The organism is Aeromonas sp. 84A, assembly GCF_051919345.1.
Taxonomy (GTDB): Bacteria; Pseudomonadota; Gammaproteobacteria; order Enterobacterales; family Aeromonadaceae; genus Aeromonas; species Aeromonas veronii.
The window spans coordinates 897,501-1,009,276 of sequence record NZ_JBQBEW010000001.1; the positions used below are offsets into that span (position 1 = coordinate 897,501).

The 111,776-nt window shown below is 60.1% G+C and carries 105 protein-coding genes, 1 tRNA gene and 2 rRNA genes (2 of these 108 cut by a window edge); 51 read left to right on the forward strand and 57 right to left on the reverse strand.

The features are described 5' to 3' along the window. From ACTG20_RS04270 to ACTG20_RS04290, 5 genes are all read left to right on the forward strand, one after another. Positions 1-925: ribosomal RNA gene (locus tag ACTG20_RS04270) — 23S ribosomal RNA — on the forward strand (it extends 1,965 nt beyond the left edge of the window). Positions 926-1,047: 122 nt separating this feature from the next. Then, positions 1,048-1,162 (forward strand): 5S ribosomal RNA (gene rrf / locus ACTG20_RS04275). A gap of 95 nt (positions 1,163-1,257) precedes the next feature. After that, positions 1,258-1,334, forward strand: a tRNA-Asp gene (locus tag ACTG20_RS04280). A 409-nt stretch (positions 1,335-1,743) separates the two neighbouring features. Next, a complete protein-coding gene (gene tmaR, locus ACTG20_RS04285; protein ID WP_005336024.1) occupies positions 1,744-2,061 on the forward strand; it encodes a PTS system regulator TmaR in 318 nt (105 codons plus the stop codon). A gap of 208 nt (positions 2,062-2,269) precedes the next feature. Further along, positions 2,270-5,353, forward strand: a complete 3,084-nt coding sequence (locus ACTG20_RS04290; protein ID WP_075116006.1) for a transglycosylase domain-containing protein — start codon at positions 2,270-2,272, stop codon at positions 5,351-5,353. 109 nt (positions 5,354-5,462) lie between these two features. On the opposite strand, the gene yidA is transcribed toward ACTG20_RS04290, so the two are convergent. The 4 genes from yidA to ACTG20_RS04310 all read right to left on the reverse strand — a co-directional run bounded on the left by yidA (position 5,463) and on the right by ACTG20_RS04310 (position 10,745). After that, positions 5,463-6,272, reverse strand: coding sequence for a sugar-phosphatase (gene yidA, locus ACTG20_RS04295; protein WP_042056408.1), 810 nt, complete (start codon positions 6,270-6,272; stop codon positions 5,463-5,465). 114 nt (positions 6,273-6,386) lie between these two features. Further along, positions 6,387-8,054 (reverse strand): DUF342 domain-containing protein, encoded by a 1,668-nt coding sequence (locus tag ACTG20_RS04300; RefSeq protein WP_194495106.1) that lies wholly within the window; start codon positions 8,052-8,054, stop codon positions 6,387-6,389. Between the two features lie 250 nt (positions 8,055-8,304). Further along, a complete protein-coding gene (locus ACTG20_RS04305) occupies positions 8,305-9,453 on the reverse strand; it encodes a competence/damage-inducible protein A (protein WP_194495104.1) in 1,149 nt (382 codons plus the stop codon). 53 nt (positions 9,454-9,506) lie between these two features. After that, the gene (locus tag ACTG20_RS04310) at positions 9,507-10,745 is read right to left on the reverse strand and encodes an HD-GYP domain-containing protein (RefSeq protein ID WP_005336014.1); all 1,239 of its coding nucleotides are present in this window, start codon (positions 10,743-10,745) and stop codon (positions 9,507-9,509) included. A 144-nt stretch (positions 10,746-10,889) separates the two neighbouring features. Here ACTG20_RS04310 and metA point away from each other — a divergent pair, with 144 nt between their 5' ends. After that, positions 10,890-11,837 (forward strand): homoserine O-acetyltransferase MetA, encoded by a 948-nt coding sequence (gene metA, locus ACTG20_RS04315; RefSeq protein ID WP_194495102.1) that lies wholly within the window; start codon positions 10,890-10,892, stop codon positions 11,835-11,837. Here the strand turns inward: metA and ACTG20_RS04320 are convergent, their stop codons facing one another. Further along, positions 11,838-12,368, reverse strand: a complete 531-nt coding sequence (locus ACTG20_RS04320) for a cyclin-dependent kinase inhibitor 3 family protein (protein ID WP_194495100.1) — start codon at positions 12,366-12,368, stop codon at positions 11,838-11,840. 143 nt (positions 12,369-12,511) lie between these two features. Between ACTG20_RS04320 and ACTG20_RS04325 the strand changes: the two genes are divergently transcribed. Then, positions 12,512-12,982, forward strand: coding sequence for an Lrp/AsnC family transcriptional regulator (locus tag ACTG20_RS04325; RefSeq protein ID WP_005336001.1), 471 nt, complete (start codon positions 12,512-12,514; stop codon positions 12,980-12,982). Positions 12,983-13,073: 91 nt separating this feature from the next. On the opposite strand, the gene ACTG20_RS04330 is transcribed toward ACTG20_RS04325, so the two are convergent. Beyond that, complete coding sequence (locus ACTG20_RS04330) at positions 13,074-15,038, reverse strand: LTA synthase family protein (protein ID WP_194495098.1); 1,965 nt, start codon at positions 15,036-15,038, stop codon at positions 13,074-13,076. A 259-nt stretch (positions 15,039-15,297) separates the two neighbouring features. Between ACTG20_RS04330 and ACTG20_RS04335 the strand changes: the two genes are divergently transcribed. Continuing rightward, positions 15,298-15,555 (forward strand): DUF2442 domain-containing protein, encoded by a 258-nt coding sequence (locus ACTG20_RS04335; RefSeq protein ID WP_005335997.1) that lies wholly within the window; start codon positions 15,298-15,300, stop codon positions 15,553-15,555. Here the strand turns inward: ACTG20_RS04335 and ACTG20_RS04340 are convergent. After that, positions 15,552-15,812, reverse strand: a complete 261-nt coding sequence (locus ACTG20_RS04340) for a hypothetical protein (protein WP_194495096.1) — start codon at positions 15,810-15,812, stop codon at positions 15,552-15,554. The genes ACTG20_RS04335 and ACTG20_RS04340 overlap by 4 nt on opposite strands. On the opposite strand from ACTG20_RS04340, the gene ACTG20_RS04345 reads away from it, so the two are divergent. Both ACTG20_RS04345 and ACTG20_RS04350 read left to right on the forward strand, forming a co-directional pair. Next, entirely contained in the window at positions 15,801-17,768 is a 1,968-nt protein-coding gene (locus tag ACTG20_RS04345; RefSeq protein ID WP_439987480.1) for a TonB-dependent copper receptor, read from the forward strand. The genes ACTG20_RS04340 and ACTG20_RS04345 overlap by 12 nt on opposite strands. Positions 17,769-17,877: 109 nt before the next feature. Continuing rightward, a complete protein-coding gene (locus tag ACTG20_RS04350; RefSeq protein ID WP_194495093.1) occupies positions 17,878-19,506 on the forward strand; it encodes an alpha-amylase family protein in 1,629 nt (542 codons plus the stop codon). Positions 19,507-19,590: 84 nt separating this feature from the next. Here ACTG20_RS04350 and ACTG20_RS04355 read toward each other — a convergent pair whose 3' ends face one another. Next, positions 19,591-21,030 (reverse strand): RimK family protein, encoded by a 1,440-nt coding sequence (locus tag ACTG20_RS04355; protein WP_194495091.1) that lies wholly within the window; start codon positions 21,028-21,030, stop codon positions 19,591-19,593. Between the two features lie 186 nt (positions 21,031-21,216). Here ACTG20_RS04355 and ACTG20_RS04360 point away from each other — a divergent pair, with 186 nt between their 5' ends. The 3 genes from ACTG20_RS04360 to ACTG20_RS04370 are packed head-to-tail and all read left to right on the forward strand — an operon-like array spanning position 21,217 to position 22,819. Continuing rightward, positions 21,217-21,738 (forward strand): GNAT family N-acetyltransferase, encoded by a 522-nt coding sequence (locus ACTG20_RS04360; RefSeq protein ID WP_194495089.1) that lies wholly within the window; start codon positions 21,217-21,219, stop codon positions 21,736-21,738. A 31-nt stretch (positions 21,739-21,769) separates the two neighbouring features. Continuing rightward, positions 21,770-22,015 (forward strand): DUF3624 domain-containing protein, encoded by a 246-nt coding sequence (locus ACTG20_RS04365; RefSeq protein WP_194495087.1) that lies wholly within the window; start codon positions 21,770-21,772, stop codon positions 22,013-22,015. Between the two features lie 57 nt (positions 22,016-22,072). Beyond that, a complete protein-coding gene (locus ACTG20_RS04370) occupies positions 22,073-22,819 on the forward strand; it encodes an SDR family oxidoreductase (protein WP_167557691.1) in 747 nt (248 codons plus the stop codon). Between the two features lie 61 nt (positions 22,820-22,880). Here ACTG20_RS04370 and ACTG20_RS04375 read toward each other — a convergent pair whose 3' ends face one another. Beyond that, complete coding sequence (locus ACTG20_RS04375; protein ID WP_194495085.1) at positions 22,881-24,353, reverse strand: C69 family dipeptidase; 1,473 nt, start codon at positions 24,351-24,353, stop codon at positions 22,881-22,883. 475 nt (positions 24,354-24,828) lie between these two features. Between ACTG20_RS04375 and ACTG20_RS04380 the strand changes: the two genes are divergently transcribed. Together ACTG20_RS04380 and ACTG20_RS04385 are read left to right on the forward strand one after the other, a co-directional pair. After that, positions 24,829-25,284, forward strand: coding sequence for a hypothetical protein (locus ACTG20_RS04380; protein ID WP_194495084.1), 456 nt, complete (start codon positions 24,829-24,831; stop codon positions 25,282-25,284). Positions 25,285-25,427: 143 nt separating this feature from the next. After that, positions 25,428-26,579: an iron-containing alcohol dehydrogenase gene (locus ACTG20_RS04385; protein ID WP_194495082.1), complete on the forward strand. Its 1,152-nt coding sequence runs from the start codon at positions 25,428-25,430 to the stop codon at positions 26,577-26,579. 70 nt (positions 26,580-26,649) lie between these two features. On the opposite strand, the gene ACTG20_RS04390 is transcribed toward ACTG20_RS04385, so the two are convergent. From ACTG20_RS04390 to ACTG20_RS04400, 3 genes are all read right to left on the reverse strand, one after another. Next, complete coding sequence (locus ACTG20_RS04390) at positions 26,650-27,108, reverse strand: methylglyoxal synthase (RefSeq protein WP_005363178.1); 459 nt, start codon at positions 27,106-27,108, stop codon at positions 26,650-26,652. 184 nt (positions 27,109-27,292) lie between these two features. Then, positions 27,293-27,769, reverse strand: coding sequence for a bacterioferritin (bfr, locus tag ACTG20_RS04395; RefSeq protein ID WP_005354959.1), 477 nt, complete (start codon positions 27,767-27,769; stop codon positions 27,293-27,295). Positions 27,770-27,913: 144 nt separating this feature from the next. After that, complete coding sequence (locus ACTG20_RS04400; protein ID WP_005335965.1) at positions 27,914-28,120, reverse strand: bacterioferritin-associated ferredoxin; 207 nt, start codon at positions 28,118-28,120, stop codon at positions 27,914-27,916. Positions 28,121-28,256: 136 nt separating this feature from the next. On the opposite strand from ACTG20_RS04400, the gene ACTG20_RS04405 reads away from it, so the two are divergent. Next, positions 28,257-28,568, forward strand: coding sequence for an HlyU family transcriptional regulator (locus ACTG20_RS04405; protein ID WP_005335963.1), 312 nt, complete (start codon positions 28,257-28,259; stop codon positions 28,566-28,568). Beyond that, entirely contained in the window at positions 28,565-30,631 is a 2,067-nt protein-coding gene (locus ACTG20_RS04410) for a tRNA(Met) cytidine acetyltransferase TmcA (RefSeq protein WP_194495080.1), read from the forward strand. Before ACTG20_RS04405 ends, ACTG20_RS04410 begins: the two co-directional genes overlap by 4 nt. Here ACTG20_RS04410 and ACTG20_RS04415 read toward each other — a convergent pair. After that, complete coding sequence (locus tag ACTG20_RS04415; protein WP_194495078.1) at positions 30,618-31,337, reverse strand: SDR family NAD(P)-dependent oxidoreductase; 720 nt, start codon at positions 31,335-31,337, stop codon at positions 30,618-30,620. The genes ACTG20_RS04410 and ACTG20_RS04415 overlap by 14 nt on opposite strands. A 201-nt stretch (positions 31,338-31,538) precedes the next feature. Between ACTG20_RS04415 and ACTG20_RS04420 the strand changes: the two genes are divergently transcribed. From ACTG20_RS04420 to ACTG20_RS04430, 3 genes are all read left to right on the forward strand, one after another. Continuing rightward, on the forward strand, positions 31,539-32,555 hold the full coding sequence (locus ACTG20_RS04420; RefSeq protein WP_005335957.1) for a chemotaxis protein: 1,017 nt from the start codon (positions 31,539-31,541) through the stop codon (positions 32,553-32,555). Between the two features lie 175 nt (positions 32,556-32,730). Further along, the gene (locus ACTG20_RS04425; RefSeq protein ID WP_005354955.1) at positions 32,731-33,210 is read left to right on the forward strand and encodes a hypothetical protein; all 480 of its coding nucleotides are present in this window, start codon (positions 32,731-32,733) and stop codon (positions 33,208-33,210) included. A gap of 17 nt (positions 33,211-33,227) precedes the next feature. Then, positions 33,228-33,842, forward strand: a complete 615-nt coding sequence (locus ACTG20_RS04430; protein WP_064341604.1) for a superoxide dismutase — start codon at positions 33,228-33,230, stop codon at positions 33,840-33,842. An 84-nt stretch (positions 33,843-33,926) separates the two neighbouring features. Here the strand turns inward: ACTG20_RS04430 and ACTG20_RS04435 are convergent, their stop codons facing one another. From ACTG20_RS04435 to ACTG20_RS04470, 8 genes are all read right to left on the reverse strand, one after another. Next, positions 33,927-34,874 carry a SanA/YdcF family protein gene (locus ACTG20_RS04435; RefSeq protein ID WP_194495077.1) on the reverse strand — a complete coding sequence of 316 codons (948 nt, stop codon included), beginning with the start codon at positions 34,872-34,874 and terminating at the stop codon, positions 33,927-33,929. Positions 34,875-35,061: 187 nt separating this feature from the next. Then, positions 35,062-37,821: a collagenase gene (locus tag ACTG20_RS04440; RefSeq protein WP_194495075.1), complete on the reverse strand. Its 2,760-nt coding sequence runs from the start codon at positions 37,819-37,821 to the stop codon at positions 35,062-35,064. A gap of 218 nt (positions 37,822-38,039) precedes the next feature. Continuing rightward, entirely contained in the window at positions 38,040-39,467 is a 1,428-nt protein-coding gene (menE, locus tag ACTG20_RS04445; RefSeq protein WP_439987481.1) for an o-succinylbenzoate--CoA ligase, read from the reverse strand. Beyond that, positions 39,460-40,389, reverse strand: coding sequence for an o-succinylbenzoate synthase (menC, locus tag ACTG20_RS04450; RefSeq protein ID WP_216950106.1), 930 nt, complete (start codon positions 40,387-40,389; stop codon positions 39,460-39,462). Before menC ends, menE begins: the two co-directional genes overlap by 8 nt. Further along, on the reverse strand, positions 40,389-41,249 hold the full coding sequence (gene menB / locus ACTG20_RS04455; RefSeq protein WP_439987482.1) for a 1,4-dihydroxy-2-naphthoyl-CoA synthase: 861 nt from the start codon (positions 41,247-41,249) through the stop codon (positions 40,389-40,391). Before menB ends, menC begins: the two co-directional genes overlap by 1 nt. Positions 41,250-41,359: 110 nt before the next feature. Continuing rightward, the gene (gene menH / locus ACTG20_RS04460) at positions 41,360-42,157 is read right to left on the reverse strand and encodes a 2-succinyl-6-hydroxy-2,4-cyclohexadiene-1-carboxylate synthase (RefSeq protein ID WP_194495067.1); all 798 of its coding nucleotides are present in this window, start codon (positions 42,155-42,157) and stop codon (positions 41,360-41,362) included. Then, positions 42,117-43,874: a 2-succinyl-5-enolpyruvyl-6-hydroxy-3-cyclohexene-1-carboxylic-acid synthase gene (gene menD / locus ACTG20_RS04465; RefSeq protein WP_194495065.1), complete on the reverse strand. Its 1,758-nt coding sequence runs from the start codon at positions 43,872-43,874 to the stop codon at positions 42,117-42,119. Before menD ends, menH begins: the two co-directional genes overlap by 41 nt. Positions 43,875-43,906: 32 nt before the next feature. Further along, complete coding sequence (locus tag ACTG20_RS04470) at positions 43,907-45,229, reverse strand: isochorismate synthase (protein WP_194495063.1); 1,323 nt, start codon at positions 45,227-45,229, stop codon at positions 43,907-43,909. 208 nt (positions 45,230-45,437) lie between these two features. Here ACTG20_RS04470 and ACTG20_RS04475 point away from each other — a divergent pair, with 208 nt between their 5' ends. Further along, entirely contained in the window at positions 45,438-46,343 is a 906-nt protein-coding gene (locus tag ACTG20_RS04475) for a 1,4-dihydroxy-2-naphthoate polyprenyltransferase (protein ID WP_026034945.1), read from the forward strand. Between the two features lie 75 nt (positions 46,344-46,418). Here ACTG20_RS04475 and ACTG20_RS04480 read toward each other — a convergent pair whose 3' ends face one another. Further along, positions 46,419-47,813 carry a PepSY-associated TM helix domain-containing protein gene (locus ACTG20_RS04480; RefSeq protein WP_439987484.1) on the reverse strand — a complete coding sequence of 465 codons (1,395 nt, stop codon included), beginning with the start codon at positions 47,811-47,813 and terminating at the stop codon, positions 46,419-46,421. A gap of 268 nt (positions 47,814-48,081) precedes the next feature. On the opposite strand from ACTG20_RS04480, the gene ACTG20_RS04485 reads away from it, so the two are divergent. Continuing rightward, complete coding sequence (locus ACTG20_RS04485) at positions 48,082-48,489, forward strand: hypothetical protein (RefSeq protein ID WP_005335923.1); 408 nt, start codon at positions 48,082-48,084, stop codon at positions 48,487-48,489. 26 nt (positions 48,490-48,515) lie between these two features. On the opposite strand, the gene ACTG20_RS04490 is transcribed toward ACTG20_RS04485, so the two are convergent. Together ACTG20_RS04490 and dbpA are read right to left on the reverse strand one after the other, a co-directional pair. Continuing rightward, positions 48,516-48,806: a YkgJ family cysteine cluster protein gene (locus tag ACTG20_RS04490; RefSeq protein ID WP_005341481.1), complete on the reverse strand. Its 291-nt coding sequence runs from the start codon at positions 48,804-48,806 to the stop codon at positions 48,516-48,518. Positions 48,807-48,895: 89 nt separating this feature from the next. Next, positions 48,896-50,275, reverse strand: a complete 1,380-nt coding sequence (dbpA, locus tag ACTG20_RS04495; RefSeq protein WP_042053613.1) for an ATP-dependent RNA helicase DbpA — start codon at positions 50,273-50,275, stop codon at positions 48,896-48,898. A gap of 542 nt (positions 50,276-50,817) precedes the next feature. Here dbpA and ACTG20_RS04500 point away from each other — a divergent pair. Next, positions 50,818-52,023 carry a NupC/NupG family nucleoside CNT transporter gene (locus ACTG20_RS04500; RefSeq protein WP_194495059.1) on the forward strand — a complete coding sequence of 402 codons (1,206 nt, stop codon included), beginning with the start codon at positions 50,818-50,820 and terminating at the stop codon, positions 52,021-52,023. A 64-nt stretch (positions 52,024-52,087) separates the two neighbouring features. Here ACTG20_RS04500 and ACTG20_RS04505 read toward each other — a convergent pair whose 3' ends face one another. Further along, on the reverse strand, positions 52,088-52,588 hold the full coding sequence (locus ACTG20_RS04505) for a metal-dependent hydrolase (protein ID WP_139440972.1): 501 nt from the start codon (positions 52,586-52,588) through the stop codon (positions 52,088-52,090). 125 nt (positions 52,589-52,713) lie between these two features. Then, a complete protein-coding gene (locus ACTG20_RS04510) occupies positions 52,714-53,163 on the reverse strand; it encodes a YaiI/YqxD family protein (protein ID WP_005335916.1) in 450 nt (149 codons plus the stop codon). 140 nt (positions 53,164-53,303) lie between these two features. Between ACTG20_RS04510 and zntB the strand changes: the two genes are divergently transcribed. Both zntB and ACTG20_RS04520 read left to right on the forward strand, forming a co-directional pair. Next, positions 53,304-54,269 (forward strand): zinc transporter ZntB, encoded by a 966-nt coding sequence (gene zntB / locus ACTG20_RS04515; RefSeq protein WP_162628416.1) that lies wholly within the window; start codon positions 53,304-53,306, stop codon positions 54,267-54,269. A 13-nt stretch (positions 54,270-54,282) separates the two neighbouring features. Further along, positions 54,283-54,795: a mechanosensitive ion channel domain-containing protein gene (locus ACTG20_RS04520; RefSeq protein ID WP_005354921.1), complete on the forward strand. Its 513-nt coding sequence runs from the start codon at positions 54,283-54,285 to the stop codon at positions 54,793-54,795. A 60-nt stretch (positions 54,796-54,855) separates the two neighbouring features. Here the strand turns inward: ACTG20_RS04520 and ACTG20_RS04525 are convergent, their stop codons facing one another. From ACTG20_RS04525 to lpxL, 7 genes are all read right to left on the reverse strand, one after another. Next, positions 54,856-55,104 (reverse strand): hypothetical protein, encoded by a 249-nt coding sequence (locus ACTG20_RS04525; RefSeq protein WP_069526933.1) that lies wholly within the window; start codon positions 55,102-55,104, stop codon positions 54,856-54,858. Positions 55,105-55,182: 78 nt separating this feature from the next. Next, positions 55,183-55,755, reverse strand: a complete 573-nt coding sequence (locus tag ACTG20_RS04530) for a DNA-J related domain-containing protein (protein ID WP_123172308.1) — start codon at positions 55,753-55,755, stop codon at positions 55,183-55,185. After that, positions 55,752-57,539: a cation:proton antiporter gene (locus ACTG20_RS04535; RefSeq protein ID WP_110303612.1), complete on the reverse strand. Its 1,788-nt coding sequence runs from the start codon at positions 57,537-57,539 to the stop codon at positions 55,752-55,754. Before ACTG20_RS04535 ends, ACTG20_RS04530 begins: the two co-directional genes overlap by 4 nt. A gap of 190 nt (positions 57,540-57,729) precedes the next feature. Beyond that, positions 57,730-58,251 carry an MltR family transcriptional regulator gene (locus tag ACTG20_RS04540; protein ID WP_005335907.1) on the reverse strand — a complete coding sequence of 174 codons (522 nt, stop codon included), beginning with the start codon at positions 58,249-58,251 and terminating at the stop codon, positions 57,730-57,732. A 133-nt stretch (positions 58,252-58,384) separates the two neighbouring features. Further along, complete coding sequence (locus ACTG20_RS04545) at positions 58,385-59,530, reverse strand: mannitol-1-phosphate 5-dehydrogenase (RefSeq protein ID WP_194495058.1); 1,146 nt, start codon at positions 59,528-59,530, stop codon at positions 58,385-58,387. A gap of 37 nt (positions 59,531-59,567) precedes the next feature. Then, positions 59,568-61,490 carry a PTS mannitol transporter subunit IICBA gene (locus tag ACTG20_RS04550; RefSeq protein WP_076493337.1) on the reverse strand — a complete coding sequence of 641 codons (1,923 nt, stop codon included), beginning with the start codon at positions 61,488-61,490 and terminating at the stop codon, positions 59,568-59,570. 625 nt (positions 61,491-62,115) lie between these two features. Next, positions 62,116-63,039, reverse strand: coding sequence for an LpxL/LpxP family Kdo(2)-lipid IV(A) lauroyl/palmitoleoyl acyltransferase (lpxL, locus tag ACTG20_RS04555; protein ID WP_021231687.1), 924 nt, complete (start codon positions 63,037-63,039; stop codon positions 62,116-62,118). A gap of 204 nt (positions 63,040-63,243) precedes the next feature. Between lpxL and hldE the strand changes: the two genes are divergently transcribed. Then, positions 63,244-64,671 carry a bifunctional D-glycero-beta-D-manno-heptose-7-phosphate kinase/D-glycero-beta-D-manno-heptose 1-phosphate adenylyltransferase HldE gene (hldE, locus tag ACTG20_RS04560; protein ID WP_194495056.1) on the forward strand — a complete coding sequence of 476 codons (1,428 nt, stop codon included), beginning with the start codon at positions 63,244-63,246 and terminating at the stop codon, positions 64,669-64,671. A 116-nt stretch (positions 64,672-64,787) separates the two neighbouring features. Here hldE and tolC read toward each other — a convergent pair whose 3' ends face one another. Then, a complete protein-coding gene (tolC, locus tag ACTG20_RS04565; RefSeq protein WP_021231688.1) occupies positions 64,788-66,107 on the reverse strand; it encodes an outer membrane channel protein TolC in 1,320 nt (439 codons plus the stop codon). Positions 66,108-66,411: 304 nt separating this feature from the next. Here tolC and nudF point away from each other — a divergent pair, with 304 nt between their 5' ends. From nudF to parC, 7 genes are all read left to right on the forward strand, one after another. Continuing rightward, a complete protein-coding gene (gene nudF / locus ACTG20_RS04570; protein WP_064335385.1) occupies positions 66,412-67,053 on the forward strand; it encodes an ADP-ribose diphosphatase in 642 nt (213 codons plus the stop codon). After that, positions 67,016-67,504, forward strand: a complete 489-nt coding sequence (locus ACTG20_RS04575; RefSeq protein WP_196783449.1) for a DUF1249 domain-containing protein — start codon at positions 67,016-67,018, stop codon at positions 67,502-67,504. Before nudF ends, ACTG20_RS04575 begins: the two co-directional genes overlap by 38 nt. Positions 67,505-67,526: 22 nt before the next feature. Then, positions 67,527-68,345 (forward strand): 3',5'-cyclic-AMP phosphodiesterase, encoded by an 819-nt coding sequence (cpdA, locus tag ACTG20_RS04580; RefSeq protein ID WP_064339351.1) that lies wholly within the window; start codon positions 67,527-67,529, stop codon positions 68,343-68,345. Positions 68,346-68,357: 12 nt separating this feature from the next. After that, positions 68,358-68,945: a YqiA/YcfP family alpha/beta fold hydrolase gene (locus tag ACTG20_RS04585; RefSeq protein ID WP_042081633.1), complete on the forward strand. Its 588-nt coding sequence runs from the start codon at positions 68,358-68,360 to the stop codon at positions 68,943-68,945. Between the two features lie 132 nt (positions 68,946-69,077). Next, a complete protein-coding gene (parE, locus tag ACTG20_RS04590; protein ID WP_194495054.1) occupies positions 69,078-70,988 on the forward strand; it encodes a DNA topoisomerase IV subunit B in 1,911 nt (636 codons plus the stop codon). Positions 70,989-71,142: 154 nt separating this feature from the next. Then, a complete protein-coding gene (locus tag ACTG20_RS04595) occupies positions 71,143-71,844 on the forward strand; it encodes a DUF3800 domain-containing protein (RefSeq protein WP_194495053.1) in 702 nt (233 codons plus the stop codon). 17 nt (positions 71,845-71,861) lie between these two features. Then, a complete protein-coding gene (gene parC, locus ACTG20_RS04600; protein WP_194495051.1) occupies positions 71,862-74,156 on the forward strand; it encodes a DNA topoisomerase IV subunit A in 2,295 nt (764 codons plus the stop codon). Between the two features lie 44 nt (positions 74,157-74,200). Here parC and ACTG20_RS04605 read toward each other — a convergent pair whose 3' ends face one another. Then, positions 74,201-75,118 (reverse strand): hypothetical protein, encoded by a 918-nt coding sequence (locus tag ACTG20_RS04605; protein ID WP_100652708.1) that lies wholly within the window; start codon positions 75,116-75,118, stop codon positions 74,201-74,203. A gap of 713 nt (positions 75,119-75,831) precedes the next feature. Then, positions 75,832-76,740: a LysR family transcriptional regulator gene (locus ACTG20_RS04610; RefSeq protein ID WP_194495049.1), complete on the reverse strand. Its 909-nt coding sequence runs from the start codon at positions 76,738-76,740 to the stop codon at positions 75,832-75,834. A gap of 123 nt (positions 76,741-76,863) precedes the next feature. Here ACTG20_RS04610 and ACTG20_RS04615 point away from each other — a divergent pair, with 123 nt between their 5' ends. Beyond that, positions 76,864-78,099: an MFS transporter gene (locus ACTG20_RS04615; RefSeq protein ID WP_194495048.1), complete on the forward strand. Its 1,236-nt coding sequence runs from the start codon at positions 76,864-76,866 to the stop codon at positions 78,097-78,099. 181 nt (positions 78,100-78,280) lie between these two features. Here ACTG20_RS04615 and ACTG20_RS04620 read toward each other — a convergent pair whose 3' ends face one another. From ACTG20_RS04620 to ACTG20_RS04650, 7 genes are all read right to left on the reverse strand, one after another. After that, positions 78,281-79,768 (reverse strand): peptide MFS transporter, encoded by a 1,488-nt coding sequence (locus ACTG20_RS04620; RefSeq protein WP_320628406.1) that lies wholly within the window; start codon positions 79,766-79,768, stop codon positions 78,281-78,283. Between the two features lie 525 nt (positions 79,769-80,293). After that, positions 80,294-81,196 carry a cold adaptation protein AtcC gene (gene atcC, locus ACTG20_RS04625; RefSeq protein ID WP_194495044.1) on the reverse strand — a complete coding sequence of 301 codons (903 nt, stop codon included), beginning with the start codon at positions 81,194-81,196 and terminating at the stop codon, positions 80,294-80,296. Positions 81,197-81,207: 11 nt separating this feature from the next. Continuing rightward, positions 81,208-81,975, reverse strand: coding sequence for a cold adaptation protein AtcB (gene atcB, locus ACTG20_RS04630; protein WP_005343119.1), 768 nt, complete (start codon positions 81,973-81,975; stop codon positions 81,208-81,210). Between the two features lie 12 nt (positions 81,976-81,987). Continuing rightward, positions 81,988-82,530, reverse strand: coding sequence for a cold adaptation protein AtcA (gene atcA, locus ACTG20_RS04635; protein ID WP_194495043.1), 543 nt, complete (start codon positions 82,528-82,530; stop codon positions 81,988-81,990). A 23-nt stretch (positions 82,531-82,553) separates the two neighbouring features. Beyond that, positions 82,554-82,838, reverse strand: coding sequence for a cold adaptation protein ActJcold adaptation protein ActJ (atcJ, locus tag ACTG20_RS04640; RefSeq protein ID WP_005343121.1), 285 nt, complete (start codon positions 82,836-82,838; stop codon positions 82,554-82,556). A gap of 280 nt (positions 82,839-83,118) precedes the next feature. Then, positions 83,119-83,871 carry an SDR family NAD(P)-dependent oxidoreductase gene (locus ACTG20_RS04645; protein WP_194495041.1) on the reverse strand — a complete coding sequence of 251 codons (753 nt, stop codon included), beginning with the start codon at positions 83,869-83,871 and terminating at the stop codon, positions 83,119-83,121. After that, positions 83,868-84,746 (reverse strand): NAD(P)-dependent oxidoreductase, encoded by an 879-nt coding sequence (locus ACTG20_RS04650; RefSeq protein WP_194495039.1) that lies wholly within the window; start codon positions 84,744-84,746, stop codon positions 83,868-83,870. Before ACTG20_RS04650 ends, ACTG20_RS04645 begins: the two co-directional genes overlap by 4 nt. A 130-nt stretch (positions 84,747-84,876) precedes the next feature. Between ACTG20_RS04650 and ACTG20_RS04655 the strand changes: the two genes are divergently transcribed. Beyond that, entirely contained in the window at positions 84,877-85,701 is an 825-nt protein-coding gene (locus ACTG20_RS04655; protein WP_194495037.1) for a LysR family transcriptional regulator, read from the forward strand. A 62-nt stretch (positions 85,702-85,763) separates the two neighbouring features. Here the strand turns inward: ACTG20_RS04655 and ACTG20_RS04660 are convergent, their stop codons facing one another. Genes ACTG20_RS04660 through ACTG20_RS04675 form a run of 4 tightly spaced genes read right to left on the reverse strand, consistent with a single transcriptional unit; the run spans position 85,764 to position 89,509 of the window. Next, the gene (locus ACTG20_RS04660) at positions 85,764-86,279 is read right to left on the reverse strand and encodes a protein disulfide oxidoreductase (RefSeq protein WP_194495036.1); all 516 of its coding nucleotides are present in this window, start codon (positions 86,277-86,279) and stop codon (positions 85,764-85,766) included. 3 nt (positions 86,280-86,282) lie between these two features. Further along, complete coding sequence (locus tag ACTG20_RS04665) at positions 86,283-87,026, reverse strand: DsbA family protein (RefSeq protein ID WP_194495034.1); 744 nt, start codon at positions 87,024-87,026, stop codon at positions 86,283-86,285. A 9-nt stretch (positions 87,027-87,035) separates the two neighbouring features. Then, on the reverse strand, positions 87,036-89,078 hold the full coding sequence (locus ACTG20_RS04670; protein ID WP_194495032.1) for a protein-disulfide reductase DsbD family protein: 2,043 nt from the start codon (positions 89,076-89,078) through the stop codon (positions 87,036-87,038). A gap of 53 nt (positions 89,079-89,131) precedes the next feature. Next, positions 89,132-89,509, reverse strand: coding sequence for a hypothetical protein (locus ACTG20_RS04675; protein ID WP_005354882.1), 378 nt, complete (start codon positions 89,507-89,509; stop codon positions 89,132-89,134). Between the two features lie 185 nt (positions 89,510-89,694). Between ACTG20_RS04675 and ACTG20_RS04680 the strand changes: the two genes are divergently transcribed. From ACTG20_RS04680 to pspG, 4 genes are all read left to right on the forward strand, one after another. Further along, positions 89,695-90,423 (forward strand): 1-acylglycerol-3-phosphate O-acyltransferase, encoded by a 729-nt coding sequence (locus ACTG20_RS04680; protein WP_128815929.1) that lies wholly within the window; start codon positions 89,695-89,697, stop codon positions 90,421-90,423. Positions 90,424-90,632: 209 nt separating this feature from the next. Further along, positions 90,633-91,295 carry a phage shock protein PspA gene (pspA, locus tag ACTG20_RS04685; RefSeq protein ID WP_128834208.1) on the forward strand — a complete coding sequence of 221 codons (663 nt, stop codon included), beginning with the start codon at positions 90,633-90,635 and terminating at the stop codon, positions 91,293-91,295. 2 nt (positions 91,296-91,297) lie between these two features. After that, positions 91,298-91,504, forward strand: a complete 207-nt coding sequence (locus ACTG20_RS04690; protein ID WP_194495031.1) for a PspC domain-containing protein — start codon at positions 91,298-91,300, stop codon at positions 91,502-91,504. Positions 91,505-91,552: 48 nt separating this feature from the next. Continuing rightward, positions 91,553-91,771 (forward strand): envelope stress response protein PspG, encoded by a 219-nt coding sequence (gene pspG, locus ACTG20_RS04695; RefSeq protein ID WP_005335871.1) that lies wholly within the window; start codon positions 91,553-91,555, stop codon positions 91,769-91,771. 90 nt (positions 91,772-91,861) lie between these two features. On the opposite strand, the gene ACTG20_RS04700 is transcribed toward pspG, so the two are convergent. Next, positions 91,862-92,206, reverse strand: a complete 345-nt coding sequence (locus ACTG20_RS04700; protein WP_194495029.1) for a GIY-YIG nuclease family protein — start codon at positions 92,204-92,206, stop codon at positions 91,862-91,864. A 44-nt stretch (positions 92,207-92,250) separates the two neighbouring features. Between ACTG20_RS04700 and ACTG20_RS04705 the strand changes: the two genes are divergently transcribed. Then, positions 92,251-92,985: a substrate-binding periplasmic protein gene (locus ACTG20_RS04705; RefSeq protein ID WP_194495027.1), complete on the forward strand. Its 735-nt coding sequence runs from the start codon at positions 92,251-92,253 to the stop codon at positions 92,983-92,985. Here the strand turns inward: ACTG20_RS04705 and rarD are convergent. Beyond that, a complete protein-coding gene (gene rarD / locus ACTG20_RS04710; protein WP_194495025.1) occupies positions 92,967-93,857 on the reverse strand; it encodes an EamA family transporter RarD in 891 nt (296 codons plus the stop codon). The genes ACTG20_RS04705 and rarD overlap by 19 nt on opposite strands. A 99-nt stretch (positions 93,858-93,956) precedes the next feature. Between rarD and ACTG20_RS04715 the strand changes: the two genes are divergently transcribed. Then, entirely contained in the window at positions 93,957-94,544 is a 588-nt protein-coding gene (locus tag ACTG20_RS04715; protein ID WP_194495023.1) for a uracil-DNA glycosylase family protein, read from the forward strand. Positions 94,545-94,547: 3 nt separating this feature from the next. Here the strand turns inward: ACTG20_RS04715 and ACTG20_RS04720 are convergent, their stop codons facing one another. After that, on the reverse strand, positions 94,548-95,405 hold the full coding sequence (locus ACTG20_RS04720; RefSeq protein WP_194495021.1) for a DMT family transporter: 858 nt from the start codon (positions 95,403-95,405) through the stop codon (positions 94,548-94,550). 91 nt (positions 95,406-95,496) lie between these two features. On the opposite strand from ACTG20_RS04720, the gene ACTG20_RS04725 reads away from it, so the two are divergent. Then, on the forward strand, positions 95,497-96,387 hold the full coding sequence (locus ACTG20_RS04725) for a LysR substrate-binding domain-containing protein (RefSeq protein WP_194495015.1): 891 nt from the start codon (positions 95,497-95,499) through the stop codon (positions 96,385-96,387). A 9-nt stretch (positions 96,388-96,396) separates the two neighbouring features. Here ACTG20_RS04725 and znuB read toward each other — a convergent pair whose 3' ends face one another. Both znuB and znuC read right to left on the reverse strand, forming a co-directional pair. Beyond that, positions 96,397-97,176, reverse strand: coding sequence for a zinc ABC transporter permease subunit ZnuB (gene znuB / locus ACTG20_RS04730; protein ID WP_194495013.1), 780 nt, complete (start codon positions 97,174-97,176; stop codon positions 96,397-96,399). 21 nt (positions 97,177-97,197) lie between these two features. Then, entirely contained in the window at positions 97,198-97,974 is a 777-nt protein-coding gene (znuC, locus tag ACTG20_RS04735; protein ID WP_144714010.1) for a zinc ABC transporter ATP-binding protein ZnuC, read from the reverse strand. Positions 97,975-98,067: 93 nt separating this feature from the next. Between znuC and znuA the strand changes: the two genes are divergently transcribed. Together znuA and ACTG20_RS04745 are read left to right on the forward strand one after the other, a co-directional pair. Next, on the forward strand, positions 98,068-99,000 hold the full coding sequence (gene znuA, locus ACTG20_RS04740; RefSeq protein ID WP_194495011.1) for a zinc ABC transporter substrate-binding protein ZnuA: 933 nt from the start codon (positions 98,068-98,070) through the stop codon (positions 98,998-99,000). Positions 99,001-99,067: 67 nt separating this feature from the next. Further along, positions 99,068-99,742 (forward strand): transglutaminase-like cysteine peptidase, encoded by a 675-nt coding sequence (locus ACTG20_RS04745; RefSeq protein ID WP_005335848.1) that lies wholly within the window; start codon positions 99,068-99,070, stop codon positions 99,740-99,742. On the opposite strand, the gene ACTG20_RS04750 is transcribed toward ACTG20_RS04745, so the two are convergent. Together ACTG20_RS04750 and ACTG20_RS04755 are read right to left on the reverse strand one after the other, a co-directional pair. Continuing rightward, on the reverse strand, positions 99,737-100,678 hold the full coding sequence (locus ACTG20_RS04750) for a TAXI family TRAP transporter solute-binding subunit (RefSeq protein ID WP_108612064.1): 942 nt from the start codon (positions 100,676-100,678) through the stop codon (positions 99,737-99,739). The two genes, ACTG20_RS04745 and ACTG20_RS04750, sit on opposite strands and share 6 nt — an antisense overlap. Beyond that, positions 100,675-101,973 (reverse strand): LapD/MoxY N-terminal periplasmic domain-containing protein, encoded by a 1,299-nt coding sequence (locus tag ACTG20_RS04755; RefSeq protein WP_194495009.1) that lies wholly within the window; start codon positions 101,971-101,973, stop codon positions 100,675-100,677. Before ACTG20_RS04755 ends, ACTG20_RS04750 begins: the two co-directional genes overlap by 4 nt. A 260-nt stretch (positions 101,974-102,233) precedes the next feature. Here ACTG20_RS04755 and mepM point away from each other — a divergent pair, with 260 nt between their 5' ends. After that, positions 102,234-103,571 carry a murein DD-endopeptidase MepM gene (gene mepM, locus ACTG20_RS04760; protein ID WP_439987487.1) on the forward strand — a complete coding sequence of 446 codons (1,338 nt, stop codon included), beginning with the start codon at positions 102,234-102,236 and terminating at the stop codon, positions 103,569-103,571. Between the two features lie 71 nt (positions 103,572-103,642). Here the strand turns inward: mepM and ACTG20_RS04765 are convergent, their stop codons facing one another. Next, complete coding sequence (locus tag ACTG20_RS04765; protein WP_439987488.1) at positions 103,643-104,587, reverse strand: D-2-hydroxyacid dehydrogenase; 945 nt, start codon at positions 104,585-104,587, stop codon at positions 103,643-103,645. Positions 104,588-104,749: 162 nt separating this feature from the next. Between ACTG20_RS04765 and ACTG20_RS04770 the strand changes: the two genes are divergently transcribed. Next, the gene (locus ACTG20_RS04770; RefSeq protein WP_021231718.1) at positions 104,750-105,331 is read left to right on the forward strand and encodes a YjaG family protein; all 582 of its coding nucleotides are present in this window, start codon (positions 104,750-104,752) and stop codon (positions 105,329-105,331) included. A gap of 71 nt (positions 105,332-105,402) precedes the next feature. Here ACTG20_RS04770 and ACTG20_RS04775 read toward each other — a convergent pair whose 3' ends face one another. Beyond that, positions 105,403-105,882 carry a MarR family winged helix-turn-helix transcriptional regulator gene (locus ACTG20_RS04775; RefSeq protein ID WP_439987489.1) on the reverse strand — a complete coding sequence of 160 codons (480 nt, stop codon included), beginning with the start codon at positions 105,880-105,882 and terminating at the stop codon, positions 105,403-105,405. 163 nt (positions 105,883-106,045) lie between these two features. On the opposite strand from ACTG20_RS04775, the gene ACTG20_RS04780 reads away from it, so the two are divergent. Next, positions 106,046-106,573 carry a hypothetical protein gene (locus tag ACTG20_RS04780; protein WP_069526903.1) on the forward strand — a complete coding sequence of 176 codons (528 nt, stop codon included), beginning with the start codon at positions 106,046-106,048 and terminating at the stop codon, positions 106,571-106,573. A gap of 9 nt (positions 106,574-106,582) precedes the next feature. Continuing rightward, positions 106,583-108,181 (forward strand): BCCT family transporter, encoded by a 1,599-nt coding sequence (locus ACTG20_RS04785; RefSeq protein WP_236357707.1) that lies wholly within the window; start codon positions 106,583-106,585, stop codon positions 108,179-108,181. A gap of 118 nt (positions 108,182-108,299) precedes the next feature. Here the strand turns inward: ACTG20_RS04785 and ACTG20_RS04790 are convergent, their stop codons facing one another. Next, positions 108,300-109,538, reverse strand: coding sequence for a multifunctional CCA addition/repair protein (locus ACTG20_RS04790; protein WP_005363034.1), 1,239 nt, complete (start codon positions 109,536-109,538; stop codon positions 108,300-108,302). Positions 109,539-109,775: 237 nt separating this feature from the next. Here ACTG20_RS04790 and mutY point away from each other — a divergent pair, with 237 nt between their 5' ends. From mutY to mltC, 3 genes are all read left to right on the forward strand, one after another. Beyond that, the gene (gene mutY, locus ACTG20_RS04795) at positions 109,776-110,828 is read left to right on the forward strand and encodes an A/G-specific adenine glycosylase (protein WP_005363032.1); all 1,053 of its coding nucleotides are present in this window, start codon (positions 109,776-109,778) and stop codon (positions 110,826-110,828) included. A gap of 8 nt (positions 110,829-110,836) precedes the next feature. Further along, the gene (locus ACTG20_RS04800; RefSeq protein ID WP_005335828.1) at positions 110,837-111,109 is read left to right on the forward strand and encodes an oxidative damage protection protein; all 273 of its coding nucleotides are present in this window, start codon (positions 110,837-110,839) and stop codon (positions 111,107-111,109) included. 117 nt (positions 111,110-111,226) lie between these two features. After that, positions 111,227-111,776, forward strand: partial view of a membrane-bound lytic murein transglycosylase MltC gene (gene mltC, locus ACTG20_RS04805; RefSeq protein WP_005354839.1) — the 5' portion only. Its footprint extends 554 nt past the window's final position; the window shows 550 of its 1,104 coding nt (coding positions 1-550); it begins with the start codon at positions 111,227-111,229; its stop codon lies off the right edge, out of view.

Consider the following 111,776-nt stretch of genomic DNA (forward strand, 5'->3'; position numbering starts at 1 on the left):
ATGGCCATGCTGTCTCCACCCGAGACTCAGTGAAATCGAATTCGCCGTGAAGATGCGGTGTACCCGCGGCTAGACGGAAAGACCCCGTGAACCTTTACTACAGCTTGGCACTGAACATTGAACCTACATGTGTAGGATAGGTGGGAGGCTTTGAAGGCGTGACGCCAGTTGCGCTGGAGCCGTCCTTGAAATACCACCCTTGTATGTTTGATGTTCTAACGCAGGGCCCTGAATCGGGCTCGCGGACAGTGCCTGGTGGGTAGTTTGACTGGGGCGGTCTCCTCCCAAAGAGTAACGGAGGAGCACGAAGGTTGGCTAATCCTGGTCGGACATCAGGAGGTTAGTGCAATGGCATAAGCCAGCTTAACTGCGAGACGGACAGGTCGAGCAGGTACGAAAGTAGGTCATAGTGATCCGGTGGTTCTGAATGGAAGGGCCATCGCTCAACGGATAAAAGGTACTCCGGGGATAACAGGCTGATACCGCCCAAGAGTTCATATCGACGGCGGTGTTTGGCACCTCGATGTCGGCTCATCACATCCTGGGGCTGAAGTCGGTCCCAAGGGTATGGCTGTTCGCCATTTAAAGTGGTACGCGAGCTGGGTTCAGAACGTCGTGAGACAGTTCGGTCCCTATCTGCCGTGGGCGTTGGATGATTGAAGGGAGTTGCTCCTAGTACGAGAGGACCGGAGTGAACGAACCTCTGGTGTTCGGGTTGTCACGCCAGTGGCACTGCCCGGTAGCTAAGTTCGGAATCGATAACCGCTGAAAGCATCTAAGCGGGAAGCGAGCCCTGAGATGAGTCATCCCTGACCCCTTGAGGGTCCTAAAGGGCCGTTGGAGACCACAACGTTGATAGGCGGGGTGTGTAAGTGCAGCGATGCATTGAGCTAACCCGTACTAATTACCCGTGAGGCTTAACCATACAACACCCAAGAAGTGTTCTAAGGCTTGTAGCAAATAGAACGAACTACTCAAATTCAGTGATAGTGACAAGCCAAGCGCAACATCACTACTCACGTCAGCTTTCTCAGATTGAAGAATTTGCCTGGCGGCCATAGCGCCGTGGAACCACCTGATCCCATGCCGAACTCAGAAGTGAAACGCGGTAGCGCCGATGGTAGTGTGGCATTCGCCATGCGAGAGTAGGACACTGCCAGGCACCCAATTAAACGGTGATGTGAAAACACATAGCCGGCTGCGAGGATGACACCTCAGAAGAAGCAGCAAAAGATTTAGCGAAAGCTAACCGAATGCGGAGCGGTAGTTCAGTCGGTTAGAATACCGGCCTGTCACGCCGGGGGTCGCGGGTTCGAGTCCCGTCCGCTCCGCCACTAATTTGAAGGCCTTCCCTGATGGGAAGGCCTTTTTGCTATGGGCGGTTTTGTCCATAAGACCCACATATTTGCACATCGAAACCAACACAAAGCCCGGCTTCATGACCGGGCTTTGTGTTTTTAGCGTGTTAAACAGCCAGTGTTAGCATTTATCTGCAGGAAGAGAACTAAAACCCTGTCACCTCCACCATTTTCTATCTATATCAAGCCCTTATCTGATCGATTACTGGCCATTTTAACTGGTTTACTTTTGGCCAAACTCTGTTCATGGTGCGCGATTAGGGTTGTATCTCGTTTATAACTCGGTAGAGTAAGGGCATCTTGAGTTTGCCTGTCCCGCGCCGAGTTTGCCGGGTTCCAGGTGTAACTTGGCCAGTTTTATCAACCTTAAGTCAGTGGTATCGATATGGAACAAGTAAACAAGTCCACCTTCAGCGATGTACTGGAATATGTGCGTATGTCCCGTCGCCAGAACAAACTCAAGCGTGAAATTGCGGATAACGAGAAGAAGATCCGTGACAACCAGAAGCGCGTGCTGCTGCTCGACAACCTGAGCGACTACATCAAGCCGGGCATGAGCATTGATGATGTGCAGGCGATCATTGCCAACATGCGTGCCGACTATGAAGAACGCGTGGATGATCACATCATCAAGAACGCCGAGCTCTCCAAAGAGCGTAAAGAGCTGAGCACCAAACTGAAGGGCATGAGCTCTCACAAATAAGCGTTCAGCTTTCGCTTAAGAGACACCGGCCACTGGCCGGTGTTTTGTTATCAGCTCGGATCTCTGCCACTCCTGCAACAATCGGCTCCCCTTTTTAGAATTGCCCTGTTACCATCACCACAAAGCGGTCAATAGTTTCAAGCCATTGACTTGAAAAGACTAAGCTTGAGTGAAACACAATAAATTGCGCAACCATGGTGGGGCTGATATGGGCGCATCAGAACAGACGGATTTGACACAAGTGGCATCTCAAGATTCATCTGTCCAGACCTCGGACGGGAACCCAAAGCGTAAGCGTCGTCCCTGGTGGCGTTGGCTGTTCTGTTTTCTCTTTTTATTGTGCCTGGGGGCGGTGATCGCTCTGGTTGGCTATGAGATGAAAACCTCGAAGCTGCAATCTCAGGAGATCTCCCGCTATGCCGCCAAGCTCACCTATCAGGTCGAGCCAGGCCAGAGCAAGCAGATCGCTTTCCCTGAGGATGGCCCGTTCGACAAGCGGCTCGGCTATGTGCAACTGCCGATGATGCAGGAGCGCCTGCTGCAGCGGGGCTATGAAGTCAGCAAGCAGGTGCATTTCTCCGACGCGCTCTATGACTACGCCAGTCGTGGCTTCTTCGTGCCCTATACCGAGAAGGTGCAGGCCGGACTGACGCTGCACGATTGCCGCGCCGAGCCCTTCTATCAATTCAAGTATCCGACCCATCACTATCCGGATTTTGACTCCATTCCACCGCTCGTCATCCAGTCGCTGCTCTTTATCGAGAACCGCGATCTGCTGAGCAACGAAGAGCCGTTGGCCAACCCGGCGGTCGATTGGCCCCGTTTTGCCAAGGCCGCGCTCTCTCAAGTGGGCAAGGCGCTCGATATGCAGGATCAATCTGCCGGTGGCAGTACCCTGGCGACCCAGGTGGAGAAGTATCGCCACTCGCCGGATGGCCTGACCCTGTCGCCGACCGAGAAGATCCGTCAGATGGCCTCTGCCAGCGTGCGGGCCTATCGTCTCGGGCCGGAAACCCTCGAAGCGCGCAAACTGGTCGCCTGGGCCTATCTCAACTCGGTGCCGCTCTCGGCTGCGCCAGGATATGGTGAAGTGCATGGTCTGGGAGATGGCCTCTGGGTCTGGTTTGGTGCCAATGTCGATGACGTGAACCGTCTGCTGGACCCCGCCCGCAACCAGAACGCACCGCTGGCCGAACAGGGGCTTGCCCTGCGTCAGGTGGTCTCGCTGATGATTGCGCACCGCCGTCCCTCTTACTATCTGGCTCAGGGGCGAGAGGCGCTGGCTACCCTGACCGACAGCTACCTGCGCCTGTTTGTGCAGGAGGGAATGATCACGCCACCTCTGATGGAGGCGGCGCTCAAGGCCAAGATTACGTTCCGTGATTTCCTGCAGTCCCCGGCTATCACCCGGGTGAACAATAACAAGGGGTTGCAGGTTGCCCGTACTCGCCTGAGCCGTCAGCTCGGGGTGCAGCTCTATGACCTCGACCGGATGGATCTGACCGCCGATACCAGCCTCAACATGCCGTTGCAGAACGAAATCTCCCGTTATCTGCAACAGCTGGCCGACCCGACGTTTGCCGCTCAGGTGGGACTGTTTGGTGAGCGCTTGCTCTCGCCGGAGAAGACGGGCGATGTGCGCTACAGCTTCACCCTGTTCGAGAAATCGCCGGAAGGGTTCAAGGTGCGGGTACAGACCGACAACACCGATCAGCCGTTTGATATCAATGAAGGCTCCAAGCTGGAGTTGGGCTCAACCGCCAAGTTGCGGGTGCTGACTACCTATCTGGAGATCGTGGCCGAGCTGCACGACAACTATGCCGGGATGCCGGTCGAGAATCTGCGCAAGCTGGCTGCCGTCTCTCAGGACAACCTCAGCCGCTGGGCCATCTCCTATCTGATGACTGCTCAGGACAAGAGCCTGCCTGTAATGCTGGAAGCGGCGCTGGATCGCAAATACTCCGCCAGCCCCAACGAAGGGTTCTTTACCGGTGGCGGCATGCACACCTTCAACAACTTCCGCCGCGAGGATAACAATCGTATTCCGACGTTGCGTGACTCTCTGCGTGAGTCGATTAACTTGCCCTTTGTGCGGCTGATGCGCGATATCGTGCGCTACAGCCTCTACAAGGAGGGCAACCGTGCCCAGTTGCTGAAGGATGACAAGGATCCCCGTCGTCAGGAGTATCTGGCTAAATTTGCCGACAAAGAGGGGCAGACCTATCTGCTGCGCTTCTGGCGCAAATATCGCGGCAAGACTCCCGAGGAGCAGCTCGATACCTTCCTCGACGGTCTCAAGCCGAGTGCGGTACGTCTGGCGGCGGTTCACCGCTACCTGATGCCGGAAGCCAGCGAAGCCGCATTTGCTGCCTTCCTGGCGGAGCGGTTGCCGCGGGAGAAGCTGAGTGCGAAGCGGGTCAATCAGCTCTATGTGAGCTATGGCCCGGGCAAGTATTCACTGCCGGATCAGGGCTACATCGCCCGGGTGCACCCGCTGGAGCTGTGGCTGCTGGCCTATCTCAAGGAGTTCGACAAGGCGACCTTTGCCGACGCGGTGGCGGCCAGTCGTGACGAGCGGCAAGAGGTTTACAGCTGGCTGTTCAAGACCCGTCATCGCAGTGCCCGTGACAGCCGGATCCGCACCATGCTGGAGGTTGAAGCCTTCCTCGATATCCATCAGCGCTGGGCCAAGCTGGGTTATCCGTTCGACCATCTGGTGCCTTCGCTGGCGACCGCGTTGGGTAGCTCCGGCGATCGTCCGGCTGCACTGGCCGAGCTGATGGGGATTATCCAGAATGGCGGTGTCCGCTCGCCAACTTTGCGTATCGAGCACCTCTCGTTTGCCAAGGGGACGCCCTTCGAGACCGAGTTTGAGCCGCAGCACACCGAGGGTACCCGGGTGATGCCAGCAGAGGTGGCGGCCGCCCTGCGCAGTGCGCTCTCCAAGGTGGTTGAAGGGGGCACGGCAAGACGTATCGCCGGTGCCTTTACCCTGCCGGATGGCACTGTGCTGCAGATGGGGGGCAAGACCGGAACCGGGGATAACCGGATTGAAACCGTGGGTCGTTATGGCAACGTGACCAGCTCACTGGCGCGCAACCGCACCGCGACCTTCGTTTTCTATCTGGGTGAGGATCACTTCGGTACCCTGACCGCCTATGTACCGGGTAGCCAGTCTGACAAGTTCCGTTTCACCTCGGCGTTGCCGGTGCAGGTGCTCAAGGGGATGGCTCCCCTGCTGACGCCTTACCTGCAACCGGGTTCCCATACCCAGTGTCTGGCGAACCAGTGATGCGAGCGAATTAACGCTCATCACGCAGATAACTAACCAGAAAAAACGGGGAGGCTGACAGCCTCCCCGTTTTTATTTCCTTATCGGACGCAGCAGCGCTCGATTGCGATCAGGCGTTCAGTACGAACTGCTCGATCACCTGAGCTACGCCATCTTCATCGTTGCGGGCAGTGGTGTGCTGGGCGAGCGCCTTGATCTCGTCGGTGGCATTGCCCATCGCAACCCCGAGGCCTGCGTATTCGATCATGTGGCGATCGTTGCCCGCATCCCCGACGCAGATCACCTGATCGGCGGTCAGGCCCAGGTGCTCGGCCAGCGCGGCCACGCCTGTTCCCTTGTTGCTCTGCTTGTTCATGAACTCGAGGAAGAAGGGGGCGCTCTGTACCACGGTATAGCGTTCATAGAGCTCTGCAGGCAGTCGCTCGATGGCGCGGGAGAGCTGGGGCGGCTCGTCGATCATCATCACCTTCATGATCTGCTCGTCGGCAGGCAGGGTGGCGAAGTCGATCAGATTGATCGGCATGCCGATCAGGCGGGATTCGTGCTCGGTGTAGGTGCTGACACGGGGACTGATCAGGCCACGGGTCACCGAGAAACCGTGGACGTTCACCTCCAGCTCGTCAGCCAGTTTGGCGACGGCGCTGGCGTCACTGCCGGTCAGCAGCTGGCTGCGGATGATGCGCTGATCGGCCACTTGTTGCACCAGAGCGCCGTTGTAGCAGATGACGTAGTCATGCTCTGTGGTGAGGCCGAGCTCTTCCAGATAGCGACTCATCCCTTCCAGCGGGCGGCCGGAGGCCAGTACTACGGTTACCCCTTTAGCGCGCGCGGCACTGATGGCGGCGTGGGTGCGGGGAGTAATCTGGCCCTGCGGGTTGAGCAGGGTGCCATCCATATCCAATGCGATCAGCTTGTACATCTCTCACTACCTGAGTCTGGGTGGCCCGCCCGGTGGGGCCAAGGAAGTGGCGAGTGTAGCGAAAATCGGCGGCGGGATCACGACCGGTTCAGCGATGGGGCCGTGCCGGTTGAGCTATTTGTGTCCCTCGTAAGGGGTCATCTCCAGGGTTTCATCATGGATGGTCAGACGGGTAGGGCCTCGGGTAATGGTAACCTTGCGTTTGAAGCTGGCCATCTCGACCTCGATGCCGGAGTAGAGGTGCTGGGTGGCAATGACCTCCATCTGAGCCATCAAGTTTCGCAGCTCCTCCTGGTTGGCGGTGAGCTGCTCATCGAGCTGGGCCAGTTCGGCCAGCTGATGGTCCCGGATCGGTTTGAGCTTGCGCAGGGTATCCGGATTGCGCTTGTCGCCGGGCAGTTGCAGCAACTTCATGACCAGCTCCTTGATTTTCTCCAGCTGGGCCTGACACGCCTGCTGGCGCAGCTTGAGCTGGTGTTCCTGCTCCTTGTGGGTGAAGTAGCCGCCAAGGATCTGCAGCCGGGTATGGTTGGCTGCCTCGGCCCCCAGGCTGGGGGCCATGATCAGGCGATTGGCAATGCTGGTGCCCCCCAGCAGAGTGCCTTTGCGCATGTTGCTATCGCCCACCTTGATGTCTTGTCCGCTGCGGGAGTAGCAGTGGCTGAGCTGGCTCTGGATCTGGATATCCCCCCCCGCTTCCAGCTGGGCATACTGGGCGTAGCTGGCGTGGATCTCCCCCTGCGCATTGAGTTGGCAAAGGTACTCCCCCTGCTCGTTGCGGCGGCCAATGATGCCGTGGCGTACCGTGATGCTGCCCCCGGCTTCGATCCAGCCCCCTTCGATAAAGCCGCCGATGACGATGTCACCGCTGACCTTGATCTTCATGCCCGGGTTGACGTCGCCGCTGACGATTAAGCCCCCTTCAAAATCAATGTGGCCGTGGCGGGCATCCACCTGTTTGACGCTGAGCACCTCGTCCACCTTCATGCCTGCTTTTTCCTGACAGGGCAGGCCAGCCCGACCGGCAATCAGCAGGTCGGGATCGTCGGGGGAGATGAAGGTGCCCTCGCCAGCACTCATCGGGCTGTCTTTGCCATCTTTGGCGGGCAGATCCTGACCGGTCACGGTAAAACCGGGCACCCCGACGGTGGCTGGATGGCGGCGCATCAGCGGAGCGCCTGCCTTGACGGTGACGATGGAGCCGAGATCCCGCAGGTCGACTTTGCCATGACCCAGCTCCTGCGGTTTGAGGATCCGTTCGGCCGGGGTCTCCACCAGCCGCTCATAGCGAGTGTCCTGACCATTGACGGCTGGCTGGCCGTTGGCAATCACCAGCTTGAGCTGACTGCCGGGGGCGGCCTCCTTGGCCGACTGGATGGCAGCGGTGAGCAGTTGCTCACTCACCCCCTGTTTGATTTCGCTGATGGCGATCGCCTCTTTCAGCTGTTCCAGCGTCACATACTTGCCTCCCCAGTCGGCAGTGATCTGGGCGATGGCACTCATGCGATCCTTCTCCACTATTACGGCGAGTCGGGCATCCTGACGCTTGCCGACAGGGATGGGGCTGGCGGGGACGGGGGCGGCAGGGTTGGTGAGCAGGGTATTAAGCAGGCTGATAGCCTGTTTGATCCCCTCGGGCAGCGGCTGATAGCGGCGACAGTTGGAAGCGAGCAGCAGAGCCTGCACATCCTGTTCCGTGACAGGTTTGGTGAGACCGGCGGCAATCCGCAGGCAGACCAGTTCCATATCGCTTGATAGCAGCAACCACTCTTTGCTTAACACCGCATCTCCTTGCTGGATGAGAACAGAACGATCGGCTCGCTCCTCTACTGTCATTTAATCTCTCAATGATTAATAAAGCGAGTCACCAACCCTGAGAGTGGGCAGTATTCAGATATTTCCTCTGAATGGTCAATGAATTGAAGTTAAATCGGTGATGGCGGCCGGATAAATATGGGTGCTGTTTGGCAATGGCGTGAAAAGTCGGATCGCAGCGCCAGCAACATAGGGTCGCTGGCAGGGGCGGTAGTTATCAGCTGCGCTGGGCTGTTCTGGCCAGGGTGAGGTAATCGCCGAGTACCGGCTCACCCAGCATATGGCGGCGCAGCATGTCGAGGGCGGCAAAGGCGAGGATCTTGCGGCGGCTCTCCGGGTCGGGGTGGCTGACCTTGACCGTCTGACCGATGTGCATGCCATCGGCGCTGAGCAGCAGTGGCACCCCCTCTGTGCCCTCTCGCCCTATGGTCAGTTGCAGGCCCGCATCGGCGGTCGGCAGTTGCGCCAGCTCATCGGCCAGTTGCGTACTGAAGTTGGCCTCCAGCCGGGGATGGCCGTGACAAAGCGCCAGCAGCGCACCGCCACTCTCCCCCTCCAGCAGAGCCAGCGGTTTGCCTTGCAGCAGCGCCAGGATCTGCTGCGCCGGTTCCGTATCTCCGCTGCCAACCAGCCAGGGGCGGATCGTATCCAGCAGTCGGCGCTCTGCACTCTCCATATCAGCGGCACTGGCGCCGTGGCCGATCAGTTTCAGCTCGATAAGGGGCATGGAGGAGCGGTAACCCAGCTCGATACCCATGGGCCAGGGTTCGGCATCCAGCATATCGCTGAGGGCTGATTCCGAGATGCCGAAGGTGTAAAAGCGACGCAGCTCGGTACCGATCTGTAACCCAGCCAGCTGTTTGAGGCGCGGCAGAATTTGCTCGCGCACCATCTGTTTGAACTCGAACGGCACGCCCGGGGTGAAGAAGAGCTGGCTCTGGCCACTTCGCACCACAAAGCCGCAGGCGGTGCCAACCGGGTTGTCGAGGATTTCGCCCCCCTGTGGCAGCCATGCCTGTTTGGCATTGCTTTGTGCCATGGGGCGGCCACGGCTGGCGTAGCGCGCTTCGATGGCAGCGAGCCAGTCGGGGAAGAGGGTGAGCGGTTGGTCAAAGGCCTCGGCGGCGGCCTGAGCGGTCAGGTCGTCGGCGGTGGGCCCGAGCCCGCCACACACCAGCACCACCTCGGCGCGGCTGGCACTCTCTTGCAGCACCGTTTTCAGGTCGGCGAGGTTGTCACCCACCGTCAGGCGACGGCGCACCTGCCACCCCTGTTCCAGCAGCAGAGCGCTGAGCCAGGCTGCATTGGTATCCACCACCAGACCCGTCACTATTTCGTCTCCGGTACTGATGATCTCGATACGCATGGCAGGCTCCTTGGATTAAACGGTTGGCAACGGTTGGCCTCGGGCCAACACAATCAGGCTTTGTTGTGCTCGAAGTAGTAGCTGATCCGGGTACGCGGATTGAGGTACTCGAACACGGCGGGCGGCAGCCGTTTGGGGTGGATCACCTTGGCGATCGACAGTTCGGCTTGCTGCAGGTCGATGATGGCCGCTTCCTGACGGGGAATGCGCGGATCGTAGACCAGCACCGAGGGGTAGAGCAGGCGGGAAGCGTTGACCGACATCACCAGCCCCACCTGACCGTTGGAGAGTTGCACCACGCTGCCGGGGGGATAGATCCCCATCAACCGGATCAGCATGCTGAGGTACTCCGGATTGAACTGCGCCTTGCGCTGCTTGTAGAGGCCGCTCAGGGCCGAGTAGGGCACCTTGGCCTGCATGTGGCAGAGGTTATCGTACTCGTTGATCAGCGACACCATCTGGGTCAGCGGATCGAGCTGGCCACCCTTGAGCCCTTCCGGCCCGCTGCCATCGAGATATTCGTGGTGATGGAGCACGATCCCCTTCGCCTCGGCCGGGAAATCCTTGGCCAGATTGAGCAGATCCAGTCCGTAGCGCGGGTGCTGGGCCATCAGGTTCTGCTCCGGCTTGGTCAGCGGCTCGGTCTTGCGCAGGATCTGGCTCGGGATCTTCAACTTGCCGATATCGTGGAACAGCGCTCCCATGCCGACCTGACGGATCTCGTCGGCCGTCATGCAACACTCCTTGGCCAGCAGCATGCTGAGCACACTCACATTGAGGGAGTGGAAGTAGAGGTTGTTGCCATCCTCGCTGTCGGAGACCAGATGGAGCACCATCTCGTCCACCGAGAGCAGTTGTTCTGTCATGGCGTTGACCAGCTCCTGCGCCTCGCCGATGGCATTGAGGGGGCGGGACTGGATCTTGCTCATCACGCTGCGCACCTGGGCCAGCGACTGCTGGAACTGTTTCTCGCACTGCTGCAGGTTGCGGCGATAGAGTTGCAACTGCTCAATGCGGCGATCCTTCTCCTGCTGCATCTGGGCCTGACGCTGGGCGGCGTCTGCGCTCTCTTGTTGCTGAGGCTGTACCTGATTGAGGGGCTTGGGCGGAACGTCGCTCTTGTCGGGAATGATGGTGACCAGTTTCAGGCCGAGACGGCGGATCAGCTCGATCTCTTCTTCACTTTTGATCTTGAAGCTGGAAAACAGGAACGGGTGTTCGCGCCACCCCAGTGGCAGGGATACATAGTTGCCGACTTGCAGTCGATCTACGGAAATCTTGATACCGGTCATTATCTTGGAAGCAGGAGACACACTGAGCCGTATGCTAGTCAAAGGCGGGGGTGAATACAAAAGGTATCTGATGACAGGGCTGGAGCTTTATTATAGGCTTCTGGATGTCCAGACATATTTACCGATGCAGTACAGGGAGTAAGCATGCCGATCAAGATCCCGGATCAGTTACCCGCCGCCGAAGTGCTGGGGCAGGAGAACATCTTCGTGATGACGGAATCCCGGGCCGTCACCCAGAACATCCGCCCGCTGCGGGTGCTCATCCTCAACCTGATGCCAAAGAAGATTGAGACCGAGATCCAGCTGATGCGGATGCTCTCCAACTCGCCGCTGCAGGTGGATGTGGATCTGCTGCGCATCGATGACAGGGAGTCAAAGAACACGCCGCAGGCGCATCTGGAGAACTTCTATCACGACTTCGAGCAGGTGCGTGGCAACAACTACGACGGCATGATCATCACAGGGGCGCCGCTCGGGCTGGTGGAGTTCGAGGAGGTGGTCTACTGGCCGCGCATCGTCGAGATCATCGAGTGGTCCCATCAGCATGTCACCTCTACCCTGTTCCTCTGCTGGGCGGTACAGGCGGCGCTGAAAGCTTTGTATGGCATGGAGAAACAGACCCACGGCGAGAAGCTCTCCGGTGTGTATCATCATCATCGCCTCGATGAGCACGAGCCGCTGCTGCGCGGTTTCGATGACGAGTTTGTCGCCCCCCACTCCCGTTACGCGGCGTTTGATGGCGATCTGATCCGTGCCCAGACCGACTTGCAGATTTTTGCCGAGTCAGAAGAGGCGGGGGTCTATCTGGCGGCGACCAAGGATTGTCGTCAGGTGTTTGTCACCGGGCACCCGGAGTACGATGCCCTGACGCTGGACGGGGAGTACCAGCGGGATCTGGCGGCGGGGCTCGACCCGGCCATTCCGGTCAACTACTACCCGAATAACGATCCGGGCCAGACCCCGCGCGCCAGCTGGCGCAGCCATGGTCATCTGCTGTTTGCCAACTGGCTCAACTACTACGTCTATCAGCTCACCAGCTATCGGGTGGAGGATATCGGCAAGGTCTTTACCTACGACCAGGGAGGCAAGTAGTCAGTCGCCCTGCGCCAGCCGCTCGGCCAGCCGCTCGGCCAGCTGGTCGAGCCACTGGCGGTGGCAGGCCAGGGTAAACGCCTTGGGTCTGTGGGCCTTGATGGCGGCCATTGCCTCTTGCTGTGGCTGGCCAAGGGTCATCAGCAGCGCGGCGGCGACCAGACCGGTACGACCGCTGCCCCCTTTGCAGTGGATGACCAGATGTTTGCCATCTCCCAGCAGCTCGCGCAGCTGTGGCAGCGCCTGTTGCCAGGCAGCCTCGAAGTCGGCATCGGGGGCCAGATCATCCTCGATGGGCAGATGGAACCAGCGCATTCCTTCGTGCTTGACCTGCTGGCCGAGCTGCGCCAGTTCGAGTCGGATCAACTCGGCGCTTGTCATCAGGGTCACCACTCCGTGGGCACCGGCCAACCGCAGTTGATCGAGCGCCAGGGTCAGCGGCACCTGCTGGGTGCCGGGGCAGGGGGTCAGCAGCAGCTGACCGTCGACACGGGGAACCTCAAGGCTCCAGAAGGGGTGATACGGGTGCATGGCGGATCCTCGCGTGGTGGCCGCAGGGTTGCGGCCGGTGAATGGCGCCAAGGATAGGCGGGGCAGGGGGGATGTCAATGGCCGTTGTGTTTGCCCCGGTTTACGGGCAGAGTCTAAAAAATTGAGCGGTTCAAGGAGTTAAGATGAGAAACCTGGATCAACTGGATTTGGATATCCTGGCCCATCTGTTTCGGGATGCGGGCATGACCAACAAGGATCTGGCCGCGCTGGTGGGCGTTGCCCCCTCCACCTGTCTGGAGAGGGTGCGCAAGTTGCAGCAGGATGGCGTGCTCAAGGGCGCGCACTGCGAAGTGGATTATCAGGCCCTCGGTGGTCACATTCAGGCAATGGTCTCCCTGCAGCTGGCCCGCCACAGCCGCCAGATCATCGATGCCTTCCGCGATGCCATTCTGGCGCTGCCCGAAGTGATCAGTCTGTTCCACATGGGGGGCAAGGATGATTTTCTGGTGCACCTGTGTGTCTCCGATACCGAGCACCTGCGCAACTTCGTCTTTGATCACTTCACCTCCCGCGAGGAGGTGGTGCACCTCGAAACCTCGCTGGTATTCGAGCACAAGTTCAGCCGCTCCCTGCCCTGCTTTCCCCAGCCATAACGGCCTGTGGGCCGACGGTATGAATAGATGGAAAAAACCGCCTGCTGGCGGTTTTTTCCATTCTGCTATCGGCTGAATCAGCACAGTTGGCTCAATTGGCGGCGGTGCGTTCATCCTTGGCCGTCTGATAGAGACTCTTCTGATAGGCCATGCTGCCCCACAGGGCAAGACCAAGCGCATCTTCCTTCAAGGCGTCCGGCTGCGCCGCCAGGGTCAGCTTCTCGCTGGCACCATCGTAGACATAGCCTTCTGCCGCGCGCTCCGGTTGCAGTATCACCACATCCTTGCCGCGCATCAGGGCGAAGTTCTTGTCGTACTGCATGATGGCCCGACCCGGCCAGTCGGCAGGCATGCGGGTCAGATCCTTGCCAAGCATGGGGTAGTCGGCACTGATCCCCATCAGTGAGAGCAGGGTCGGCGCCATGTCGATCTGGCTGACGACGCGCGGATCTTTTCTCGGCACTATGCCGTCGCCCACGATAACCCCCGGAATATGGAAGCGGGGGATAGGCACCAGACTGGCGCCAGCAACCCGGCTGTCGTGGTCGGCGATGACCAGGAACAGGGTATCCTTCCAGTATTCGGACTGTTTCGCCCTCTTGAAGAACTCGCCGATGGCGTAATCCGCATACTTGGCCGTGTTGTTGCGGGTCTGCTTGGGTTGCTCGAAGAGTTCGATGCGGTTGTCCGGGAATTCGAACGGATCGTGGTTGCTGGAGCTGAACACCAGACTGAAGAAGGGTTTGCCCTCCTTGTGCAGCGCCTTGAAGGTCTCGTCGGCCTTGACCATCAGATCCTCGTCGGAGGCGCCCCATGAGCCCTTGAACACCGGATTGTCGAAATCCTTCTGCTCGACGATGGTGGTGAAGCCGTTGCCGAGGAAAAAGCTGCGCATGTTGTCGAAGTGACTCTCGCCGCCATAAATAAAGCTGGTGTCGTAACCCCGCTGTTTGAGCAGATCCGCGATGGTAAAGAAGTTGGTCTGGCTCTTGCCGAGTTTGACCACCGCCTGTGCCGGGGTCGGCGTGAAGCCGGTCAGTACTGCCTCGATACCGCGCACCGAGCGGGTGCCGGTGGCGTAGAGCTGCTCGAAGGCCCAGCCCTGCTGCGACAGGGCGTCGATGTTGGGGGTAAGCGGCAGGCCGCCGAGGGAGCCGACAAATTGGGCGCCCAGGCTCTCCTGCAGCAGGATCACCAGATTCTTCGGTTTACCCTGGAAGCTCGCCTCGTTGAAGGTCTGGCTAGGCAGCAGATCAGAGTTGAAATCACTGGCCGGACGGCCACTCTCCTTGCGCATGACTTCGAGCACCTTCTGAGGGGTCATCTCGCCGTAAAACTGGCCGGCATCCTCCTCGGCGCCCATCTGTTTGATGGCAAAGAAGAGGGAGTAGGCGGAGTTGACGGTGAGCGAGTTGACCAGCGGATCCTCGGCAAAGGCGACCATGGCCGGGTTCAGGGCGCGGTGGCCGAGACTGGAGCGGGCACCGAGAAAACCTATGGCCAGAATGAGCAGGGCGAAGGCCGTACGCAGATACCAGCGCGGGAAGCTGAGGCCACGCACCAGACGGCCGCTCAGCCACCAACTGCTGGTCAGCGCGGCGCCACTGAAGAGTAACGCCAGCAGCAGCTCGGCTTTGCGGCCCGCCCACAGCATGGCGAATACCTCTTTCGGATAGATGAGGTACTCCACATAGAGGCGGTTGGGGCGCACGCCATACTCGGTGACAAACGAGGGGGTGGAGATCTCGAGGAACAGCATCAGCCAGAGTCCGACGGTCAGCCACACTCGCATCAGTTGCAGCCAGCCCCGGCCGATGGCATGTCGGCCTGCCAGCAGCAGAGTGAGCATGGCGGGGACACCCCAGACCCAGCAGAGGGTCGCAAAGTCGACCCGGATCCCTTGCAGCAGCATCTCCTGCCAACCGGCCACGGCATCCACCCGTTCCAGTTGCCAGAGACCGAGGGCGATTCGGCTGAAAGAGAGAGAGAAAAGCGCGAGCGCGCAGAAGACGGCGAAGGGCCAAAACGGGCCGAGTCGCTGTTTTAGGTCTGTCATGTTTGTTCCTGAATGAGACTGTAAACGTCTGTCCACAGACGTTTTTTTAGTTGTTGTGAGGTTATGACAGATCGAATTGGTTAAGGTTGCATTCAAGTTTGTTAAAAGTCGGCATTAACACATTTATCATCTAAAAATGTGATGTCGCGCCACTAATGAGCACAGCATAATCTGCTGGATAAAATGTGAGCCACAGCGTGTATGGATGGGGAACCGGTGTTTATAATTGCCGCGAATTATCTCAATCGGAGCCGAAGGGATGCCGGTCTTTATCGATGTCGAGTATGTGCGGGGATGGCGCCTGTTTCTGGTGTTATCGGATGGCACCACGGGGGTGCTGGATCTGACCCCCTGGCGAACCCAGCCGCTGTTTGCAAAGCTGGAGAGCGAGCGTCACTGCGCCCGGGTCTTCATCAACCGTCACCACCAGCTGGAGTGGCCTGTTGGCTGCACGCTATCCGCTCATGAGGTCTATCACCTTATCTCTCCCATCGATGAGCGGGAGGCCTTCAGCTAATCCCCATTTTTTGTGAGCCAACGCCAGATTCCTGTTACTGGAATGTTTGCCCGTTTGCCTTTCTGAGCCAACTTGGGTAAAACCTGCGCAACATTTTGCCAACTTGCCTTCGCTTCATCTGACAGAGGCTTGCCGCTTTCGCGCCGCAGGCCTTTTTTGCGGCCTGACGGCAAACCTTTCCCTTGCTGAAAGGTTTGGCTGGTTGAATGAAAATAACAAAACAAACAGATACATAAGGAAAATGTATGGCTTGTCATATGCGCACACCCCTTGCCCTGCTGGTGGGCGGGCTCGCCTGTCACGGCGCTGCCGGTCAGGAACCGGTGCAACAGCTGGATCCCATGGTGGTGGTGGCAACCCGCCCGGCCAGCACACTTGAAGTGACACTGGATCCCAAGAAGCCCGGTTCCCCCATGCCCGCTGCCGACGGCGCCGGTTATTTGAAGAATGTCACCGGCATGAGCATGGTGCGCAAAGGGGGGCTCGGTGGCGACCCTGTGCTGCGGGGGATGGGGATGTCCCGTCTCAACGTGCAGATGGATGGCGGCATGCTGGCCGGTGGGTGTGGCGGCCGGATGGACCCGCCCACCGCCTATGTGTTCCCCCAATCCTTTGACCGGATCCGGGTGCTGAAGGGGCCGCAATCCCTAGAGCAGGGTGCCACCCTGGCGGGAACAGTGCTGTTTGAGCGGGACAGACCCGAGTTCACCGCACCGGGTCTCAAGGCCGATGCCTCGGCCCTTTATGGCAGCTTTGGCCGTGATGACCAGATGGTGGATATGACGGCGGGTTCGACCGATGGTTATCTGCGCGGTCAGTTCACCCACTCCGACAGCGACGATTACCGCGATGGCCACGGTAACAAGGTGCGATCCTTCTATCGCCGCGAGAACGGCACTGCCCAGTTGGGCTGGACTCCGGGGGAGCACACCTGGCTGGAACTCACCGCCGAGCGCAGCAATGCCCGTGCCGCCTATGCGGATCGCACCATGGATGGCCCCATGTTTGATCGCGAATCCTTCGGGCTGAAGCTCAAGCAGGAGCAGATCACCACTCACTGGCAGCGCAGCGAGCTGACCCTGTGGGACAACTACATAGACCACATCATGGACAACTTCAGCCTGCGGCAAAACAGCGGCATGAAGATGCTCTCCAACCCGGATCGCCGCAATACCGGCGGGCGCTGGGCCAACGACATCGCCTTGCCAGCAGACTGGCTGCTGACCGCCGGGTTCGACAGCAACCGGGATCAGCACCGCAGTCGGAGTGGGGTCGACTATGCCACCAAGGATCGCCAGCGCACCCTGCGTTTCGAGCAGCAGGGCGGCTTCGCCGAACTGGGTCGTCAGCAGGGGGCTCACAGCTACAAGGGCGGTTACCGTCAGGATAGGGTAGAGACCACCCGCTATGGCGCTGGTGAACAGACCCTCTACAGCGATACCCTGAGTCTTAACAGCGGGGTTGGCCGCTACGAATATCAGTGGTCGCCACGCTGGTCCAGCTATCTGGCCTGGGGGCAGGCAGAGCGTGCGCCGGACTACTGGGAGCGCAGCAAGGACACTACCCCGTTTACCCTCAACCCGGAGCGCAGCCGTCAGTGGGATGCGGGGCTGGCTTTGCGCAGCCGCGAGCTGGACCTGACCTTCTCTATCTTTAGTGCCGATATCAAGGACTACCTGCTCTACAACAGCAAGTCGAACAAGGTGCGCAATATCGATGCCCAGACCCGGGGTGGCGAGTTGGAGGGGCGCTGGCAGTTTGCCGAGCAGTGGCGTCTCGATGGTGGTCTGGCGGTGGTCTATGGCGAAAATCAGAGCGATAACAAACCGCTGGCCCAGATGCCACCGCTCGATGGCAAGCTGGCCCTTGGTTGGCAGCCAAATGAGGCGCTGAACTTCACCCTGCTGGGACGCGCCGTGGCGGCGCAGGATCGGGTAGATCTCTGGTCCGGTACCGTTGCGGGTCAGGATCAGGGCGAGACCCCGGGCTTCTTCACCATGAACCTGAGCGGTGCCTGGCAGTTTGCCAAGGGGTGGCAACTCTCAGCCGGGGTAGACAACCTGTTCGACACCTTCTACTACGAGCACCTCTCCAAGTCGGTGCACAGCAGTCAGGCCGGGCTGGGCTACGAGCAGAGCGGCCGCATCCCCGAGCCGGGTCGTTCCTACTGGCTCTCGCTCAACTACCGTTTTGCCTCGGCCGGTGTGCTCTAACCAGTTGAGTCAGATAACGTTTTCAGTCACAGACACCGCTGTGTGAGCATCGCTATCATGGTGAAAAACAGGCGTATCAGACGCCTGCTCTCACAGCGGGAACATAACAATGAAACAGGGAACGTTACGCTATGGCGGCCTGCTCGGGGCCGCCCTGTTACTTGCGGCTTGCGGCGGCAGCGGTAGTTCAGGTGGGGAGAGCGCTCCACCCGTCGTCAATCCGCCGGTCACCCACCCTCCGGTCGCCACGGCCAGTCGTGCCTGCTATGGCGACGATCAACCCGCCTGCAACCTGCGCATCTATCAGGTAATGGTGGAGTCGTTTGCCGATGGTGACGGCAGTGCCAACTACGGCGTCGGCTATGGCCCCTCCCAGCACAACGGCGATCTGCAGGGGATCATCGACAGTCTCGACCACATCAAGAGTCTCAACGTCAACGCTATCTGGCTCACCCCGGTGTTCGACTCCTGCGCGGGGCAAGGCGGTGATAACAGGCTCGATGCCACCGGCTACTTCGCCTGCGACTTTTTCACCGTGGAGCCCAACTTTGGCAGCAATGCCAAGCTCAAACAGCTGGTGGATGGGGCGCACCAGCGCGGCCTCTATGTCTTCCTCGACGGGGTGTTTGGCCACGTCAACAAGGTGGGGGTGAGCAAGCCCTCGCCAGAGGGGCGTCTGCCAGCCCTCACCAGCGGCGGTGCGGATTATCCCGGCCAACTGGTGGATTACAGCAAGCCGGAGAGCCTCGCCTACTTCAAGGAGGTGGCCCGCTACTGGGTCGAGCAGTACGGTATCGACGGCTGGCGCCTCGATCAGGCCTATCAGCTTGGGCTGGATGATTGGCGCGCCATTCGCAGCGAGGTGGAGCAGGCCAGCGCAGCGCGCAAGGTCGCCGGTCAGCAGTGGGGCACTCTCGGCTACATGGTGGGCGAGGTGTGGAAGGGGGCTGACGACATTCGCGCCCAGGCTTACGGCAGCAGTGACAATCCGGCGCTCTCCTCGGCCTTTGACTTCCCGTTGCGCTACGGCATCCTGCAGGCGCTGGCGGTCGAGGAGTCCGGCAAGGGCGGGCAGGGGGCCAGCGTGCTCGATGCCAGCTGGAACAAGGTGGAGAACTACCCGAATCACGCCATGCCGAATCTGATGCTGGGCAACCACGATCTGGTGCGTTTTGGCGATCTGCTGGAGCGCGGCAACTTTAAATCGACCGAGTACTGGCAGCGCCACAAGGCGGCCTTCAGCTTTATGGCGGCCCGATCCGGCCCCATCACCTTCTACTATGGCGAGGAGTTTGGCGATGAGGTGCCGGGCTTTGCTGCCAAAGTTGGTGGTGACTGTGCGGCGCAGGGCTTGTGCGACGATCATGTGGCCCGCAGCGACGGCAAGGTGCCCGCTGTCACCGGTTTTGTGCCGGGTAGCGAACAGGCTGAGTTGAAAGAGTGGCTCGCCCAGCTGCTGGCGATGCGCGCCGCCCACCCCGCCCTCTATCAGGGAGAGCGAGTCAAACTGGTGGCCGAGGGCAGTCTCTATGGTGACATCAAGCAGACGGCGGGGGAGCAGATAGTCTACCTGCTCAACCTCTCCACCACGGCGCTCAGCTACAACCTGCCTACGGGCAAACTGCGCAGTGGCAGCGCGCTGGTGGATCTGCAGAGCGGGGAGAGTCTGGCCATTGGCGGCAGCAGTGTGACGGTGGAGATACCGCCCTTGAGCGGGCGTTTCCTGCGTCTGCAATAAGTCAGCCACAGCACGCTTTGATATGAGAGAGGGCCCCATCGCGGGGCCCTCTCTGTCATTGTGGGCGACAAAGTCATGGCGGGGTTATGCGGTGCTCTGGCCCCGGTTTTCCAGCCGCTGGCGGAAGGCGCGGGCCAGTCGCTCGTAGAGATCCTGCGCCTCCTTGTCTTCGATATCGCCGCGGATCCAGGGGTTGTCGACGATCTCCAGCAGCACGCAGTCGCGCCCCTGCTGGCGCAAATCGAGCCCGTAGAGGCCATTGCCGAGCTGATGCACTGCGCGGCGAGCGGTCTGCAGTACTCGCTCCGGCACCTCGTTAAGCGGCAGCGCCTCGATGCGGCTCATGTCGAGGGGGTGCTTGCGCCGGCGAATGCGGTTGCCGGGTTCGGGCCGGTAGCGGCGGCAGGCGAACAGCGGCGAGCCGTCGAGAAAGCCGATGCGCCAGTCGAACTCGGCGGGGATCCGGCTCTGCACCAGCAGCAGGGCGGATCTCCCCAGCCCCTCGTCCAGCAGGCGGGCCAGCTGCTGCTCGTCGCTGGCCATGGCGAGATCGCGCCCCTGTGCGCCGTCGGGCACCTTCACCATCAGCGGCAGGCCGAGCCGCTGTACCAGCTCGTCCACATGGTGGCGGCCGCGGCGGGTCACCACCATGGTGGGCGGCATGGGCACGCCGCTTCGCACCATCAGCTCGTAGAGATAGAGTTTGTTGCTGCAGGCGAGGATGGCGCGGGAGCTGTCGATCACCGGCATCTTGAGCTGTTCGGCGCGATGGGCAAATTCGAAGGTGTAGTGGCCGACCGCGGTTTCGGCACGCAGCCAGAGGGTGTCGAACTCCGGCAGCCGCTCTATGGCTGACGGTGGCAGGATCTCGGCCCGGATGCCCTGGGCGGTGGCAGCCCGGATAAAGCGCTCCAGCGCCAGCCCGTCACTGCTGGCCCGGCCATCATCGGGGTCGACCAGAATGGCGAGCTGGTAGAGCGGCGCCGCCTGCTCCTCATCACCGGTCCCCACCAGTGCCTGAGCGTGGTGCAGCATCAACTCCTTCTCGCTTGGGCTCAGCGCCAGCGGTGACAGGCTCTGCTGCTGGCGTACCGACCAGCCGTGGCGGCCGCGCTTGAGGGTCAGCTCCTGCAGCGGTAGCTGGCTCAGGCCATAGTAGTAGCGGGCCAGCCCCGCCAGCTCGCTCTGTTCACACTGGCCGAAGATGGCGCGTACCCGGATCCGATCCTCGCTCTGCTGGGCCAGCCATCCCTGCGCCTTGCGCCACAGCTTGGCCGGTGGCTGCTGGGGTTGCAGTCGGCTGATGGCTTGCAGACCAGGCAGGCAGTGGTGGCCGCGGGCCTGGGCCAGCAGCGAGCAGTAGTAGCCTGCGCTCAGGTGCTCCAGATTGCGGCAGAGGTTGATGATGCGGGGTCGGCCGCCGGTGGTCGGCACGCCATGTTGCAGATAGGTGCGGGCGGTCAGCAGATAATCGGCATGGCAAGGCCAGTCGCCCAGCTCTTCGACGATGACATAGGTACTCATATTTTCGGCTCCACAGATCAGACTGCCTGAACAGGCAGGATCCCCAGTGGGCTTCGATGCACCGACAAGCACGACAATGGCGCGAGGGGAAACAAGAGGTTACAGTGCCTAATATGACGCCTTGGTAACTTGTGATACAAGTCGCATTTTTGGTGCTGAGGATAAATAACCGAACAAGGACTCCCCGTGTTGACCGTACGTGCGGCCCGAACCGATGATCTGGGCGCCATCGTTAATCTGGAACGCTACTGTTTTCCTCCCGAAGTCGCCTTTGGCCGCAGCCGCTGGCACTATCTGCTGGCCCACGCCAAGGGGCGCACCCTGTTGCTGCTGGACGAGAAACATCAGCTGATGGGCTATCTCTGCCTGCTGGAGCACAGAGGCTGGGATCGGCTGGTCATTCAGGCGCTGGCCATCCGCTGGACGGTGCGTCGTCTGGGTTGGGCCCGCCGCCTGCTGGAGCAGGTGATCTGCGAGGGCAAGGCCGCTGGCTGGGGGGCGATTCGCCTCGAAGTGGGGGATGCCAACGAAGAGGCGCTGGCGCTCTATCAGGGGTTGGGATTTCGTCCCCAGCAGCGGCTGGCGGACTACTATGGCCGCGACCAGCACGCCCACCGGCTGGTGCTGCCGCTGGTGAGCGACGAGGAGCGTGAGCGGCGCAGGCTGGCTCGCACTCAGGCGCGCAAGCCCTCTGCACAGGCCAACTGATCATGTTGAACGAGCAGAATCGAGGAGCAGGATGAGCTGCGACAACTGTCTTGCCACCGCCATCAGGGCCAAGCTGGGGCGCTGTCCGGTCTGCGCTGGCCAGACCTTCGTCATCGGCCTGATTGGCTGGCTAGTCTGGTGGTGGTGCGGCGCCGACACCTCGGTCAACGCCCTCACCAGCCTGCTGTTTGCGCTGGGTGGCTCGGGCCTGTTGCTGCTCCATCTGGTGGTATTTGTCTGGCGCAAGGCGACCGGACATGAATTGAGCGATGAATAAATCAGATTGGTTTCAACAACATAAATAACAATATCGGTTGAGATAATGGAGGTTCAGATGATTGCAATGGTAACGGGCGCCTCGTCCGGTTTTGGTGAAGCCATCAGCCGCCAGCTGGTGCTGGCGGGGTATAAGGTGATCGGTACCGGTCGCCGTGCCGAGCGGCTGGCTGCGCTGGCCGACGAGCTGGGCGAACAGTTCCTGCCGCTGGCATTCGATGTGCAGGACAAGGCGGCTACCCGCGCCGCCATCGCCGCTCTGCCAGCCGAGTGGAGCGAGGTGGATCTGCTGGTCAACAACGCCGGTCTGGCGCTGGGGCTGGAGCCGGCCCACAAGGCGGATCTGGAAGATTGGGAGCAGATGATCGCCACCAACATCAGCGGTCTGACCCTGCTCACCCGATTGCTGCTGCCGGGCATGGTGGCGCGCAATCGCGGTCACGTCATCAATATCGGCTCCATCGCCGGCACCTACCCCTATCCGGGCGGCAACGTCTACGGCGCCACCAAGGCGTTCGTGAAGCAGTTCAGTCTCAACCTGCGTGCCGATCTGGCGGGCACCGCCATCCGTGTCACCAACGTGGAGCCGGGCCTGTGCGGCGGCACCGAGTTCTCCAACGTGCGCTTCCACGGTGACGATGCCAAGGCGGCCTCCGTCTATCAGGGGGTGGAGGCGATCCAGCCGGAAGATATCGCCAATACCGTGCTCTGGGTCAGCCAGCAGCCGGCTCACGTCAACATCAACAGCATCGAGATCATGCCGGTGGCCCAGACCTTCGGCCCGCTCAATATCAGCCGCCGCTGATCGCTGCATTGGCTGAAACAAAAGAGGCTCCCTTGGGAGCCTCTTTGCGTTGGCGAGCCGATTACAGGCTCATGATCTTCTTGAACTCCTCCGGCGAATACTTCTTCTCGCTGCGCTTGGTGAGATCCGTCATCAGCTTGTAGCGCAGCGTTTTGGCCATCTGATAGGTCTGCTCCAACTGGCCATAGGAGTAGTCGGCGGCCAGCCCGAGCGCGGTGGCCTTGTCGCTGGCATAGGCCTGCTTAAGGCTTTGGTCGAGCAGGGCCACCTCCTTGTAGAGCTTGTTGCTCTTCTTGCTCCAGACGTTTCGCAGCAGCGGCAGGTATTTGTCCGGATCGGCGCTGGCCAGCGCGGTCAGGCTGCGGAACTGCCAGTAGGCGGAATCGTCGGAGTAGCTGTCGCTGCCGGTGCGATAGGGCAGGGGATAGTTTTCCAGGGTGCTGTAGAGCGGCATCATCACTGATTCGGCCAGCACGCCGTAGCTCTGCCAGATGAGCCCCTGCAGCTCTTTGGGCATCTCCTTGCGCAGCTGGATGACGTGGGATTCCAGCTGGCGATCGACGCGGATCGGCCGCTCTGCCTTGCCCGCGAGCGGCGTACCGTCATAGGTGGCGCTCAGCACCCTGGCCACGTCCGGCACGGCGATGGGGGCATCCGGCTTCATAAACAGTGGATATTGCGCCTGCCGGGTCGCCTGTTTGTGGGAGGCGGTCAGCATTTTTTGGCCGAGCCACTCCCGATCCACGTTGTAGGGGTCGGCAATCACCCCGAACGCCTTGGCGAAGTTGAAATCTTTCGGGTCGGCGTTATCCAGCAGTTTGTGTTCGCGTACAAATTCCAGCAGCTTAGGCGAGTGCAGCACATCGGCGCTGTCGAGATTGACGCCGTGGATGCGCAGGCCGTTGGCCACCATGGCGTAGCTGTCGTCCGGCACCCGCACCGCGATCCAGTGGTGGCCGGAGCCGATCTCCATCAGCCAGGCCTCGTTCACATCAGCCAGATAGAGGCTGTTGCCCTCACCGGCACCATATTGCTCCACATAGCGTCCAAGCAGCTCGACCCCCTCTTTGGCTGTTTTGACCTGCGGCAGGATCAGGGTGGGGATGATGGCCTCGATGACCCCCTTCTCGATCAGCGGATCGGCTTTCTGGGCCTTGTCGTTGACCTCGGCACTGGTGGTGGCCGAGATGGCGACGTTGAACTCGTTGATGCCGCGCTCTTCATAATATTTGCCTGCCGGGTCGCTGGTTGTGGCATCCCAGTCGTGAATGGCGGAGTAGGCGAAAAATGCTTTGGGCATCGGCACTTCCAGCCCGTTGCCCAGTTTCCAGACTTTGCCCTCGTTCTGCTGCGCGGGCCGGAAGGCGAGGTACTTGTTCCAGTTGTTGACGCCAAAATCCTCGTTTCTGGCGATCATTACGCTGCCGTCCAAGCTGGCTCCCTTGCCGACAATAAGGCCGGTACAGGCGTCGGCACTGGTGCCAAGCAGGGTGAGCAGGGTGGCTGAGAGAAGACTCAAGGTGTGTTTTTTCATAGGTGTACCCGAAGGGTTGCGGTGAGTGAGAGTCAGACGAGGGGATGAGGTGTGGGGAGGCTGCAACTCCGAACTGGCAGCGGAGTGAGCTCGGCAGATTGGTCTGCCTGTTATTGGTTTGGCGAACAGATCATCCATGAAACGGCTGGCTGGTTGTGATGTGCGCCAAAATTGTATTCCTGAGTGGTTGTTTATTTTGTGATCGAGCTGCGGTTCCTGACTTTTCTCTGGCGTCGTGGTGCGCGGACGGCGAAATGTGCCAAAACAGCGTGAACCGGCAGCAGATGAGTCATGATTCTGACGTCAGTTTGCGTGGGGGACGTGGTGAGATCCGCCATATCTCTGGATCTCGCACTATCTGACAAGTTGGCCTGTAACTTGCTGGTTTAATTGATAATGGTGGGGCCTGACGCCCCATGTGACCGGATCAGCCTGTGCCCATTGCCGCAGATGCGCACTGAATTGGAGCCCCCCCATGGATATCAAACCCTACAGCCAGCAGCTTGCCCAAAGCGCATCCAACAACCGCGCCCTCGCTACCCTCAACAGTGCCAGTAGCGGCGGTCAGGGTAGTGGCTGGGAGGAGATGGTCAGCCTCTCCACCCAACGCATGACCGGTCAGGCCCAGCAGGTGCTGACCTACGAACATCTGGCCAAGAACAACAAGCTGCCGCCGGCGCTGGATATGAGCTCCGACAAGGGGGGCGTGGTGCAGCAGCTGGTGGACAAGGCTCTCGGCTTCGATCGCAAAAAATTCAACGAGATAGAAGACAAGCTCAAGGCTATTGCCGATAACAAGAAGCTGACCCCGGAAGAGCGGGCGGAGCAGAGCAAGCCGCTCAATGAGCAGCGAGAGGCGATGCTCAAGGAGGCGATGGATCGCCTGACCGGCAAGAAGAGCTCATCCAAAGATGAGGCCAAAACTGCCTGATCCTGCCGCTGTTCTGAGATCTACCCGGTCGGCACAGATGGGCCAGTGTCGACCGCCGATGGGCAAGCTTCTGCCACCTCTTTTGACCTCACCTCCCCACAGGCGCACAATGTCCGCGCATTGAGCCAGTCGAGGAGTCCGCCGTGTACAACTTCCAATATGCCAATCCGACCCGCATCTGTTTCGGCGAGGGGCAGATCGCCAGCCTGCCCGAACTGATCCCGCCCGGCAGCCGGCTGCTGGTGCTCTACGGCGCTGGCAGCATCAAGCAGAACGGGGTGTATGAGCAGTTGACCCGGGCGCTGGAAGGGGTGACGTGGCAGGAGTTTTCCGGCATCGGCGCCAACCCCAGATTCGAGCTGTTGATGGAGGCGGTGGCGCAGGTGAAACGCGAGCGCATCGACTTCTTGCTAGCCGTCGGTGGCGGCTCGGTAGTGGATGGCACCAAGTTTGTTGCAGCCGCCGCCTGCTACGAGGGGGATGATCCCTGGGATATCTGCGGCAAGCAGGCGAGCGTGCACAAGGCGCTGCCGATGGGCTGCGTGCTGACCCTGCCGGCAACCGGCTCCGAGAGCAATCCCACCTCGGTGGTGAGCCGCGGGGATGTGAAGATCTCCTTCAGAAGCCCGCTGGTGCAGCCGCAATTTGCGGTGCTCGACCCGACCACCACCTACAGCCTGCCGCCGCGCCAGACCGGCAATGGCGTGGTGGACGCCTTCGTCCATATTGCCGAGCAGTACCTCACCTTTCCGGTGGGAGGCGAGGTACAGGATCGGCTGGCGGAAGGTTTGCTGCAGGTGCTGGTGGAGAACGGCCCCAGGGCGCTGGCGGAGCCGACCAACTATCAGGTGCGGGCCAATCTGATGTGGGCGGCCAGTTTGGCGCTCAACGGCCTTATCGGTTGCGGAGTGCCGCAGGATTGGGCCTCTCACGCCATCGGTCATCAGCTGACGGCGCTTTACGGGCTCGACCACGGCCAGAGTCTGGCGGTGGTGCTCCCTTCGCTGCTCCGTGAGCGGGCGAGCCAGAAGCAGGACAAGCTGGCCCAGTTTGCCGAACGGGTGTGGCATTCGACCCGTGAGGACAAGGCCCTGCGCATCGAAGAGGCGATCATCCGCACCGAGCAGTTCTTCCAGAAGATGGGATTGGGTACCCGGCTGGCTGACTATGGCCTCAGCGAAAGCTGCATTCCGGCGGTCTGCTCCAACCTCAAGCGGGTGGGGCGCACCGCGCTCGGTGAGCAGCAGGATATCGACCCGGATCGGGTGGCGCGCATTCTCGCCCGCGCGCTATAAGCCGGCATCGGTTTGTTTCCTAATAAAGAGGGCCGCTTGTTGCGGCCCTCTTGCATGACGGGTTAGCCGATCACTCGGTACGCGCCTTCAGATAACCGGCGTAATCCGGGATCTGCACGCTGAACGCTTGCCGCATATGGGGGCTGTCCATGATGAAATCGGCGGTCGCCTCGTTGGTGGCGACTGGGATGTTCCAGACTGCCGCGAGGCGGAGCAGCGCCTTCACATCCGGATCGTGCGGCACCGCATTGAGGGGATCCCAGAAGAAGATCAGCACGTCGATCTTCCCTTCGGCGATCAGGGCGCCGAGCTGCTGGTCACCCCCCATGGGGCCGGAGAAGAGGCAGGTGATGGGCAGCTGCGCCTTCTTGCCGAGCATGGTGCCGGTGGTACCGGTGGCGTAAAGATGGTGGAGCTTGAGCTCCTCCTTGCGCCGCATCACCCAGTTCAGCAGAGGGGTCTTCATGTTGTCGTGAGCCACCAGTGCTACCCGTTTGTGGGGCGCCATCTCGCGTGCAATCTGTTCCATGGAAATCGTCCGTAGCATTGTTATTGGAAGAGAGTCGTATCCTAATCGAAAGCCATGACAGATGCTGTGTCGGGCGTATTAACTGTGATCCTGTCGAAAAGTTTTCGGGTCATGCAACTCAAATATGGCGGCCCAAATAAAGAGACCCGCGCTGGCGGGTCTCTTTATTTGCTGGCCTGCGGGCTCAGGAGCCGTGGTGCAGTTGCGACTGCTGGTAGTTCTCCAGCCCGATGCGATCGATAAGATCTAGCTGGGTCTCCAGCCAGTCCACATGCTCCTCTTCATCTTCCAGGATCTCCTGGAACAGGTCGCGGCTGATGTAGTCCTGCACCGACTCGGCGTAGGCGATGGCTACCTTGAGGTCGGGGATGGCATCCATCTCCAGCGAGAGGTCGCAGCGCAACATCTCTTCGACGGTCTCGCCGATGCGCAGCTTGCCCAGATCCTGCAAATTGGGCAGCCCTTCGAGAAACAGCACGCGCTTGACCAGCTCGTCGGCGTGTTTCATCTCATCGATGGACTCGTGATATTCCTTGTGCCCGAGCGCCTTGAGGCCCCAGTCATCGTAGATGCGGGCATGCAGGAAGTATTGGTTGATGGCAATCAGCTCATTGGCCAGCACCTTGTTGAGGTGGGCAATGATCTTGGGATCTCCTTTCATCGACAGTGCTCCTTGGTTCGTGCCTGAGGCTCCGATCGTTAGAGCTTAGTCCAGAAAAGTGACAATAAGAGGTCTGGCGAGCCAGCTCGCCTGAGAAAAGGGGTGACCCTGTTGGCGGGTCGCATCAGAAAAGAGGTGTCCGGATCAGGCCACTTCGTAGTAGAGCACGGGTTGCTCCTGCTCCATCTTGTCGAGTTCGGCGGCGATGATCTCCATGGTCATGCGCACGCATTTGCCACATTGGGCGCCCACCTCGAGCGACTGCTTGAGCTGGCGGAATTCGCTTTTACCTGACTGCACCGCTTTGCGGATCTGGGTATCTGTGATGCCGCGGCACAAACAGACGTACATGATGGTCACCTCTTGTGGAATGAGATGAAATCTAAATGAGAATGGTTCGTAGTGCAAATAACCATTGGTAATAAGATCCCCTGCTTGCCACTGTGCAACCCCTTGGGGACAATGCTGGCAACCAGAGGAGATCACCATGCTCAAGAAACTGTTCAGTGCCCTGTTCGGGGGCGAGCCGACCAAGGCGCCGGAAGTCACTCCCACCGAATATGCCGGCTATCTCATCTATCCGGAACCCATGGCCGAAGGTGGCCAGTATCGGTTGGCGGGGCGCATCACCAAGGAGCTGGACGGCGTGTTGCAAACTCACCGTTTCATCCGCTCCGATCTGTTTGTCAATCCGGCCGATGCCGAGCGTTTCATGGTGCAGAAGGCTCACACCTTTATCGATCAGATGGGAGATCGCATGTTCGAGCCCCGCAAACCGGCTGACAGCCAAGCTTCATGACACAGCAAGAGGTCACCCTGCTGCGCGAGGCGCTGGCCCGCGCCGGTGAGCGGCGACTGATCTGGCTGGAGGGGGAGGAGGCCGAGTGCATTGCCCGCGCCCAATCCCTGCTCGGCGAGACCGTCTTTTGGCTGGGTGCCGGGCCCGAGAGTTATGCCCCGCAACCCGCCGTCAAGGCGCTGCAGCGGCTCGGTCAGGAGTGCGACACGCTGGTGTTCAACGCCTTCAGCGGCTTGCATCCCGACGCCTTCGGGGCGCTGGCAGGCACCCTGCGCGCCGGTGGCTTGCTGCTGCTGCTGACCCCGCCCAGAGCGCAGTGGCCTTCATGGCCGGATCCTGACCGGATCCGGCTGGTGGCCCAGCCGGAGGAGGCGGGTCGGGCCGGGCACGGCTTTATCGCCCGACTGGTGCGGTTGCTGGAAGGTGAGCCAGCCCTCTCTCTGGAGCCGCCGGTTTGCTCGCAGCCGTGGCAACCGCTTGGGCCCGAACGCAGGCTGAGCTGCGATCAGACACGGGCACTGCCCGCCATCCACAAGGTGTTGCACGGCCATCGCCGCCGTCCGCTGGTGCTGAGCGCCGACCGCGGCCGTGGCAAGAGTGCGCTGCTGGGGCTGGCCGCCGCCGAACTGCTGCGCCAGCAGCCCGGATTGAACATAGTGGTGACGGCCCCCTCGCAGGCAACGGTAGCGACCCTGTTTGCCCACGCCGCTTGCGGGCTCGATTGCACGCCGGAACAGTTGGCCGGGCTGAGCTACTGCTCGCCGGATCGGCTGGTGCACGATGCAATTAACCCCGATCTGCTGCTGGTGGATGAAGCGGCCGCTATTCCGACCCCGCTGCTTGAAGCCATGCTGGCCCGCCACAGCCGCATCGTCTTTGCCACTACCGAGCACGGTTACGAGGGGACGGGGCGCGGTTTTCACCTGCGCTTCAAGCGGGTGCTCGATAGCCAGACCCCGGAGTGGCAGGAGATCCGCCTCTCTGAGCCCATTCGCTGGAGTGAGCGTGATCCGCTGGAGCCGCTGATTTTCCGCCTGCTCGGCCTCAATGCCGAAGTGGCAGCTCCCTTGCCGCCGACTAACCCGAGCTGGCGTCTGGTCAGCCAGGAGGCGCTGGCGAGCGACGAGGCGTTGCTCAACCAGCTGTTCGGCCTGCTGGTGCTGGCTCACTACCAGACTACGCCGAGCGATCTCAGATCCCTGCTTGAGAGTCCGGATCTCGACATCCATCTGCTGGAGCAGGATGCGAGCCTGCTGGGAGTGGCGCTGGTGGCGAGGGAAGGGGGGATAGATCCCGAGCTGGCCGAGGCGATATGGGCCGGTCGCCGCCGTCCGCGCGGCCATCTGCTGCCCCAGTCGCTGCTGGCCCACGCCGGTTTTAAAACTGCGGGGGGGCGCAGCTATGCCCGGGTGATGCGTATCGCCATCCACCCCGAACTGCACCGGCACGGACTGGGTTCGCTGCTGCTTGGCAAGCTTGAGGAGCACTATCGCCAGACTGGCATCGACTACCTCGGCTCGGCCTTTTCGGCCAGCGCCGACCTGCTCCCCTTCTGGCGCAAGGCCGGGCTGGAGGTGCTGCGCATCGGTTTGCAACGGGATGCCGCCAGCGGCTGTCACGCAGCCTTGCTGCTAAAGGCGCTGAAACCCGAACATGAGCCCGAGCTGGATCAGTGGCAACAGCGTTTTTTACGCCAGTTGCCGACCCTGCTGGCGGGCGAGCTGAAAGGATTGGATCCCGAGCTGGTATGGCAATGTTTGCAAGGCAGCACCGTCACCTCGGCTGAGCTTGGCGAGTTCGAGCATGACGAGATTGAGTGCTTTGCCCTGCATCACAAGCCGTTCGAACTGAGCCAATCCAGCTTGCAGCTGTGGCTGGCGCGCAATCTGGCTGTGCTGGGTTCACTGACTCCTGAAGAGCGTTATCTGCTGATCGCAGCCATCTGGCAATATGCCGACTGGGGAAGACTGGCTGCGAGGTTGCAACTGGCTGGCAAGCCCGCCGTGATCAAGAGTTTGCGGGCGCTGCTGGCGCGTCTCCTGATCTCCCCTACCACTCGATAGGTTTGCCCTGCCAGTCGAGAAAGCTCAGTTCACCATCCGGTTGCAGCCGGTTCATCAGGTTAATCAGATGGTCGGCTACCAGCTCGGGACTCTGCACATTTCCTGGCGGTACATTGGCGTGAAACGGGCGAGAGAGTTGGGTATCCACTGTGCCGGGGTGGAAAGCCAGCAATTTGACGCCGGGGGCCCGCCGGGCCAGCTCGATGGCGGCACACCTGAGCAACATGTTGAGGGCTGCCTTGGATGCACGATAGCCATACCAGCCGCCCGCTCGGTTGTCGCCAATGCTGCCGACACGAGCGCTGAGAACGGCCAGAGTGCAAGGCTCGCGGCCAAACAGCGGTAACAACTGGCTGATCCAGCGCAGCGGCACCAAGGCGTTGGTCTGGTAGAGGCGGGTCATGGCATCCAGATTGAGTGCTTCGAGCCGCTTCTCCGGCTGGATCTCCCCCTGATGCAGGATGCCGTTGCAGATCACCACCCTGTGCGGTCTCGGTGCCAACTCCGCGATGCGCGCCACCACTTCTGTCATCTGCTCATCACTGTGATCACAACATAGCCAGTGCAGACCCGGCGATGAGAGGCCAGCAGGTGCGGGCTGACGGCTGATGGCAATCACTGGCCCGCCCCCCGCCGCCAACCAGTGTGTTACCAGAGCCGCCCCGATCCCGCCAGAAGCGCCAATCACGACGATGCCTTCACTCATCTCAGGCTCCTTGTGAGTACATGATGGATTTCACCATTCGCCAATGTTGTCCTGATTGGCAGATACGATCCCGCCAGCCTGCGGGATCAAGCGGTTAAGGCTGCAATCTTGCCGAGATCCGAGCCGCTGGGTGAAATCCATTCCTATACTGAGGGAAAACCGCAGCGGTCTGCTGCCCGCGCAACCAGAATGAGAGTCACCATGATGTCCAAAGATGGGGAAGAGCGTAAATCTATCCTGACCGAAAGTGGCACCAACGAGCTTGAGATCATCGAGTTTCACCTCAAGAAGCAGCTACCGGACGGGCGTGAAAAAACCGCTTATTACGGGATCAACGTCGCCAAGGTGCGCGAGGTGATCCGAGTGCCGGAGACCACAGATTACCCCAACGCCCAGCGTCATATGGTGGGGGTCTTCTCCCTGCGGGATCGTCTCATCCCGCTGGTGGATCTGGCGGGCTGGCTCGGCATCAAGACCAACCCTGACCCCAGCCACAAGGTGGTGATCGTCACCGACTTCAACAAGATGGCCAACGGCTTTCTGATCGATAGCGTCAGCAGGATCCACCGGGTATCCTGGGAGGATGTGGAGTCCCCCAGCCAGTTTCTGGAAGCGGGGGAGAACGACTGCGTGGTGGCCGTGGTCAGGCGCGATGGCAACCTCATCATGATCCTCGATTTCGAGAAGATCATCGCCGATATCAACCCCGAGCTCAGCATGGAGAAGTACGACGTCACCCAGGATCGCAAGGTGCTTATCGACGATCGCATGATGGCGCTGCGCCAGGGCAAAACCATTCTGGTGGTGGACGACTCGGCCTTTATCCGCAAGATGATCGAAACCACCCTGCGCACCGCTGGCTACAACGTGATCACGGCCAAGGATGGGGGAGAGGGGCTGGAGATGATGACGGATTTCGATCGCCTGGCCCAGGAGGAGAGAATGCCGGTGACCGGCTTCGTCAATGCGGTGATCACCGATGTGGAGATGCCGCGCATGGATGGCATGCACCTGCTCAAGCGTCTGCGGGATACCCCCTCCTACAAGGAGATGCCCATCGTGATGTTCTCCTCCCTGATGAGCGATGACAACCGCCAGAAGGCGCTGCAACTGGGGGCGAACGATACCATCACCAAACCCGAGATTGGGCGGATGGTGGGGATGATGGATCATATGCTGCTGGGGATTGCCCCGCCTTCGCCTGCCAACAACATCTGACCTGCCATTAACTTTCAATTGGCCGGTCGAATTCACTGACCGGTTGCCTCAAGCGGCCACTCCTTGCCAGGGAGTGGCCGCGCTGTTTTGGCTGTTTGCTGCGATCCCGACGCCCCTTGTCTCCTGGATATGATTCATGTAATGATAATTATTATCATTTGTTGGTGTGAAGCATATGACAGCAACTTGGGTGAAGGGGTGGGTCGAGTCGACCGAAGGCGGCAGCAGCATGAGTCACTGGAAACAGCAGACCAGAGAGGGTAACCGGCTGTTTGATTGCGGCGAGTATCATCAGGCGCTGGCTCATTATCAGCAGGCGCTGTGGCTGGCTCGTCAGCAATTGGTGCAGTGGCATGACGCCGATGAGGCGGTGGCGGCGCTGGTTGTGGCTCATCACAATCTGGCGGATCTACTGGTGGCCATGACTCTGCCCGATCGCGCCGCCGACCTGCTCTGCTATGTGCACGACTGCTTGCTGGCGACCTGTCACTCCCCCGCTTGCTCCTCTCGCCTGCGAGAGGCGGCTTTGCGCCATACCCGCACAACCCGTGCCGAGTTGCTGACGTTCGTACAGCGCCACGGCAGCCACGCCGGGATCATGCGTTCGCTCGGTCACTGCCTGTGTCAGAGCGAGCCCTCATCCCGGCTCCATTAATCCGAACAGAGGTCATCATGAGCCATACCCTGCCAGCCCTGAACTATGCCTACGACGCACTGGAACCCCATATCGATGCCCTGACCATGGAGATCCACCATAGCCGTCATCACCAGACCTATATCAACAACCTCAACGCCGCACTGGAAGGGGCGCCAGAGCTGGCTGCACTGCCGGTTGAGGATCTGCTGCGCCGCTTCGATACTCTGCCCGCCACCTTGCAAGGGGCGGTACGCAACCATGGCGGCGGCCATGCCAACCACTCCCTGTTCTGGCTGGTGATGAGCCCGCAGGGGGGCGGTGAGCCGGGTGGTGAGCTGGCTCTGGCCATCGAGCGGGAATTGGGGGGATTCGATGCCTTCAAGCAGGCTTTCACTCAGGCTGCTCTGAGCCGTTTTGGTAGCGGCTGGGCCTGGCTGGTGGTGGACAAGGCGGGCAGATTGCAGGTGGAGAGCAGTGCCAATCAGGATAGCCCCCTGATGCATGGCCATACCCCGATCCTGGGGCTGGATGTGTGGGAGCACGCCTACTATCTCAAGTACCAGAACAAGCGTCCTGACTATATCGCAGCCTTCTATCAGGTGGTGGATTGGGCCGAAGTGGCCCGCCGCTATCAAGCGGCGAGAGGCTGACTTGGCCGCTGGGTATGGGTGTGCAGGCTCATCGCCACAACCCGAGCTGCAATAACAAGACCCGCCAGTTGGCGGGTCGTCTGTTTATGGTGTGGCAGTGCTGACGCTGGCGGCTGAAGGGGTCATCGGCAATGTGGGCAAGGCCGTGCTGGGCATCTCGGCGGTGGTTTGTGCTGCGGGTTTGGCGGGAGTGACCGACTCAGTGGCTGCCGCTGCGGATAAAGCAGGAGTGACTTGTTCAGTCGCGGCCGAGGCAGATGGAGTAGCTGACTCGGTGGCAACCGCGGCAGAGACTGCCGCTGGCTTGGCCTCATCCACCGCCGGTTTGGGTTGCTTTAGGCAGGGTTGCAGACTGCCGATGGTACTTAGTGACTGGCAAGGCACAGGCAGGCCGATGGGGACCGGTGCCCCGAGGAACTTGGGCCCCTTGTCCAGTACATATAGGTCGAGCAGCCCCATCAGGCGGGCAAAGACTTCCCGCACCCGGGTGCGGATCCCCTGATAGGCGCTGGGATCCTCGGCATTGAAGCCGACCGCATCGATACCGAAATGGCGAGCGATGAAAATGGCCCGCTCGTTATGAAAGCCCTGGGAGACCACGGTAAAGCGCTCCTGGCCGAACACCTCTTTGGCGCGAACCACTGAGTCGAGGGTGCGGAATCCGGCGAAATCCATATAGATGGCGGAGGCGGGGATGCCCGCCTTGATCAGGGCGCGGCGCATCTGGCGTGGCTCGTTGTACTGCACGGTAGCGTTGTCACCGGAGACGATGATGAAGTCCACCTTGGCATTGTTATAAAGCTCGGCCGCCGCCTTGATGCGGTATTTGAAGTAGTGGTTGGGGCCGCCACCGGAGAGATATTTGGAGGTACCCAGCACCACCGCAACACGGTTGTAGGGCACCTTGTCCACCTGATCATAGGTGTAGTGACGGGCATCCGAGACGATCCACTCGCTGTAGCCCAGCAGCATGGCAATCAGGGCCAGCAGCAAAACGAGGCAGGCGAGGAGGATCTTGGCAAACTTCTTCATGCGCGGTGCGGTCAGGGTCTGAAGTTGAGAGTGGCTATCGGCATTCTATTACAACTCGGCCGCTGGCGTCAGGCTTGATAACGGGCGGGCACCTCATTCGGGCAGAGGTTGTCGCAGCAGAGGCCGGGGGAGCGGGAGGATAAAGCGAGGGGCTGCAATGGCAGCCCCTCTGGTCGGTGAAGGTCTATCAGTGGGCGGAGTCGTTACCCTTGCAGGCGTCTGACTCCTTGTTGGCTTGCCACCAGGGCAGCAGATCCCGGGCGAGCCACGCCCGATAGGCGTCGCTGTCGTTGGCGATCAGCCGGTCCAGCTCCCCTTCGAAGTCGCTCATCGCCTGCTGCTGATCCGGATTGCGCAGCGCCTGTGCCAGCGCCAGCCAGCTGGCGCCGCGACCAGTATCGTTGAGGAAGCGGTGCACGGTATAGGACCAGGAGTAGACCATCTCGCCACCCTGCTCGTAGTCAAGGTGGAGGATCGCCGCCAGTGTCGGGCGCTGGTTGGCGGGGCGGTTTGCCACGTTATCCAGACCCCGGGCAAAGCACTGGCCGTGGGCGATGTACTCTGCAATCCCCTCGGCCCACCAGGTAGTGCGGTTGAGCGGATAGTGGCCGAAGCTGCCGTACTGGTTGAAGCGGCCATCCAGATAGTGAACGTACTCGTGGCGCAGGTTCCACACCTGGAAGGCGGGGCGTTTCCACTCCGCCTCATAGGCGAAGAAGCGGGCCTGATTGCTGGGGCGAGCCGGATCTCCCTCGATATAGATGCCGCCATTGTCGGTGGAGACACCAAACAGCGCGCTGCCGTAGCGGCCCCAGTCGGCGGAGGAGTTGAAGATCACCAGCTCCAGCGCCTCGTTGTGATCATCGGCCACCGGTTGCCAGCCAGTCTCCATCTGCTGGTGGAAGCGCTGCTCCTCATCACCCAGCTCGCGGCAGATCCCCTCGGCCTGAGCCTGAGTCAGATCCTGGGCGCGCAGACGAAGGGTGGGTGAGCAGGTGTGCTCGAACGGCAGAATATCTTCCATGCGGATCGGTGTGCAAAGCCCGGCAAACTCGCCGCTGACACAGGCTTCGCTGGTGCGATCCGTGTAGGTGAGGTAGTAGCTGGAGAGGGTCAGGGAGACCTCTTCCAGCATGGTAGCCGGATGCTGGCCACCCGGGATCAGCCCCTGCTGGCGCATGATGGCGATGACATCGCGATCCAGCTGCTGGCGATAGGCGATCGCCTTATCCGGGCTGGTGTGATGGAGGTAGCGCATCATCTGATAGAGGCGGCTGTGGGCATCTAGGATGTTGTTGAAGATAAACAGATCCCGTGAGCCATCGCGCTGTTTCCAGAGGGCAAGTTCGCTCAGGCCCAGTTGCAGCAGGCTCTGGCGCAATGCCGCCTCCTGTTGCAGCACAGCTGCGCTGAAGTCAGCCTGCTGACCGTAAGAGGCGCTCTGATCGACCAGATTGAGCAGCTCGAACAGGCCATCGGCCCAGGGTTTGTGGCCATTGATCTGCGCCGCATGTTGCACCGCATAGCCGAGCGCCTGGTTGAGCTGGGCCAGCATGGGGGCGGCACTCTGGCGGAAGGCGGCTTGGCCAAGTTGTCCCTGCGCCGCCACGCTCCAGGCTTCCAGCACTGTGCCAGCCTGATCCTGTGGTTCAGCTCCCAGCAGCAATGGGTGGTTGAGCAGATCAATCATCACCCCGGCTAGTGCCCGGGCGGCCTGATCACTCTCTTTACCAACGCCGCCGTGGTAGTTGTGGGCGCGCACATAGTAGAGCAGCTTGTCCATTGCCGGATGGGTTGGCTGGTTGGCCGCCAGCAGAGCACGCATGCCGCGCACCACCGCCATCAGCTTGGTGTCATCGTGGCCGTAATCCGCCTGCCAGGCAGGACTGTTCTGGCCGCTAACGTCGGCTACCAGTTTGGCGGCATCGCTGTCGAGCAGATCCACATCGGGCTGCTCGGGCTCGGAGCAGAGACGACCGTTGGCGCGGCGGCACTCCAGCTGCTCCTCCTTGCTGGCCAGCACGATGGGGCGATTGAGCACCCGGCTCTCCTGCCACTCTTTGCTCTCTGGCAGGGGTTGCCACTCGCCGCCGGCGACCGGGTATTGGTAGCCGCTATCTTGCAACGTTACCTGAACCTCGCTGCCAGCGGGGATCACCTGACGGCAGATGCGATAGCGGATGGTGTTGCTCCCCTCCTTGCGCTCCTGCGGCTCATCACACTCCTGCTGAGGCGTGAGCTGATCCAGCTGCCACTGATAGCGGCGCCAGACATGGATCTCGCTGACCTGAGCGGCAGCCTGACTGCCTGCCACCGGTTGCAGACGGAAGAAGATCTGCTCCAATCGGCCATCCCGCTCACTCGGGGTCTCTTCAAGTACCTGCAACTGCTGCCAATCCTGCGGCTGATAGTGCCACTCCGACTCGGTGCAGCGGCCCTGCGCGTTGAGTTCGCAGCGATCCAGCTCCCTTTCGCTCTGACCCAGGATGATGGCTTGCGGCAGCGGCAGACGATCTTGCCGTTGGGCGGTCGGCGTGCCCGCCAGCTGCTCCCAGCGACCCTGCTTGAGGCCATAACCAAAGTCATAACTGCTGGCGGGAATCAGCTTGCCCGCCGGAATCCGATCTTCACAGCGCACGAAGCGGATCTGCCAGCCCGCATCTACCTTGAGCTGCGGCTCGCCACACTGCTGTTCGGCGAGGGCCGCGAGATCGCTGCTCTGCCAGTCGAAGCGACGGTAGACCCTGAGCTGCTGGTAAGGAGCATTGCTGCTGCGCGCCTTGAGCTCGTAGGTGATCTCGGTGATGCGAGCGGCCAGTTGCCGGCTCGATTCGCCAGTCAGCTGATACTGTCGCCAGTCATTGGGGGAGTAGTTGGCTTGCGCCGAGGATGTAGCCAAAAGCAGGGGGCCTGCCAGCAGCAGCCACCCGGTACCTGAACGGTTCATTTTTATCCCTTTGTTCTTGTTTGTGTATTGTCTTGCGAGTAATCGCAATGCAATTTAAACAGTTCCAAAGGGATATCAATTGCCAATTAAAAATCAGATAAATCAATAAGATGGTGTCTTTTTGAGTCTGATCGAGTTATCGTGGGTTGGCGCCGCAGTGAGGACTCACATGTTTCTTTTTTGTTTTCAAAGAAGATCGGTAAAATGTGAGTCCGATCTCATTCAGCTTGTCGTGCCCGAGTAGTCTGTTGTTGGGCAACCTTGCCCAGCTGTTGGCGGGAGGGTTTGAGATTGCCGCCAAGATCGGGCCAGGGGAGCCAGTGGTCGGGCACCATAAAGCCGGGCAAGGCGCTGCGGATCCAGGCTGCCAGTTCGGAGTCGGGAACTGGCTCGCCGTGCCAGTCTATAAAGGCGGCGGGGCGTTGCCCCCACTCGTCGCTCGGCACCGGCACCACCAGCGCCTGGGCGACGGCGGGATGATCTACCAGTCGTTGCTCGATGGTTTCTGGCTGGATGTTTTCGCCACCCGAGATAAAGAGGTTATCGAGCCGCCCCTCTACCAGCAGTTCCCCTGCCGCAGTGAACCTCCCCTTGTCGCGGGTATGAAACCAGCCCTCGTCATCGAGGGGTCGTTCCAGCTCGCCATCTCGGTAGTAACCGGCAAACAGGGTGGCGCCGCGCACGCAGATCTCCTGCTCCCTGATGCACACTTCCCGTCCCGGTAGCGGTTTGCCAACTACGCCTGCATCGCCGGGGATAGCGGTGCAGACCTGGCTCCCCATCTCGGAGAGACCATAACTCACCTTGGGTTCGAGCCCCATGGCGCAGAGGCGGCTCACCAGCGGCTGCGGGATGGCGGCGCCACCGAGCAGCAGCTCGCGCAGGCGGGTACGGGTGGGATCAAAGCCCTCTGCCAGCAGGCGCCAGAGTTGGGTAGGCACCAGAGACAAGTGAGTGATGGGTTGGCACTCCAGCCGCTCCTTGAGGGGGCGTTCACGTTGATCCAGTACCAGAGTCGCACCCGCCAGAAAGACCCGAAACAGGATGGCGTAGCCGCCCACATGGAACAGCGGCAGGGAGAGCAGCCAGCCGCAGGCCTCATCGAGGGGGATGAGGGCGGCAGAGCCGCGCGCCGAGGCAAGGTGGTTGCAGAGTCGGTGCACCACCGCTTTCGGCGTACCGCTGGAGCCGGAGGTGAGGATCATATTGTTGAGTTGGGTCGATTCCAGCGGCCACGCTTCCTCTCTTGCTGGCAGTTCGCGCGTGAAGTCGAGCGGCAAGGGCTGCCAGTTGCCTGCCGGGATCTCCCCTGCCGACCAGAAGGCATCGGCATCGAGTTGTACCGCCAGCTCGCGCTGCTTTTCGAGAGGAAAGGCGGGGTTGAGCGGGCAGAACACCACGCCGCTGCGCACGCAGGCCCACGCCAGCAGCACATCTTCCAGCGCACCGCGCACCACTGCAGCCAGATGATCGCCACGGCGCACTCCAGCCTGTTCCAACTGTTGGCACAGGCTGTTGAGGCGGGCATCGAGCTGGCGATAACTGAGGGGCGAGGCTGTGTGGATGGCAATGCGGTTCGGGGCTGTGATTGCCCGGTGGCGTACCGGGCAAGGTGTCTGTTCGGGTGAACGGGAAGGGTCAATCACGGTAATACAGTTGCTCCAGTCGGCTCAGATCCGGTTTGCCATCTTCCCCCAGCAGATTGCCTGCCATCCAGCGGCGGGTATCCAGACCCGGCGCCTGTTCCGGCGCCCATTCGCCCGCCAGATGAAAGAGCTGGTTCAGGCCCAGATCCGATTCGAAGCAGGAGGAGATGATCACCTTGAGCCGCAGTTCACGGGCGCGGGCGATCAGCGCTTCGCAGTTGGCGAGTGAACCGAGCAGGGTAGGCTTGAGCACCAGCGCGCGCAGTTGCGGGATCGGCTCCCACGGCTTGCCTTGTGCCAGCAGTTCGTCCAGCGCCACCGGCATGCCGGTGCGGTTGGCGACAAAGGCGATGTCGGCAAAGTCGGCGCAAGGGTCTTCCAGATACTCGATGCGATTCGGGTCGAGGTGGCCGCAGAAGGTCCACGCCTCCTCGCGAGTCCAGCCCTGGTTGGCATCCAGCACCAGCTTGAGGGAGGGGAGGCGATCGCACAGCAGGCGGATCAGTGCCAGCTCGTCACGCATCGGGTAGCGTGCCACCTTCAGCTTGGCCTTGCCGGGCGTGCGGTGCAGCCACTCTTTCCAGTTGCGCAGCAGCTCCTGGGGGGAGCCTTGAATGAGGGGATAGGGCTCCGGCAGCGGGTTGCGCTGCTCGGGCCATGTCCGGCGTGCGCAGTCGAGGCCAAATTGCACCGACGGCAGCACGGGGTTCGGGGTATCGCCGGCGGCCAGGGCTGCCAGCGCGGCAAGGGCTTCTGCCTCTGCCTGTTGCAGGCTCTCTTTCGAGAAGCCGGGCAGGGGGGCGATTTCCCCCCAGCCGTCATTGATGCGCACCAACAGCCCCTCTCGCGCCACCTCCACCTTGCCGTGAAAGGTCAGGGGCTGGGTAAAAGGCAGTTGATAGCGATACAGGGCGAGTGTCATCAGGGGTTCCGCTTGTATTTGGAGAAGTTGGGGCGACGCTTTTCGTTGAAGGCGTTGCGGCCTTCCTGACCCTCTTCGGTCATGTAGAACAGCATGGTGGCATTGCCCGCCAGCTCCTGCAAGCCCGCCTGACCATCACAGTCAGCGTTGAGAGCCGCTTTCAGGCAACGCAGCGCCATCGGGCTGTTTTGCAGCATTTCACGGCACCAGCGCACGGTTTCGCGCTCCAGTTCCGCCAGCGGCACGACAGTGTTGACCAGACCCATGTCGAGGGCTTGCTGGGCATCGTACATGCGGCAGAGGAACCAGATTTCGCGGGCCTTCTTCTGGCCGACAATGCGAGCCATGTAGGAAGCACCCCAACCGCCATCGAAGGAGCCCACTTTCGGGCCGGTCTGGCCAAACTGGGCGTTGTCGGCGGCGATGGTCAGGTCACACATCATGTGCAGCACGTGGCCGCCACCGACCGCGTAACCGGCCACCATGGCAACCACAGGTTTCGGACAGGTGCGGATGTCGCGCTGGAAGTCGAGCACGTTGAGGTGGTGAGTCCCCTCGTCATCACGGTATCCACCGTAGTCGCCACGGATCTTCTGGTCGCCACCAGCGCAGAAGGCTTTCTCGCCAAAACCGGTCAGGATGATGGTGCCGATCTGATCGTCATAACGGGCATCGGCCAGCGCCTGCAGCATCTCTTTGACGGTGCGGGGGCGGAAGGCGTTGCGCACCTGGGGACGGTTGATGGTGATCTTGGCAATGCCATCGTTGGACTTGTGATAGAGGATGTCCTCGTAACCGGCGGAGCAATCCTGCCACTCAACCGGAGCGTACAGTTCCGCTTCCGTCATTGCTTCAATCATGGTTTTTTCCTTCTGATCTGGGAGAGTGCAGTTGAGCACCGAGTTGAACTCTGAGTTGAGCAATCCTGGCATGTTGAACAGGTGCATACAGTTCAGCTTCCGTCATTGCTTCAATCATGACTCGTCTCTTCTTGTTGGTTGACCCACTCCGCGAGGAGTCGGGCAAAGTTATCAGGCTGATGGGCATGCAGATTATGGCCGCCATCCAGCACCAAGTGGTTGATTCTGCGATCCTGGTTCGCCAGCTGGCAAGCCAGCTGATGGAATTTGTGATCCCGCTTGCCACTCACCCAGGTGACCGGCAGCTGGCTCGCCATGAGCCAGGGGGCGAGATCCGGCTGCTTGCCGAGCGAGGTGGCGCGCAGCATGGTGGCGATGCCCAGGCCGTCGTTGCCAAGGCGGCGGGCGATCTGGCTGGCTCGGGCCGCATCGTCAAGATCTGCAAACACCCCTTGCCGGTACCAGTCTGCCAGCACGTCAGCCAGGGGCTCACGCTCGAAGCGCTGCGCCCACTGTTCATCGTGCTGGATGCGGGCGGCCCGTTCATTGTCTGGTAGCCCCGGGTGGCAGTTCTCCAGTAGCAGCCCCCGCAGTCCGGCTGGCTCGCGGCTGGCGTGATAGAGGGCCAGTCGCCCACCCAGCGAGTAGCCCGCCAGCAGATAGCATTCAATGTTGCGGCTGGTCAGCTCGGCGACCAGCCACTGGTGGCTCTGCTCAAAGTCGCTGACGTTGAGATCGCGATACTGGCCGTGACCCGGCAGATCGAGGGCGATGCAGCGGATGGCGGGCAGCCGGTCGATCACCGGTTGCCAGTCGCCGCTATCCCCCAGCAGGCCGTGCAGCAGCACCAGCGGCACATTGGCATCTTTATTTACCACGGATGGCGGCCCCCAGCGCCTTGAGATCATCGGCCACCTGCTCGCTCGGTACCCGGATCTCGATCAAGGTAACGCCATGTTGGAGGGCGGCGCGGTAATCGCGTTCGAACTCGGGCAGGGTGGTCGGCGCCCGATAGGCGAGGCCAAACATAGCGGCAGCATGTTCAAAGCTGAGGCCGTGGGGCAGCCGGTAGTAGCTCTCCAGCAGCCCCCCTTCGGTGGGCACCGGCAACATACGAAAGATGCTGCCGCCATCGTTGTTAAGCAGGATCACCACCAGCGGTCGGCTCGCCTTGCTGAGCAGGGCGAGGCTATTGAGATCGTGCAGGGCGCTGAGATCCCCAAGCAGCAGGGTGGTGGGCTCATCACTGTCCTGTTCGATTGATTGGGCAAACCCGTAGGCGGTGGCGATCAGGCCATCGATGCCGGAGGCGCCACGGTTGGTCATCACCCGGCTCGGCCCCTTGCCCGTTTCGCCGAGCATATCCATCAGTCGGGCTGGCATGCTGTTGCCGACAAACAGTTGGCCTTCGATCAGGCGGTTGAGGCGATGGCAGACCCCGAGCTCGGAGAAGTGCTCGCAGGCAGCGGCGATCTGCTGGCTGGCGTTGTGTTGCAGCTCGGCCAATGTGTGCCAAGGGGCTTGTGTGGTGACCGGATGGGCCGCAGCAAAGGCGCTGGCACTGCAGAGCAGCCGGTTGCGCAGCCGGTAGTCGGGATCGAGCCGCGCCGGTTGCGGATCCACCAGCCAGTAATCCTGCCATGAATGGTGCTTGATGAACTGGCCGAGCCGCTTGGAGACAAGCCGCGCGCCAAATTGCAGCAGCACCTCGGCGCGGCCGAGCTCGGCGACGAATTCAGGGTCGTTGAGCGCCATATCCATATGGATGAGGTTGCGGCTATCGAAGCGGATCTGGCTCTGCAGATCCGCCAGCAGCGGCCAGCCGAGTTGCTCCGCCAGCGCGACGGCGGTCTGTGCCTGATTCGGGTCGGCAATGCGACCAGCCACAACGATGCCGCGCTGTTGCCGAAAGGTTTCCCACTCCGCCTGAGGTGAGCAGCTCGGCTCGCTTTGCTGCCACGGGCTCCAGGGCTTGCGCGAGCAGAGCCAGTCACCGAGGGGGGCCAGATAGTCGGAGAAATCCTGATAGTGCTCGCCCGGGTAGAGGGGCTCGGGGTACATGCAGTTGAAGTGCACCACCCCGGGAGTGAGCACCTGTTTGGCCAAGGCTTGGTCCACCGAGCTCAGCACAAACGCCGCCGGAATGGTCGGGGTGGGGCTCGGCAGGTTCTGTTGATAGACGGGGTAGTGGCCGAAGATCCCCTGCTGGTCGATCGCCTGATTGGCGCCGTTGTCGATAAGCTCGTGAGGGCGATCGGCGGAGATAATAATCAGCGGCACGCCGGTGAGCTGGGCCTCTGCCACGGCGGGCCAGAGGTTGGCTACCGCAGTACCTGACGTCATGATCACCGCCACCGGCCGGTTGCTTCCCTTGGCCAGCCCCAGCGCCATAAAGCCGAGACCTCGCTCATCAAAGTGCAGGTGACGGCGAAAGCCCTGATGGGCGGCCGCCGCCATGGTCAGCGGCGCGGAGCGGGAGCCGGGGGCCAGCGCGATGTCGCGCACCCCGAGGCGAAAGAGCTCCTCCAGCAAGAGGGAGGACCAGACGTGATTGAAGGTGGCGTGCTGGCTCGAAAACGGGGGGCAGGCAAACTCTTCGCTGGCAGGCTCTTTACGGGTGGGCATAGGGGCTCTCGTAGCGTGAAAAGGGTGAATGACTATCCCAGCAGGGAGAGCACATTGGCGATCTTGTTGTCGAGTTCGGCCCACTCTGCGACAGGCTCGGAACCGGCGACAATGCCGGCACCGGCAAACAGGGTGACGCTGCCCGGCTGAATGCGGGCGCTGCGAATGGCGACCGAGAACTCCGAGGTCTCCCGACTCAGCATGCCGCAGGCACCGGCGTACCAGCCCCGATCGTAGGGCTCGAATTCGCGGATAAAGGCGAGCGCTGCCTCGCGCGGAGCGCCGCCAACCGCCGGCGTCGGGTGGAGGGCGTCGAGCAACTGCCAGTCGCAGACCCCGGGCTTGAGCTCGGCTTCGATATCGCACTTGAGATGTTGCAGCAGCCGCAGTTTGAGAATGCGCGGCTCGGTCAGGGTGGCATCGTGGGTCAGTGGCGCCAGACGGCTGAGGATGTCGGCATGTACCAGCCGGTTCTCCAGCCGGTTCTTGTTGTCGGCCAGCAGCTCGGCAGCCAGTTGGGCATCGGCCTCTTCATCGCCGGAGCGGCGAATGGTGCCCGCCAGTGCCTCGGTAAAGAGGTGGCGATCTTCCCGGCGGTAGAGCCGCTCGGGGGAGCAGGCGATAAAAGCCTGCTCGGGGGAGAATTGAAAACCGAAGTGGAAGCAGTCCTGTGCATGGTGGGCCCACTGGTCGAGCATGGCCCAGGGATTGATATCCGCATCGTGGTTCGGACTGGTCAGCACGCTCTCCCGCGACAGCACCACCTTGGGAGTGTGGGCTTGAAAATCGGAGGCGGTGACGCGCTCTACCAGCGTCTGCCACTGGGCGGCGCCGGGGCAATCCTGTCGCTGCCAGGGCTGCTTTTGCAGGGCGGGCAGCGGGGCTTCCGGGCGCAGGGAATCGAGGGCGGCTTCGGCCGCCTGCAGTTCGGCCTCGAGATTGTCGTCATCCAGCCAGAGGTTGAGGCAGAGACTGACGCACTCGCCACGGCGCACCAGCTCGATGCGGGGTAGCACGAAACGGCAGGGGCCAAACCCTTGCCAGCCGGACTGGGCCGGATCGAACGCCAGTCCGCCATAGTAGCGAGGGCTGTCGTCATGATGCTGGTTGGCTGTGTTAGTGCACACCTGCTTGATGGCGTGCGGCTCGGTCAGTTCATGGATGGCGCCCAGCGCGACATACTCGGGACGAGCCTCTCCACGGGCCTGCCAGTAGATGCGGGGATAGAGGGTTTGCGCCGCGAGCCAGCCCAGAAAGGAGCGGATTTCGATCGCCACTCGCAACCGTACGAAGCCGCTGACGTTGCTGTGACGCAGGGCGTCCAGTTGTTGCTTGATATGGGTCTGAGCCAACATGGATTCTTGTCTGAGCCGGGTAGTAACGAGCGATCCGGTAGCTGGATGCCGTAGGTTTATGCCAAAGGGCGATGATTTCCTATATATTATCTGCCCATTCGTCCATGTAAATCGCCCGCGGGAGCTTCACTCTCCGGGGCCAAGTATACCCAAATCCGGTTCGATAACCCTTAACACGATCAATATCCGATTGTTTGGCCATCACAAAATGACAAATACCTTCTCTGTTTGGTTGCTGGCGGCGCGTTTGCGAACACTGCCGCTCGCCTGCTCTTCCATCCTGCTGGGCTCGGGGCTGGCTGCCAGTCGTGGCGCCTTCGATGGCACCATCATGGCGCTCTCCCTGCTGACCGCCATCTTGCTGCAGATCCTCTCCAATCTGGCCAACGATTACGGCGATGCGGTCTCCGGCGCCGACAACGGCGAGCGGATCGGCCCGCAGCGGGCGGTGGTCTCCGGTCTTATCACCAAAAAGCAGATGTGCGTGGCGATGGGGCTGACTGCGCTGGCGGCGGTGGCCAGTGGCCTGCTGTTGCTGGGCTGTGCCTTCGGCGGCCAGTGGCTGCAGATTTTGGCATTTGTGGTGCTGGGGGGGGCGGCCATTGTCGCGGCGGTGACCTACACCGTCGGCAAGACCCCTTACGGCTATCGCGGGTTTGGCGATATCTCGGTGTTCCTCTTCTTTGGTCTGCTGGGGGTGCTCGGCTCCTACTACCTCTTCACCAAGACGCTGGAGTGGGATCTGCTATTGCCTGCCACCGCCTGTGGCCTGCTGGCAACCGCCGTGCTCAATATCAACAATGTGCGCGACATCGAGACCGATGCCGCCAGCGGCAAGATCACTCTTGCGGTGCGCCTTGGCCGCAACCGCGCCATCGCCTATCACTGGGTACTGCTGGGGGCTGCGTTGCTGGCAACCATCGCCTTTATCCTGATCCAGCCCGCCAGTTTCTGGCCGTGGATCTTCTTGCCCGCCATGAAGCCTCTCAGCGATGCGGCCCGCACCTTGCGCGAAAGCTACGATGGCGAGGTGCTGACCGGTGCCCTCAAGAAGACCGCCATCAGCGCCTTTCTGTTCAGCCTGCTGCTCTCCATCGGGTTGGCGCTCTCCTGACCGCTGGTCGCAGCTCGCCAAGGCGAACAATGAAAAGGGCTCCCGAGATGGGAGCCCTTTTTGGTTTTGGCGGGTTTAGCTGGCTCGAGCCACTTTGAGCGTGCGGCGGGAGAAGAGCAGGGTATCCAGCAGCCAGATGGCAACCATGGAGGCGCCCACCAGTGGGAAGGCGATCCCCAGCAGGATAAGCAGGGTGATGGCACCTCGCATCGGCGGGAGTTTGGCGGGCAGCGGCGGCGCGGCGAGACGCCCTTGCGGGCGGCGGCACCACCAGATCCACAGGCCACTCACGGCGCTGACCTGCACCATCAGGCAGATAAGCAGCATGGCGAGATGATGGGGCCAGCCGTAGAGCTTGCCCATGTGCAGCATGACGCAGCTCTCCACCGTCTTGGCGACCGGGCCGTAATCCTGCCAGCGCACATCGGTCAGCACCTTGCCGCTGTATTGATCGATATGCAGGGTGGCGTCGTTGCGCGGATCGTCGGCAAACAGGGCGATGGTGTAGACGCCTGTGGCGCCGACCGGCGGGGTGATGCTGTAACCCGGTTGGACTCTCCGCTCATGGGCGATCTCGACCACCTGTTGCAGCGGGATCCGCTGGCTGGCTATCACCACTCCCTCGTGCTCGCCGTGGTTCATGGCGCCGTGATCGTGCCCCTCATCAACCGGCTGCGAGCTGGGCATGGGGGTGTTCTCCACCGCCCAGGGAACGGTCTGCTCATGGGCCTGATTCAGGGTGCGGGCCAGCTGTGCCGATTTGGGCACCTCGTTCCACATGGCGGCGGGGAAGCGGTTCCAGACCGCGGCGAACTGATCGCCCCAGAAGCCGGTCCAGGTCATGCCGCTCAACAGCAATAGCAGCAGGAAACCCGCGCCCCAGAAGCCGACCACGGCGTGCAGATCCCGCCACCAGAGGCGTCCGCGCTGGTTCACTCTGGGCCAGAGGATGCCGCCCACCCCGGGCCCCTTGCGTGGCCACCAGAGGTACAGGCCGCTCAGCAGCAGTACCAGCCCCCAGCCTGCCGCCAGTTCGATCAGCCGATCCCCCGTGGTGCCGAGCAGCAGGTCGGCGTGCAGGGAGCGAGCCACCGCTTGCAGATTCCACTTGTTGTCCATGGTGCCGAGCAGGGCGCCGCTGGCGGGATCCATAAACAGAGTCAGCTCCTGTTCACCCCGATTGACGATGAACTGGGCGCTCTGATCGGGTGCGACAGGCGGCAGGTATTTACGCAGGCTGGCATCGGGCATGGTCATCATCGCCTTGGCCAGCAGCTGGTCGGCACTCAGGGTCTGGCTGGCTGGGGTGACCTTCATCAGCTTGGGGTACATCAGGTTGTCGAGCTGGGGTTTGAACAGATAGACGATCCCGGTCAGTGACAGCAGGATCAGGAAAGGGGCGACAAAGAGACCTGCGTAGAAGTGCCAGCGCCAGATCCGTTGGTAATGACTCGAGTCCCTGTTTTTCATTGCACATCCTTGTTGGGGTGCCAAACCTTTCGGCAGGTGGAATGTTTGTGGCGGCGCGGATAATAGCAGTAACGTTTCGTTAACTGCAATCACACATCTTGAGATCGGTTCGGTGCGGGATGTCGGTAACATGAGGTGCCAACGGTTTGCCGGATAGGATGAGCACGCTTTGGGAAAAGCCTGTTTGCTGCTGGACTTTTCCTTATAAATTATTACCTTGTGGTAACAATTTGCAGGCGATGGTGGTGGTAACGGAATGGGAGCAGTCATGCAGCCACATGGGCAATTTGACATGGAGCGCAGGGGTCAGATGCTGATCTGCCGCCCGAGTGGCCCCTTCAATCTGGCTGGTGCCATGGCCTATGAGGCGCGCTTTCGTCACGAACTGGCCGGTCTGATGGATGGCCCCTGGGGGATTGTCGAGGTCGCGACCGAGTTTGAAGCGGCCGGGCCCGAGGTGCTGGCCCGTTTTCGTCGCCAGTTTGGTTGGTGTGCCGAGAGTGGCTGTCAGTTTCTGGCGGTGGTTTTCGTAGGGGGCTTCAAGCGCTATCTGGCGGATAACATCTTCAAGGGATTGCCCTTTCGGGCGGTACGTTACTTCGAGCAAGAGGCAGCGGCCATCCAGTGGCTGGGAGAGCAGCTCAACACCGCTCCCTGTGAACCTGCGAGCGCTTGACCACCCGTATCCTGACTGGCCTTGGCTCAATCCAGCTTGATAAACCACTTGTCCCGTTCGTCGACGCAGTCGGGTTCACCCATTTCGAATTCGCGGCAGATCAGCGGTCGCACCTCGTAGATACGGCACATCATGGTGTTGCGGTCGAGGGCGGCGCACCAGCCATCGTCCAGCCGGCGCATGACCGGTATCTCGCCATCCCGTTCCAGTACATAACGGTCCGGCACGCCGGTATCGGTAAAGAGCATCACTTCGAGGCGGCAGCAGCAGGCTTCGCAGTTCTGGCAGCTCACATCGGTTTGGATTGCTTGGGTCATGGTGCCTGTCTTGCCGCATGGCGGCATCGGAGATATGAAACAGGCGCCTGTCAGGCGCCTGTGGTCTGGCTAACGGCTTGCAAAAAACCTTAGCCCAGTTTGCGGGCGCGGTAGCTGCGACCCTTGATCTTGCCTTCCTGCAACCGCTTGAGGGCGGCGCTCGCCACGCTGCGCTTCACGGCGACGTAGGAGTACTGCTCGGAGATCTGGATCTTGCCCACGTCGGCGCCGGCAATGCCGCCTTCACCGGTCAGGGCACCCAAAATGTCACCTGCCCGCACCTTGGTCTTGCGGCCTGCATCGATGGAGAGGGTCACCATCTGCGGGGCGATCGGCTTGATATCGCGGCCGATGCTGTCGAGATCACCCAGCGGCATCGGAGCCTGCTGGTACTCTTCGATGAAGTTGACGCGCTGGGCCTCGTTCGGCTGATAGAGGCTCAGGGCCAGACCCTGCTGGCCGGCACGACCGGTACGACCGATGCGGTGCACGTGCACTTCCGGATCATAGGTCAGCTCGTAGTTGATGACGGCGCCCAGCTCCTTGATGTCGAGACCGCGGGCCGCTACATCGGTGGCCACCAGAATAGTGGCGCTGCCGTTGGCAAAGCGTACCAGCACCTGATCCCGCTCGCGCTGTTCCAGATCGCCGTTCAGCGCTAGCGCCGAGAAGCCCTTGGCGGCCAGATGGTCGGCCACGTCGTTACAGGCGCGCTTGGTGTTGCAGAACACCACGCAGGAGCTTGGCTGGTAGTGGCTCAGCAACCAGGTGAGGGCGTCGAGGCGCTGACCGGCAGGCACTTCGTAGAGCTTCTGTTCGATGGCGCTCCCCTCGTGCAGGGACTCCACGCTCACCTCGACCGGATTGCGCTGCACGCCGCGGCTCATCTGGGCGATCCCTTCCGGATAGGTCGCGGAGAAGAGCAGGGTCTGACGCTGCTGGGGGGCATAGCTGATGACCCGGTTGATATCTTCGCCAAAGCCCATGTCCAGCATGCGATCCGCTTCATCCAGCACCAGCGTCTTGAGGCCGGATAGCTCCAGCGTGCCCTGCTCCAGATGCTTGAGAATACGACCCGGGGTGCCGACGGCAATGTGTGCACCAAAGCTCAGGGTGGCGGACTGCGGTGCGGTCGGGGTGCCGCCGCACAGGGTGACCAGCTTGACGTTGGGCAGGGCGCGCGCCAGACGACGGATCTCGGTGGCCACCTGATCCGCCAGTTCGCGGGTCGGGCAGAGCACCAGCGCCTGCACTTCCAGGCGGTTGACGTTGAGCTTGGCCAGCAGGCCGAGGCCGAAGGCGGCGGTCTTGCCGCTGCCGGTTTTTGCCTTGGCGATCAGGTCTTTGCCATCGAGCACCAGGGGCAGGCTCTGGGCCTGGATCGGGGTCATCTGCAGGTAACCCAGGCTGGTGAGGTTCTCTTGCAGGGCGGGGGAGAGATTGAGGCTGCTAAATTCGCTGTTGTTCACAAAAGGACTCTATTTCGGAGAAAACGGGGATGCGCGAGCGCTAAGGCCGCGCATCATACCAGAATGTGGCGCCGGATGTGGCGGATTTTTGAACGGCTGGCCACGAGGGGCCATGAAAGGTTCATTTGTTGCCAAACAGATCGCGGACGATCACCGACATAGCAATAAGGACTATTTTTCAAACACTCATCTAATTATTTATTGCGGATAAACGTTTTCTATTTTCAGTGTTTTAATATAATGGCTGGAAAATATTCTGCGATCAGTTACTGCGCCACAAGGAATGTTGCGAAAATGCTGATTAAATATTTTCAAAGAATATGAAAACGGCGCCTCTATTACTCAACATTATGTTTTAAAAGGATTTATGTTATCTGTGTTGCGCGATTAATATCAGTTCATTGCACAATTAATTTAAAAACGTTTGTATTATCCTGCCTCCATAATATTGCGCGGGATTGTGATGGCTATCTGATTTTTAAATGTGCAAATGTCTATGATGGCGCCGGTCAAAAATTACAATTTACTCAGGTGCTACAGGTATGGAATACGTTCACTTTGTGCTCGGACTGGTGATGGTCCTCGCTCTCTCTCTGCTGGCTAACCGCCACAACTGGAAACAGATCAAACTGCGTTATATCGGTCAACTGCTAGTGGTCGAACTGGCGCTGGCCTGGTTCATGCTGAACTCCGAAGTGGGTCTGGCGGTGGTGGGTGGCTTCGCGGCCGGCTTCACCAAGTTGATGGAGTTTGCCAAACAGGGTACCGACTTCGTGTTCGGTGGTCTGGTCAACGAAGGGGCCTTCTCCTTCTTCCTGATGGTGCTGATGCCCATCGTCTTCATCTCCGTGCTGATCGGTATTCTGCAGTACATCCGCCTGCTGCCGCTGGTGATCCGCGGTATCGGTACCGTGCTGGCCAAGATCAACGGCATGGGCAAGCTGGAATCTTTCAACGCCATCAGCTCGATGATCGTTGGTCAGTCCGAGAACTTCATTGCCCTCAAGAACATCCTGCCGCACCTGAACGAGAAGCAGATGTACACCCTGGCTGCGACGGCCATGTCTACCGTCTCCATGTCCATCGTCGGTGCCTACATGCAGCTGATCGAGCCGCGCTACGTGGTTGCCGCGCTGGTGCTCAACATGTTCAGTACCTTCGTCGTGCTCTCTCTGATCAACCCCTACGAGCCGGATAACTCCGTGACCGACATCAAGGCCATTGCCGAAGGTGACGAGCACCACACCCCGAAGAAAGAGAACTTCTTCGAGATGCTGGGCGAGTACATCATGGCCGGTTTCACCGTTGCCGTGATCGTGGGTGCCATGCTGGTGGGCTTTATCGCCCTGATCGCCCTGATCAACTACCTGTTCGAGATGGCATTTGGCGTGAACTTCCAGTTCGTCATGGGCTACCTCTTCTACCCGATCGCCTGGATCCTGGGTATCCCGAGTGGTGAAGCGCTGCAAGCGGGCTCCATCATGGCGACCAAGCTGGTGACCAACGAGTTCGTGGCGATGATGGATCTGGGCAAGGTGGCTGCCGAGCTCTCTCCGCGCACCGTCGGCATCCTCTCCATCTTCATGGTCTCCTTCGCCAACTTCAGCTCCATCGGCATCATCGCCGGTGCGGTAAAAGCGCTGAACGAAGATAAGGGCAACATGGTTTCCCGCTTCGGCCTGAAGCTGGTCTACGGTTCTACCCTGGTCAGCCTTCTCTCTGCCGTTATCGCTGGCATCATGCTCTGATCCTCTAGTGGTTCGCACCACTGCTTGGGCCCCTGACCTCGTCAGGGGCTTTTTTGTTTCTGGCTTACAGCTGCCAGCCGCACCACCAGCCGGCAACCAGCAGGGTGAGGGTACAAAAGCCGGTTTCGATGGCGCCGCCACTGCGCAGCGGCCAGCCCGGCAGGCGGTAACGGCGTTTGATGGGCCAGAAGAGCGGAATGCCCGCCGGGGTGAGCCAGTCCCCCAGCAGATGGCTGAGGTAGCCGACGATAAGTGCATCCTTGACCCCCATGGGCAGGGTGTCCGGCGGCAGGCTCTGGTTCAGCCCCCAGACAGCGGCGGCGACCGCCAGCAGACTGTGGGTGAAGCCGCGATGGCCGAACAGCCGCGACAGAGGTTTCGAGATCCACGGCAGGCGCTGCCCCAGCACCGATTTGGGGTGGTCGAGGTCGGGCAACAGGGCGCTGGCCAGCGCGGCAGGGATGGTCTGCCACAGGCTGGCATCGGCCAGCGCCGGAGTGAGCTGCAGTTTATGGGCGATCAGGGTGCAGGTAACGGAGAAGAGCAGGTGCCCTTGGGCGGTCATGATGATTACGGCGTGGACAAGATGGCGGCGCATCTTACCAGTCTGACGGTTGTGGTCAGCTCTTATTTTAAAAATCAGGATGTTACGACGAAAAAGCGCCCAAATTGGGCGCCTTTATAGCCTATTTACAACTTGCCTTTGACCAGCCACTTGTCGAGGGCGTTGGCGAAGCGCTGTTTGTCGGCGGCATTGAAGGGGGCCGGGCCGCCGGTCTGCACGCCAGCCGAGCGCAGCTCTTCCATAAAGTTGCGCATGCCGAGCCGCGCCTTGATGGTCTCGCGGGTGTAGATCTCGCCACGGGGGTTGAGCGCCTCGCCACCGGCATCGATCACCCAGGAGGCGAGAGGGATGTCGCCGGTGATCACCAGATCGCCGGGCTGAACCTGCTGGGCGATGACATGATCTGCCACATCGAATCCCTTCTCCACCTGCTGGGTTTTGATGAAAGGCGAGGGGGGCACCCGCAATCCCTGATTGGCCACCAGGGTGGTGACGACCTGGGCGCGGTGGGCGGCGCGGTAGAGGATCTCCTTGACCGGAATGGGGCAGGCATCGGCATCAACCCAGATGGGCATGGCATGGTTTCCTGTAGTGAAAGCGGATGGAAAACGAGAGCGTGCATGTTAACACAGGCCTCCCCTTCCCGGCGTGGGGCTGAGTCGGCCCCGCCTTTGGTGTAAGCTGGGGCCAGCATATGAAACGAGAAGGAGACGAGATGGATCGGGTGCCCGGTGAAGTGATTTATGCCCTGACTCTGGATGGCAAGGGTGGCATGGCGCCGCTGACGGCGGGAAGCGAAGTCCCGACGGCACATCCCGGCTGGCTGCATCTGGATTACGGCAATCCCGATTCGGCGCGCTGGCTGTTGCAGACACCCTTGCTCAGCGAGGCTGCCAGGGAGTCGCTGCTCGGCCAGAGCAATCGTCCCAAGCTGGTGCGGATGGGGGAGACGGTGCTGCTGATCCTGCGCGGCATCAACCACAACAAGGATCACAGGCCCGAAGAGATGGTGGCGCTGCGCATCTTCATCACCCCGGATCTCATCATCAGCAGCCGTCGTCGTCCGCTGCTCTCCGAGCAGGATGTCTTCAACCAGCTCAAGCTGGGGGGCGGCGCCGATACCCCGGCCGACTGGCTGGTGGAGATTTGCGATGCCCTGACCGATCGGGCGGGGGAGTTTGTCGAGGAACTGCACGACAAGATCCTCGATCTGGAGGAGATGGTGCTGATGCGCGACATGCCCGCCAATGGCCGGCTGGCGCTGATCCGCAAGCAGCTCATTATGATCCGCCGCTACCTCTCGCCGCAGCGGGATCTGGTGGCGCGCCTTGCCAACGAGAAGATCAGCTGGCTGGATGAGGATGATCGCCGTCGTCTGCTCGATATCGCCGATCGGCTGCGGCGCTGGCTCGACGACCTCGATGCGGGAGTGGCACGTACCGCCGTGCTGGCGGACGAGATCAACAATCTGATGGCGGAGGCGACCAATCGCCGCGCCTACCAGATGTCAGTGATGGCACTGCTCTTTTTACCTGCCAGCTTCCTGACCGGTCTGTTTGGCATCAACCTCGGCGGTATCCCCGGGGCCGAGAATCCGACTGCCTTCTGGGTCTTCTGTGGTTCGCTGGTGGCGCTGGCAAGCGGGCTGGCTATCTGGCTCAAACATCGGCGCTGGTGGTAAGGAGGCATAACCCATGTGGCAATCAATTGGCCTGACCCTGCTGCTGTTGCTGGGTCATACCCTGATCCGGCGGCTTATTCACAAGAGCCTGCTGGCGCTCGGTCAGAGCAGGCAAGTGAGCGAGAACCGGGTGCTCTACGTGGCCCATGTGTTCCACTTCCTGCTCGGCTGCGCCACCTTGCTGGTGCTGGCCGGGGTGTGGGGGCTCGACTTCTCCCGACTGGTGGTGCTCGCGTCCTCCTTCTTTGCGGTATTGGGGGTCGCCATGGTGGCCCAGTGGTCGATCCTCTCCAACATCACCGCCAGCATCACCATCTTCTTCGCCTTCCCCTACAAGATTGGCGACCGGATCCGTATCCTCGACAAGGATGACTCGGTCACCGGCGTCATCACCGAGATTGGCCTCTTCTATGTGCGGGTGCGTGATGACAACGGCGATTTGGTCACCTATCCGGCCAACCTGATCCTGCAAAAGCCGGTCAGAAAGCTGGAGGGCAAGGTGGCGGAACCGCTGCAACCGGAATAGAAAGCAACCGGAATAACAAAAGGCTCCCTCGGGAGCCTTTTTACTGTGCGGTGGGTGGCGCTAGCGTTCGAAGAAGCGGTAGAGGTGCTCCACTTGAACCGGGCAGTCGGCCACCTGATGCAGATGTTCGCGGGCCTGCTCGACGGTGCCGAAACTGACCGGGCAGCCGAGGGTGTCGGTCAGCTCGTAGAGGGCGCCATCCTTGCCTCTGAATTCGATGAGCCAGCCGGGAATGGCCACATCGTGGAGTATTTCGGCCTCGTGCAGGATCTGTTGCTGATAGAGCTTACGAAGTTCACTGACTGTCATGATGCTCTCCTGTGGGGAATATCCAGCTCCAGTCTATGCCTGCCCTTTATGTGCGGCAACAGTGGTGCGGCAACGGGATCATCCCCGCAGGACCTCCCATGCCCAGCGGATGCGGACAAAAGTCTCGGCATTGCCGCCCCGATCCGGATGGTGTTGCAGTGCCAGCTCCCGCCAGCGGCGGCGGATCGCCTCCTGACTCGCCCCCTCATTCAACTCGAACAGGGCCAGCGCCTCGGCTTTGTGTCCCTCTCCGTCATAAGCGCACCAGAAGCGGTTGAGCAGGGCCTCCACTTCGGCACGATCGGTCTGCCAGAACACCTGCCAGTCGAGATAGTAGCTACGCAGATTTTCGCCAAGGGCAAAGCCGTGGCTAGCCTCCGAGCTCCCGACCAGTGGTTCGAGCCGGATATCCAGGGTGCTGATCACCAGCCACCAACCCTCTTCATAAAGCTCGGCCTGCAGCTGGTAGAGGGCGTTCATGATCAGGAAGTTGACCCGAAACAGCTGCAACTGCTCGTCGTCGGTCAGCCGGGGGATCGCTCCCTGCTGGCGCAGAGCGGCCATCAGCTCATGCACCTTGTAGCTGCCCGCCGCCTGCTGCAGCAGCACCAGCAGAGGGGCGATCAGCGGATTGTTGTTGGCTTCGTTCATTCGGCGCCCTGCTCTCTGGGTGGCTGCAGGGCGATCAGCAGCTCACCCGCCTGCGGAGTGACGGGGCCGGTAACGATCTGGGGCTTGCCCTTGCCATCCATGATGAAGAGCGGGATGGCGCCGGGATTGGCGGTCTGATACTGGGCCCAGTCGAACGCCTCGCTCAGGCGGGTCGCCTTGATCTGGCCACCCCGGCTCAGCAGGCCGCTCAGCCGGGCATAGTTGATGTCGGGGCCGAACAGGTTCTGGCGAGCGCGAAAGGTGGCACTCTCCCGGTTGGCCTTGCCGTGTTGCTCGCTGGATCGCAGGGAGTAGACCTGCTCCTCGCCGTAGAGGTGGGCAAAGTGCAGCACCCCGAGGGCGTTGTTGTGGCGGTTGGGGGAGAGCGCCAGCACGGTACTGATGCTGGTGAGCGGCAGGTGCAGCTCGGCATGTTCTGACTGGGGGTTGCCGAAGTAGCAGGGGAGGTTGCTCATCCGCGCCTGTTTGCAGAACTCCCAGGCGGGATCGCAGAGTTGCACCGGCACCCCCTGATCCGCCAGCGCCTTGCCAATGGCCCGCGCCACCGAGTTGGCCCCTATGATGAGCCAGGTGTTGGGGGCGCTCTGGCGCATCTTGAGCAGGCTGGCCAGCGGTGCCGAGGTGAGGCTCTGCAACACCACGGTGGAGATGATCACCGCAAACACCAGTGGCACCAGCTTGTCGGCATCGGGGATCTCGGCCTGATGCAGGCTGATGGCAAACGAGGCGCTGACCGCTGCCGCGACTATGCCGCGCGGGGCGATCCAGCTTAGCAGGGCGCGAGCTCGCCAGGAGAGATCCGAGCCCCAGGTCGAGACCAGAATACAGAGCGGGCGCGCCACGAATTGCACCACGCAGAGCAGCGCCAGCACCATGGGGCCGAGCTGCCAGAGCTGTGCCAGATCTAGGCGGGCCGCCAGCAGGATAAACAGGCTGGAGATAAGGATGACCGCGAGATCCTCCTTGAACGCCAGCACCTCCTCCAGATCCAGCCCCTCCTGATTGGCGAGCCAGATGCCGAACACGGTCACCGCCAGCAGGCCCGACTCGTGGCTCAGCCAGTTGGAGAGGCTGAAGGTGACCAGCACAAGCGCCAGCACCCCGAACTTGTGCAGGCTGACCGGTAGCCAGTCCTTGCGAATGAGCAGGGTAGTGAGCCAGCCTGCCGCCACCCCGATCAGGGAACCAACCAGCACTGTCTTGCCCAGCGCCAGCAGGGTATGGCTGATGAGATCCCCCTGACTGCCGAGGCGCACCGCCTCGAACACCAGCACCGCAAACAGGGCGCCGATAGGGTCGATGACGATCCCCTCCCAGCGCAGGATGCGGTCCACCTCCCGGGTGGGGCGGATCACGTTGAGCATGGGGGCGATCACCGTCGGGCCCGTTACCACCAGTACCGCGCCGAGCATGGTGGCGACCCGCCAGTCCAGCCCCAGCAGGAAGTAACCGGCGCTGCCGATGACGGCGAAACTGACCAGCATGCCGGTGGAGCAGAGATTGCGCACCACCTTGCCGATCCCCTTGAGCTCGGCCAGATGGAGGGTCAGTGCCCCCTCGAACAGGATGATGGCCACCGACAGGGAGACCAGCGGAAACAGCAGATCCCCGAGCAGGGCATCGGGGTCGAGCAGGCCGCTGACCGGGCCCAGAGTCAGGCCGGTGAGCAGCAGAAACAGGATGGCGGGTACCCGCAGCGACCAGGCAAGCCATTGGGCCAGCACGGAGACTAGGGCGATCCCGGCCAGAGAGAGGGCAATCATGCAGACCTCGATTCAGGCAGTGAGTATGGAGCTAGTGTAGTGGCTAAGTTGGTCAGATTGACACCTGAAGGAGCGTGCATCATGGCCGGGATGGGGAGATGTGCGACTGTCGGCGTCATGGTGGCTGGCGGTGGTGTGAAGGGCGCCAGCCAGAAGCCAACCGTGGTGACGGGTTGGCCTTGGGGCCGGATTAGATGGGGCTCTCCTTGTGGAGCTCGCCGACACAGTCGGCCAGCGCCAGTACCAGTGCGGAGCGCACCATCTGATCGAGCCGGTTGAGCTGCATCTGGTAGAAGGCCCAATCCTCTTCGCTGGCGGGGGGCTCCAGCTTCATCATGCCGCCCTGATTGACCCCGTGCAGGCGGTCGAGCAGGTCGCGGATCGGCTTGTCGCTGAAGCGGTAATCCTTGGGGTCTCGCACCAGAAAGTCGCGGATCTTGATATAGGCTTCGATATCCTGATAGCGCTCGAGTGAGATGAGGCCGAGGGCGAAGATGAGCTTGAGGCGCACCTCCAGCTGGCCGAGGGGGCCGCTCTGGTTGAGCAGGGGTTCGATGGCGTATTTGACGGCATACTCCTCCTGACGGAACGCGCGTCGCATCAGGGAGTCGACCGCCTCTTCCAGGATGGTCACGGCTTCGAGAAAGAAGCCGCGGGGGCCATCCTGCTCGTTCAGTCGTTCCAGTACTTCATCTTCCTGGTGTGTGGTCATAGGTGCATTGGGTCCAGCTGACAGGGAGAGAGTGGGCCTCTCTCCCGGTTTTTATCATATGGGGCACATTCCCTTGCCATTCAAGCGCTTGGTGCGCTATCAGTGGTGGCTAAATGCGCCGCAAGCAGGGTCATTACAGGGTTTCGTAACGGGCGACGATGGCGCGAACCACCTCGCTCTCTTCATCCAGTCCGGTGACGCGGGCCAGCGCTTTGGCCGGGCCCAGCTCCGCGAGCAGGGCTTGCAACTCCACCGCCTGCGGGTCATCGGCATTGCGATAGTGGAGCGCCGCGGCGATCCCCTCCTGCAGCTGCTCGTTGGGCAGGCCGTACTCCAGGGTGCCCAGCAGCGGCTTCACCAGTCGATCTCCCGCCGCCAGCTTGCGCAGCGGCTGACGACCGACCCGGTCAATCTCGTCCACCAGATAGGGGTTGGCGAAGCGGGCCAGGATCTTCTCGATGTAGGCGGCGTGCAGACGCGGGTCGAAGCCGTAGCGTTTTACCAGCACGGCACCGCTCTCCTCCATGGCGCGGCGCACCTTGCTGCGGATCACCGGATCTTCGATCGCCTCGCGCACGGTGCGGTAGCCCCGCAGTTTGCCGAGATAGGCGGTGACGATGTGGCCGGTGTTGAGGGTGAACAGCTTGCGCTCGACGAAGGCCATCAGGTTGTCGGTGGGCTCCATGCCCGCTACCTGTGGCAGCTCCCCCTTGAACTGGGTCTGGTCGACGATCCACTCGCTGAAGCTCTCGACCGTCACTTCCAGCGGGTCATCGTTGGCCGCCGCGGCGGGCGGCACGATGCGATCCACCGCCGAGTCGACGAAGCCGATACAGGATTCGAGCGTGGCATGATACGCGACCGGCAGGTACTTGAGTACCTCCCGCTTGAGGTGGCTGGTGCCGCGCACCATGTTTTCACAGGCGATGACGTTCAGCGGTGTCAGGTTGCCGGCATCGAAGCGAGCTTGCAGCCCCTTGGCCAGAGTGTTGGCAATCTTGTCCAGAATGTTGGGGCCCACTGCCGTGGTGACCAGATCTGCGGTGATGATGCGGGCGATCACCTCGTGACCGGCGGAGCTCACCGCTGCCACGTTGCGCACCACATCCAGCTTCTGATCCGCTCCCACCACATGGACCTTGTACTCCTGACGGTGGTTGAGCTGGTCGATCAGGGTGTTGTTGACGTCGGCGAAGGTGACCTGATGACTGGCATCCGCCAGCACTTTTCCGATAAAGCCACGACCGATGTTACCAGCACCAAAATGCAATGTTTTCATGATATTAACCTCTTGAACCAAAGACGATGAAAGATGATTACGCAGCCTGTTCGGCACCCAGCAGATCCAGGAAGGCCTGGGGATCCGTGGTGCTGGCCAGCCGGTCGATGAGACCGGGTTCATCCAGTGCATTGGTCAGGCGGGTTATCACCTGCATGTGTTCGTCGTTGCGGGCGGCGATGCCGATCACCAGCCGCGCTACCTCATCGGCAGCCTCGCCAAAGGCGACCCCGGCCGGGTACTGGCAGATGACGATGCCGGTACGCTTCACAAACTCCTTGGCGGCGATGGTGCCGTGAGGCACGGCGATGGATTCGCCGAGGTAGGTGGAGACCAGCTGTTCACGCTCCAGCATGGCGTTGACGTAGTCGGGCGCCACGTAGCCGCGCTCTGCCAGCAGTCGGCCTGCGGTCAGGATGGCGGCCTCCTTGTTGTCGGCTTTCAGTCCCAGATGCACGTCATGACGGCTCAGGGTAAAGACTTCGGCGGCCTGCGGCTCGTAGCTGTCGTCGTTGGCCGCTACCAGCAGTTGCGGGTTGGCGACGTCATCGTTGGCGGCGCGGCTCAGGCTCTGTACCAGCTCCTGATAGAGGCCGTTGTCGAGGAAGTTGGTCAGGGAAATATGGTGAGCGTTCGGCGCATGGCGACGGGCCCGCTCGGTCAAATCCTTGTGGGTGATGACCCAGTCCACCTGATCGTCGAGCTGATCGATGGCGCGGTTGGTGACGCTGATATCGAGCCCTGCGGCTTGCACCCGCTTGCGCAGCATGCCGGCGCCCATGGCGCTGGAGCCCATGCCCGCATCGCAGGCGACCACGATATTGCGTACCGCCATCAGTTCGCCGCCCGGTTTTTTGGCCGCTGCGGTTTCGGGCTTGCCGCCCTTCATGGCTTTCATCTTGCGAGTGGCTTCACCGAGGGCATCGGCCTCGTCAGCTTCCGGCTGCTGGGCGCGGACGAACACGGCGGCAACCAGGAAAGAGACCAGAGTAGCGCTGATGATGGAGAGGGCGACCCCGATCAGGGAGGCTTTCGGCGTCATCAACAGCACGGCGAAGATGGAGCCCGGCGACGCGGGGGAGACCAGACCTGCATTGAACAGGGTCAGGGTAAAGACCCCGGTCATGCCACCGGCGATCACCGCCAGAATGAGGCGCGGGTTCATCAGCACATACGGGAAGTAGATCTCGTGGATGCCGCCGAAGAAGTGAATGATGGAGGCGCCAGCCGCGGACTGCTTGGCCGCACCACGGCCGAACACCATGTAAGCCAGCAGCACACCCATGCCCGGGCCCGGGTTCGCTTCAATCAGGAAGAAGATGGAGCTGCCGTGCTCGGTCGCCTGCTGGATCCCCAGTGGCGAGAAGATGCCGTGGTTGATGGCGTTGTTGAGGAACAGGATCTTGGCCGGTTCGACGAAGATGGAGGTGAGCGGCAGCATGTGGTTATCCACCAGGAAGCCGACACCACCGGCCAGCAGGCCGGAGAGCACCTTGACGAAGGGGCCAATCACGAAGAAGGCGAGGATCGCCAGCAGCATGCCGATAAGGCCAGCGGAGAAGTTGTTGACCAGCATCTCGAAGCCGCTCTTGACGCGACCGTCCATCGCCTTGTCGAAGCGCTTGATGGCCCAGCCACCGAGCGGGCCGACCATCATGGCACCCATGAACATGGGGATATCGGTGCCCACGATGACACCCATGGTGGTGATGGCACCAACCACGCCGCCGCGCTCACCGCCCATCAGCTTGCCGCCGGTGTAGCCAATCAGCAGCGGTAGCAGGTAGGTGATCATGGGGCCGACCAGCTTGGCCAAGGTTTCATTGGGCAGCCAGCCGGTGGGGATGAAGAGGGCGGTGATAAAGCCCCAGGCGATAAAGGCGCCTATGTTGGGCATGACCATATTGGACAGGAAGCGTCCAAAATTCTGTATCTTGACTTTGGTATCCGGTGATAACATGTCGGGACCCCGTTTTAAGCCTGTTTGATTAAAAGTGGTAGTCGGGATGGCCGGTTTTGCCGAACCGCCATCCCGGTCGTCTAAGCAACTTCAATCTACCAGCTTGCGATCAAATTAGGCTGAAAACGGGGTGTCTTGTGATCCAGCTCTCAGATACCCAGCGATACCCCCTCCATAACCAGTGACCCACATCACATTCCCATGCTGTAATTCGGCTACATTTCGATCTTTTCTGTTTTGCATGGTCATTTTTTGTGACTCAAATCACTAAAGTTGTTTTGTGGTTCTCTTGTTGAATGGTGACTTTCGTCACAAATTCAATTTTTGTATTCGAATGGGACAAATCACTCAATTACTCATCAGTGGGTAGTGGCGATGGATCTATCGAAATACTCCATTGCTTACCAATGAATCAATAAATTTGTAACCCGCTTTCAGTTTTTACGGTTGGTGATGAGGGTTCTTTTGCGGCTGATTGATGGGAATGGGCGCCAACATGCAGGATGCTATCGAGCGGCAGTGTTCGGGGCGCTTGTTTGCCGCGCAGGGTTGATAGCAGATAAAAACAAACCGCCAGCAGGCGGTTTGTCAGTTTTTGCGATCTGGCCCCTGTCGAGGCTGCGGTTTAGTAGAAACCGGCATCCTCGGGGGAGGGGCGGGTCTTGAAGCGGCGGTGGAGCCACATGTACTGCTCCGGCGCCTTGCGTACGGCGGCTTCAATCTCGCGGTTGGCGCGGGCGGCATCAACCATGTCATCCCCGCTGGGGTAGTCGGCAAGGGGCGCGCCGATATGCAGGGTGTAACCCTCGCTGGTGCGGATGTTGTAGCAGGGCAGGGTGACGGTGTTCTTCACCCGCGCCAAGGTGGCGGTGCCGGTGATGGTGGCGGCCTGCTCTACCGCGAAGTAGGGCACGAACACGCTGGCGTGGGAGCCATAGTCGTGATCCGGCGCGTACCAGAGGGCGTCACCGTTGCGCAGCGCCTTGATCATCCCCTTCACGTCCATCCGGTCTACCAGATATTTGTTGGAGGCGCAGCGACCGTGGTACTGGGCATACTCCAATACCGGGTTGGTGTTGGGGCGATAGACCCCGACCCCGGGGCGTACCAGCCCGAAACAGCGGGCGTTGAGTTCCAGCGTCAGGAAGTGGCAGGAGAGCAGCAGCATGCCCTGACCTTTTTCCATGGCGGCGATGACGTGCTCTTCCCCTTCCACCTTCATCAGGTTGCGCATCCGCCAGTCTGGCCAGAACCAGGCGATCCCCACCTCGAACACGGCGCAGCCCACGCTCTCGAAGTTGGCCTTAAGCAGTTTCTCCCGCTCATCCCGGGTCAGCTCGGGCATCGCCAGCTCCAGATTGCGACGGGCAATCTTGACCCGGGACTTCAATATCCTGGCGGCGAGACGACCGAGCTGACGGCCCAGCCACATCTGGCTACGCCACGGCAGCAGGGTCAGCAGCCAGAGCAGGCCTAAGCCGAACCAGCTGGCCCAGTAACGGGGATGAAACAGGCGGGGCTCCAGGCGGGGAGCGTTGTCATGGGCCATGGCTAATCTCTTGTTCGCAAACACAATCGGGGGATTCTAGCCGAAAAGGGGGGGCGGGGGCGAATGGCTGTGTGCTGGTCAGAGGGGTAGCCTGCGTCCGGTTAGCGTGACAGCGGCGGCAACTGCGGTCGGCTTTTTCTACACCGGATAAAAGAGTGTGATAAAATCGCCCGCTGATTTTTCAGGTTTTGAGAGTCGATACAGATGAAGATCACCCTGCCCGAGTTTGAAAAAGCCCGCGTTCTGGTCGTTGGCGATGTCATGTTGGACCGTTATTGGCATGGCCCCACCGGCCGGATCTCGCCCGAGGCACCGGTGCCCGTGGTCAAGGTTGAACACATTGAGGAGCGTCCGGGCGGTGCCGCCAACGTTGCCCTCAACTCCGCCGCCCTTGGCGCTCATGCCGTGCTGCTTGGCCTGACCGGTCAGGATGAAGCGGCCGATGCGCTGGCTGGCCAGATGGCTGGCGTCAAGGTGGCCTGTGACTTCGTTCGTCTGGCCGACTTCCCGACCATCACCAAGCTGCGCGTGCTGTCCCGCAACCAGCAGCTGCTGCGTCTGGACTTTGAAGAGCCCTTCCACTCCGTCGATGCCACCCTGCTGATGAGCAAGGTCGAGCAGGCACTGCCAAACAGTGACGTGATGATCCTCTCCGACTACGGCAAGGGTGCTCTCAACGATGTGCCCGGCATGATCCAGCGTGCCCGCGCCGCCAGCATTCCGGTGCTGGTCGATCCCAAGGGAACCGACTTCGAGAAGTACCGCGGTGCCACTCTGCTGACCCCCAACATGTCCGAGTTCGAGGCTGTAGTGGGCAAGGTGAAGAGCGAAGAGGAGCTGGTCGCCAAGGGGTTGGAGCTGGTCAAACGCTTCGAGCTGGATGCTCTGCTGGTCACCCGTTCCGAGAACGGCATGACCCTGATCCGCGAAGGCCAGCCGGAGCTGCATCTGCCGGCTCAGGCTCACGAGGTTTACGATGTGACCGGTGCCGGTGATACCGTCATCTCGACCCTCGCCACCTCGCTGGCCGCTGGCAAGAGCCTGGATGAAGCCTGTGCGCTGGCCAATACCGCTGCCGGTATCGTGGTCGGCAAGCTGGGTACCTCTACCGTTAGCCCGGTCGAGCTGGCCAACGCCCTCTATACCGAGCAGGAGACCGGCTTCGGCGTCATGTCCGAAGCCCAGCTGAAAGTGGCGGTTCGTGCCGCCCGTCTGCGTGGCGAGAAGGTGGTGATGACCAACGGCTGCTTCGACATCCTGCACGCCGGCCATGTCTCCTATCTGGCCAATGCGGGCAAGCTGGGGGATCGCCTGATCGTGGCGGTCAACACCGACGAGTCGGTTCGCCGTCTGAAAGGGCCGGGTCGTCCGGTCAACCCGACCGAGCGCCGCATGGCCGTACTGGCTGCGCTGGGCGCGGTGGACTGGGTAGTGCCGTTTGGTGAAGATACCCCGCAGCGCCTGATCGCCGAGATCCTGCCGGATCTGCTGGTCAAGGGCGGCGACTACAAGCCGGAAGATATCGCCGGTTACGCCGAAGTGACTGCCAATGGCGGTGAGGTGCGCGTTCTCAACTTCGAGGATGGCTGCTCCACCACCGACATCATCAAGACGATCCGCGAGCGCGGCTAACGTTCTGCTGGCCCCGCAATCTGGCGGGGCTCATTATCGGCGGTAGCAAGCCGACAGAAATACGGATAACAAAAAGGCGACCTTGCGGTCGCCTTTTTCATGTCCGATAGCGGCTATCAGCCTTTGGCTTTTGCCGTGGCGGGCATCAGGCCCTGGTTCACTTCCACCAGATCCTGCGCTTCCAGAATACCGGCAGCCTGTTTCAGGCTCAGGATATTGAGGATGTAGTTGTAACGGGCTTCGGAGAGCTTCTGCTTGGCCTCGTACAGCTTGCGAGTAGAGTCCAGCACGTCGACGATGGTACGGGTACCCACTTCGTAACCGGCTTCGGTCGCCTTCAGGGCGCTGTCGGCGGAGACCACAGACTGGCTGTAGGCGCGCACCGAGCCGATGCTGGCGTTCACGTTGTTGTAGGAGGAGCGCACTGTGCTCTGCACCGAGCGGAAGTTCTTCTCCAGCAGTTCGCTGGCCGCCACGTAGTTGTACTGGGCCTGCTTCACCTTGGAGCTGGTGGCGCCACCGCTGTAGATGGGCAGCTTGAAGGTCAGACCGATATTGGCCTGATTGTCATTGCCGCCCGGCATGCTATCCAGCTTGTAATCGGTATTGCTGGTTTGCAGTCCGGCACCCAGATCCAGCGTCGGCTCATGGCCGGTTTTGGCCAGATCGATCTGCTCCTTGGCAATGTCCTTGCTGATGCGGGCACTGTGCAGTTGCAGGTTCTTGTCCAGCGCCAGCTCCAGCCACTTGTCGGAGCCGAAGGCGGTCTTCTGCGGGCTGAAACGATCGGTGTTCAGCACGTCCAGATTGCGGTGATCGATACCGGTCAGCTCGCGCAGGGTCTCGTAGCTGTTGTCCAGCGAGTTTTCGGCATTGATCTCGTCGGCCAACGCCTGGTCGCGGGAGGCTTCGGCTTCATGGACGTCGGTGATGGCGGTCAGGCCCACTTCGAAACGCTGCTGGGTTTGCTCCAGCTGACGCTCTACGGCAACCTTGTTGGCACGGACGAACTCCAGGGTATCCATCGCCTTGAGCACATCAAAGTAGGCTTTGGCGGTGCGCACCATCAGGTTCTGGATCTCGAGGTTGTAGGCGACATCTGACTGGGTGGCCTGCTTCTCGCTGATATCCAGATTGACCCAGTTACTGCGACGATAGAGGGATTGCGACAGCGTCACTTCACCCTTGGCGTTGGTATTGCTCTGGGTATCGTTCTTGTTTTGCAGATAATTGAGCCCGGCACCCAGATCGATCTGGGGCAGCAGAGGGGCACGGGATTCGTTGATCTTCTCGAAGGCCTGGTCGCGAACGGCTTTGGACTGCAGCAACTGCGGGTCTTTGATCTGGGCTTGCTGGTAGATGTCGAGCAGGTTTTCGGCATGGGCACCGGCACTGACGCCCAGCAACACCATGACTGACAAAAGTGTTCTTTTCATAGATCGTTTTAACCTTATGTAGTAACCCAAACTGGTTGCTGGAGAGGCAAATATTGTCACCGACCAAGCTTGATTGCAGCTTAATCACTCTACTATAAGCAAAATTTAATGCTAAGAGTCTCAGGTCCGGTGACGGGAACGTCAAGAACCGGACGCAGTTTTCTCCCCGCGCGCCTAGCCAAATGGTCTGTGGCTGCTAAAATCCACCCCTCATTACCATGGCACGTCGAGTGAATGAACGTTCATTCATGTTCCTCGGATTTTATGGTCAAACTGATACAAGTCAAGCTGACGGGAGCCCCGGATGTCGCAGCAACCCTTGCCGCAAGATCGGCATTACGCCGCCGATGATGTGAAAATCATTGAAAAATCAGCTGGATATAACGGCTTCTTCAAGGTGAATGTCTATCGTCTGCAGCATCGGTTATTTGCGGGCGGCTGGAACCAGCCCATCGTGCGCGAGCTGTTCGAGCGGGGCCATGCCGCCGCGCTGCTGCCCTATGATCCAGTGCGCGACCAGATAGTGTTGGTGGAGCAGTTCCGTATCGGCGCCATGGAGACCAGCCCGACCCCCTGGCTGCTGGAGCTGGTGGCCGGCATCATCGACGAAGGGGAGACCGCCGAGGCGGTGGTGCGTCGCGAAGCGGTGGAAGAGGCCGGGATCGAGGTTGCCCGCTGCGAGCATGCCATCAGCTATCTGGTGAGCCCGGGCGGCAGCACCGAGCGGATCGAGGTCTTTGTGGGCGAGGTGGATGCCAGCAAGGCGAGCGGCCTGCACGGTCTGGCTGATGAAGGCGAGGATATCCGGGTGCACGTGGTGAGCCGCGAACAGGCCTACGCCTGGCTCAAAGAGGGACGCATCGACAATGCGGCCTCGGTCATTGCCCTGCAGTGGTTGGCCCTCAACCATGGCGAGCTGCGCGCCCGCTGGCTGGCGGATCGCTGAGGTGGCGCTGACTCTGCAACAGAGCAGGCGCTATGTGCCTGATCTGATGTCCTTGCAGCGTACCTGCGAGGTCAACTATATGGCGCTGATGAAGCTGTTGCCGCCAGATGGGGAAGTCGGCGCCGAGCGCCGCTATCGGGTCGGCAACGATCTGCAGTTCCAGCTCACCATCATTGGCGAGAGTCGCTTCACCAATCAGGTGATCCTGAGCCAGCACAACCCCGAATTGCCCGAATATTTACAAGCTCAGATAGAGATTCGTTTGTATCATGATGTGCGGATGGCGGAAGTGTGTGCAGCGCAACAGATTTCCCGTTTGCAACCACGTTATGATTATCCCAATAAAAAGATGCACCAGCGGGACGAAAAGGAGCAGGTAAATCTGTTTCTGGCCGAATGGCTAAAATTTTGTCTCAGACATGGTACCAGCCCGATCAATATCTCCAGTTGAACAAATAAAAAGAAGCGTGATTTTGGAAACAGAGCTCCCCCAGGCGCAGGACGGCAGTGTGCGCCTGTTGCAAATTACCGACACCCACCTCTTCGCGAGTGCCGAAGGGCGGCTGTTGGCTGTGCGCACCGCAGAGAGTCTGGCCGCCGTGCTGGAACAGGTGCAGGCTAATGAACACCCCTACGATGTGATTCTGGCGACCGGCGATCTGTCGCAGGATCACAGCCCGGAATCCTATCAGCGTTTCGCCTCCATGATGGCGCCCCTTGGCCGCCCCATCTACTGGCTGCCGGGCAATCACGATGACAGCCCGCTGATGACCGAATATCTCCATGCCGCCGGGATCAGTGAATCCAAGCAACTGGTGGGCGACCACTGGCAGGTGATCCTGCTCGACACTCAGGTGCGCGGCAAACCTCACGGCATGATTGGCGATCACCAGCTGGCCGCCCTCGACCGTGCTCTGCGCCAATATCCTGATCGCCACGCCCTTATCACCCTGCACCATCAGGCGGTGCCGGTGGGCTGCGCCTGGCTGGATCAGCATAATCTCAAGAATGCCGATGATCTGTTTGCCGTGCTGGCTCGTCATCCGCAGCAGAAGACCATCCTGTTTGGCCACGTCCATCAGGAGTTTGACGAGGTGCACCGCGGGGTGCGGCTGATTGCCAGCCCATCGACCTGCATCCAGTTCAAACCGCTTTCTGATGGCTTTGCGCTGGATGAATCCGGCCCGGGCTGGCGCTATCTCACCCTCTATCCGGATGGGCGGGTGGCCAGCGAGGTGTGGCGCCTGCCGGTGGGGCAGTTTGTGCCCGACCCCAACGCCACCGGTTATTGAGGAGAGCATTCCATGAAGTCGGTTCTCCTTTATCTGCACGGTTTCAACTCCTCACCGGGCTCCGCCAAGGCGCAGCAGATGGCTGCTTGGGTGGCCGCCAACCGGCCCGACATCGAAGTGATCATTCCGGCCCAGCCCAATACGCCAGCGGCGGCCTGGGCGGCCATCGAGCAGACCATTGCCGATCTGCAGGGTCGTTATGGTAGTGAATTCAAGCTTGGCGCCGTGGGCAGCTCCCTCGGCGGCTTTATGGCGACCCGGGTGAGCGAGCAGTACGGTTGCCGCGCTGCACTGATCAATCCGGCGGTGCGCCCGCATGAGCTGCTTTGCGACTACCTCGGCCCCCAGACCAATCCCTATACGGGTGAGCAGTACGAACTGCGGCCTGAACATATGGATGAGCTGCGGGCACTGGCGGTACCGGTGACGGCGCCGGAGCGACTCTGGATCCTGCAACAGCAGGGGGATGAGGTGCTCGACTATCGCAAGGCGCTGGATGAATACCGCTTTGCCCGCCTCTCGCTGGAGTGCGGCGGCAACCACGCCTTTGTGGCGTTCGAGCGCTACCCCGCCCAGATCATCCGTTTCCTCGGGTTATAGTCAGGTTTGAGTCAATAAGGGCGGTCTCGCCCTGCTTGTTCTTCTCCAGATCAAGCTTTCGGTGCGGGGAGTTTGTTCTACCCCCGCCTAGCAGTTAAGATTCCCTCCAAACGTCAATTCGCAAGGCCCTCCATGTCTACTCAATACAATGCGGATGCCATTGAGGTCCTCAATGGCCTTGAGCCGGTGCGTCGCCGCCCCGGCATGTATACCGACACCACCCGGCCCAACCACCTCGGCCAGGAGGTCATCGACAACAGCGTCGATGAAGCGCTGGCAGGTCACGCCCGCAATCTGGAGGTGATCCTGCATGAAGACCAGTCCCTCGAAGTGATCGACGACGGCCGCGGCATGCCGGTCGATATCCACCCGGAAGAGGGGGTCAGCGGGGTGGAGCTGATCCTCTGCAAGCTGCACGCGGGCGGCAAATTCTCCAACAAGAACTACCAGTTCTCCGGCGGTTTGCACGGGGTGGGTATTTCGGTCGTAAACGCCCTCTCCGATCGGGTCGAGGTGACGGTACGTCGCGACGGTCAGGTCTATGACATCGCCTTCGAGCGCGGCGAGAAGGTGCAGGAGCTGACCATCACCGGCACCTGCGGCCGCCGCAACACCGGCACCCGGGTGCGCTTCTGGCCGCAGGCGAGCTACTTCGATTCACCCAAGTTCTCGGTCACCAAGCTGGAGCACCTGCTCAAAGCCAAGGCCGTGCTCTGCCCCGGCCTCACCATCAAGTTCCTCGACAAGAACACCGGCATCAAGCTGGAGTGGTGCTACGAAGATGGCCTCAAGGATTATCTGGTCGACGCGGTCAAGCAGTTCACCTGCCTGCCGGAGCAGCCCTTTATCGGCTCGTTCAGCTCCGAACAGTCGGCGGTGGACTGGGCGCTCTGCTGGTTGCCGGAAGGGGGCGAATGTCTCGCCGAATCCTATGTGAACCTCATTCCCACCGCGCAGGGTGGTACTCACGTCAACGGTCTGCGTCAGGGGCTGCTCGACGCCATGCGCGAGTTCTGCGAGTTCCGCAACCTCTTGCCACGCGGGGTCAAGCTGACGCCGGAAGATATCTGGGATCGCTGCGCCTACATCCTCTCCATCAAGATGCAGGATCCGCAGTTTGCCGGTCAGACCAAGGAGCGCCTCTCCTCCCGCCAGAGCTCGGCGTTTGTCTCCGGCGTGGTGAAGGATGCCTTCAGCCTCTATCTGAACAGCAATACCGAGCTGGCGGAGCAGATCGCCGAGATCTGCATCAGCAGCGCCCAGCGCCGGATGCGCGCCGCCAAGACGGTGGTGCGCAAGAAGATTACCCAAGGCCCGGCCCTGCCCGGCAAGCTGACCGACTGTAACTGCGCCGACCCCATGCAGGGCGAACTGTTCCTGGTGGAGGGTGACTCCGCGGGCGGCAGTGCCAAGCAGGCGCGGGATCGCGAGTTTCAGGCCATCATGCCGCTGCGCGGTAAGATCCTGAACACCTGGGAGGTGGAGGCCGGTCAGGTGCTCGCCTCGCAAGAAGTTCACGATATCTCGGTCGCTATCGGTCTTGACCCCGACTCCGAGGATCTCAGCGGCTTGCGCTACGGCAAGGTGTGCATCCTCGCGGATGCGGACTCGGACGGTCTGCACATCGCCACCCTGCTCTGCGCCCTGTTCGTGAAACATTTCCGCACGCTGGTGGAGAAGGGCCACGTCTACGTCGCCATGCCGCCCCTCTACCGGATCGATATCGGTAAAGAGGTCTACTACGCCCTCGACGAGGACGAGAAGAACGGCGTGTTGCAGCGGGTCGAGGCCGAGAAGAAGAAAGGCAAGGTGATGGTGACCCGATTCAAGGGGCTGGGTGAGATGAACCCGAAACAGCTGCGGGAAACCACCATGGATCCCAACACCCGCCGTCTGGTGCAGCTCACCATGGAGCCGGCAGGGGAGAGCGAAGGGGATGCGGCTGACGAGACCCTGCAGCTGATGGACATGCTGCTGGCCAAGAAGCGGGCGAGCGATCGCCGTGAGTGGCTGGAAGAGAAGGGTAACCTTGCCGTAATCTGACTACCATGCTTGCAGAACGATAAAAAATTTTTTAGACTCAGGCCTGAGTCGAGTTGACGCTGACCATTATGCGGTGTCTAGGAGTACTAATCCTCTCGGCTTACCTCTCACAACGGGCCGTGTTTACACGGCCCGTTTTTTTTAGGAGCGCAAAATGCATCTGCTCTACATAGACGAATCAGGGGCGGTTACCGATCCAAATCAGCGTTATTTTATCTTGGCCGGTGTCGCTATCTTTGAACGCAAAACACATTGGGTCGAGCAATCCCTTAATACCATCGCTGAACGCTTCTATTCCCAAGATCCTTGGGCAATTGAATTACATGGTTCGCCTATGCGAGCTGGGCGAGAGGGATGGAAAAAATTTCCCTTGGAACAACGCCTGACAGCTATGGATGATGTCTTAAAGGAGGGCGTTGTAGCCCATTTTGGCAATCACTTACGATTGTTTGGGGCAGTTATCGACAAGACCAAAATCAGCGGCGTTGACCCTGTCGAACATGCTTTTGAGCAGTTGGTCAGCAGGTTCGATCTGTTCTTGAAGCGCTTATATGCCAAGAACAGTGATGGCCAGAGAGGGCTGATGTTACTGGATAAATCGTCAACGGAGCGACGGATCCAGTCGTTGGCAAGAGAGTTCAAATATGCAGGGCATTCATGGGGAACAACGAAAAATTATGCGGAAGTACCTGTGTTTCTGGACTCTAAGGCTTCGCGCTTGATCCAGCTGGCAGACATGGTTGCCTTCGCTCTGTTCCGATTTTATGAACACCAGGACGATCGATTCTACAGCCTAATCAAGGGTTGTTTCGACTCCGAAGGTGGAGTCGAACATGGTCTTTATGTCAAAGCTTGATATGGAGAGCTGGGCCAATGAGTGATGCTATCGAGCTCAGTCTGGACGGGGTAGAGCGCCAGCCAATGCGCACCTTTACCGAACAGGCTTACTTGAACTACTCCATGTACGTCATCATGGATCGGGCCCTGCCGCATATCGGCGATGGCCTCAAACCGGTGCAGCGGCGCATCATCTACGCCATGAGCGAGTTGGGGCTATCTGCACTGTCCAAGCACAAGAAATCCGCCCGTACCGTGGGTGACGTGCTGGGTAAGTACCACCCCCACGGCGACAGCGCCTGTTATGAAGCCATGGTGCTGATGGCCCAGCCCTTCTCCTACCGCTACCCGCTGGTGGACGGTCAGGGTAACTGGGGTGCGCCAGACGATCCCAAATCCTTCGCGGCCATGCGTTATACCGAAGCGCGCCTGTCGCGCTTCTCCGAGCTGCTGCTCTCCGAGTTGGGGCAAGGCACGGTGGAGTGGACGCCGAACTTCGACGGCACCATGAAGGAGCCGGTGGTGCTGCCCGCCCGTCTGCCGCACATCCTGCTCAACGGGGTGACCGGTATCGCGGTGGGCATGGCGACCGACATCCCGCCCCACAACGCGCGGGAAGTGGCCTACGCCTGTGCCGAGTTGCTCGACAACCCCAATGCGGGGCTGGATGTGTTGATGCAGCACATTCAGGGGCCGGACTACCCGACCAACGCCGAGATCATCACTCCGCGCGACGATATCCGCAAAATCTACGAGACCGGCAAGGGCTCCATCAAGCAGCGGGCGGTCTGGAGCGAGGAGGATGGCGATATCGTCATCACTGCGCTGCCCCATCAGGCCTCCGGCGCCAAGATCATGGAGCAGATCGCCGCCCAGATGGTGGCGAAAAAGCTGCCGATGGTCACCGACCTGCGCGATGAATCGGACCACGAGAACCCGACCCGTCTGGTGATCGTGCCGCGCTCCAACCGGGTGGATGTGGAGGGGCTGATGGCCCACCTGTTCGCCACCACGGATCTGGAGAAGAACTACCGGGTCAACCTCAACATCCTCGGCCTCGACAACCGGCCGCAGGTGAAGTGCCTCAAGACCATCCTCAGCGAGTGGATCCAGTTCCGCCGCGAGACGGTGCGTCGCCGCCTGCAGTTCCGCCTCGACAAGGTGCTGGCTCGCCTGCACATCCTCGAAGGCTTGCTGATTGCCTACCTCAACATCGACGAAGTGATCGAGATCATCCGCACCGAGGATGAGCCGGGCAAGGTGATGGTGGAGCGCTTCAACATTACCGAGACCCAGGCCGAAGCGATCCTCGAGCTGAAACTGCGCCATCTGGCCAAGCTCGAAGAGTTCAAGCTGCGCGCCGAACAGGATGAACTGGCGCAAGAGCGCGACAAGCTGGAGCTCATTCTGGGCTCCGAGCGTCGTCTCAACACCCTGCTCAAGAAAGAGCTGCTGGCCGATGCCGAGAAGTACGGCGACGATCGCCGCACCCCGCTGGTGGAGCGGGCTACCGCCGTGGCGCTGACCGAGAAAGAGCTGGTGCCCAGCGAACCGGTCACCGTCATCCTCTCCGACAAGGGGTGGGTGCGCGCCGCCAAGGGCCACGATGTCGATGTGGCGGGGCTCTCCTACAAGGCGGGGGACAGCTATCTGGCCCACGCCTGTGGCCGCAGCAACCAGCAGGCGGTGTTCCTCTCCACGTTGGGGAGAACCTACGCCCTCGAATCCCACACCCTGCCATCTGCGCGCAGTCAGGGCGAACCGCTCACCGGCCGCTTTGCGCTGGGGGCAGGTGAAGAGGTGCGCCATCTGGTGATGGGCAACGAGGGTGAGCCATATCTGATCGCCAGCGACGCCGGTTACGGCTTTGTCTGCACCTATGACGATCTCATCGGCAAGAACAAGAACGGCAAGGCGCTGCTCACCGTGCCGGAAGGGGGTCAGGTGATGGCACCCCAGAAGATTGGCTCGCCGGAGACCGATCTCTGCATGGCCATCTCCAACGAAGGGCGGATGCTGCTGTTCCCGCTCAATACCTTGCCGGTGCTCGGCAAGGGCAAGGGTAACAAGCTCATCAGCATTCCGTCGGCTCGGGTCAAGGCGCGGGAGGAGTTTGTGGTGATGGCCGCCGTCATCCCGCAGGGTCAGTCGGTCACCCTGTTTGCCGGCAAGCGCAAGCTGACCCTCAAACCGTCCGATCTTGACTACTACCGCGGCGAGCGCGGCCGTCGCGGCGCCAAGCTGCCCCGTGGCTTGCAGCGTGTCGATCGCATCGAGATTGAACCCGCAGCCGGTGCCGAACAGGTAGCTGGGGAAAATCAGGAAGGGTAATTAATATAGAAGGGCGCGAAAGCGCCCTTATTATTTGAGAGAAATTATGTATTAGCCCATATTTTATTTGATTCCATAAGAATGGACTCACGCTCTTTCTGGTATGCTTTTTTATGTGACAGCCAAGCGTCACAATTATTATTGCTTATCAAGTAGTCTATGTATTTGTTGATTAGCCAAAGATCGTTGATTATTTCTTTTATGTAATGCTGAGATGAATCCTTAGTGAAAAATATGGAGTCAATATCAATTAATATGTTCTCTTCTGAATCATTTAAAAAATCATCAGAATCTGCATTTTTTATTTTTAGAAATATTTTTCTTACAAAGGGAAGTGCGTACACTATATATTCAGACCGTTCTTTTACCAATAAGTAATCCTCATCGCTACATGCGGTTATTGATTTACTTAGTTCGATAGTGTAATCCAATGTAATAAAGAAATCTTCAGCTCTTTCATCTACTTTTTGTAGCTGAATATCCATGTTCATAAACATCTCTGCATAATCATCATCCCACCCATTATGAAGCGCTTCGAAGAGATCATCGAAAAATTCTTTTGTGGCCTTGCGTTGTAAGCATAAAAAACGAGAGCGTGAATCTCTGCCAAAAGCATTCTTTAGATGCGACTCAATCCATTTTATATGAATTTTTGTATGTATAGCTTTATCTATTAAATTGTCATATGTGGTTTGGTCACGCCACTGCGATGCGGATGCCTCAGCTGCTTTTGCAGCTCGAGATGCAGCAAAAGCAGAATAACCAGTGAATATAGCCGCGGGGATAGTTGCTAATCCAGATACCCATGCACCAGCGTTGGCAACTCCTTGTCCATTCCAATCAATTCCTTTCCACCAATTAAATAGGTCTGATGGTGTTATGAAAACAAGCATTCCAATTATTAACCCAAGAAGAAAAGCAAACGAGAATCCTTGAAAAATGATTATCCAGTGTTGTTTCATGCTTGTTTCCAAGAGTGATCAAGATGGTAGGTGCGATTCTCGCCATAGTGTACCTCTGTATGGGGTTTGCCTGAAACCGTAAGAGGCTGGATTGCAGAGCTGTAGGTCTGATTAGCGAAGCGTAATCAGATGTTCGCGAAAACAGGTTGCCGCTATTCTGTTGGTGCGCCAGCTGCTCTCTTCTCTATGTCCATCGCCACTGGGATTGCGGTGTGGACGATTACGCTTCGCTAATCGACCCTACACTCTGGTCGCATAGTAATCAGTCTCGGCCATCTTAGCGGTACTTTGGTGAGAATAGTTATCAATAAGCTGCTGAGCGAAGGGTTCTCATTTGATACACTTTTGTTCTCAAATGAAAGGTTTGGGATCCGCTGTGATATTAGTCGTGTTCCAAAAAATCATACATATGAGATGACTGAATGAAAAATATCTTACGAATGGTGGGCGTTATTACCTCGGGTCTCCTTGCTGGTATGACTGCTAATTACTTTGGTGTTAGTGAATTAAATAAAGTATTGCTTTGTTCATTATCTGTTATGTTCACTGTTAATTTTTTAAATCGTTGGCTTGAACACTAATTTATTTGTATGTAGGCCATAGTTTTGATTAGTGAAGCGCAATCAAACTTTTGCGAGTGATAAAATCTGGTAAGCTCACCTTTTTGATATCTTGAAAGTCAGTCTGACCTGTTGAGGCTTTGCTGGTTTTAGCTACTGATAGCTCATAATATTTTGTCGTACGAACTCAATAAATAAGCGAGTTTTAGCCGGTAGATATTGGCGGTTCGCATAAACAGCAAACAACTGCAATGGGGCGGCGGGTAGCTCAAGTTCAATTTCAACTAACCTGCCATTATCAATAAATTCTTGACAAGACACTTTGGCAAGAATGGCAAAACCTACACCGGCTATTGCTGCTTTTAACGCCAGTTCGCCACTATTGACCCGGTAGTGTTCATTCACCTGGATGGTGGAAAATTCACTGCTCGTGCGAGTAAATTGCCAAGGCATCCCTTTCAGTGCACTCACCGTAGTTATGCAGGGGAGAGTTTTGAGTTGTGATGTGTGGTTGGGAAGCCCCCACTTCTGGATCAATGACGGGGAACCAACAACAGTACAGGGAATGGTGGTCAAATGGCTGGCTATGTAATCGCAATCATCCATCTTGCCTCTGTGAATGATGATTGCCATGTCCAAATCCTCTCTTAATGATTCAAGTCCGGAGAGATTGGTAATGCAGCTGATCGTTATTTCAGGATGTTGGCAGGCAAAGTCGGCAATGGCAGTACCGAGCAGTTTTGGCCCAGCCTCATTGGGGATGCAGATGCGTAATGGCCCTTTCAGCTGAATCTGCTGTGATGTCAATTCAGCCTCGGTTTGCTCCAGTGATTCCAGCAGTGGTTTTACTCGGGTATAGAGCAGTTGCCCTGACTGTGTGAGCTTCATATGGCGGGTTGAGCGTTCAATCAGTTGAAGGTTCAAGGCTTCTTCCAATTGAGAAATACTGCGGCTCACATTTGAGGTGGGGATTTGAAGGGTTTTAGATGCCCCGACAAAACTGCTGTTTTCAACCACTGCAATGAAAATCTTCAGCGCATTCAATTCCATGCCGGTACGCATTGATTATCCCTAATCTGATAACAATTCATGCCATTTTAACGAATAAAATTAAAATGTGATAGTGGGTATACTTTCTATCTCTAAAGATTGAGAGTAAACATTATTATGCTAGATGAAAATAATATGGGTGAAAAAACTCACAGTAATTGTTCGGTTATGGATTTTAACGTTGTCTGGTTGGCGGCACTGATTCAATTGGTCAGTGCGCTTGATTTCATGATGATTATGCCTCTCGGGCCTGATTTATCTCGTGCACTAAATATAAGTCCAACCTATATAGGATATTTAGGAGGCGGGTATGCACTGGCAGCCGCACTATCATCGTTGTTATGTGCCAGATATCTCGACCTATTTGATAGAAAGCATGTTGCACTGATCACATTGTTGGGTATCACGCTATCCACTTGGGCCTGCGCTTTGGCATGGAATATGGAAAGTTTATTCTTTACCCGCTTGCTGGCCGGTGTGTTTGCTGGCCCTGCAACATCCATTGCTCTGGCGATCGTTGTGGATGCCACACCAATAGATCAACGTGGCCGAGCGATGGCCATCGTGATGGGGGCGTTTTCGTTGTCAGCGATTGCCGGTGTGCCGTTGGGATTGGAGCTGGCAATGTTAAAAGGATGGAGTGCACCTTTCTATGTTTTAGGTGGCTTGGGATTGTGTGTCTGCGTGGCGGTATATACAAGGCTGCCTAGAATGACGGCCCACTTGGGATTGAACCAGAAGGCTTTTTCATCCATTGAAATGTTGAAGCGACCTGTGGTGTTGAATGCGTTTATGGCAATTGGGTTGGCAATTTTCAGCACCTTCCTTATTGTTCCCAACATAGCTGCTTATTTTCAATTTAACCTTGATGTCCCTCGTGGTGATATGAGTCAGTACTATGTCATGGGCGGCATTTTTAGCCTGTTTTCAATGCAGCTTGGTGGATTGTTTATTGACCGTTTTGGCGCAATGAAAGTGATGATTTTGATGGGGGCATTGACGATAGCGGTTGTTTGGGATGGTTTTTTGCATGAGCCTGGGTTGCCGACCATAGTGATTTTCACGTTATTCATGGTGGTTACATCGACCCGAACGATCACCGTAGCTGCTGTTAATAGTCAAGTGGCAGCGCCTTGGGAAAGGGCGGGATTCATGTCATTGCAAAATGTTTTTCAACATATATTCAGTGGCTCGGCTGCCGTCGTCTCTTCGATGATTTTAACAAATGTCGATGGTCACCTTGGCAACATAACCCTATTGGCTTGGCTAACCATAGTGTTGACGATTATTCAGCCACTTTTTCTATATCGATTGCTCAAGCTGCTGCGTTTGGGAACCCCAAATCGGATGTTTGAGAAACGAGACCGGTAGGGAAATAGGCTTGATTGACGAAGCCTAAACGGGGGCTCGCCAGCCAGACGCGGGTCATCCATCCCGCCAAAAAAGAGGGCCCCGCCATCCATGATGGCGGGGCCCCTTGTATTATCAGCCGCGTTGCTGATTCAACCGTTCGCGCTGGCAGGGGCCACTGAAATGGCTGGCCCGAATCCAATTAGACAGGAATGGCTGTTGCCGCCGGTGGCGGGGTGATCTTGGAGGCGATCAGCTGGCGCAGGCGGGGCACCAGCAGGAGCAACACCACGCCGCCTGCCAGCGAACCCCAGCCCAGCATATTGAATACCGAGCTGTAACCCGGGTTGGTGGCGACCGGGGTGCTGCCGATATTTTGCGGCATGGCGCCGGAGACATAGCCCGCCAGCACCGAGGCGATGCCGGTCACCATCATCCAGCAGCCCATCATCAAGCCTTGCAAGCTGGCGGGGGCCAGCTTGCCAATCATGGCGTAGCCGATGGGGGAGATCAGCAGCTCGCCAAAGCTCTGCAGCACATAGCTGATGGCGATCCACTTGAAGGCGACCAGCCCGTCGGCCCCCGCCAGATGAATGCCGATCGGCAGCACCAGCATGCCGAGCCCCATGCAAAACAGGGAGGCGGCAAACTGGGAGGGGATATCGATATTCCACCCCTGTTCGCGCAGTCGCTTGAACAGCAGCGCCATCAAGGGGCCACCGATAACGATGACGAGGGTGTTGATGTTCTGGATCCACTGGGGGGCGACCCGCAGCCCGAACACGTTGAGGTTGATGTTGTGCTCGGAGAAGAGCATCAGCCCCATGGGCGCCAGCTGGTAGAGCGACCAGAAGATGAGGGAGCCAAGGGCGAGGATCAGGTAAGCCACCATGCGGCTGCGCTCGGCGGCGTCCGGGTGGCGGGCGGTCATCACGCAGAGCAGCACCAGCACCACGGCGCCCAGGATCAGCACGAAGCTGCCGCTGAAACTGGCGTGGGTCAGCAGCAGGCGCAGCGCCGGCACCAGCATGGCCAGAATGGCGATCCCGGCCAGCATGCGGCGGTAGAAGCCGCTCCCTTTGACATGGCGCAACGGGGTGCTGATATCCGCCAGAATGGGCCAGCAGGCGAAGGTGGCGATGATGGCGATGATGTTGCCCAGCGTCGCAAACAGGAACAGGGTGCGGTAATCCTCGGTGAGCTGGAAGTAGCCCGCCACCGTGAAGCCGATAAAGAAGCCCAGATTCATCCCGGCGTAGTTCCACAGGAAGGCGCTCTCGCGGCGGTGATCATCCGGGGCGAAGCGCTGGGTCAGCATCATGTTGAGGCAGGTGACGTTGAGGCCGCTGCCGGTAAGGAACATGGCGAGCCCCCAGTAGAGGCCGGTGATCCCCATCTCGGCGATGAAGTAGCAGCCGATCACCTGCAGCACCATCCCCATCACGAACAGGTTGCGGTTACTGAGGTAGCGCCCGCCGAGATAGCCGCCAAACAGGTGCAGGCCATAGTTGAAGGCCCCGAAGACCCCCATCATGGCGTTGGCCTGGGATTCACTGAAGCCGAGCCGCTTGGTGGCGTAGAGCACCAGGGTGGAGTAGAGCACAGCAAACCCCAGGGGCGAGAAGGTCTGGATAAAGAACAGCGCCCCGGAGCCGGGGGGAATGGTGGGGTGTTGATTCGAAGCGCTCACGGTCTGTCTCCTGTGAGAGAAGAAAGTCATTACTCGTCCTGAGAGCGTACCGGTCTGCTGCCGGCTAGCCTTGTGCGCTTCCATGCTGGTCTGAAGGCCGGTCTGTCATTTAGCGGCCAAGCGGTACAAATAGCCATACCTGAAATTTAATCCGGCGCGATTAATTGCTTTTTATTGATCTATTCCGCCTTTTTATGCGTGATTGAGCCGTGATTTTAGCTCGGCTTACCACGCGATTGCGGCACGGTTGATGTGATCCAGTCGGCTATTTAGTGCCGATTATGGCCATGTAGCGGGATCCGCGTCCCACTTTGTTGTCCCGAAACGCAGCTGTCGCCAAGTTGTTGTATTGCAGGTTGTTTATTCATCCTCGGGTATTGAGTGAATAAATATCGGGAAGAGAAGGGGCAGCCCTAGGGTGACTTGCGTGTGTTCCCTCTCTGCTTGGGAGAGGGTGAGGGGAGGATAGAACAACGCCCGGCGGGCCGGGCGTTGTGGTGCGACTGATGGGCGGTGAAAGCGGCCTTAGAAGTCGTGGTAGAGCGGCCAGCCGAGCAGCGGGTGCTTGAGACCGGCGCGCATCTCGACGTTGTCGAGCTTCTCCGGCGAGGCGTTCTCTTTTTGCAGCAGCTGGTACTGGCGCACAAAGCCGAGGGTGTGGAGCAGGTTGGGCACAAAGCCCGGGCTCAGCTCCTGACGCAGGGCGGCGGCCATATCGGCGGGCAGCGCGCTCAGCATCAGGGCGAGCTGGGCGGCGAGGTAGTCGGTGTCGTACCAGCTCTCGTCGAGCTCAATCTCCCGCGCCAGTTTGCGCTTGAGATCCTGCTTCACCTTGAGCGGGGCGGCGCCACTGCCCTTGCCGCAGAGGATGCGGTAGAGCAGCGCTTCGGCCAGCTTGTCCTCCATGGTGGGGTGGTCGCTCTCGCAGGCGAAGAAGTGCTGGTCGATGAGTTCCATCAGGCGGCTCTTGTTGTGCTCGGTCAGCGCCTTCTCGTACTCCTGCCACCCTTGCCACTCCTCCACATCGGGCGGGCTCGAGATCTTGTCCAGCAGGCGGGCATCCACATCACCGTAGAGGCTGTTGCCAGCCTGCTTGGGGCTGACGGTAATGAGCATCGACCAGCCCTTCTGGAACGGCTTGATAGGGCCTTCCGGCGCCTGCAGCAGCGCCAGCGCCTTGGCCGGATCCCGCGCCGAGAGCTCCTGCAGACCGAGGCTCACCACGCCGATGACGTCGTGGGCCGCCTGCTCCAGCAGGTGCATCTTGTACTTGTTGTAGTACTTGTCGGCGAATTTGAGGCTCATCAGCACCGCCTTGCCCTTGATGGCGGCGAGCTGCTGCTGACTCAAGAGTTCGTTGTCGCGGCCAAAGCGCAGCACCTGGCTCAGAAAGGGGCCCTGGTTGGCATCGCGAATGACTAACTGCATGAATGGGCTCCTTAATCCAGAAAGCTGAACATGTCGTCGACGTCGCCGTACTCGTCTTCCTCGACCTTGTTCTTCTCTTTGGCCTGCATCACCAGCTCGGCGGCAAACTTGTTGATGATGCCGTCCCAGCTGGAGTGCTCGTTGCGCAGCAGCGCCTTGATGGCTTTCTCCACCTCGGGGGCCAGCTCGCGAATGAGCATCAACAGGCTTCTCGGGTCATCCAGCGCGTAGTCGTGGACATCCTCGCTCTGCTGGCGCTCGCTGTAGCGCAGGGACTCTTCGAGATCTTCCTCTTCGGCGTGCAGCACGTCGCGATAGCCTTCGTCCTCTTCATAGCGATCGCCGCGATAGAACTCGATAAAGGGGATGGCGAGGTAGAAGAGACCGGCTGGATCTTCGGCCACGCACTCGAGGATCTCGCGCTGCTTGGCTTCGCTATCCTGGGTGCGGATCAGGTAGTTGAGGAAGTCGAAGGTGTGCTGTTGCAGCTCGTCGGCGTTGTTCTTGATCGCCTCTTCCCAATAGAGCGGCTGCTGGCAGACGATGTCGCGGATCCGCTCCGGGGTCATCAGCTCGGAGATGATGGAGGGGAAGGAGATGTCGTGCTGGCCGTTAATCTGGGTCAGGGTAACGATATCAATGTTTTCAATCACTTCTGCCAGCTGGTCGTCAGACATGGTCTTGGCGATCAGCTCGAACTTCTCGCTGGCCTGCTTCGGCTCGATAACGGCCAGCTCTTTGATCTCGATGGCGGTAATTTCTATCAGACTGTTGCTCATGCCTTGCCCCAATTAGAAACGGACTTCGTCGTACATATCCTGATCGCCGTCGTCATCACCATAGCGGTCACTTCCGCCATGGTAGTCGGCGTCGGCATCTTCCCCGTCTTCATCTTCTTCGTCGCGCAGCTCATAGTCGTCATCGCTACGGTGGCTACCGCGCGGCAGCGGGTTGTCGAGCAGGAACAGCACGGCGCAGGCTTCCATCAGCTGATCTTCGCTCTGGGCCCGCACTGCCTTGACCAGCGGCAGGGCGGCGTTGTTGAAGCCGACGCTCACCTTGAACTCGTCCCAGCTCGGCTGCTCGCCGCTGGCGAGCCACTTGTTCCACTGCGACTTGGCCTTGGCCGGGAACTGCACCCGGCCATAGAGGGCCAGCGGCAGATACTCGGGCATAAACTCCAGCATGCTCATATCGGCCAGCAGCAGGCTTTTCATCTGGTCGGTGAACTGTTCCAGCCCCTTGGGGTCGTCCTGATCCCGGTAGGATTCGATGTTTTCGCCGGCATCGCTTTGCAGCGACTTGAGCCGCGCCTGGTCCCATCTCTTTTGCATAGTTGCTCTTTCTGCCTGCTGTTTCAGGGGTAGAACTGATCCCACATCTCCTGCATGGCGGAGGCGGGGTCGGTCACGATGACGTTGTTGAAATCCTTGATAAAGGCGGCCCGCTGTTTCGGATCGGACAGCACTTCATAGGCCTGCTTTACCTGGTGCAGCTTGATGGCTGCCTGCTCTTTCTCTTCTTCACTGGCCCCGTGCAGCTTGTCGGGGTGGTACTGGTTTGACAGCCGACGATAGGCTTTCTTGATGTCGTTTTCGCTGGCGTTGGACTTGACGCCCAGCACCCGAAAGTAGTTGTTCATGGCAGATCCTGCATCACTGGCATCATAGGATTCACGCTGCGAGTGCCTGATGGTGGGGATTGGCAAACCAGGCACGGCAAAAACCCGTCATTTTAACGGAAACAGCCCGCCAACGCGATGAGTTGGGCGATCAATTAACGGGCGAGATGAAGAGGGGTCAGTTGAGCGTCTATTGTTGCCAGTCGATCTGGCCAGTGCAAGGGCGGTGGGGCAAAAGCGATGAAAAAACGGGCAGGAAAGGCATGGGCGGCAGGCCGGGGTAAGGCTGCCGCCGCAGGGGTTACTCCTCCCAGAAGGAGGCGGAGGTGTGGTAGATCATCTTCTTGCTCATCCCGCCATCGACCACCAGATTGGCGCCGTTGATAAAGTCGTTCTGGGGATCCGCCAGAAAGAGGCAGGCGCGGGTGATGTCGTCGGGGCGCCCGACCCGGCCACTCGGGTGCTGGCGATGATCCGCCTCGGTCAGGGTGTGGTAATCCTCCGCCTGGATCCAGCCCGGGCTGATGGCATTGACCGTGATGGGGTAGTCGGCCAGCGAGTTGGCGAGGGACTGGGTGAGGGCGACCAGCGCCCCCTTGGAGGCGCCGTAGGCATCCCAACCCGGTTCGTTCTGCTGCCAGCGGGTGGAGGCGATATTGATGATGCGGCCATAGGGTAACCCGCGGTTGGCCTGAACAAAGGCGCGGGCGCAGAGCATGGCGCCGCGCACATTGACCGTCATCACCTGATCGAACTGGGCTGCGCTCAGCTCCTCGAAGTGGGTGTGGAACTTGCTGATGGCGCCGTTGTTGATCAGCAGGTGGATGCCGCCATGTTGTGCGCGCACCTCGGCAAAGAGCCGCACGATGGCCTGCTCGTCCCGCAGATCGAGTGGATGAAAGTGGATCTCGGGATGGTCAAAAGCGTGAGGGGCCAGATCGGTGGCAATCACCCGATAGCCCGCCTCGGCCAGCCCGATGCTGAGCTGGCGGCCAATCCCGCCAGCGGCGCCGGTGATCAGTGCAATTTGGGGTTGGTTGGTCTGCTCGTTCATTGTGCTGCTCCATTGCGCGCCCGCAGCACCTTGATGAGAGCCGACACCTCTTGCTGACCAAACCCTTGCGCCACTCCTTCCTCAAACAGATCGGCGGCAAAGCGCGGGAAGCGGCTGTCGATCCCGGCATCGGTGGCGTGACCGGCGAGGCGGCTGATGGCGGCGCTCCAGGTTTTCAGGCTGGCGTAGGGGTGATCGAAATCGCCGCTCGCCAGCGTCTTGCCAAGGTGGGCCACATCGCCCCCCAAGATCGGCGAGAGTTCGCTGAACTGGGCGCACACCTTGGCCACCGGTAGTCCTTCCGCCTCGCAGATCAGCGCGCCGTGCAGGGCCCCGAGCAGACCGCCAGCAAAATAGGCTGCGACGGCACAATCTTGCGCCGCGGCGGCGCCCACCGCCTCGGCCACATGGTCGAGGGTGGGGGCGAGCAGGCGCAGCACAGGCTCGGCGTCGCTAAAGGCGGTGCTGGCCCCCGAGCAGATGATGCTGGCGTCAGTGGTGCCGATCTGATCCGGGAAGCAGAGGATGGCGCCATCGAGATAACGGGCGCCGCGGGTGTGGCACCAGCTCTCCAGCGCTCTGGCCCCCTGCGGACTGCCGGTGGAGAGTTGCACCAGCAGCTTGCCCGCAACCGCATCGCTCACCTCGTCCAGCAACTGCTGGCTGACAGCGTAGTTATCGACGCAGACAAGGGTGATATCGCTTGCAGCGATGGCCGCGCCAACCGAGGGGGCGAGTGTCGCGCCCAGCGCTTGCAGCGGGGCTGCCTTGGCGGCGCTGCGATTCCAGGCGGTGACCGGATGGCCCGCCTTGAGCAGGGTGGTGGCGAGGGCGGAGCCCATGGCCCCGAGGCCGATGACAGAGAGATGGCGCATGATGGCTCCTGGCTGTGTTGATAGACGCTGATATAGATAATTGGGATGCCTTGTGGCAGGCGAGCCACTATATTTGCCCCGTGTCGCCGTGAAAAATGGCTTTTATGACTGTCTGGTATAGGTGAATTCTATGGATGTGCGAACCCTGCGTGCGTTTGTGGCTGTCTTCGAGGAGCGCAACATCACGGCGGCGGCCACCCGTCTTTTCATTACCCAGCCCACCCTCTCCACCACCATCAAGACGCTGGAGGATGAGCTGGGGGTGACCCTGTTTGTGCGGCAGGCGCGCGGGGTGGAGGGGACCGAAGCGGCGCACCGGCTCTATCCCCGCGCCAAGCGGCTGATCGCCGACACCGATTCCCTCGCCCGCGAGTTTCGTGAAACCTCCCCCTGCCTCGAGCTGACGGTGGGGATTGAGGCAGACCTTGGCGATGGCGTGGTGGGGGCTCTGGTGCAAGGGGCGCTCGCCCACGAGGAGATCCTGCTGACTCTGGAGGAGGGCTGTTGTGGCGATGTGCGGCTGGGGTGTGAATCCCTGCGCTGTGGCGACGAGCTCTTTATCCCTCTGCTGGAGGAGGAGTTCGTGCTGGTGCTTCCGCCGGATCATCCGCTGGCGGGTAAGGGATCGTTCACCCCGGCTGAGCTGGCGGACGAGCTCTGGGTCACCTGCCCGCGTCACGACTCTCACCTGCGGCTGATCGCCATTCTCGGCAATCAGGCGCCGCTCTATCCACGGCGGGCGGGGTCGCTGCGACTGACGGCAACCATGGTGGCCGCCGGAGTGGGGATTGCCTGGTTGCCCCGTTCCCTCTGTCCGCCCGGTTGTACAGTCGCCGAGCTGGCGGCTTCTTCCTTCAAGCGGCGGGTAGGGCTCTGCTACGCCCCCGATGCGTTGCGCTCGGCGGCTGTGGCCGCCCTGTTGGAGCAGGTGCGCGGGATGCAGCTCCCCGCCTGATGTCGGCATAAAAAAGGGCCATCCGGTGGGATGGCCCTGTTGCAGGCAATGATGCCGCGTGGCTAGAGCGACGCCCACCAGAGCCGCAGCTGCAAGCCCCACTTCGAGCTCCAGCCGGTGGTGCTGCTCACAAGCGTCCCATCCTTGATGACGAGAAACGTCGGGGTGACCCCCACCTGCCACTGGGCGGCCAGATCCCCCGACTCGTCGTTGTGGGTCGGGAAGGTGAGCCCCTTCTTGCTCATCCCCTTGGCTAACTGTTCCGAATTGCCGGAGCGCAGTGCCACCGTCAGCACGTTTTCCCCCTCTTGCCAGAGCTGCTGTACCGCCGGGGTGGTGAAACGGCACACCCCGCACCAGCTGGCCCAGTAGTAGACCAGCAGCGGCTTGCCTTGACTTAAGGTAGCGAGATCCGTGCTGCTGCCATCCTGCAGGGTGACGGGGGCGCTCATCGCCCCCTCTGGCAGGGTCGGGCTGCGCCACAGATCCAGCAGGGTCGAGATGAGCAGCGCCATCAACAGCAGCCAGAGCGCCTCCTTGCCCCAGCGGCGCCAGCGGGGTTGAGGGTTGGTAGTCATCCCTTACCCCTGCTTGGCCAGTTCGGCCTTCACCAGTTGCTCCAGCTCCTCATAGGGGATGGCGCCCGGCACCAGCTGGTTGCCGATAAGCGTCGCCGGTGTGCCCTGTACCCCCAGAATGGTGCCGATGCGCAGGCTGTTGCGCAGCTCTTCGGTCGCCTTGGCGGCCGGTTTGAGCGCGGTGTTGCCGGTGGCCGCCAGCGCCTTGTTGATGTCCGCCTCGGTCAGCATCCCCTGCTTGCTCATCAGCTTGTCGTGAAGGGTGAGGAAGCGGGCGGGATCCTGCTGCCACAGGGTCAGGCTGTATTGGGCCGCCTTGGCGGAGGTCTGCCCCTTGAACGGCAGCAGCTTGATCACCAGCCCCAGATCGTCCGGATAGGCCTTGAGCAGTTTGGTCAGCTGGGGATCGAACTGCTTGCAGTAGGGGCAGTTGTAGTCGGTGAACAGCACCAGCGTCAGCTTGGGGTTTTTGGCTCCCAGACGCGGGCTGGTGGCGCTGTTGAACAGCACATCCTTGTTGCCCTTGATGAAGTTGCCAAGCTGCGCCTCCTGGGCTGCCGCGTTCTGTTTCTCCCAGGATTCGGCGGCCTCATCGAGGATCTTGGGATTGGCGATCAGGGTCTCGCGGATCAGCTCCTTGATGCGCGCCTCCTGCTCCGGGGTGAAGGGGGCAGCGTGCAGGGTCGGAGCCAGCAGGGCTGCAGAAAGGGAGGCCAGCAGGGTCAGGGTACTCAGAGTCGGTTTCATGGTTGCTCCTTAAAATCGGGTGGTGCCAGCCTGAAGCAGGCCAGCCTTGTGCAATGTGGTCAGCAGCTCGTCCTTGTCGAGCAGGGGTGACAGCGTGACCCCCTGCGGCAACTCCGGGCCGTAAATCTGGTTGAAGGGGACGGCCGCCGCGCCCCGCTTACGCAGGAAGGCGGCGATGGTGTCGTTCGGTTTGCTCCAGTCGCCGCGCAGGGCCACCACATCGGGGGCCGAGAGGGCCTGTTGCACCTCATCGCGCAGCAACACGTTGTATTTGTTGGCCTTGCAGGTGACACACCAGTCGGCGGTGACATCGATAAAGACCCGCTTGTTCTGGGCCAGCGCATCTGTGATGGCGCGTTCAGAGAGCGGCTGCCAGACCACCTTGTCAACACTGGCCGAGCCCTGCGCGCTAAAGGCGCCACTCAGCAGCAGGGGGCTGCCAATCAGGGCTGCGAGGGCGATCGCCAGCGTGAAGCCGCGGATGCCGTAACGCCAGATGATGCCACTCAGCAGCGCCAGCAGCATGGCAACTATCAGCCAGCCGGTGGCATAGCTGCCGAGATGATTGTCGAGCAGGCTGGTGAGCCAGAGGCTGGAGCCCAACATCATCAGGCCGAGCAGGATGCGCAGATGGTTCATCCAGCGCCCTGGTTTCGGCAGCCAGAGGGCGAGCCGTGGTAGGGCCGCCACCAGCAGCCAGGGTAGGCTCATGCCAATTCCGAGCGCGGTGAAGATCAGCCAGAGCTGGCCGAGTGGCGCCGCCAGCGCAAAGGCCACCGCGGTGCCGAGGAACGGTGCCGAGCAGGGGGTCGCCAGCAGAGTGGCGAAGCTCCCCTGCAGGAAGTGACCGCCGAGGCCGTTGCCGCCGCTGGTGGCGAGGCGGGTGCTGAGGGCGCTGGGCAGACGGATCTCGAACAGCCCCAACAGGTTGGCGCAAAACAGCATGGTGACCAGCACCATCAAGCCGATAAAACCGGCGCTCTGGAACTGAATGCCCCAACCGACGGCCCCTTGCGTGGCGCGCAGCAGGCTGCTCATGGCCGCCAGTACCCAGAAGGAGGCGATGATCCCGGCGCTGGCGGCGAGGAACTGCTTGCGCACCGTTCCCTGTTCACGATCCTGATGTTGCAACACAGTTCCCAGCTTGAGCGCCAGCACCGGCAGCACGCAGGGCATCAGGTTGAGGATCAGGCCGCCGAGCAGCGCTGCCCCCAGCAGCCAGAACAGCGAATGACTCTGGTTGGGCAGTGCGAGCGGTGCGCCGATCGTCCCCTTGCCCTGCCACGCCTGTTCGCCACTGGTGAGCAGCAGGCCGAGGGATTGGCCGCGCAGATCCGGCGCATCCCCCTGCCAGCCATCGCTCACCGGCACCCGGGCGATCAGGGTGTAGCCCTCGACCTCAAGCGCCGGTTTGCCAAATTCGGCCCCCTCCAGAGCGTCGATAAAGAGCGCTGGTGATTGCCAGCCCTCTGCCCGCTCGGCGCGCAGTTGCAGCTGGTTGTGCTGATAACCGAGCTCGACCTGGGTTTCGGCAGGCAATTGCTGGGGCAGGGTACTCATCGCCTTCGCCCAGGCAAAATCGAAGTCGGCTGGGGCCTGCCCATCCACCGCGAGGGTGAAGGGAAAGTCGGTCAGGATGCAGACATTGCTGCAGGTGGAGAGGCGCAGAGTCCCCTTGAGCGGTTGCCCAGTTGGGTAGTTGAGGCTGAGGGGGAAGGCCACCTCCCCCTGATAACCCTGGGTGTTGAGCCCGGCTACCTCGAAGTGGCGTGGCACCGGCCAGCGCCACTGAAAGTCACCGACCGGCTCGTCCCACAGGATCTGGGGAGCAATGCCCCCTTCTCCCGGGCTGTGCCAGTAGGTCTTCCAGCCCGACTCCAGCTCGACATCGAGCAGGATGCGGGTCTGATCTGCCGTGCTGCGGTCGGCCTGCAGCCGTACCCGGGCGTGATCATTCTGTGGGCTGGTGAGCCAGCCCGTGTCGCTGGCCAATCCCATGGATTGCCACAGCAGACCGCCCAGTAGCAGGGCCGCCTTGAAGAGATTCGACATCTTTTTGGTCTCGCAAAAATTGAGTGACAGCTAACGAAAGAACGCTGTCGAACTCATTCCCGCCAGACGCACAGGGTTAGATGCAGACGCCGCTCGGGCGGCGAGATGACTCTGGGAGGGGGCAGTGGCGGTGTGTAGCGCCAAAGGGGGGCCAGCAGGGCGATCAGCACCGCCACGGCAAAGAAGAGCTGTTCGACGCAGAGCAGGGTGGCGGCGCTTAGCCACTTGCCGTTGAGCTGGCAGCTGGTGGGCTGCGGGCTGGCCGGTTTGGCATCCTCTTGATCCGTTGCCGAGCCGGGAACGGGCAGTGCCTGACAGCTGAGGGCGTGATCGAGCAGGGCAAGCCGGGCCAGCGGCTGGGCCGCACAATTGAGCACCAGCAGGCAGACCAGCAGCAGGAGATGTTTCGCTACCCGTTGTTGCAACATCATGTTCGCCCCGTCCATCAAGATGGGGCCATCCTAACGACCAATGACGGGTGGGGCAAGTCGGCGGCGTATTGATGAGCTGCACTGTGGGTGGCGCGACGGGGAGGGTGGTCGGTTCTGTTTGGCGAACGCTTGTTCGCTAAAAGGGGGATCAGTATACTGCGCCGAGTTAAAACTCGAGGTGTTCGATGCTCAAAATTGCCCGTGTGCTGCTGCTTGGTCTGCTGCTCATTTTCTGGTTCCTGTTCGGCCTGCTGCTCTGTCTGGTTCGTCCGCGCCATCCCAACAACGTCTATGTTTTCGCCCGCATGTATCACGCGGTCTGCCCGCTGATCGGGCTGCGAGTCAAGGTGACGGTGGCCGACGAGGTCAAATCGGTCGGCCCGGCGGTCTACGTCTGCAACCACCAGAGCAACTTCGACATCTTCACCGTGACCGGTGCGGTGCAGCCTGGTGTGGTGGCAGTGGGCAAAAAGAGCCTGCTCTGGCTGCCGCTGTTTGGCCTTATATTCTGGCTCTCCGGCAACGTGCTGATCGACCGCTCCAACCGCTCCCGTGCCATCGGCACCATAGGTCAGGTGGTGGATCGCATCAAGAACCGTGGCACCTCCATCTGGATGTTCCCGGAAGGGACCCGCTCCCAGGGGCGTGGCCTGCTGCCGTTCAAGGCGGGCGCTTTCCACACTGCGGTACAGGCTGAAGTGCCCGTTGTGCCCATCGTCTGCTCCAGCTACTTCGGTCAGGTCGACCTCAATCGCTGGGACAACGGCGAAGTGCTGGTGGAAGTGATGGCCCCGGTCTGCAGCAAGGAGCACGGTGCCAGCGGCATTCGCGATCTCTCCGACACCTGCCGCGCCCGGATGGAGGCCAAGCTGACCGAACTGGATCGCAAGCTGGGCCACAGCCACGCCGCCTGACGGATATCGCAGACGAATCGACAAGGGAGCCACAGGCTCCCTTTTTGTTGGTAAAAATCACCACCAGGTTGGCTATTCTCACCAATAAACTCTTCTTGAATTTCCTCGGTAAATTCCCATCTATATGTAAAACAACAATAATTTTTCTTGGCACGGCTCTTGTAATGCAATGGGAAGAGATAGCCATCCCATCAACAAGGAGCCAGACCATGAGCGTATTCAGCCGCCTGACCGACGTGATAAATGCCAACCTGCACAGCCTGCTCGACAAGAGTGAAGAGCCGGAGAAGATGCTGCGCCTGATGATCGAAGAGATGGAGCAGGTGCAGGTCGAGATGCGTACCCAGGCCGCCCGCGTGATTGCCGAACAGAAGCAGCTGGAGCGTCACCAGCAGGCGTTGCAGGTACAGATCCTTGAGTGGTCTGCCAAGGCCGAGCTCGCCATCCAGAAGGGACGTGAGGATCTGGCCCGCGCCGCCCTCACCGAGAAGCTGGCGGAGGTCAAAAAATGTGAACAGCTGGAGCAGGACAAGGCCCGGGTGGCCGAGGTGCTGGCCCAGCTCACCGCCGACAGCGAGCGGCTGGCGGCCAAGCTGACCGAGGCGCGCGAGAAGCAGAAACTGCTGACCTTGCGCGAGCAGACCGCCCACAGCCGCATTCGTGCCCGCGCTCAGGTGGACAACCAGCGGATGCATGAGCTGATGGCGCGCTTTGATGGTTTTCAGGGCCGGGTCGATCAGCTGGAAGCCCAGCTGGAGGCGGCCACCTTGGGGCAGAATCCCTCGCTGGAGGCCCAGTTCCGCGAGCTGGAGCTCAATGACGAGATCGAGCGCGAGCTGGCTCGCCTCAAAGGCCAGAAGGCGGAGGTGTAATCATGAGCCCCTGGCCCAAGGATCTGGTGCATCGCAAGCTGACCGGGGTCTGCGCCGGTATTGCCAGGCGGTTGGGGGTCTCCAGAGTCACGGTGCGGGTGGTGTCACTGCTCGCCCTGATCCTGATGCCGCCGCTGGCACTGGCCGCCTATCTGCTGGCGGTGCTGGTGATGCCGCCCCGTTATGAATTGAAGCGCTGGCTGGATTGACCGAAGGGTTGATCAGCCGGCAGACAAGGTACTGATAAGGAGCAAGTTATGCTGGAATTTTTCATATTGCTGGTGGTGCTGCTGGTCATGGCACTGACCGGTTTTACCCTGGTAGCCATGTTGCTGGTGAGCGGCCTGTTCGTGCTGCTTGGGGCGCTGGGCGGCATGCTTGCTCTGATCATCAAGCTGGCCCCCTGGTTGCTGCTGGTGCTGGCGGTTTGCTGGCTGATCAGCAACCGAAGCAAGCGTTCCAATACCTACCTCTAACCCGCCTGAGGTTGTGCAAGACGTTGTGTGATGCTCCCTGATTTCCCCTTTCCGGCCACTCATCGAGTGGCCTTTTTTTGCCTGTCGTCCTCAAGGCTGGGTGGCTGCGGGTAACCACTGGGGGCTCCAGCGCTGCCAGAGTGCCGGGCTGTGGATCAGCTGCTCCTTGAAGGATTTCGGCTGCTGCTTGAGGCGATATTCGATGCGCAGAGCCGCCCCCTTCTCGCCGACTTCCTGTTGCCACGCCAGCGTCAGTGGCCCCTTGCCGCGCAGGGCGCGAGCCCCCTTGCCACTCTGGTGCTGGCGCAGGCGGCGCAGCGGATCCGTGCTGATCCCGGTATAGAGCAGGCCGGTGGCAGTACGCACCATGTAGACAGACCAGCGGGAAGGGGGGGATGGTTGCTGTGCCGGTGTGGTGGTCGCGGGTTCTCTCATTCAAATTCTCTGTGCCAAACTCAGAGGCAGCTCAAGGAGGTGCGATGAGAGTCTGGTTTTGGTTGTGGTTACTGTTGTCGGTCCCGGCTCTGGGGGAGACGATCCGTCTCTACGATTACCATCAGCATCCCCCCTTCAACACCGAAGTGGATGCAGGGCTGAGCCGCGAGCTGGTCAAGTATCTCAATGAAAAGCTGGGGGGTGAACCCAGAATCGAGCTCTGGCTGGTCAATCGCGCCCGACTGGCGCTGGAGATGGCGGATCCCGACTTTGACGGTCTGGTGGTCTGGGTCAATCCCGCCTGGGTGGGGGATCCCCATCGCGAGCGCTATCTCTGGACCTTTCCGGTGATGCGCGACACCAACGAGCTGGTCTCGAACATTTACAACCCGGTCACCTATCGCGGGCCTGACTCCCTAAAGGGGCTGGTGTTTGGTGGGGTGGAGGGCTACCGCTATCAGGGGATCGATGATGCAGCTGGCCGCGGGGAGCTGGTGCGTCAGGATGCCAAGAAGGTGAAGACCAATCTTGAGCTGCTGGTGCGCGGTCGCATCGATGTGACGCTGGTGAGTGGTTCATCGCTGGGCTTTTTCATCGACTCACAGCACTATCAGGGCAAGCTGTTTATCTCGCCCTTCCCCCAATCCAGCTATACCCGCCATATCCTGCTGCCCAAGTCTCGCCCCGAGCTGCATGCCACCCTCAACGACATCGCCGAGCAGATGGACAGAGATCCCCGTTGGCACAAGGTGCTGGAGTCTTATCGCGGTACGCCCTGAGGGCGGAGCTTGAGCCGATGCAGTGGCAACAGGCTCACCAGCAGACCAGCCCAGACAAAGGCGAAACCGACTGCCTTGATGGGGTCCGGCGCCTCACCAAACCAGTAGATGGCGAGCAGGAAAGCGAGGCTGGGCTCGATATATTGCAGCAGCCCCACCGTGCTCATCCGGGTTCTCGCCACCGCGTAGCAGAACAGCCCCACCGGCAGCAGGGTGGCGGGCGCACTGCCCATCAGCAGCAGCTTGTCGGCCAGATCTCCGTTCACGAATGCCCCTTCCCCGTGCCATGCCAGCGTGCCGATGATGATCAGCGCGACGGGCAGTTGCACCATGGCTTCCAGATAGAGGCTGGTGCCGGTGTCGTAGTGGATCTTCTTCTTGATAAGGCCATAGCAGGCGAAGTTGGCCCCCATGATGAGGGAGAACCAGGGGAGCTGGCCGTAGCAGAAGAGCATGTAGGCGAGCCCCGCCAGCGCCAGGGCGACCGCCAGATGCTTTTGCGGGGTGAGTCGCTCTTTGAGGAAGATGACGGCGAATACGATATTGAACAGCGGGGTCATAAAGAAGGCGAGGCTGGTGGTCAGCACCTGCCCGGTAGTGAGGCACCAGGTGAACATGCACCAGCTGATGGACATCACGGGGCCCGCCAGCAGAATGAGGCCGAGCTGGCGCGGCTCGCTGCGCAGTTGTGCCCAGGGCACCTGGTGGCCAAGCAGCAAAAACAGGGCACCCAGCAGCACCACAGACCAGAGCACCCGGTGGGAGATCAGCTCCCACATGTTGACCTCGGGCATGAATTGATAATAGAGCGGCAGCATCCCCCACAGGATGAAGGAGAGGGTCGCGGTGCCGGTACCTAGCCAGTTTTTCATTATTATCCGTTTATTAAATTAAACATCCATGGCGATAGTAGGGGGCGCGCCCTGTTTCCACAAGAGGGAAAACAGGGAAATGCTGGTACTATCAACGTCATGCAGCGAATCGATAAGTTGTTTGAGCAAATCAGGGCCTGCCGTCTGTGTGAGGCTCATCTGCCGTTGGGGCCTCGTCCGGTGATCCGCGGGGCCGAGAGTGCCCGCTTGCTGATCATCGGTCAGGCGCCCGGCACCCGGGTGCATGCCAGTGGTATCCCGTGGGATGACCCCTCCGGTGACCGGCTGCGCCAGTGGCTCGATGTTGATAAGGCCACCTTCTACGACGAATCCCGCATCGCCATCATGCCGATGGGGCTCTGCTATCCCGGCAGGGGAAAATCTGGCGATCTGCCACCGCGCCCCGAATGTGCGCCTACCTGGCACGACAAGGTATTGATGCTGTTGCCCAATATCGAACTGACCCTGCTGATCGGCCAGTATGCACAAGCCCATTACCTGCGGGGGGCGGCCAAGAGATCGCTCACCGACACGGTGCGCAGCTGGGCCGACTATGGCCCCGGCTGGTTGCCGTTGCCGCATCCCTCCCCGCGCAATACTCTCTGGCTCAGGAAGAATCCCTGGTTCGAAGATGAGATTGTCCCCCATCTGCAGCAAAGGGTCGCCCCGCTTCTGGGGAGACCCTGAGTATTAGAGCGCTGGCTCGGCCAGCGCTTTTGGCTTGCTGCGCGCCATGGCGATGAGCGGCAGGACGATGCAGATACAGCCCAGCAGCAGCGGCAGACCGGGCTGCTCGTCAAACAGCCACACCCCGATGGCCACCGCCATCAGCAGACCGGTGTACTCCGCCGAGGCGATCTTGCTCGCCTCCGCCTTGCGATAGGCCACCACGCACAATCCCGCATAGACCATGATCAGCGCCGAGGAGCCGAAAGCGGGCCACCACATCTGCCACTGCCAGTCGCCCCCTTCCCATAATGCCAGCGCCAGAATGAAGGGCATGCTCAGCACGTTGGTGAAAAAAAGGGTCTGGGCGATGGGCTGCTTGAGCGGGATCCGCTTGATCAGCAGATTGTTGAGCGCCATCGACAACGCCACCCCAAGCGCCGCCAGCGCGGCCCAGTTCACCTCGGTCGGGCGCAGCACGATCAGTACCCCGATAAACCCGATAACTGCGGTCAGCACCTTCTGGCGCGAGATCGCTTCCCCCGCCATCCACACTGCCAGCGGCACCATCATCAGGGGGGCGGCATAGAAGAGGGCATTGGCAGTGGCGAGCGGCAAGCGGGTGAGGGCCACCACCATCAGGCAGACGCCGACCGCCCAGATATGGGCCCGCAGCAGGTGCCACTTGATGGCCACCGGTGGGTTGCGGCGCCATGACCAGAGCAGCCAGGGCATCAGCAGAATGGCGGCCGAGAGCTGGCGGAAAAAGACAAACTGGAAGATGGGCTGATCTGGCTCCAGCACCTTGACCAGTGCATCGGAAAAAACCGCCACCATATTGCCCAGCACCAGATAAAGGATGCCGATCCCTACTGCATTCATACCGCCTCCCACTTCAGATGAGCGGAGGGTAGCGTGCCGGTTGATATCCAGTAAAATGATAAAAAATGACCACTCATGAGATATTTAGATAATGAAGCTTCCTCCCCTGCGTGCGGTGCAATATTTCGAGGTAGTGGCCCGGCTGCTCAGCTTCTCCCGTGCCGCCCTTGAACTGAACGTCAGCCAGAGTGCGGTCAGCCACCAGATCCGCCTGCTGGAGGATTTTCTGGGTGAGCGCTTGCTACTGCGTCAGGGGCGGTTGCTCTCGTTGACTCCACAGGGGGAGAGCTACTTCGAAGGGATTGCCGCCGGGCTCAGCCAGATTGCCCAAAGCAGTGAACAGTTGCGTGGTGGTGGCGAGATGCGGCTGCGCCTCGCAGTCTACAGCTCGTTTGCGGTGAAGTGGCTGATCCCGCGGTTGGCCGGATTGCGCCAGCTCTACCCCGAGCTGGATTTGAGTCTGGAGATGGTGGCGGAAGATCCCGAGCTATCTGATCGGGTGGCAGACTGCTTTATCACAGTCTCACCCCACGGGCGGGGCTACTGCCACGACCTTATCTATCAGGAGCGGCTCTTTCCGGTCTGCGGTCGCCGCCTGTTGCAGCAGATCAGCGGGGAGTGGCCTGAGGCCATCTGGCAGCTGCCGCTGCTTTCGGTGCAGTCCATCTACAAGGCGCGGGGGGAGGATTGGCAGCGCTGGGCCAAGGCGGGTGGGCTGGTGATTCCGGACGAGGCGCGGATGCACCACTTCAGCCATGTGCTGTTGGCGATGGAGGCGGCAGCCTGGGATCAGGGGGTGGCATTCGTGAATGATTACATGCTGCGGCCCGATGATCCCCAGCTGGTGGCCTTGCCGGTACACCAGCTGGAGACGGGGGATGCCTTCTACTTCACCTGCAAGCGCTCGCGGGCTCATGAGCCTGCCATCAGCCGGTTGCGCCAGTGGCTGATGATGGAGACACGCCAGAGCATGCCGCTCTAGCCTGCACCGTTACGCTCTCTTGAACTGGCTCAGCACAAACAGGCTGGTGGCACAGACGACGACCGAAGGCCCAGCCGGGGTGTCCTGATACCAGGAGAGGGTCAATCCACCCAGCACGGCGAGACAGCCGATCAGCGCGGCAAAGCCCGCCATCTGCTCCGGCGTCTGGCTGAAGCGGCGGGCGGTGGCGGCGGGGATGATCAGCAGGGAGGTGATGATCAGTGCCCCGACAAACTTCATCGCCACGGCAATCACCAGCCCGATGAGCAGCATCAATACGCAGCGCAGCAAATCGACCCGGATCCCCTCTACCCGTGCCAGCTCTTCCGAGATGGTCATGGAGAGCAGGGGATCCCACAGTCGCCACAGGGTGAGCAGCACCAGCGCGCCACCGCCGTAGATCCAGAGCAGATCTATCGGTTGCACCGAGAGCAGGTCGCCGAACAGGTAGGCCATCAGATCCACCCGCACGTTATCCATAAAACTCAAGGTAACCAGACCGAGGGACAGGGCGCTGTGGGCCAGAATGCCGAGCAGGGTATCGGTCGCCACCTGCTGGTTGCGACTCATGATCACCAGCAGCATCGCCATGGCGAGGCAGCAGACCACTACCGCCAGAGTGAGATCGACCTGCAGCAGGATGCCCAGCGCGATGCCGAACAGGCAGGCGTGGGAGAGGGTGTCGCCAAAGTAGGCCATCTTGCGCCATACCACGAAGCTGCCGAGGGGGCCGGCCAGCAGGGCGATGCCGAGACCGGCCGCGAGGGCGTATAACAGAAAGCTGTCCACTTGAATGTCCTGTTGCTTGCGCTATTTGCTGTGAGCGTTGTTGCGAGAGGGCAGGCGGATGACGGGAGCCTGCGGTTTATGATGATGGTGTTCGCCGTCGCAGTGGTGATGGTGGGTATAGACCGCCAGCACCTCCTGCTCCGGTCGCCCGAACAGGCGGGCAAATTCGGGGTGGCGCGCCACGCTTTCCGGCTCGCCATGACAGCAGACGTGGCGATTGAGGCAGATCACCTCGTGGGTGCTGGCCATCACTAGATGCAGGTCGTGGGAGACCATCAGCACGGCGCAATTGAATTCGGCGGCGAGCTGGCCGATCAGGGCATAGAGCTCGATCTGGCCGGTGATATCGACCCCTTGTACCGGCTCGTCCAGCACCAGCAGCTCGGGCTTGACCAGCAGGGCGCGAGCCAGCAGCACGCGCTGCATCTCGCCGCCGGAGAGTTTTTGCATCCGGTTTTCCAACAGTCCCTCAGCGCCTACCCGGGCCAGAGCTTCCTCGATGGAGAGACGGCTGTTTTTGCCCAGCTGCAGGAAGCGGCGCACCGTCAGCGGCAGGGTGGGATCCAGATAGAGGCGTTGGGGCACATAGCCGACTCTCAGATCGCGGCTGCGGGTGATCTTGCCCGAGTCCGGGGTGAGCAGACCCAGCACCAGCTTGCTCAGGGTGCTCTTGCCCGCCCCGTTGGGGCCGACGAGCGTGGTGATTTTGCCTTTATTGAGGGTAAAGGAGACCTTGTCGAGCACAGAGCGTCCATCAAACGAGAGAGAGACCTCTTTCAGCTCTACCAGTTGGCTCATGACAACTCCGGGGTTTACAGCCAGTGAGAGTTATAATATAACAAAAAGAGGCTGTTATATTATCACATACTCACCCCCTGACGAGATTCACCAATGAGAATTATTGCGCTTTTCACTGCCCTACTGGCGGTGAGTTTGCCTGTTCGTGCCATTGAGGTACTGACCACCATCAAGCCCCTTGGCTTCATCGCAGCAGCGATCACTGACGGGGTGAGCGAGCCCAAGGTATTGCTGCCGACCGGTGCCTCTCCCCACGATTTCTCCCTGCGTCCGTCCGATATTCGCAGCATCAACAGTGCCGATCTGGTGGTGTGGGTTGGCCCCGAGCTGGAAGGTTTTATGGCCAAGCCGCTGGCCAACCATCCCCATGCTCTGGCCCTGACTCAGGTTGAGGGGATGCCGCTGTTCAACTACGCGACTCAGGATAGTCACGACTCCCATGACCATGATGATCACGATCATGCCGCCCACGAGCACGGTGACCATGATGAAGGGCATGAAGGACATCATCACGAAGGGGTCGATCCCCATATCTGGCTTGGCCCGACGCAGTCCAAAGTGATTGCCAAGGCGATCGCAAGTGAATTGGGCAAGCTGGATCCGGCCAATCAGGCTCGTTATGACGCCAACCTCGCGGCATTTGATGCCAAGGTAGATGCCAAGGACAAGGTGATTGCTGGCCAGATGAAGGCAGTGAATGAGAAGGGGTACTTTGTATTCCACGAGGCGTATGGCTACTGGGAGCGCCACTACGGCATGAGTTCAAAGGGCCACTTTACCGTGAGCCCTGAGCGTCGCCCGGGCGCCAAGACCCTGGTGGATATTCGCAAGGCACTGGAAGAGAAGCAGGCGAGCTGCATTTATGCCGAGCCGCAATTCTCACCGGCTGTGATCGAATCGGTGGCTCGCAATACCGGCGCCAAGGTACTGTTGCTTGATGAGGTGGGTGAACAGGTACCGCTCGGCCCGGATGGTTATCCCCAATTCATGCAGCAACTGGCAGACGCATTTGCCCAATGTCGCTGATCAGCGGCTGAGTCTCTCATCCGGAGGGGCTATACTGACCTCCAGCATCTGACATGGAGTGTCCGGTATGAAATGGTTGTTGATCCCGGCTTGCACGTTGGCGCTATGTTGCGCCAACGTGCAGGCTTCGCGTCTTTCCGAATATATTGCCAGTCCGGATCTGCGGGCCAAGTTGCAGGAAGTGTATGGTGGCCGCGCCATTCAACGGGCCGAGGCATTCTCTCGCCTGCTCACCCCCAGAGCGGGTACAACCGACCAGCAGAAGATCGAGCTGGTGAACAACTACTTCAACAATCTCACCTATAGCGAGGATCCCAAGCTGTGGGGAGATGAGGATTACTGGGCCAATCCGCTGGAGTTCATCGGTGCACGGGGTGGGGATTGCGAGGATTACAGCATCTCCAAGTACTACACCCTGATGGAGCTGGGGGTGGATGAGAAGAAGCTGCGACTGGCCTACGTCAAGGCGGTGCGTTACAACCAGTTCCACATGGTGACGCTCTACTTCCCGACACCCAAGGCTGACCCACTGGTGCTCGACAACATCAACAGCCGGATCCTGCCGGGTAGCAAGCGTACCGATCTCATTCCCGTTTACAGTTTCGATGCCAAAAGCATCTGGATCATGAAGTCACGGCGGGAAGGGACGCTGGCGGGGAGTGCCGATCGGTTGGCGCAGTGGACATCGATGAAGACCCGCTTCTCCAGCGAGCAACTGCGCTCTCCTCGTCGTCAGTTATAGCTTGCCCGCCACCTTCAACTCATCGAAATATTTCGCCGCGCCCGGATGCTGCTCAATACTCAGCACCGGGCCGGTTTTATTGCGTGCCCGGTGAAACATATTGGCGTAGCCATAAGTCTGCTCATTGAACTTGGTCTGCTGGGTCAGCATGGCCTTGGTCAGACGATAGACAGACTCTTCCGGCATGTTTGCATTGGTGACCAGGGTGGCGGCAATGGCAAAGGTGGGGGTCGCCTTCAGATTGCCGGGGTAGATGCGGGCGGGCACCTGACTGCGTTGGTAATATTTGACCCCTTTGAGTAGCTGATCCCGGGTGGCCCCATCGATGGGGAGGAAACTGACCGCGCAACGTTTGGCGGTGTCGAGCACAATCCGGTTGGGATGCCCCATCACCAATGCAAATGCGTCGATCTGCTTGCTGCAGAGCGCATCCGGCAGGTTGGCCATGCTTTTCAGATCGAGATCCTGCTCTTTCGCTCCCAAGATGTTGAACAGGGTCAGCGCCGTCTGGCGTGTTCCCGAGTTCTTCAACCCCATGTCGATGGGGGCGAGCTTGAGCTGTTCCAGTGAAGTGATATCGCCATCGGCACGGATCACTATGGTGAAGGGCTCGGCATGGGTGGCAAACAGGGCGCGCAGCTCAGGTTGCGGCTGCGTGGTAAAAGGGCCCAAGCCCTGACTTGCCTGATACAGCCAGTCTGACTGCACCATGGCGTAGGCGGTCTCGCCACTCTTCAGTCGCGTCAGGTTTTCTATTGAACCCGATGAGCTCTTCAGTGTGCACGTAAGTTGCTCGTCGACCTCATGAGCCAGACGGCAAAACTCTTTGCTTATCTGGTGATAAATCCCCTGCTCACCCCCGGTGGTGATAGTGACGGTTTCAGCCATCAGGGCGGGTTGCCACAGCAGGGGCAACAGCATGGCGAGCTTCTTCATGATTGCGCCTCCTTGGCATAACCATCGATACCCCAGGTCCGCAGTTTGTCGATGTCGCGACACTCTCCCGATTCTGCCAGCAGGGTATAACCGGCGGCATGCATGGTTTGGGAGAGTAGATTCCAGTAGAGCGGCGCATCGGTCAGCTGACAGCTGATAAAGATGGGATTGAGCGGGTCAAGTTGATTGAAGGTATCCGCATTGAGGGGAATGGCGCTGAAGGCGAGTTCACACCCCTGTTCCTGCAACGCAGCCAAGGTAGACTGGCCGTGGGCGGGAAAGGTGGCTACATCCCAGCGCCAATCCAGTGTTTTTCCTCGCCCCTGGCTTAGCAGAGGGGCGATCTCGGACCATTGCGGGTGATTGAGCAGGGAGAGGGGCAGCAAGACCCCTTCTATATGAGAGTGCTGCCACTGTTGCAGGGCGCTCTGGATGGTTGCGAGATCGCTGTCGGCACCGAGGGGCTGACTGGGCAAGAAACGCTGATAGAGCGCGATCTCCCCTTGTGTGGAGACAAATTTTTGCAGTTGCCCGCCTTCCGGCAGTGGGCTCACTCCTTGCAGCGGCTGTGGGGTCGTCAGTGGCAGCAGTTTTCCCAGCTGGGTGATTTTGAGTCGTTGTTGCAGCAGATCCCGTTTGCGTTCGGAAACCAATTGGTTGATGGAAAGTGCCACTTCTTTGAGGTCTTGCAACCAGGGAGTGGGCAGGGTGCTGTTGAACTGGTGTTTGCGAATACGGATCAGCTGCAGGTTGATCTGCTCCAGGGGCTGCAGCAGGCGTTTGCACACCAGGGAGATGATCAGGGTAAATACGACGAGGCCCGCCAGCAGCGCCAGACCGGTGCGACTGATGGCATTCCACAGATGCTGATAGGCGTAGCCGCTATGTCCTTCAAGGGTCAGAGTGCCTAGCATGCGCCAGCCATCGGTCAACTCTTGCTCAATCTTGACGGGGGGCATGCCGATAACCGAGGGAAGCCAACCGGGGACATTTTGCTGGGTAGAGTGGAATGCCTTCTGAAACAGCACCTGACCATCCGGATCCACCAGAATGACCGAGCTGACGAAACCGCCATCAAACATGGCATTGACGATGGTCTCGGCCAGCACATTGTCGTCATTGAGCAGGGTTCCTTGCAGCACCAGCCCGAGAGCGGTGATGGCGGTTTCCAGGTTGGCTGACATCTGGTCGAGGATGGATTGGCGGACCGTCGTGGCTTCTAGTGCAAACAGCAGCGCTGCACCGATCAGGAACAGGACGACAATTATTCTGATTAACAGTTTTACTAACGACATGTCCACTCCATGGAAAAGTTATCGCAACATTTTGGGTTTCTATTCAGAATAGAATCCGACCCGGTTCTTAAAAATAGGAAAAAATGGTTAATAAAGACGATCATTTCTGCCCATCCGGGCGGGTTATGCATAAAATGTGAGGTTCATGCAGATTGTGATGAACTATTTGTAACTATTTGTGTCCAACAAACAGTTTTATACGGTTTTGTCACAGCAGACATCGCAACTCACACTCTTTAGATCTAAATACAGGATAGCGGATGAAACGTCTCCGTCCCTTGGTAGTACAGGCTGCCAATTGGGAACCACCGGTTCCCCGCAAACACTTTTACGCCATGCTGATGCTGACGGCCATGACCCTGTCAGCAGTGGCATTATTGCCAGCTCCGGGTGACATCCTTGAGCGGCCGCTGCGTCTTGAGTTGCCCATTGATACCGCAGGTACGGCAACCAACGAAAACAACACCGACTTTAACGAAATTCCCGATCACGAACTGGTTGATCAGAGTGCGCCGGATGACGACATCCCGGTCGACACCACCCCCCAGTGGCAGGATTACCGGGTCCGCAACGGCGAAAACCTGACCGCTATTTTTAACAATCTCGGTCTATCCACCACCACCCTCTACAAGGTGCTGGACGCGGACAACAAGCACTATCTGGCGCGCCTCAAGCCGGGCCAGAATATCGAGCTGCTGATCGATCAGGACAACATCCTGCAGCAACTCAAAATCCGCCTGAACATCAAGCAGACGCTGGTGATGGCACGCAGCGATGATGCCTATACCGCCTCTATGATCAATGAGAAGGTCGAGTGGCAACCGCAGCGTTACAACGGCGTGATCAACGGCAGCTTCTATGTCAGTGCCCGCAATGCGGGGATTCCAGCCAACCATATCCAGAAAATTGCCAACCTGTTCCAGTGGCGAATGAATTTCGCCAAGGATCTGCAGAAGGGCGACAAGTTCAAAGTGCTGGTACGCCAAGAGACGGTGGAAGGCAAGAGCACTGGCAACAGCCAGCTGCTGGGTGTGGAAGTGACCAGCCAGGGCAAGACGGTATCGGCCTGGCTCTCCGATGACGGCAACTATTACGACGGTCAGGGCAACAGTCTGGAGCGCGGTTTCCGCCGCTACCCGACTCACAGCCGCTATCGGATCAGCTCCAATTTCAACCCTGCGCGCAAACATCCGGTAACCGGTATGGTGCGTCCTCACGAGGGCACTGACTTTGCGGTGCCGGTGGGCACGCCAGTGCTGGCGACCGGCGATGGTGTCGTCCAGAAGGCAACCAGTCACCCACTGGCGGGTACCTATATCGTCATCAAGCATGGCCGTACTCTCTCTACCCGTTATCTGCACCTGAGCAAGCTGCTGGTCAAAACCGGTCAGCGAGTGAAGATGGGCGACAAGATCGGCCTCTCCGGCAACACAGGTCGCTCGACCGGTGCTCACCTGCACTACGAGCTGCGGATCAACAACCGCCCGGTCAATGCCATGACCGCCAAGCTGCCGATGGCTGAACCGCTCAGCGGCAAGGAGCGTCGTCAGTTCCTTGCCAAGGTGAAGAGCTACCGCAAGGAGCTGGCCGCGGGTTGATTCCTGTCGTCACAGCCTGAAATGAAAGGCCCCGCCAGATTGGCGGGGCCTTTTTACATGCGCAGTGAGGGTTAGTAACCCTTGTCGAAGTCGATTTTGCCATCCAGTGGCTGGCCATCGATAAAGCGGATGTAGTTGCGCACAAAGATCTGGGCTACATCATCCGGGAAGCTGTAGGCGCTGTTGTGGGGGGTGACGATGAGGTTGGGTTGGCCCCAGAGTGGACTGTCGGCGGGCAGCGGCTCCTGCTCGAACACATCCAGCACCGCCATCGCCAGCTTGCCGGTACGCAGTGCGGTGAGCAAATCGCCCGAGTGCACGGCGCTGCCACGACCGACGTTGAACAGGATGGCGCCCGGTTTGCAGTGTTCGAAGCGGGCGGCATTGAACAGATGACGGGTATCGCGGGTGGCTGGCAGCACGCTGACGATGACATCGGCCTGCGCCAGCATCTTGTTGAGCGCAGGTAGCTGATAAACCTGATCAAACCCGGCCCGCTCCCGACCGCTGCGGCTGATGCCCAGCACCTTCATGCCAAAATGTTTGCCGGTGTGGGCAATATGCTGACCAATGCTGCCGGTCCCCAGGATCAGCATGGTGCGCCCCTTGAGGCCCTGATAGGGGTGGCTTTGCCACAGTCGCTGTTTCTGCTGTTCCCGATAAAGGGGAATTTGGCGCATCAGGCTGAGCAGATGACCAAAGACATACTCGCTCATCAGCGGGCCGAAGATGCCACGCACATTGGTGAGTTGATAGTCGCGGCGACTGTCAGGGTCGAGCAGCACATCGACTCCCGCATAGGTGGACTGGAACCAGCTCAGCTTGTTGGCTTGGGGCAGCAGCGGTTTGGCACGGGCCGGTTCGGCCATCAGAATATGGGCTTCGCCGATCAGCTTCTCGGCATCGCTCTGGTTATCGGCTCGCAGAATGCGCAGATGGGGGAGATTGGCGGCCTTGAGCAGCCGTTCGTAGTGAGCATTATCCTGGCTGAGCAAAAGAAGGGTACGTTGGCTCATACTCTTGTTCCTTATCAGAATTTGCGGCGCAACAAGATGCCGCTCTCGACCCATCTTACCTGACTTCATATCGCAACATAGCCGACCAGGGCGCTTTTTCGTTTTCGCCGCGCCCCTCGTGGGCTACAATCTGCCCCACATTTTGCAAAGGATCCGACTCCAGTGTTTGGTGACAAGTTTTATAAGCGACTGGCCGAGCTACAGCCTTGGCAACAGACCGTCTACACCCTGGCGCTGGCAGAGCGCATGTACCCCAACTATGCCCTGTTCTGTCAGGCTTCCGGCTTTGGCAATGCTGGTGCTTTCCGGCATGCGCTGGATCAGATGTGGGTCTATCTCACCGTCAAGGGATCCCGGGTCAATCTGGGGGCCATTCTCGAAGAGTTCGAGTCTCACATTCCGGATCCCCGCAAGTTTGAATCCTACGGTGCCTATCCTGCGCTGGATGCCTGTGTTGCGCTGGGCTGCGCCTACAACTCGGTGATCTGCCGGGTCGGCGAAGAGGCCAACGATGCCAGCCATGCGTCAGTCGGTACCGTGGCCGGTTTTATTGAGCTGCTGGAAGAGCGGGATCTGACCGAAGAGGAGCTCTACGAGCACGAGTACATGGAAGCCGAGCTGGAGTTCCAGGTTGAACTGCTCAAGCGGGTTGCCCATGAGCGCGACAGCGATCGAATCCTGGCCATCAGAGCATTCGCCTCTCAGGATGGCGTCTCCAATATCGGGATCAGCCTGGAAGAGTAATTCTCTGCGGCCCCTGATCGAAAAAAGCTCCCGTTCGGGAGCTTTTTTTATGCCTGAAATTGTTCAGCAGCTTATGCCTGCTCTTCGGTGAGGGGTCTGACGCTCAGCACCGGGGCCGCGTCGATTTCGTCTGCATTCATCATGGATGAGATGTGTTGCAGGGAGGAGAGCAGCAGGGTCTGCTCCCACGCTTCCAGCGCCTGAAAACGTTGGATGAAGCGCTCTTGCAGCGGGGTCGGGGCCTGGGCCAGCAGGGCGCGGCCTGCGTCAGTCAGTGTCGCGTGAACCTTGCGCTTGTCGGTATTGCTGCGAACGCGCTGCACCAGTTGACGGCTCTCCAATCGGTCCATGATGGTGGTGGCGGTGGCCTGGCTCATGTTGGTGTGATCGGCCAGCTGACGCATGGAGATCTGTCCCAGCTCGTCGATCCCTTTGAGCAGCAAGAGTTGCGGAGAAGTTAGCCCGGCTTCTTTGATCAAGCGCCTGGAGTGCATGTCGATGGCACGAATAATCTGGCGCAGGGCGACCAGCACTTCATCATGTTTTTCCATGGGGTGTGCGTCATTGGAGGGCTATGTAGAGGCGCAAAATTTTCCGCCTAATTCGTCACAAGGTCAATATGGTTTTTGTTGTAATAATTTCTGCTCTAATTAATTTTGTGTTAGGTTGACGGGCATTTCACGGAATTCACCCTGACATTTGAGGAGCGAAATGATGAATGACGAGCTGGATATCAAGTCTCTGGTGGCCGAGTTACGTGTGGTCAGAGTGCGCTATGAACTGCCGGATACCTCGGCTTTTGTGCGCTATCAGCCTGCCTATGATGAAGACCCCAACAACCTCAAGGTGCACCACTATGATGGTGAGTTACCCCTCTCTTGCAGTGAGACAGGTACTTTCAACCTAAAGGAGTTGGTGAATGAATTACGCTACGCCTATGTGCTGGTGCACCTCTTTCCTGACGAAAGTGCCATGAACTTCTATCTGACCGGCCTCGATACCGGCCTGGCCCAGCTGGAGTTCATCGGCGGCTCTTACGACTTCAACCGCCTCTGGATCACCAGCGGTGTCTCCAATCTGGGTGTCCCCATGGCCATCTTCCTCGGCAAGCGTCACGCCGTGAACGGCCAGCCCTCGGTTTCGCTGGTGGATCACCGCGAACAGGCAGCCGGCAAACTGGTCTATCGCGCCATCGGCGGTGCCGGTGATCATGTGGGCGAAGACTTTTTCAACAACGACTAAGGAGGCTGGATGCGAGCAAGCAAAGGGCTATTGAAAGGCCTCAACCCCACCATGGCCATGACGGCCCTCACCGTGATCACCCTGTTTTTGCTGTTTGGCGTATTTGTTCCCGATACCGCGGCCGCCTGGTTTGTCGGTGCCAAGGATCAGATTATTGCCGGGTTCAAGTGGTACTACATTCTGGTGGTCGCCCTGTTCCTGTTCTTCGCTGTCTACCTGATGTTCAGCCGTTTTGGCAGCATCCGGCTGGGTGACGACGACCAGGTACCGGAGTTCGGCTACTTCGCCTGGTTCTCCATGCTCTTTAGCGCAGGCATGGGTATCGGTCTGGTGTTCTGGAGCATCGCCGAGCCAATGAACCATCTGCAGGGAAATCCGTTCATTACCGAAGGGATGACCCCGGAAGCGGCCCAGATCGCCATGCGCCTCACCTTTTTCCATTGGGGCCTGCACCCCTGGGCCATCTATGTGATCGTCGGCCTGTCACTTGCCTTTTTCAGCTACCGGCGCAAGTTGCCGCTGGCGATCCGCTCTGTGCTTTACCCCATCCTTGGCGAGCGAATCTACGGTTTCTGGGGCCATGCGGCCGATGTGCTGGCCGTGTTCGGCACCGTCTTCGGGGTGGCGACCTCCCTTGGTCTGGGGGTCTCCCAGATGAATACCGGCCTCAACCAGATGTTTGGTATGGCGGTGTCGCAGTCCAACCAGCTCTGGCTGATTGGCGGTATCAGCCTGATCGCCACTCTGTCGGCGGTTTCCGGGGTCGGGCGCGGAGTGAAAATCCTCTCCGAGCTCAATATCTGGCTGAGCGTCTTCGTACTCGCACTCTTTCTGGTGCTGGGGCCGACCACCTATATCCTCAACGCCTATGTGCAGAACATCGGTGATTACCTGCAGAACATCGTCAAACTGAGCTTCTGGACCAACACCGAGGCCAACGGCACTTCTGCCTGGCAGTCGAGCTGGACGGCGTTTTACTGGGGCTGGTGGATTGCCTGGGCGCCGTTTGTCGGCATGTTTATCGCCCGCATTTCCAAGGGGCGTACTATCCGCGAGTTTGTGCTTGGTGTGTTGCTGGTCCCCTCGCTGCTCGGCATGTTCTGGCTCACCGTGTTTGGCGGTACGGCGATGAATCTGGAGCTGTTTGGCGGTGGCGGCGTGGTCGCTGCGGTCAATCAGGATGTGACGCTGGCGCTCTACAAAACGGTCGAGCTGCTGCACTGGAATACCTTCGGCTGGATCGCCAAGGCAGTGTTGACCCTGCTCATCTGCACCTACTTCATCACCTCCAGTGACTCGGGCACGCTGGTCATCACCACCCTGCTCTCCATCGGTGATCAGGAGCCGCCGGTACTGCACCGCGCCGTATGGGGTCTGGGGCAGGGGCTGGTTGCCGCTATCCTGCTGGTCTCTGGCGGCCTGGCAGCCTTGCAGGCAGCCAGCATCATAGCCGCGCTGCCGTTCTCGGTGATCATGCTGGCGATGTGCTATTCGCTGATGCTGGGGCTCAAGCAGGAGAGCCAGCGCCAGTTCGAGTATCGTCAGAACCTCAAGCGCCACGATGGTTCATCCCATATGAGCCTGATGGAGCGAATTGGTCCGGCATAACGGCACCAGCAGGGGTTAGCGCCCCCTCACATATCAATCTGGATGCAAAACGGCCGCCCTGGCGATGCTCTCCTTGCGGAGCTCATCATCAGGGCGGCCGTCTGTTATGGGGCCGAGGTTACTCCTCGATAAAGGTCCACTCATCCTTGATGCGGCTAATGGCATCGGTCCGCTTTTTGGCGAGCTGCTCCTTGATCTCTTCTCCCTTGTAACCGGCCGCCACTATCTCTTTCACCGGCACCGCCTGGGCGGCAGCCAGCGCTTCGGCCACATAGTCCGGCTCGGCGTAGACCCGCTCCTCGAAACCGGTGCGGCCGTGGAAGTCGGCGCGGCAGGCATCCAGCAACTGAGCAAAGCGCTCGGGGCGACGCCAGGCATCAGCCTTGTCGAACACCTTGAGCAAGGTGGCGGGTTTGAGCTCAAAGGCGATGTGGATGTGGGTATGCAGATCGCTCACCAGCAGCGCCAGATCCCGGCACTCGTTGGGTACCCGGAACCGTTCGCACAGGGCGCGAATAAGCGGCAGCCCCTTCTGGCCATGACCGTGATGGCTTGGCCAGAACTCCTTGGGGGTTACTCCCTTGCCAAGGTCATGGCAGAGGGCAGCAAAGCGGACGGTCAATTCCGGAGAGATCCGGCACGCCTGCTCCAGCACCATCAGGGTGTGGATGCCGGTGTCGATCTCCGGGTGCCACTTGGCCGGGGCGGGGACGCCAAACAGCGCATCAATCTCTGGGAACAGCGCCTTCAGGGCGCCGCACTGGCGCAGCACCTCGATAAAGATCTGCGGGGTCGGCCCCAGCAGCACTTTTTCCAGCTCCTTCCAGACTCGCTCCGGCGTGAGGTGGGCCAGCTCGCCGGCGGCCGTCATCTCGCTCATCAGGGCGAGGGTCTCCGGCGCTATGGTAAAGCCCTGAGCGTGGAAGCGGGCGGCGAAGCGGGCGACCCGCAGGATGCGCAGCGGATCTTCGGCAAAGGCGGGAGATACGTGGCGCAGCAGCCGCTTTTCCAAATCCTCGATGCCACCGTAGGGATCGTGGAGTTGGCCCTGATCATCTTCGGCGATGGCGTTGATGGTGAGATCCCGGCGCAGCAGATCCTGCTCCAGCGTCACATCGGGGGCGGCGTGGCAGACAAAACCGGTGTAGCCCCGACCCTGTTTGCGTTCGGTACGGGCGAGGGCATACTCCTGCTGGGTTTTGGGGTGAAGAAACACGGGAAAGTCGCGACCGACCTGGGTAAAACCCAACGCCAGCATCTGTTCCACGGTAGCGCCGACCACCAGATGATCCCTATCGCCCTGCGGCAATCCCAGCAGGCGATCCCGCACTGCGCCCCCAACCAGATAAGTCTGCAAACCGTCTCTCCCGTCATCAATCGTGGGGCCGAGTATATCGTCTTTGTTACCGCTTTGCTGCCTGGCCACCACCTGCCCGCAGCGCCAGTCAGCGCGGCTTTGACTTGGGCGTGACGAGGCCTTACGCTGCCGCACCAGACAGCTGGCGCTGTGTTGTGGGATGACTTTATGCCCGCGCAGGCCAGATGAGCCGAAGGAACCGCAGAGTTCCCCTTATATCAACGACATGAGAACAACGTGAATCAATCAACCTTCGCAAGCCGGGTTCTGGAGTGGTACGAGCTTCATGGCCGCAAAACCCTGCCCTGGCAGCAGGAGAAGACCCCTTACCGGGTCTGGGTCTCGGAGATCATGCTGCAGCAGACCCAAGTCGCCACAGTCATCCCCTATTACCAGCGTTTTATGGCGCGCTTCCCCGATGTGGTGGCGCTGGCCGATGCCCCTGTCGATGAGGTGCTGCACTACTGGACCGGGCTTGGCTACTACGCCCGGGCCCGCAACCTGCACAAGGCGGCCCAGCAGATCCGCGATCACCACCACGGCCTCTTTCCCGAGCGCTTTGACGAGGTGATGGCGCTGCCGGGGATTGGTCGTTCTACCGCCGGGGCCGTGCTGTCGCTCTCTCTGGGTCAGCCCCACGCCATCCTTGATGGCAACGTGAAGCGGGTACTCACCCGCTGGCTGGCGCTGCCGGGCTGGCCCGGCCAGAAACAGGTGGAGAACGAACTGTGGGAGATCGCCATCCGGCTCACTCCCAAGCTGGGTGTGGCGCACTACAACCAGGCGATGATGGATATCGGGGCCACTATCTGCACCCGCAGCAAGCCAGCCTGTGATCGCTGTCCGGTGCGGGCCGATTGCCAGGGGCTGTCGCAAGGCAACCCCACTGCCTACCCCAACAGCAAGCCGAAGAAGAGCATTCCGGCCCGCGATGGCGTCATGTTGTTGATCCGCCATGGTGACGAGTTATTGCTGGAGAAGCGGCCGCCACAGGGGATCTGGGGCGGGCTCTACTGCTTCCCGCAGGTGGCCTCGCTGGCGGAGGTGGATGGTCTGCTGGCATCCCTCGGCCTGAGCCATCACGGTTATCGTGAACTGGCCGGTTTTCGCCATACCTTCAGCCACTTCCATCTCGATATTCAGCCGCTGCTGATTGACATTGATGAGGCGCAGCCGCTGCGGCTCATGGAAGCAGATAACCGACTCTGGTATAACTTACGCCATCCTGCCGAGGTGGGGCTGGCGGCCGCCACGGCCCGTCTGCTCGCCTATCCAGAGTTACAACCATAGAGGTCAACATGAGCCGTACTGTATTTTGCCAACGCCTGAAAAAAGAGGGCCCGGGTCTGGATTTCCAACTCTATCCCGGTGAGCTCGGCAAGCGGATTTTTGACAACATCAGCAAGGAAGCCTGGGCCGAGTGGCAGAAGAAGCAGGTGATGCTGATCAACGAGAAAAAGCTCAACATGATGAATCTTGAGCATCGCCAGCTACTGGAAAAAGAGATGGTCAGCTACCTGTTTGATGCAGGTGAAGTGCAGATCGAAGGTTACACCCCGCCTGCCCAGTAAGCTCTCCGGCTGTTGTACGTGTGAACAGGTGCGGGAATGGCGCCACACTGGCGTGACCGCTCCTGAAGTCGCAGCAAATGAATGATGGGCAGCTCTGCTGCCCGGTTTGAGGATCCTATGGGCCGAATTTTTTGGCTGCTGTGCACCCTGCTGTTTCTCTCTGCCTGCTCATCTTCCCCCAAGCCCAGCGGGAGTGAGGATGACGATCTGGTCAACGGCAAGGACATCCGCGGTTTTGAACACATGATCAGCGCGCTCTCCCATAACGTGAACGAGATATGGGGGCGGGAGGCGCTGTTTGCGGGCAAGTTTGACTACGTCAAATACACGGATCAGTACAAGAGCCGGGCCCACATCGACTTCTCCAGCGGTCACATCATGGTGGAGACGGTCTCGGGCATCGATCCCCGCGCTCACCTGCGTCGCGCCATCATCGAGACCCTGTTGACGCCGGACGATCCGGCCGAAGTGGATCTTTACTCCGACCGGGAAATTCTGACCGGCGGCGAGCCCTTCCTCTACGGTCAGGTGCTGGACAATCAGCGCCAGCCAATCCGCGCCTCCTGGCGCGCCGAGCGGTATGCCGATTACCTGCTCAACACGGCGATGAAGAAGCGCACTCTGGGTATTCGCACCATCTTCTTCGTCGATATTCCCATGGTGGCCA

Bases quoted from the DNA above. Each gene is read 5' to 3' on its own strand.
- ACTG20_RS04365 (WP_194495087.1), top strand. From the start codon at position 21,770: ATGAGCTGCGACAACTGTCTTGCCACCGCCATCAGGGCCAAGCTGGGG.
- ACTG20_RS04670 (WP_194495032.1), bottom strand. From the start codon at position 89,078: ATGTCGAATCTCTTCAAGGCGGCCCTGCTACTGGGCGGTCTGCTGTGG.
- ACTG20_RS04420 (WP_005335957.1), top strand. From the start codon at position 31,539: ATGATGTCCAAAGATGGGGAAGAGCGTAAATCTATCCTGACCGAAAGT.
- ACTG20_RS04380 (WP_194495084.1), top strand. From the start codon at position 24,829: ATGGATATCAAACCCTACAGCCAGCAGCTTGCCCAAAGCGCATCCAAC.
- atcA (WP_194495043.1), bottom strand. From the start codon at position 82,530: ATGCAAAAGAGATGGGACCAGGCGCGGCTCAAGTCGCTGCAAAGCGAT.
- znuC (WP_144714010.1), bottom strand. From the start codon at position 97,974: ATGAGCCAACTGGTAGAGCTGAAAGAGGTCTCTCTCTCGTTTGATGGA.
- ACTG20_RS04765 (WP_439987488.1), bottom strand. From the start codon at position 104,587: ATGAGCCAACGTACCCTTCTTTTGCTCAGCCAGGATAATGCTCACTAC.
- atcC (WP_194495044.1), bottom strand. From the start codon at position 81,196: ATGCAGTTAGTCATTCGCGATGCCAACCAGGGCCCCTTTCTGAGCCAG.
- menC (WP_216950106.1), bottom strand. From the start codon at position 40,389: ATGACACTCGCCCTGTATCGCTATCAACTGCCTTTTACCCAGCCCCTG.
- yidA (WP_042056408.1), bottom strand. From the start codon at position 6,272: ATGTACAAGCTGATCGCATTGGATATGGATGGCACCCTGCTCAACCCG.
- ACTG20_RS04345 (WP_439987480.1), top strand. From the start codon at position 15,801: ATGGCTTGTCATATGCGCACACCCCTTGCCCTGCTGGTGGGCGGGCTC.
- ACTG20_RS04470 (WP_194495063.1), bottom strand. From the start codon at position 45,229: ATGTTGGCTCAGACCCATATCAAGCAACAACTGGACGCCCTGCGTCAC.
- ACTG20_RS04665 (WP_194495034.1), bottom strand. From the start codon at position 87,026: ATGAAACCGACTCTGAGTACCCTGACCCTGCTGGCCTCCCTTTCTGCA.
- ACTG20_RS04595 (WP_194495053.1), top strand. From the start codon at position 71,143: ATGCATCTGCTCTACATAGACGAATCAGGGGCGGTTACCGATCCAAAT.
- ACTG20_RS04650 (WP_194495039.1), bottom strand. From the start codon at position 84,746: ATGCGCCATCTCTCTGTCATCGGCCTCGGGGCCATGGGCTCCGCCCTC.
- tmaR (WP_005336024.1), top strand. From the start codon at position 1,744: ATGGAACAAGTAAACAAGTCCACCTTCAGCGATGTACTGGAATATGTG.
- ACTG20_RS04720 (WP_194495021.1), bottom strand. From the start codon at position 95,405: ATGAATGCAGTAGGGATCGGCATCCTTTATCTGGTGCTGGGCAATATG.
- ACTG20_RS04700 (WP_194495029.1), bottom strand. From the start codon at position 92,206: ATGAGAGAACCCGCGACCACCACACCGGCACAGCAACCATCCCCCCCT.
- ACTG20_RS04550 (WP_076493337.1), bottom strand. From the start codon at position 61,490: ATGTTATCACCGGATACCAAAGTCAAGATACAGAATTTTGGACGCTTC.
- ACTG20_RS04435 (WP_194495077.1), bottom strand. From the start codon at position 34,874: ATGAAGAAGTTTGCCAAGATCCTCCTCGCCTGCCTCGTTTTGCTGCTG.
- ACTG20_RS04335 (WP_005335997.1), top strand. From the start codon at position 15,298: ATGCCGGTCTTTATCGATGTCGAGTATGTGCGGGGATGGCGCCTGTTT.
- ACTG20_RS04785 (WP_236357707.1), top strand. From the start codon at position 106,583: ATGCGAGCAAGCAAAGGGCTATTGAAAGGCCTCAACCCCACCATGGCC.
- atcB (WP_005343119.1), bottom strand. From the start codon at position 81,975: ATGAGCAACAGTCTGATAGAAATTACCGCCATCGAGATCAAAGAGCTG.
- ACTG20_RS04605 (WP_100652708.1), bottom strand. From the start codon at position 75,118: ATGAAACAACACTGGATAATCATTTTTCAAGGATTCTCGTTTGCTTTT.
- pspG (WP_005335871.1), top strand. From the start codon at position 91,553: ATGCTGGAATTTTTCATATTGCTGGTGGTGCTGCTGGTCATGGCACTG.
- ACTG20_RS04800 (WP_005335828.1), top strand. From the start codon at position 110,837: ATGAGCCGTACTGTATTTTGCCAACGCCTGAAAAAAGAGGGCCCGGGT.
- ACTG20_RS04425 (WP_005354955.1), top strand. From the start codon at position 32,731: ATGACAGCAACTTGGGTGAAGGGGTGGGTCGAGTCGACCGAAGGCGGC.
- ACTG20_RS04390 (WP_005363178.1), bottom strand. From the start codon at position 27,108: ATGGAACAGATTGCACGCGAGATGGCGCCCCACAAACGGGTAGCACTG.
- ACTG20_RS04755 (WP_194495009.1), bottom strand. From the start codon at position 101,973: ATGTCGTTAGTAAAACTGTTAATCAGAATAATTGTCGTCCTGTTCCTG.
- znuA (WP_194495011.1), top strand. From the start codon at position 98,068: ATGAGAATTATTGCGCTTTTCACTGCCCTACTGGCGGTGAGTTTGCCT.
- ACTG20_RS04530 (WP_123172308.1), bottom strand. From the start codon at position 55,755: ATGAACGAAGCCAACAACAATCCGCTGATCGCCCCTCTGCTGGTGCTG.
- ACTG20_RS04370 (WP_167557691.1), top strand. From the start codon at position 22,073: ATGATTGCAATGGTAACGGGCGCCTCGTCCGGTTTTGGTGAAGCCATC.
- ACTG20_RS04745 (WP_005335848.1), top strand. From the start codon at position 99,068: ATGAAATGGTTGTTGATCCCGGCTTGCACGTTGGCGCTATGTTGCGCC.
- metA (WP_194495102.1), top strand. From the start codon at position 10,890: ATGCCGATCAAGATCCCGGATCAGTTACCCGCCGCCGAAGTGCTGGGG.
- ACTG20_RS04690 (WP_194495031.1), top strand. From the start codon at position 91,298: ATGAGCCCCTGGCCCAAGGATCTGGTGCATCGCAAGCTGACCGGGGTC.
- ACTG20_RS04780 (WP_069526903.1), top strand. From the start codon at position 106,046: ATGAATGACGAGCTGGATATCAAGTCTCTGGTGGCCGAGTTACGTGTG.
- ACTG20_RS04505 (WP_139440972.1), bottom strand. From the start codon at position 52,588: ATGACCGCCCAAGGGCACCTGCTCTTCTCCGTTACCTGCACCCTGATC.
- zntB (WP_162628416.1), top strand. From the start codon at position 53,304: ATGGATCGGGTGCCCGGTGAAGTGATTTATGCCCTGACTCTGGATGGC.
- ACTG20_RS04430 (WP_064341604.1), top strand. From the start codon at position 33,228: ATGAGCCATACCCTGCCAGCCCTGAACTATGCCTACGACGCACTGGAA.
- lpxL (WP_021231687.1), bottom strand. From the start codon at position 63,039: ATGGCCCATGACAACGCTCCCCGCCTGGAGCCCCGCCTGTTTCATCCC.
- hldE (WP_194495056.1), top strand. From the start codon at position 63,244: ATGAAGATCACCCTGCCCGAGTTTGAAAAAGCCCGCGTTCTGGTCGTT.
- ACTG20_RS04405 (WP_005335963.1), top strand. From the start codon at position 28,257: ATGCTCAAGAAACTGTTCAGTGCCCTGTTCGGGGGCGAGCCGACCAAG.
- ACTG20_RS04320 (WP_194495100.1), bottom strand. From the start codon at position 12,368: ATGCACCCGTATCACCCCTTCTGGAGCCTTGAGGTTCCCCGTGTCGAC.
- ACTG20_RS04410 (WP_194495080.1), top strand. From the start codon at position 28,565: ATGACACAGCAAGAGGTCACCCTGCTGCGCGAGGCGCTGGCCCGCGCC.
- ACTG20_RS04540 (WP_005335907.1), bottom strand. From the start codon at position 58,251: ATGACCACACACCAGGAAGATGAAGTACTGGAACGACTGAACGAGCAG.
- ACTG20_RS04680 (WP_128815929.1), top strand. From the start codon at position 89,695: ATGCTCAAAATTGCCCGTGTGCTGCTGCTTGGTCTGCTGCTCATTTTC.
- ACTG20_RS04510 (WP_005335916.1), bottom strand. From the start codon at position 53,163: ATGCCCATCTGGGTTGATGCCGATGCCTGCCCCATTCCGGTCAAGGAG.
- ACTG20_RS04400 (WP_005335965.1), bottom strand. From the start codon at position 28,120: ATGTACGTCTGTTTGTGCCGCGGCATCACAGATACCCAGATCCGCAAA.
- ACTG20_RS04545 (WP_194495058.1), bottom strand. From the start codon at position 59,530: ATGAAAACATTGCATTTTGGTGCTGGTAACATCGGTCGTGGCTTTATC.
- atcJ (WP_005343121.1), bottom strand. From the start codon at position 82,838: ATGAACAACTACTTTCGGGTGCTGGGCGTCAAGTCCAACGCCAGCGAA.
- ACTG20_RS04520 (WP_005354921.1), top strand. From the start codon at position 54,283: ATGTGGCAATCAATTGGCCTGACCCTGCTGCTGTTGCTGGGTCATACC.
- ACTG20_RS04535 (WP_110303612.1), bottom strand. From the start codon at position 57,539: ATGATTGCCCTCTCTCTGGCCGGGATCGCCCTAGTCTCCGTGCTGGCC.
- menH (WP_194495067.1), bottom strand. From the start codon at position 42,157: ATGATCTCAAGGCGCTGGGGGCCGCCATCCGTGGTAAATAAAGATGCC.
- ACTG20_RS04500 (WP_194495059.1), top strand. From the start codon at position 50,818: ATGGAATACGTTCACTTTGTGCTCGGACTGGTGATGGTCCTCGCTCTC.
- pspA (WP_128834208.1), top strand. From the start codon at position 90,633: ATGAGCGTATTCAGCCGCCTGACCGACGTGATAAATGCCAACCTGCAC.
- ACTG20_RS04325 (WP_005336001.1), top strand. From the start codon at position 12,512: ATGAGAAACCTGGATCAACTGGATTTGGATATCCTGGCCCATCTGTTT.
- ACTG20_RS04475 (WP_026034945.1), top strand. From the start codon at position 45,438: ATGACAAATACCTTCTCTGTTTGGTTGCTGGCGGCGCGTTTGCGAACA.
- ACTG20_RS04750 (WP_108612064.1), bottom strand. From the start codon at position 100,678: ATGAAGAAGCTCGCCATGCTGTTGCCCCTGCTGTGGCAACCCGCCCTG.
- ACTG20_RS04310 (WP_005336014.1), bottom strand. From the start codon at position 10,745: ATGACCGGTATCAAGATTTCCGTAGATCGACTGCAAGTCGGCAACTAT.
- ACTG20_RS04660 (WP_194495036.1), bottom strand. From the start codon at position 86,279: ATGACTACCAACCCTCAACCCCGCTGGCGCCGCTGGGGCAAGGAGGCG.
- tolC (WP_021231688.1), bottom strand. From the start codon at position 66,107: ATGAAAAGAACACTTTTGTCAGTCATGGTGTTGCTGGGCGTCAGTGCC.
- ACTG20_RS04645 (WP_194495041.1), bottom strand. From the start codon at position 83,871: ATGAACGAGCAGACCAACCAACCCCAAATTGCACTGATCACCGGCGCC.
- ACTG20_RS04705 (WP_194495027.1), top strand. From the start codon at position 92,251: ATGAGAGTCTGGTTTTGGTTGTGGTTACTGTTGTCGGTCCCGGCTCTG.
- ACTG20_RS04375 (WP_194495085.1), bottom strand. From the start codon at position 24,353: ATGAAAAAACACACCTTGAGTCTTCTCTCAGCCACCCTGCTCACCCTG.
- ACTG20_RS04775 (WP_439987489.1), bottom strand. From the start codon at position 105,882: ATGGAAAAACATGATGAAGTGCTGGTCGCCCTGCGCCAGATTATTCGT.
- ACTG20_RS04330 (WP_194495098.1), bottom strand. From the start codon at position 15,038: ATGACAGACCTAAAACAGCGACTCGGCCCGTTTTGGCCCTTCGCCGTC.
- ACTG20_RS04440 (WP_194495075.1), bottom strand. From the start codon at position 37,821: ATGAACCGTTCAGGTACCGGGTGGCTGCTGCTGGCAGGCCCCCTGCTT.
- ACTG20_RS04655 (WP_194495037.1), top strand. From the start codon at position 84,877: ATGGATGTGCGAACCCTGCGTGCGTTTGTGGCTGTCTTCGAGGAGCGC.
- ACTG20_RS04355 (WP_194495091.1), bottom strand. From the start codon at position 21,030: ATGAGTACCTATGTCATCGTCGAAGAGCTGGGCGACTGGCCTTGCCAT.
- ACTG20_RS04585 (WP_042081633.1), top strand. From the start codon at position 68,358: ATGAAGTCGGTTCTCCTTTATCTGCACGGTTTCAACTCCTCACCGGGC.
- menB (WP_439987482.1), bottom strand. From the start codon at position 41,249: ATGATTGAAGCAATGACGGAAGCGGAACTGTACGCTCCGGTTGAGTGG.
- ACTG20_RS04415 (WP_194495078.1), bottom strand. From the start codon at position 31,337: ATGAGTGAAGGCATCGTCGTGATTGGCGCTTCTGGCGGGATCGGGGCG.
- ACTG20_RS04340 (WP_194495096.1), bottom strand. From the start codon at position 15,812: ATGACAAGCCATACATTTTCCTTATGTATCTGTTTGTTTTGTTATTTT.
- ACTG20_RS04480 (WP_439987484.1), bottom strand. From the start codon at position 47,813: ATGAAAAACAGGGACTCGAGTCATTACCAACGGATCTGGCGCTGGCAC.
- parC (WP_194495051.1), top strand. From the start codon at position 71,862: ATGAGTGATGCTATCGAGCTCAGTCTGGACGGGGTAGAGCGCCAGCCA.
- menD (WP_194495065.1), bottom strand. From the start codon at position 43,874: ATGCCCACCCGTAAAGAGCCTGCCAGCGAAGAGTTTGCCTGCCCCCCG.
- bfr (WP_005354959.1), bottom strand. From the start codon at position 27,769: ATGAAAGGAGATCCCAAGATCATTGCCCACCTCAACAAGGTGCTGGCC.
- ACTG20_RS04575 (WP_196783449.1), top strand. From the start codon at position 67,016: ATGGCGAGCTGCGCGCCCGCTGGCTGGCGGATCGCTGAGGTGGCGCTG.
- nudF (WP_064335385.1), top strand. From the start codon at position 66,412: ATGTCGCAGCAACCCTTGCCGCAAGATCGGCATTACGCCGCCGATGAT.
- ACTG20_RS04675 (WP_005354882.1), bottom strand. From the start codon at position 89,509: ATGATGTTGCAACAACGGGTAGCGAAACATCTCCTGCTGCTGGTCTGC.
- ACTG20_RS04290 (WP_075116006.1), top strand. From the start codon at position 2,270: ATGGGCGCATCAGAACAGACGGATTTGACACAAGTGGCATCTCAAGAT.
- ACTG20_RS04485 (WP_005335923.1), top strand. From the start codon at position 48,082: ATGCAGCCACATGGGCAATTTGACATGGAGCGCAGGGGTCAGATGCTG.
- mepM (WP_439987487.1), top strand. From the start codon at position 102,234: ATGAAACGTCTCCGTCCCTTGGTAGTACAGGCTGCCAATTGGGAACCA.
- ACTG20_RS04610 (WP_194495049.1), bottom strand. From the start codon at position 76,740: ATGCGTACCGGCATGGAATTGAATGCGCTGAAGATTTTCATTGCAGTG.
- parE (WP_194495054.1), top strand. From the start codon at position 69,078: ATGTCTACTCAATACAATGCGGATGCCATTGAGGTCCTCAATGGCCTT.
- ACTG20_RS04350 (WP_194495093.1), top strand. From the start codon at position 17,878: ATGAAACAGGGAACGTTACGCTATGGCGGCCTGCTCGGGGCCGCCCTG.
- ACTG20_RS04305 (WP_194495104.1), bottom strand. From the start codon at position 9,453: ATGCGTATCGAGATCATCAGTACCGGAGACGAAATAGTGACGGGTCTG.
- ACTG20_RS04725 (WP_194495015.1), top strand. From the start codon at position 95,497: ATGAAGCTTCCTCCCCTGCGTGCGGTGCAATATTTCGAGGTAGTGGCC.
- rarD (WP_194495025.1), bottom strand. From the start codon at position 93,857: ATGAAAAACTGGCTAGGTACCGGCACCGCGACCCTCTCCTTCATCCTG.
- ACTG20_RS04490 (WP_005341481.1), bottom strand. From the start codon at position 48,806: ATGACCCAAGCAATCCAAACCGATGTGAGCTGCCAGAACTGCGAAGCC.
- ACTG20_RS04615 (WP_194495048.1), top strand. From the start codon at position 76,864: ATGGGTGAAAAAACTCACAGTAATTGTTCGGTTATGGATTTTAACGTT.
- ACTG20_RS04715 (WP_194495023.1), top strand. From the start codon at position 93,957: ATGCAGCGAATCGATAAGTTGTTTGAGCAAATCAGGGCCTGCCGTCTG.
- ACTG20_RS04525 (WP_069526933.1), bottom strand. From the start codon at position 55,104: ATGACAGTCAGTGAACTTCGTAAGCTCTATCAGCAACAGATCCTGCAC.